The organism is Paraglaciecola sp. (assembly GCF_039964565.1).
Classification (GTDB): Bacteria; Pseudomonadota; Gammaproteobacteria; order Enterobacterales; family Alteromonadaceae; genus Paraglaciecola.
In genome coordinates, this window is the sequence record NZ_JBDVXF010000021.1 from 57,672 (window position 1) to 173,014 (window position 115,343).

The window sequence follows — 115,343 nt, forward strand, 5'->3', positions numbered from 1 at the left end:
TTGCAGAGGCTTTTTTCATTATTGGCTCCCAATCAGGATCGGTCATGTCAGTGACTAATACATCTCCTGGCTGGATCTTATCCATTTCTTCCACGCCTTTGAGCACTTTTGCTACGCCAGCACCAATTTTGTGACCAATGGCTCGCCCTTCACACACGGTTTTCGCTTTGCCTTTAAGCATAAAACGTTCAATGACTTGGATATCTTCACGGCTGCGTACCGTCTCTGGACGAGCTTGTACGATATACAGTTTGCCATCTATACCATCTTTAGCCCATTCAATGTCCATTGGCCGTTGGTAATGCTTTTCGATAATGACCGCCTGTTTGGCCAATTCCATTATCTCTTCATCGCTTAGGGAATATTGACGACTGTCAGCGGCATCGATATCCACAATTTCGACCTGTTTGCCGTGTTCCAAGTCTTCTGAATAAATCATTTTGGTGAGTTTGCTGCCAAGATTTCTACGTACAACAGCAGGCACACCTTTTTGTAAAGTGGGTTTGTGTACATAAAACTCATCTGGGTTGACCGCACCTTGCACTACCATTTCACCTAGGCCATAAGATGATGTGATAAAAACAACATCTTCAAAACCTGACTCTGTATCGATTGAAAACATTACACCAGAAGACGCACAATCACTGCGGACCATTCTCTGAATACCAGCCGACAATGCCACACCTTTATGGTCGTAACCTTGGTGTACGCGATAAGAAATTGCTCTATCGTTGAATAAAGATGCAAATACATGTTTGATTGCGACCATAACTGAGTCGTAACCTTTTACGTTTAGAAATGTCTCTTGTTGTCCAGCAAAAGACGCATCTGGCATATCTTCCGCCGTTGCCGACGAACGCACCGCAAACGAGGCTTCTTCACCGGCTTCGCCTTGTAACGTAACAAACGCAGTACGTATGGCATTTTCCATATCAGGTAAAAATGGTGTCTCAATAATCCAGTTGCGAATAGTTTCACCTGCCACACCTAAAGCGGCAATGTCGTCAACATCAAGGTTATCTAACAATTCATGAATTCGCGCTTCTAAACCACTTTGTTCGAGAAATAAATTAAATGCATGAGAAGTAGTCGCAAAACCTCCTGGAACTTGCACTCCTGCATTCGCCAAATTTGAAATCATCTCACCCAACGACGCGTTTTTGCCTCCAACGACCCCGACATCACCCATACCCAGTTGCTGGTACCACAAAACGTGTTCTTGCATTCTCACTTTCTCCAAATGATTGTTTGGTAATTTAATAATCGTGTTAGGTTAGGCAAACGTCTTAGATTAAACTGTTAAAAACAGTATAAAAAACGACATCCTTATAACGCCTTTACATTTGATAGGGGGATTTTAGAATGTTGTTGTTATAAAAGTAAAATTTTATTATTTTTCGTAATTAAATTACAACAATGTTAAGGAAATGTTTTGAGAACTGCCTATTATATTTCGGATGGAACAGCCATTACTGCGGAGGTTTTTGGCCACGCATTGCTTTCCCTGTTTACGATTGAGTTTAAACACATCACAATTCCATTCGTTGAAACTCCTGAAGAAGCCAATGAGGTAGTTCGAAAAATATCTGAAAGTTTTCAAGATGATGATCAACGACCTTTAGTGTTTTACACAATAGTTAATACTGAAGTGCGCAAGATTGTGTCTAAATCGGTGGGCATAAATTACAACTTTCTGGACCAGTTTGTGGCCCCGTTGGAAAAAGTACTAGGGGTGCCTTCTAAACCAGAAAAACACCGTACTCATAGTATTCATGAAAAGACTTATGACATTCGTATTGAAGCGGTCAACTATGCGTTAGCGAATGATGATGGCTCTAACCTTAAAGATTATCACGAAGCAGATATCATTTTAGTCGGGGTATCGCGCTCAGGTAAAACCCCAACCAGTCTTTATTTAGCGTTACAATACGGTATAAAAGCCGCTAATTACCCTTTTACTGAAGACGACATGGGCGACATCTTACGTTTACCAGCATCGTTGCGACGCTTTAAAGACAAACTTTTTGGACTGACTATTCAAGCAGACAGACTACACCAAATTCGTTCAGAAAGACGTGCCCACAGTAAATATGCATCATTGCAACAATGTCGCATGGAATTACGAGAAGTTGAGAACTTATACCGTAAAGAAAAAATTCCCTTTTTGAATAGTACACGCTACTCAATAGAAGAAATTTCAGCCAAGATTTTGGCCACTACCGGTTTACAACGTAAAAAATACTAAGCTTAGCTATTAAGGAAGAATGACCGTGTTTACACACTTCGAACCAGCATTAATGAAGTTCTTACGAGACTTACAAAACAATAATAATCGCGACTGGTTTAACGATCATAAACAACAATATGAAGATAATGTGCGCACCCCTGCCCTTGCATTTATTGAACAAATGGATCAATGGATCCGTCTTATCTCACCCCATTACGAGGCCAGCCCCAAAAAAGTAGGGGGCTCCCTCATGCGAGTCTATCGTGATGTAAGATTTTCTAAAGATAAATCGCCTTATAAAACCAATGTGGGTATTCAGTTTCGTCATGAGGTGGGCAAGGATGTGCATGCTCCTGGATTTTATGTACATATAGCGCCTGATGAGATTTTTTTAGCCGTTGGTACTTGGCATCCTGACAGAGATTCGTTAGCAGCGATACGAGATCACATTGTGATTAAACCTGGTCCCTACTTAGATGCAGTTGAACATCAACCTTTTACTGAATTTTATGAAATGGCTGGTAACAAGCTCACTCGTCCACCTAAAGGTTATGATAAAGAGCATCAATTAATTGAAGAGATAAAGCGCAAAGACTTTATTGCTATTTGCCCACTTAATGAGAATGACTTATATCAGCCTGATTTTTGCAAAATGGTGGCCAGCCGTTTTGGACGTGCGCAACCATTGCAAAAGTTTATATGTGAAGCCTTAGGATTGAGATTTTAATAGGTGTTACTCAAGCTCTACCACCAGTGACTTTATTAGCTCGGCCTTCGTCTTTGGCTTTTTCTGCTCTGCGGCGTCTCGCTTCTTTGGGATCAGCAATAAGAGGACGATAGATTTCGATTCTGTCACCTTTTTTAGGTAAGTCACTCAGTTTACAAGTGCGATTCCAAATTCCAACCTTTAACACCTCAAGATCTATTTCGGGGAAACGTTTTACGATACCTGATGCCGCAATAGCTTCCTCAACACTCGTGCCTTGCTCGATGACCACTTCAAGCAACGCTTGTTTTTCAGGTGTAGCATATGCAACTTCAATAGATATTTGTTGATCAGTCATATCTTTACCCATATACCTGTTTGGCGCGATCAGTAAAAGCAACCACCATGTTGGCAGCAATTGAATTAAACACTCGCCCAAAAGCCATTTCAATCAAACTACTTGAAAAAGCGAAATCTAAATTTAGCTCGATCTTACACCCCGACTCGCTCAAAGGTAAAATTGTCCAACCGCCTGATAGACGAGAAAACGGACCATCGACTAGATTCATTTGAATAAATTCACCACGCTTTAAGGTGTTATGAGTGGTAAACCACTGTTTAACCCCAGCCTTAGAAATTAATATTGAAGCCCGCATATTGTTGTTGTCTTGTTGTAAAACCTTTGTTTCAGCACACCCAGGGATGAACTCTGGGTACAACTGTACGTCATTAATCAAATCAAACATTGATTCAGCATTGTAAGCAACTAACGCGCTGCGAGATACAATGGCCATTCGCACTCCCTAATTGGTCAAGATTCAGAAACCTAGTAGATTAACATAAGTCGTTTAAATCCATTACTTTTTCAATAACATAGAATTTATGTTGTACCACTTCATACAATCTCTATAATACCGCCCTATGAAGAAAAAGAACTCCAAATCCACAAATAACACCATTGCGCTGAATAAAAAAGCCCGCCACCAATACAACCTTGAAGATAAATTCGAATGCGGTATGGCATTGCAAGGCTGGGAAGTAAAAAGCATTCGCTCTGGTAAAGTTAATATTTCAGAAAGTTACGTCACTATTGAAAAAGGTGAAGCATTTCTGATTGGTTCAACTATACAAGCCCTTAATCAAGCTTCGAGTCATGTGGTCTGTGACGCCACTCGCAAACGTAAATTGTTACTTAAAAAACGCGAGTTAGACAAGTTAATTGGTTCAGTAGAACGCCAAGGATACTCTATCGTTACAACCGCCATGTATTGGAAGAAAAACTGGGTAAAAGTCGAAGTTTGCTTGGGTAAAGGTAAACATGAGCACGATAAACGCGACGCAGTCAAAGACCGTGATTGGGCCCGGGACAAAGAACGTATGATGAAACATTCTGCATAAAAAAATACTTGCTATTGCTAATTGCCGAGTATTAATAATGGCAAATATAACCCGAGGATAAGCGGCATGTTTGTGCTCGGTTCGTTGCTTATTTGGCCTTTAATGTGTAAAGCATTAGGTGAAAATGAAAAAACGAATTGAAAATAACAAAAGCGCCAACACACTACGTTGGCGCTACATTTATTAGATGACCTTAAATCTAAAAATTTAGCTCATGTACACAACACTAGTTGCTAAAATTGGTCTCGTAAAAACGTCACAGAGAATATGCTCGCTGTACCGGTATCTTGTTTTGCATCTGGCAAAGTAACGGTCAAGAACAATGGCGTTGTTTCTGAGATAGGCGCAAACATCATCTCCATAGTGACCAAGCTAAACAATTCAACATCAGTATAGTTGAAGGTGTTTTTAGCAATAACTTTACCTTTAGCACTGCCCACTCTTAGCTCAAATAGCGCGTCTTCAGACAAACCTTCTATATATTTTTGGGTTACTTTAAGCCCTTTAACTTGGGTCAAGTCAAATTCACCTAAAGGCAACACCGCTTTCGCTCCTGACATAATAACTGAAGGCCCGCCACCATCGAAGGTCAGGCCTTTTTTGTTACTAATCGAGGCAAAGATGTCCTTAGCTTGACGAGTAGCCGAATAAAACTGATGAGCGCTTTTGGTGGTAATAGCAGACAACCCTAAGGCTCCATTGTCTGTATACTCAGCTTGTAACTCGTAATCTCCGTCGGCCGTGACTTTTGGCAACTCGCCAGACAAGGGTAAACTCGGTGCTTTAGATTTATTTAACAAAATATATTGGGTTAAGGTGCTCAATACTTCGTCAGATAAGAAGTCATGAGCCGGCATTTGATGCTCTCCCCACTTACCCGAACTACCAGCAGTGATAGTGCCTTTTAAGTACTGAATGGGATCATCTAAACTAGAATATTTATCGGCAATCGCCTGAAAAGACGGCCCGATTGACGCGGCTTGCTCTTGGTGACAACCAATACACACATGCTTTTTAGTGGCGGCACGACCGGGGCCAAAGGGGTCATTCGCCAAATGGCCTACTGCCTTTACCGGATTATCTTGGGCCTTAACCAAGGCAATATTTACCCGTTCAAGCTCAGTCGAATTTTGCTTGATCTGACCATCTTCATGATCGGAAACAGTCACCTCATATTGCTGCGACACCACATTCGGCCAAATAAAATCCTGATTACCTTGCACACTGATACTAACCTTTGGCGGTGTATTACCCACCTCGATAATTTGCTGCACAGTGTGGCTAGCATTCTCAATGTCGGTAACGGTTAGGGTCAATAGGTATTTGCCGTTTTCACTAATTGCGTAACTTGTTTCTAGCCCTTCATTATGTTGACCTGCGCTAGCGCCAGCTTGCTCGGGATCTTGCTCTGGGGCGAGCAATAATAGTGACCAGTTATAGGTTAAAGGATCGTTGTCTGGATCCTCTGAATTTTTAGCTGAAACGGCAATAGTGATAGGTGCAGTTTGTTGTATTTCAGCCACTGAAATTTTAGCCACTGGGTTTCTGTTGCCGTCACCGGTATACACAATACGCGATAATTCAGAGTCAGGATTAGCGGCAAACCATTTCGACCCGTACTCCAAAGCGTAAAGATGTCCTTGTCGACTAAATTTCACGTCTAAAGGTGCATGAAACTCTGCATCTGGCGCAAACTCTTCGATCTTGTATATGTCGCCATTTTTGTCGGTAAACACCACTTTGATCCAGCGGCGCATAAAATCAGAAATAAACAACCCACCATCATAATAACTAGGCAATGCGCCCTCACCTTCGTGGCTGCGATACACTCCAGCCACTAATGCATTACGCGAGCCTGTGCCTAATTCTAAAAACTCCTCTGATTGACCGTAAGGGTACCAAATGAAGGCTGATTGAGCCGGCGGCAACCATTCGGCACCAGTGTTGTTAGGTGAGGTATTTTTAGGTTTGAGCGGATTATTCCATTTGCCCGCTACGTTTGTTTGGTAATTAAACTGACGATAAGCTTTGTTATTGCCAATAAATAGTGGCCAGCCAAAGTTACCCGCTTGCCTAACACGGTTTACTTCGTCATAACCTTTAGGACCATGTTGCTCGTCATACGCTTTGCTATCTGGGCCTACGTCGCCAAAATATAAGGTGCTTTCTACTTCATCATAAGCCAAGGTGTAAGGGTTGCGAGCTCCCATTACATATATTTCTGGTCGACCTATAGCGGAATCCTTGAACAAGTTACCTTCGGGGATTTGATAACTACCGTCAGGTTGCGGGGTAATACGTAGCACCTTTCCACGAAAATCTTGAGTGTTCGCTGAAGAACGATACGCATCGTGGGCTTGACGGCCTTCTCTAAAATCAGCCGGCCCCACACCAAAAGCTTCAAAAGGATTAGAATTATCACCAAAAGCAATAAATAAGTTACCTTTGTCATCAAACTCCATATTACCGCCAGTATGGCAGCAGCTATCTTCATTAATGCTCTCAAGCATTTTCACTTCAGATCCCAGCGACAATTTGCCGTCCACCAATGTAAATCTCGACACCCGCTGCATTGGCCCAAGACCTGCGCCTTCAGGCACTACGTTATACATAAAATACACATGTTGATTACTGGCAAAACTAGGATCCAGAGCCACAGTCAATAGACCAAATTCTTTTTCTGAAAACACCTCGATTTTACCGATTTCTTGCGCATCGCCAGATTCAGTATCTACCCAATTAACCTGCCCTCGTCGCTCCACAAAGATCACATGTTTACCATCTGAGGTAATATCTAGACTTACTGGCTCATTGAGGCCAGAGACTAATGTTTCCTTTACAAAACGGTTTGGTTCAGGCCTAGAGTGAGCATAATCTCGTTGGTTGTCACCAATAGCATATTCAATACCGCCCAACAGATGCTGAATATACTGCGCATCTTTAAAGTTATCGGCGTTATGCCCTATACCGGTATAAAACGAACGGCCACCATCAAAGTCGTGATACCAAGCAATTGGGTGATAACCATTGTGGCCACCTCCGTTGTAGGAGCCTTCATCTACTTTCATTAAATCAACACGGCGATCAGACAAACTCTTAAAGTCATACCATTCATCTACAATCAAAAAGTTATCTGGCAAATGTTGAGTCGCAGGATGATTTTTATTAATGACTTGAATGCGCGCTGTTTGTACATTAGACGGCACATTGGGATGTCCAGCGAACACCCCACCCACTAAACGCCGGTACCAAATCCAATCTCCGCCCCACTCGGTGTCGGTAGCAGCGTGGATACCTACAAAGCCGCCACCGGCTTGAATATAACGCTCCATCGCTATCTGTTGTGGCTCATTTAGAATATCGCCAGTAGTATTTAAAAACACTAATGCTGAAAATTCTGCAAGATTAGTGTCATTAAAAATAGCCGCATCTTCGGATGCCACCACCTCTATACCTTGTTCTGTTAGTGCCTTTGACAGTAGCTCTGTCCCAGGTTCAATAGACTTATGCCGCCAACCAGCGGTTTTACTAAAAATAAGTACTTTTTTATTAGACTCTTGACTAATGGTTTGTGTTTGCTTGGTTTCAGCACCGCAACCAAGTAAGATCAAACCGACAATAGACACACACAGCACAACAATAAAGCGTGACAAACTTTTCATATCTTCACTACCTAAGATAACGTTTTCATAAAACTCAAAGCCGAACATATTACTTTTGCTTTGCACCTAGTCAATAGTCAATCAATCTCTTATTCCTCCTCCGAAACCAGCTCCCCCTTTAAACTAGGGAGTTAGATGACAATTTACGAAATTATGCTTTTTAGTTAACATATTTCACATAAATCTATACTCGTGTGAATTGCATATAATTTAAACAATATTCAATCAGCTCAATTTTGACTACTCAGCTGGAAAGCGAACAGCCACCGAGAACGTCGAATCGGTTAATTTACAAACAAAGACTCAGTTATAATCATAAAAAGCACATAAATGTTTAAATATTTGCGCTTATTGATTGTTCTTCGATGGTTAGCCTGTGATAGAATCACGGTGTTGGTGGTTTGCAACCAACGCCACTTTGGGGCTGATTTTGGATTCGACAGGATTCTAGACGCTTTAGGTGCATGTCGAGGAGCGGTTTGCCTCGTAAAAAGCCGCATTTAAATAGTCGCAAACGACGAAAACTACGCTCTAGCCGCTTAATAACCGGCTAAGCCCTTCCACTCATACTCTTTCTGCTAGTAGAGGTTCGGAAGGTCATCCCAGCAGAATAGCGAGGGAACCTTGTCTAAGGGTGAACCGCGAAACAGTATTAGGCCAGCTGCAACGAAATCCTGTTTGTCGGAGTTCCACGTAGTTAAATAAAAGACAAAATAAGCATGTAGTACCGACGGTTGACGTCTTCTGGACGCGGGTTCAACTCCCGCCAGCTCCACCAACCATAAGCTCTAAAAGAGACGAAAACAACCCGCAAAGCCAATAAAAACGGCTTTAGCGGGTTTTTTTATGCATTTTACATTCGATAACGTTCGTTGACAGTCAGGTTTTTAGTGGTACATTCGGGGGTACAAAGTCATCGGCGACTGCGTGCTTTAGGATCACGGTAATCACAGAAACGAATCGATTGACTGGTTGCTTCGTAAGTAAAAGGTAAAGGGTCTAACCAGCGCTGAGTAAAAGCTGATTGGGATAAGCTATAACGACCACTCTGTTCAGCCACGCCACCTAAAGAAACACCATCTTTTTTCGCTTCCAATACACCACAAGCTTTACCATCAATAAACAACATATAATCAACTGGACCTGTTGAGGTATCCATTTCACGCACGGCAACACCATGAATGCCTTCTTTACCATCATAAAGATTCATGCGCTTTTTATCTTGGATAATCCAACCAGCTTCAACTAGTTTGGCATCTATAACTATTCTGGCTTGCGCTTCAGGTGTTGTATGTTGATCCATGTTTACATCCGTTTAAGTCATATTTTCAGATATTTATCTGAAATAACTAGCATGAAATTACCACAATTTTTCGTAGGCTTCTCACTTCTCTATTGGTCTTCATTAAAATAATCAGTATCGATTGTTTTGATTTGGTAGGTGTCTTTAACCGATACGCCTAAATTGTATTTGATCATCATCTCGGCTAACTGTTGACCGTCTATCAATACAATTTTTTTCTCTATGAGTTGCACATATTCCAATGCGTCTCTGCTAAATTTTGAGGTGGTAATAAACACTCCTTTGCGTGAGCGTTGCATATCGAGGGCACCAGAGAATGCTTGAATATCTGGGCGGCCTACCGTGTTATTTTCGCTATAGCGCTTAGCTTGCAGGTAAATAGTATCTAGGCCTAGCGGATCTTCATTAATAATTCCATCGATGCCCCCATCAGATGAAAACTGTGTTGCTTTACCCGACTCTTTACTCCAACCGCCATATCCCATGGCTAACATTAAATCGACAACTAAGGTTTCAAAAAATTGTGGAGAGCTTACTCGAATTACATCTAATAACTCGTCTACTAGTTCGCTTTGAATGGTTTTAAATGAAACCGATATCTGTTCGGTGGGCGTTAATTCGTTTTTATCATCAATAATTAGATTCTGACTTTGTGTTACCTGGCTTTCTTTTTGACTGGATTTACTTAACTGCAGAAACTCCATATAAGATGGATATTGTTCAAGCATTTTTTTATTGATGGATTGAGGGTTTGTATTCAGTAACGCTTTACCCGCAGTTGTAATAACAAAGCGCCCTCGCTTTACGGTATGAAGTAGCTCTGCTTTTTTAAGGTAAGTACGCGCCCAGCCAATGCGGGAATGATAAACTCGCTGCTTTCCACTAGGAAGCAATTCATCTTTATCTTGCTCCGTAAGGTTTAACTTTTGCGCTAAGGTCACATATAAATCTTTTAATTCGTGTTCTTTTCCATCTGCTAACTCAGTTAACAACGGCAACATAAAAGTCTGAAAATCTGGAACTGCCATGTAGATCATCCAATTCAAAATACATTTACATCGGCCCAATACTTAAGCTATTGATGTAACGTAATAATTTTGATCCAGCATAACGATTTGTTGATTTAATGTGAACTAAAAATTTACCCCTAAAGGATAAACCGTATGCTTTCAGTTTTGTGAATCAAATGATGATTAGGGCAATGAAAAATTTTGTAATTTGTGAGACTTGTACCCGTATCTTTAGGATTGAGTAATTCAGTTGCAGAATAGCTAGTTGAACACTCAGGGCAATAACATTCACCCACACCTTGATCAATCGCTTTAATGATTATATACGGCATTCTTTGCCATACTTTCAGGGCCAGAGTGTAATAATGTAATTGTTCGTCTCTGTGCCTCAACCAATTTGTAATTTTTGCTTCTTCGCTGTCTCGCCTATTTAGACTCAATGGATCATTGCCCAACAGCTCAACTAACTCACTAGATTTAAATATAAAGGTTGCTGCAGTATATTGATAATTTGCCTCGTCTAAACCACGAGCACATACGTATTGCCCACACAGAGGAAGTTTTTCCCATGAGTCCTTCATTTCTTTTTGATTACGGTCCATTGCTTCCTGTCGGCTTTTGTCTGAAAACGGAAACGGAACCTCTGTTACTAAATGCTCAATAAAACCTCTATTGAGCACCATACTTACAAAACTTAAAGGCCAGAATAAAACGGTTAAACCAGCGAGCGTGATACTTTCATCAAATGAGATAGGGTTTTCAATTCGATGGCGAACCAAAAGAAACCCTATAAAAATGTAAATTGAACAACAAAGGCCAATAATAAAATACCATTTTGCCACCTCTAACATCCCTGCCCCTTAGTTATACAAACGAGATTAAAACCTTCTTCCCTACCTAAACAAATCATGCAAAAAACCGCCAGAAATGACGTTTTTAACATGACATTTAATAATCAAAGTTTCCAAGTAAACGTTATTAAAATATAACATGTAACGCATGCGCAATAACTATATGCAATTGCGCGCAATAAACACATGTAACTACTTGATTTAATTAGCCGGAACGATTGCGAAAACCCGCGAAGCAACGTAAAAAAGGCCCCATTTTCAGCACGAAACCGACTAACCTAAAATGCTAAAAATGATGAATATTCGCCCGTTTTGACAATCTCTTTAATGTAGATTTCCTCAAAATCCGACTGAGACCTTAAACCACAAGCGATTGAGGTGACATGAAATTTTGGGAATTACTGAATTTGTCCTGAAATTTTTTGTAAATAGAAATTTAGCAATTGGCGTAGAAAATAAAACGATACAATACCTAACCTTCTCAAAATATCGTCGAATGTTAAGCTGGTTGATTTAAGTGTAAATTAATGATCTAACAAAATTAGTTAGGCATAAAAACAGGAAGTATTGCCATGGATATTTTACAAAAAGAACTAACGCTATTTAATGATTGGAAAGGAAGTCGCGAAGGTTTTGTATTTGATGGTGTTATATCTGAAGTTGATTACAACGTCTCAAAAATGAAACTCTGCTTTGTGATGAAGGAAGTAAATGATGAACATGGCGGAGGCTGGGACCTACGAGAATTTATACGTGATGGCGCTCGCCCACAATCATGGAACAACATTACTCGTTGGGTTAAATGTATTCAAAATGCCGATAAAGATATCAATTGGTCGATGTTAGAAAATATAACCAAGGAAGACAGAATAAAACACTTGAGGTCGATTTGCGCGATGAACTTAAAAAAGTCACCAGGAACTCATACATCTGTCCGAGCTAATTTTGAAACTGTCGTTTCTGAAGATAAGTCATTTATCAAAAAGCAATACTCGATATATGAGCCAGACATAACTGTTTGTTGTGGAACAGGATGGGATTTACGTTACGCATTAGATCTAAATGAAGGTGAAGTTTTTGAAACAACAAGAGGTATCAAATGGTTTTTAAATGCTAAGCAAAAGCCAGTAATTATATATGCTCATCCAGCTGCACGCGTACAATACTCATTGCTAGTCTATGGTTTAATTGACGCTGTTCGTGAAATTGCAATTGCAGTAAAAGATTTAGAAGTCTAAGCGGAACAGTGAGTTACCTAAATTGATGTGCAAAACAATTAGCTTTTTAGCTACTCAACGAGGATTAGAACATTTCAATAATTATTAGTGATCAAACGACATGGCCTTCTGCGGTAAAAGCATTTTTAGATTCAAATTATGAGATTTTTTTAGGCTGGGAATGCAATTGTCAAAGAACGTCTTCAGCAACTCTGTATGATCCAGCAATCTGCAGGATGCGAGAGATATTAAGAGAACACTCTTTAATCGGATATCATTGTACGAAGCTAACAGAAGATGAAATTGAAGTTATCCATTTGAACGGAATGCTTCTACAAAATTCAGAATCTCTTAACAATCGAATTGCTTGTTTGGTAAAACAAGGAGCTTTACGTGAGGAGGTCGCACAAATGCTTGTAAGTAAAAATCAAGCAGATGATAGAAATAGAGCGAATATGTTATGGTTTTGTTTTTATAGCCCACACTTAGCCGGCCGTTATGGTATTGAACGTTTTTTTCGATCTTGGGGTGGTGAAGCATTGTTTAATTCACACGAAGATAACCCTATTACTGGTGAAGCTCTTTTAGCTATTGGAAATCCTTGCCTTATTAAAGCAAATGTACCAATAGCATCACTAAAAGATAGTTACTATCCGGAGTCTTCAATGATCAGAGTGTTTTTATCACAACGTGGTCACCGACTAGATAATGGCATTGAACATGAGGGCTTTAGTCTTCACGATATTAAACCTGAAAATATTGTAGAGATCGTTGAATATCCCAGTAATAGATTCATAGAGCTGACTAAATGCGACACATGGGAACAAGCCCTTTAAGTCGTTTAAAAGGACAAAAATCGGTTGGCTTTTGCTTCTTCGTCGCTAATTTTGGCCAACAAATTAGCATCTTAACGATACGTTTTATGCTTTTGATAGATAATATTAATCGAGAGAATTTATGGAATTAACAAGTTTGAAAGAATATGTTCCTTTACTAGCAGTACTATCACCCATAGTAGCTGTATTTGTGTCAGGTTTTTGGTCCAATAGATCGTTAGAGAAACTGAAAAGTAGATTACAAGCAAGTCAGGCGATAGTTCAAAAGCGCGTTGAAATTTATTCTGAAATACAAGAGTCTCTCAACGACATTTATTGTTACATAAAACGTGTAGGAAAATGGAAAACTCTTACCCCAATAGAGTTAATAAATAGGAAAAGACTTGTAGACGAAAAGATGCACGCTACGAGACCTTTTTGGTCAAAGGGAATGCGAGATGCCTATAAAGAGTTTATGGACGTATGTTTCGTGACAAATCGTGGTCACAAAGTAAACGCAGGTATTGTTGCTGAAGTAGTTAAATATCAAAAGTTGGATACGTGGCAAAACGGATTCAAAGAGTATTATGATGGTAGTTTCGATGAATCGAAACTTGATAATGTAAATGATAAGCTAATGGCGGCCTTGTCAAAGGATTTCGGTGTCGAGTAGCAGTAACGTTGTGACTGAATTTAAGGTAATACTGGGTGATATAACGGGCGCTAATGTTGATGCAATAGTGAACGCTGCGAAGCCTTCCTTAACAGGAGGGAGTGGTGTTGATGGCGCTATTAACAAAGCTGCCGGACCTGCTGTATTTCAAGAGTGTATATCGTTAAAATCACATGATGGTATTCGCTGTCCTGTTGGAGAGGCCAGAATCACTGGTTCTGGTCAGTTACAATGCAAGTTTATAATTCATACTGTTGGTCCTATTTACAAAGATTGCGGAGAACCAGAAGAACTTCTCAAACAATCGTATATAAACAGCATTGAGTTGGCTTTAAAACACAAGTGTAAATCTATCGCGTTTCCAGCTATTTCATGTGGGAAGTATGGCTATCCGTATGAGGAAGCAATAGATATTGCTTTTTCTACCTTAAATCCATATTTAAGTCGTGATATTCAAATTTACTTTTATGTATTTGAAAGAGACTTATACCTAAAATATTTAAACAAATTGAGCTTAATCGAAAAGATCATATAACAAGTGCAGTCAGTGCGAAAAATTTTCCTCTACGCTCCAAAATCACCCGGTTTTTGGGCGTTAATGTCCGCTTTAGCGGGTGAGTCCAATTAAAATCCGAATATCTCAAATGACGGTTTTGTCAGTTCTACTGTCTTAAGCATTGCGTAAGAAAAGGCCCGCGATTCGCCCAAAGCGGCTTTTCATAAACAGTTCGAAATTTACCATCTCAAAATGGTAGACCGAATGAAAGCGACTACAGATAAGAATACAAAGTTTGCCTACTGATACCAAACTCTTTGGCAATCATACTTTTATTCCCCCCAGAATTTACACGCTCATTTAATGCAGCTATTTCGACAGAAGACAGTGCTTTTTTTCTACCTTTGTAAATGCCTTTTTTCTTGGCTAACTCAATTCCTTCCCTCTGGCGTTCTTTAATCAGTGAGCGTTCAAACTCAGCAAAAGCGCCCATCATGGACAGCAGCAAGTTGGACATTGGCGAATCAGCCTCGTTAGTAAAAGTTAGGCCTTCTTTAACAAAACGAATACCAATGCCTCTGTTTGTTAAACCTTTTACAATTTGGCGTAAATCATCCAAATTACGAGCAAGCCTATCCATACTATGTACAACAACTTCATCCCCTTCCCTGGCAAACAATAATAATTCTTTGAGTTGTGGCCGATTGGTATCTTTACCAGAAGCTTTATCAACAAAAACACGATCCAAAACTTCTTGGTCTAATTGCCTTTCTTCATTTTGCTCAAATGAACTGACTCGCTTATACCCAATTTTTTGACCTTTCATAACTATTCTCGCCAAACTGTAAATTTAGAGTCTAGACTTTACCTTACACATGTAAATAAATCAATAAATAGACTCTATATTGACACTTTTAGTTAAAATTAAAACTGTAAGGTTAAGGTATAGTCATAATTAACATCACCACTATGCGACAATAAAATTTGAGCTATTCTTATCCTTCCCGTTCGATTGTTATGGGTGTTGTTTTAAAATGATGACCGCCATAAACAGCGCAACACACAATGATAAAAATAATGGGAAACTGTCTGATAAATCAAACTGACTCGTTTCTGAGTCATAAAAAAATAAATAAAAGGTTTAACTTTATCTTACTTAAGGCCTTGACCAGTTCAAAAACAGTCGAATTATCGTGAGTGTCTATGTAAATAACTATCTCCATAAGTGACCACGTAAGTAATTAAATTTCTTAAGTCTTTTTTGCATCAGATTCTCTTCGTTCGTCTGCTTCTCTTAGAACCTTTGACACCATTAACGATAAAACATCGAGACTTGGAACCCCCGGTATTGGACTCTGAACCTTATTTTTACTTTGGATTTCACTTTCATTGAAAATATTGCTTAGGAGAGCTGACTGTATAATCTCGTTATTATTACTCAAAAAATCTTCGTGTAGAGAAATTTGAAAGCGTCTAAAATCTAGCTTTGTTCTATTTAATTTAGATATTTCATTTAGATGCATTCTGTAGAGAGCTAAGAAGGTTCCAAATCCTACAATTAGTAAGGAGGCGCTAGTCAAAACCATCGGGCTTACACCTCTATTTTTACTTTCGTCCATTTTCGCATAGGGTGTTAAAAGTGTTGTAATGTCAGAATTAAGATTGGCCTTTGTTAATCTTGATTTTGAAAGAAATTCCAATTTAGATTCCGCTAACAAATTTATGTTATCTTCCGTCAATCGAAACTGAAGCGTTTTAAGTTCATTGATGTCAAAATCCTTAACAAATCTAGACAAATTAATTTTAGATGATGCACCTAATTCACTATCATAAGCCTCAACCGTTTGGTGAACTGATTTTTTAAAATCACTTACTACGTCTCGCAATTTTTCTAGCTGTAACTTAAGATTATCGAAGGTTACAAGTCTTTCAGTTGAACCTGATTCGACAGTAATAAAACCATTCGGCAATAAAAAATAATTAATAGCAAAATTAGTAGGAACACCGACAAGCTTATCCAGAACTCGTTGTTCAACAATATTTCTTGCTAGATTTTGTTTAGTCGAAGCTTCAAGCACACTTCCGTATTTTGATGTTATAAAATCTACCCCTTCACTTCTTGATAAAACGATAGAAGTTGACTCAATTTCTTTGGAAATTAGTACGATTGCGAGAAAGCAAATAATAACGGCCAAGAATAGCACGATCCTAGATTGAAGATTTCTAGATTCTATTTGCTCTTCTATTTCTTTTATACTTTGGTCTAAAATATCCATAATTTAAACACCGATTAGAGGTTAAAGGAAAAGATAAGCCCATAAGTGAACTCTGTGAAGAAAACAATACAAAAAATTACAAATGAACTCTGACTTTCTTAGTAACTTATTAACGACTAAAGTTTTTTCGACATTTAAAATTTTAATTTTATCCGCATAGAAAACGAAAATCCAAGCACTCAAGCAAAAAATTAAATCAACACTAAAATTAGTGAATTATAATTACCCACTTAAAATTGACATTAAATTCATATTTTCACTATACTTTTTTTGGCCATAGTGATTTTTGTCTCTCAAAATAAGGAGAGTTGTCGAATGTTGTGCACTTAGTCACTACATTCATCCGTCTTACAAACGGTAATTAGACTAGTTAAACAAGGAACGATTACTATGGATAAACCCATTGTATTACTCATACATGGTATGGGTACACACGAAGCAACCTCAACGACAAAGAAATTTAATGAAGGCCTTAAAGAAGGTTGTGACTTTCTTGGTCAAACAGGTTTTGACTTAGATTCAATTGAACTCATTGAATTTAATTACTCAGATATTCTAGATAAAATACGAAAAGATATTGCAGAACATGCAGCCGAGACAGCAGAGTTATTGCCGCTTCTTACTCCTACAGTTACAGACTCGAACCTCATCGCCAAAATCCCAGAAATGGTAGGTAAGATATCAAGTATGCAAACCAAGTTTGGTGATGATGAGTTTATCTATACTCACCTTCTGGATGTTATTTTATATGCTATGACAATGTACGGCTCTGACATTCGAACACGATGCGCGGAAGCTATATCAAGTAATATGTTCAGAGCATATGCACAAAATCGTGGATTTCATATCGTTGCACATAGTTTAGGTACAAAAGTTGTTACTGATACGATGCGAGACTTATTTGATAACACTGCCACCATTGATAATAAGGATAAAATTAACCCTAATGCATTTAGGCCCAAATCATTATGGATGGTCTCAAACGTTAGCCGGTTGGTTGGCATATTAGACCCCTATGGTGATCCACAAGATTTCTCAAACTGTATCGTTCACGATCATTTTGACAAAGATACCGGAAACAAAGGTGCAGCCGGTTCGATGTATAACCTTCGCAATAAACTAGATCCATTTACGTGGTTTAAAACTTACAAAGGCGAGCCAGAATTGGGCAGTAACATTACATTTAGTGATGTTAGAAAAATTGAAAAAGAAAGTACCTTTATCAACCCTCATGATTTAGCAGAGTACATCGCCAATCCAGATGTCACCTACCGTTTTTTGGCCACATTATTTGATTTTTCAGTGACACCAAAGCAATACTTCGATGGCATGTCAGCGTACACGGCTACAACTGTAGAAGGCACACTCAAAGGCAAACTAGAAAACATAAAAGACACATTTTCTGATACAGCCGATGGAGTAGCTGAAGCCTCTAGCCTAAGTGATAAAATTGACATTTTACAAAGCGCTTATGAAGCACTACAAAAAATCAATGAAGAAACCAAAGTATATTTAAGCATCGAGGAGAATAACCAGTGAAACATTATATGACTTTAGCTTTGCTCTTGCTAACAATGCTGGTTTCTCATGCATCTAATAGTACTACTGTTAATGAATACTGTGAGAACATACTTCAAAAGGACCCACCCGATAAACACAAGGAACTGTTTCAACTAGCCGTTAATTACGCATCAACAACATGTGTAAACATCATGTCTGGGTTTGAAAATGCAAATTATTCATCTAAATACGTATTGGAAAATACTGACCATTTAGGATTAATGGAACAGCTATCAAGTACCTTATTGGTTGCCTTTCCTCAAAGTGTATTTCCTAATTCAACAGCATTTGCCAATGCTTGGCTAACTACCCCCACCAGCGTGCCTATAAATGCAAGTGAGTTTGCAGACATAGAAATTATTAGAGGTAATATAAATATTGATTCTACTACCGGGGTTTCTTCTCAAAAAATAACTGTCAATGGTCTTCTGGCAACCTCTTTCTTTTTTAATACAGCAGATGCATCACAGCAAAATTATTGTATTTCACTTGGAGCCAAAAACTGTACTGAAGCAATAGAAAACATTGCAACGGCATTTAACATATACAGACATTACATAGTTGAATACAAGAGTAACTTGATCGCCAAAACGCTAAGGGAGTCTATCGTCAATTGGGATATCTATAAAAAAGAAGCCCCAGCTCTTGGTCTAGTCTCATTGCTAGCTACTTCACGTGTTCATAAGTCTCTTTTCTATAACCCAAATGATCCTTGGCCGGGCCCTCCCCCTTACCAGGTTAGAGCTCTTGAATTTTCACTAGTGCTAGAACATTTGCCTGATGCTGAAAATGGCAATAGAACAGAGCCGGGACTAGCTCTTGAATGGATTGGCTTCAATGATTGGGACAATGATGTCATCCCTTGGGGATTAGGGGTGACATCGGTCTATGCAGATAGGGAAGACGCGAAATCTATTGGGCATGGTATCACCTTACACCTTGATAATAAGTATTCTTTAGGTGTGATTAGAAGAGGTGATGACAATGCCATTTTCTTCAACATTTCGCTATCTGAATATTTTATTGGCAAAAAACACAAACTTAGTGACTACAAATCCGACTTAAAAAAGTTAGCGAATAAACTGTAGGTTCTAAAAGTATAAGTCCAAACACCACCACCTTGATTTTGAGAACATCTATTGTCAAGGTGGTTTTACTTCAGCTTATTTATTAAAAACGATGTCACGTCGTTGACAGCTGAATTGGTAGCCCTTCGAACAATTTACTACGGTTTATCTAAGCACTTCCTGATGCCACTTTTCTAAACTCTCTGCAATAATCTTTCTGCTACTAGTTTGAATATAAGTCTGGTCAAGCTGAGTCATTTTATGGTTCAAAATTCGTTCAACAATATAATAATCCGTGCCCATATCCCTCAATGAGGTTGAGCCAAATTTTCTTAAATCATGAAGCCTAAATTTGCCACTTGTATGTAGCGCTATTTTTCTAGCTGCTTGGGACGCGGATAATGCTCTGTATCCTCTTTTTTGTGGAAATAGAAACTTTGATCGCGTTTTATGCAGTTGCCATTTTTTGTATTGCTTAAGCAATGTCAAAATTTGCGGTGTGATTGGGTGTGAAATTCCCTGCCCCGTTTTCGTATTTTTGGCAGGTATATGCCAAAGCATATTTTTAAAATCAAAATGCTCCCACTTTGCATCAACTGTTTCTTGATTTCTAGTGAGGTAGCCTAAACAAAGAAAACTTAATACTCGAAGCTCAGTAGGCATACCATTAATCAAATTTACCAGCTTGGGAACGCTCCAAAATTGTATTTTGTTTTCTCTTGGCTTTATCGTACAAGCTGATATGTCACCAAAGCTAATTTTATCTAAAGGGTTAGGTTGGATGTATCCTAATTTGTGGGCTCTATTAAATGCAGCTTTTAGACATTGAAAGCTGCTTTTCAATGTTGAGACCTGGTAGTTTACTAGCTCTGACTTAAGCCAAACTTCTGACATAAAGCTAGCATTAAGATCTTCAAATCTCTGCCTACTAAGAATAGGTTTTAATACTTTTTGAATATGATGTTCAACATTCCTTTTGGTATTAAATGAAATATTGGTGTCAGAACATCGAAAGCTTTTGTACCAATCGAGTAACTCACCACAGTTGTCAAAGCACTTCTCTTTTGTAGCGTTATTCTTTTTCGCTTCAATAAACTGTAGCTTTGCTGTTGCAGCAACCCGCGCATCCTTTATTGTAAGTAACGGATATTGACCTAATAAGCAACTGGTCGACTTACCCGAACAGGTAAAGGTAATTTGAAAGCTACCAACATGCTTAGAGGATTTTAAATAACGAAATGAGAGAAATGGCACTTTTGTGTCGCGTAAAATTACATCTTGTTTGCAGTGCTTTTGAATTACCCCATCGCTAAGGTTCAGGCTAATTGTTTTCATATATTAGATTTAGGCTTTTCCAGTATTTTGAAGACGGAAAAACTACTGACTCAACCTAAAAGTAATTTAGTTATTTTAAGCTGAGGATAATAGTTATCATGCGGTTGGAATTGCCCAATGAAAGTGTAGTCATTTTTTACTTTAGTGGTACAAGTGGTGGTACAAATTATTTTTTAAACCAGTATAAACATTAAATATCAAATAGTTACAAATAAGGTTCAACTCCCGCCAGCCCACCAAATAGAAAAAGGCTTATCGAAAGATAAGCCTTTTTTGTATGTGCTGTTCCAAGCTGAAATCACCTATCAATGTAACAGTGTATTTAATTTGACTACGACCCCTTTTATTTTTCGACCCCTTTAATTTTTTAATATCCGTCAAGCCAAACCCTTTATAATGGCCATAAAACCACCCGATTTAGACGTTCATTGATGTCTTCAGCGAAATAGCAAGACGATATTCCTAATACACCATTTTTGATTCGACCTACGACAAAAACATCACCTTGATATCCACCGTTATCACGCCCACTGATTGAAATTTTCTGGTGGGCAGCATCGCTGCAAACAGCTGGATTAATCAAGTTTAAACCGATGTTGAGAGCTATTTGCTCATACGCCGCACCATAAGTAGTATACATATGATCTTTGAACGCATCGCTCATTTGACCATGTAAAGCATTCATCAATGGGACAACTTCATTCATTGCTAGCGGTGTGTTGTTGTCTACGAACCTGCCTGCATTGGCTAAAACAAGAGCGTTGCCAGGCATGTGTTGATTTAACGTTGCGAGCGTAACTTGGATATTAAGTTGTGCCCACCAGCGGCGCATTTCATCGTTCCAGTTTAAGTTTTTTCCTTGCGGGTCAGCATTTAGAACGTGTTTTAGAAAGTGACCTTTTTTGTTTTCATTCACTGTATGATAATTACCTGGCCCCCAAGCTACTAAGCCACCGAACCCACCTGCAGGAGGCGCCTTAGCCATCATTTTGTGAACTTCAATAACGTTTGTCTCACACAAGTCGCCGTACCCAAGGTTGTTTTGATGGAACGTATGGATGATTTGATAAATTGAGGTGGCTGGGATCCCATTCAATGCGAGAACTTCTCGCATATTAAAAACGGTTTCGTGGGCGTTAACGACTTGCTGGCAATAGTGGATAAAATTAGGAGCAGCATTATGTCCTAAGTTGTGTATCTCCGATACAACGTCCCATAACATTTTTTTGGTGAAGTTGATCACATTGGCAAACGGTTCGCCGTAGTCTTCGTTGACAATTTTCTTGCTGAAAAGCGTATTGAAGCGCGCGATAAGCCGAGCACGGTCTGCGATCGTTTCTCCTTGATTCCAAGATGTGTTCACAAAAGGAATCAATCTTCTTAGCCAACCTGTTTTTTGTCCTTCATTTAACGGGGTAAATGCTAGCTTAATGCCCACGATGTTTGCAATGATTTCATTTCCAACAGCGTCGGGGTATTCCGGATGCGCTACACCGTAGGAGCCCCTAATGCCATTGCGCATGCCGTTTTGATTGATCTCGATGTGGTCTAATATAGTGTCAATTATCGCGTCTAGCATTCAATTTTCCGTAATTGTGTCCCCGAGTACAATCAATATAGTCACTCAATTCGATATACTCAATATCCTGAGTGCATCTCAAAGAAAAGCCTGAACGTCGGCTATCTTAGTAAACGGATCGTCAAAATCACTTCGTCGATGATCTGTTATTCGCTCATGGTTATCACTAATGTCTGGAGTGTTTAGGATCTCCTTCCCACCCTGAGCAGAACGCCATATTTAATAAACTAGAATACGCTTCACGCCCTTTTGAGACCATCGCCTTCGCGGTGGTGACGAGTAAAAATCGCTTATTGAGCTAGTTCAGCGTCGTTATGTATCGCAGTTGGCGTAAAATCAAGAGTCCAAAGTCTGATAATCGGCTCTTCTGCAGAATAACGTTAAACGACTGTTCACTTCTGTCATGTCGACTTCTTTTAGTTACCCAAGTATTACTAATACCATTCCCACTTAGATTGAACACTAACTCGCAAAAACGTTTCTAATTCTTATCAGTAAACAACTGGCCATCATTTCTCGCCCGAGAATGAGCATACTCAAATGACAGTCTCCTAAATTTTTTGCTCCCCCCTACTTAAGGGCTTTTGTTTATGGTGAAAATTTTAAAATATACTAAATTGATAGAAGGAAATTAAATAAAGGGAATTAATCATGCAACCAAATCCGATTCAAGACCAACCTAACCCACCAATCATTCTTGTTAAAACATGGTGACAGTTACTTAGATGTGACGCTCCAGAACCAGCCGAACATGCAAAAGAAATGCTCTTAAATAACTTTGGGAATATGCAAGGAGTTGTTGAGTTTGTGAAGAAACATAAAATTAAAGTTTAAATTTAATAATATGAATAGGAATAATCATGTACCAGACCATAAAACTCTGTTTAGAGGATTTGATTTCAACAATAAACAGCCTTCCTTACGAAGAAGAAATTTCTCTTTTCATTGAAGAGAACACCTTAATTAATGAGTATAAAAATAAATTGGTAGCAACATTCCAGAGCATATCTGATGGGTTCAATAAAGATGAAACATTAAGTAGTGAAGAATTAAACAGCCTGTACTCTAACATTGCAGAAGTTGATCTTTTAGCCACTTTATTTGGACACGAAATAGTACTAAAGGAAAATCTTACTTCCCATTTAATTGGATTTAACAAAGTTAAAAAATGGTTTGAAAATAAAGTAGTTCCTAAAGTTAAAAGTGTGCTTTCAACGCTTTGGAAATACTTATGCACAATGTTAACGCCTAGTAAATGGAAAATTAACGGAAAAATAAAAACACCACTAATTGGTTTTACTGAAACTGGTATTGAGATTGAGTTTGGTTAATTAATCATATAGTTAGACGACTTTCAAAAGATGAAGAAAGAAAGTAAATATAAATAAGCAGTAATATTGGCTTTTAGTGGTACAGGTAGTGGGACAACATAGATAACAAAAAACATAAAACGAGCCTGTAACAGATTCTGTGTAACTGCCATTATTTAATATGCTTTTCGAGGCGTTCCCCGAACTCGATAATAAAACGAACCATCGCCTGTCGCCAGTTATGAATTGGCATAGTCCATTTTTTCGATGCTTCGGTGATGTCTAAGTAAACCATTTTCTTAGCTGAATCGTCGCTTGGAAATATCTTTCGTTTTTTAAGCGCCTTTCGAATAACGCTGTTGAGAGACTCAATGGCGTTGGTCGTATAAATCGCTTTGCGTATGTCTGTGGGGTAATTAAATATGGTATTTAAGTTCTGCCAGTGTGCACGCCATGACTTACTGATTTGAGGATTTTGCTCGTCCCAGGTTTCACTGAAACGCTCTAATTCAAGCAAGGCTTCTTCTTCTGTATTTGAACGATATACCGTCTTTAAATCAGTCGTTACCGCCTTGTAGTCTTTTCAAGATACATATTTCAGCGAGTTATTTGGTGGTACAAAGTCACCAATCAAAATTCTTGTACCACCAAAATGCCAAAAATAGACAAAAATAGCCAAACCTAGCCAAACCTAGCCAAACCTAGAGATAAGAATTATACGCTTAACGATGGCAAGGCCTTATCCTTGTGTGTTAGGTGTGGTGGTACAAAAGATTGGATATTTAGGTACATCACCATTTAGGCTCTCCACTCTCTAGCTTAAAAACAATGTCGACTGCGACTCGACTCTTAGAGAAGCAATAGATAACTTAAACCTATCAGCTAAACTGAACTAGCGAAGCTTACTAGATAATAAAATTATGCTAGGCTTGCCGGCTAAACAGATTTTGTAGTTTGCGCTGTAAACATTGGCGCTATTAAAAAGGTAAGTACATGAAAGTTATCGTCGCTCTCGTTGTTGTAATAGCTATTGGCGCTGCTCTGTGGTTTTCGAATTCAGATCCACAGCGGCCTAAAATCAGCGATGAGCCAGTGTCAGTTTTACCGGTTATTACCCGAGAACAGCTCCTTTCAGCTTCAGATTTGGTGGAAGGTGTTAAACAGGCAATGTCGCAAAGTGATGAAGACGCAATGGAAGAGTGGCTAGACAAGGCGCTAGCGGTCGCAAAAGAGGCCGACATGTCGAATGAAGACATCGATTATATTAATTCAGACGCGGCAAAAGACTATGTGATTTTTCAGGCTAAGCGCAGCCAATTTAACGACGCCATCGAGCAAGCTTATTATAAATTATTGGATATCAAAACAATCAAAGAAGACTTCCCCCAAGCCAAGGATTTATTTGCAAACGCCGATAAATTAATGGCTGATCGAGACAAACTGATTGAACAAATTGCCGCTGAAATGGCTAGTGGCTCGACACCAACAGATACAGATCGTCAAGCCGCACGTCAACAATGGTTAACCAGGCATGCTAACCAGTCTTCCAAGTAAAATGTAATGAAAGTTCACTCAAAATAGCCGCCTTTTGACGGCTATTTTGTTATACAAAGCCATTGCTGTGAAGATATGTATTCAACCCTAGTTATAAATGCTATGAAATTTGCTGCCGCATAATTACAACAATTGAATTTAAGCAACCTATCTATAGAAAACATTAACACTACAATTTTATCTATCGAAACGATTGATTCTTTCAATTATCTCACAGCCATGACCTTATTTAAAATAGCGTTATTAAAATTACCAATAACACTACAATAAGAAGGTCATTATGAAATCCCTAGCTTCAAGCAACGCCACCATTTCTACCCAAACTGCAAAGCCTAAGCTTGCTTTGATAGCAGAAGGTGGCGGGCAGCGAGGGATATTTACAGCTGGAGTATTAGACGCTTGGTTACAAGAAAGCTACGACCCCTTTGACATGTTTTTCGGCACGTCAGCTGGCTCACAAAATTTGACCAGCTTTTTAGCTAAGCAAAAAGGCTACGCCAAACGGCTAATCCGCGGTTTATCAAGGCATAAACGCTTCTTTCATTTAGGTAGAGGGTTAGTAGGCAAACATATAGTGGATTTAGATTGGTACTTCGATAAAACCACCGAAGCGAATCGTACTATCGATTTTCAAACAGCTAAGCGCACTTTAGGTCAGCGTGAACTATACATTACTGCGACTAACGCCCGAGATAGACGCCCTTACTTTTTAAGTCCAACAGGTGAAAGTCAGCAGTGGCGTGAATTACTGAAAGCCTCTAGCGCTTTACCTTTTTTATATAAACAAGGGGTAAAGCTTACGCCGTGGTTAGGTACCACTGCTGCCAATGAATCTGGAGTAACAACAGAGCGAAATATGGCATCACCAAAAACAGACTATTACCTTGACGGTGGTTTAGCGGCGCCACTTCCAGTAATCGAAGCCTACAAGCGCGGTGCTCGCAAAATTGTAGTGATCCGCACCGCCGATGCGCATTTTCAGGCACAATCAGCTTGGGTACATAAACTTAGATCTTTAGTGTGTACCTCAGGTTTTTGCCCTAAAACCCTTGATTATTTAGTCCAGCACGAAAAAGCCTATCAACGGGAGTTAGCATTTATTGCCAACCCACCGGCCGATGTTGAAATCCTGCAAATTTTTGCAGCTGAGAAACTTCAGAGCAAATTATTAGGTAGTACAGATAACGATCTTAAACACGATCACAAGTTGGGGATCGCCGCAGGTCATGCATTTTTGCAGCAACATCTCGCTGTTACAATCCTAAAACTAGAAGGGCTTCAACATGCTGACAATAGTTTTGACGTAGGCGAATATGCTGCGCCTAAAAACAGTGAAATGAAAACTTATCACGCATCAAGTGAATTGGTTGTCGAAAATCTAATAAGTCAGCTAGCAACACAACAATCCACTACTCCCCAACGTTTATCGGCCTAGTTTGAGGAGTAATATTGCAGCGGATCTGTGAGCATAAAATTGGAAAAGTGAGGAAATAGTGACTAATGGGCTCAAGTAATCACGCCCATTTTAAATTGATACCTCATCTATGTTTGTAAGTGTTCAGTGATGGACGCGGCAACGCTATTTGCATCAAAGATCTCAATCCAGTAACCGTCGGGATCTTTTATAAACGCTATACCTTGCATTGCTCCATCATTGGGGCGTTTTTGAAAAGGCACATCTAGTGATTCAAAACGTTGGCACGCTGCTTCAAGGTTTGGCACATGAAAGCCTATATGACCAAAACCTTTTGGTTCACTATTGCCGTTGTGATATTGCACGTGTTCAGCCGAGTCAGCCCAGTTATGGGTCAATTCTAACATGGCTGGTCTTCCAAACGTTTGTGCGGTACGAGAGTGTGTATCATCACTAATATCTGAAAAATCTTCTCCGGCACTCAAGAAATACAAACTAAACTTCATGTCGGCGAAATCGAGACGCTTAAGTAAGGTCATTCCCATTACACGGGTATAAAAGTCTAACGAACGCTTTGGGTCAGCAATACGCAACATTGTTTGGTTAAAAACAAAGCCATCTGTGGCTGCATCTTTTTCTTCGAATAAACCATCGGCCTTATCAAAATGGCGACTCATAAACTCAGCTCCTTAACGTTTAATTTTTGGGTTTTAATTCTTTGATATCAATACTGTTGTATTCACAATGGGGGTCCTAAACGCTATTCACAACCGCGAGTAACAAAATGATGACAGCAGTTGTTAGATCGGCTTATCTTAACTACATTAATTCCTGAGCAATTTAAATTTCCTCTGATAGAATGCGGCACTTTAACCGTTTAATTTATTGGGCCCCTACTCGATGCAAATCAATCGTATACTTGTGACTGCAGTAGTCTGCGTTTTGTTGGCAATGGTGACTATTCAGTCTGGTGCATCAATTGCAAAACAACTTTTTCCTTTAGTTGGTCCTGAAGGCACAACAGCGCTGCGTTTAGGTTTTGCGGCTGCATTACTTTGGATAATTTTTAGACCATGGAGAAAACTGCCACAGGGCCGAGATTGGCGCAGTATTGTTATTTACGGTTTGTGTTTGGGCGGCATGAATATTCTGTTTTATTTATCTATTGAACGCATTCCTTTGGGCATCGCGGTGGCACTTGAGTTTACTGGTCCTTTAGCCGTGGCTTTGTTTTCATCTAAGCGCAAAAGTGACTTATTTTGGGTTACTTGCGCCACAGTAGGCATTTTTCTATTGATGCCTAATTTGTTTAAGGCGCACGGTTTAGATGTTGGCGGGGTATTGATGGCCTTAGGAGCCGGAGCTTGTTGGGCGGGATATATTTTGTTTGGTACGCGAACCGATAAACAAGCGTCTGGCGGCATTACAGTAGCACTAGGCATGACAGTTGCTGCTATTGTGATTGTGCCGATTGGCGCGGTGAGTCAAGGTTTAGCGTTATTTAGTTGGGAAGTGTTGCCCCTAGGTCTATTGGTGGCAGTATTATCGAGTGCCGTGCCTTATTCATTGGAAATGGTTGCTCTTAGGAATATGCCGACTCAAACTTTCAGCATTTTTATGAGCCTAGAGCCAGCGATTGCGGCATTGGCTGGTCTTGCAATATTAAGCGAGCATTTGACCTTGTTACAATGGGCTGCCATTGTGTTGATCATTATCGCTTCAATTGGGAGCAGCTTTACACCTAAAAAGGCCATCGATATGGGAGTGTAGTCCTAGCTACCCCATTAAATTTCACCAATTCAATTAGCGACATTTCATGAGAGATGCCACGAGGCACCTTACCCTAACTGGTAGGCAACTGCCCTAAATGTTCATTGGCAATAGGAGAGCATGTTAAATCAACCTATTGCATTCTTTATTAGTTTTAACTACAGCACATTGCGATATTAAGTACAAACCTAAGGTTTAACTGCTTACTCTTCTCATAGTCTAATATCACTGGTTTTTTCAGCCATTAGTGAGGCCCTATCCAAAGGCAAACTTCTCTCGCTTTCAGAGGAAAAGATCGGAGCCTGATCGTTATAATGTATTGAAGTTGCATCTAAAGTCGCACTGCCAAAATTATGTATAGTGCGCGAGGAAACGTTGCCATTACTGTCCCATTCAACAAACATAATGTAGCTATCTCCTGCTGTTGCCTTTTGAAAACCTGCTTCTACATCAAATACACCATATACTGCACGCAATACGTCGGGCGCTCCTGAAAGTGGCCAGCTATTGTCACCCCGCGCTAACCGGTTAACCTCGCCCCATTTTGGATCGATACGTCCGAAGTGGGTGTGCAGTAACTGTAAGGCATTCTGAAACGTTTCGACTAGTTCTGGCTCTGGCTCGTTTCGCATTTGAGCCATAACAAATGGGGTTGCGGTTAGTACGCCTAATGCCGCCGACCTGCTTTCAGCATCTGTTGTTAAATTCCAACTTTGCAATAACTGTTGTCCAGATTGCATCTGGCTATTTGACGTAAACGACATGGCCAATAAACGTTTGATCACTTGGTCAACTACCGAGCCTTGAGCATATCGATTATCGTATTTATAGCTGCGCATTTCTTCTCGGCTAATCGATTCATCTCCACCAAATAACGCTTCGATTCGCAGCGCTCGGTTAGTCATGTTGGTTTGAATACCCATTGATGCATCAAATTCACTGGCCTTTGGTTGGCCGACTCCTACTGAAGAACGATAAGGGGTGTTATTGGCATTGTAGACAAAGCCAGAAGCAGGATTGACGGTTCGCGGCATGCGTTCAAACGGGTAATAATCTTTCCAAATAAGATCTGATCGGTCTCCTGCTATTAGTCCCTGCCAGTTAATATTCGAGAATTTTTCGCCTACGGGTCGCTTAGGCATCATCGCATTGTAGTAGTGAGCAATGTTGCCATCCTTATCTGCATATACCTGATTGATGCTAGGTGATGCAGTCATTCCAAGGGCGGCTTCAAAATCAACTTGAGTGCGAGCCTTATTCATGGCGATCATTTGTTCTAGTGTGCGCATTTCATCCATACCGGCCCAACGAAGCGCAAAAGCGCCCTGCTCTGTTTTAAACACTGGACCGTGCACCGAATGATAAATAGCTTCGTGAAAGGTCCAACGAATCGGCCCCCAAAAGGTTACCTCGATAGCGGCTTGAGATACTTTAAAATCGTGCCATTCGCCATCAAGTAGGTATTGGTTTTCGTTGTTAGGGTTAATCGTTAATTCGTACACATCCACTAAGTCAGGCTTGTTTACTGTGCTAGCCCAACCAAGAGTGGGCCCGTGACCATGTAAAATAACTGGTGCCCCCGGAAACGTGCTGCCCGCCATATCCCAGCCCTGTTGTGTCTTTATCCGTGCTTCATACCAAGCGACAGGCCCAGTAAGTGGTTGATGAGAATTAACCAATAAACGGGTATAACCATCATCTGTTCTTGAGGGGGCAATGGCTATCCCTTGACTACCGAGATCCGGTTGTGGTGAATTTGTTACCTGCAACCGTGCCACTTTGTCTAATCCTGTTCCGTAACGCCCTTCAACAACTGACGCAACCACCTGATCAAAGCCATAAAATAATGGTGTTTTAAACGTAAACCCTGCAACAATATCCTTACCTGTAACCGGTAGCAGTTCTGTGGCTATTTTCCCCGGATTTTTAGAAGCGTAATAGTTAACCCCATCGGCATAAGCTTGAGCATGATCTCGGGTTTGCTGTGAAATACGCGTATCGTAGCCCGAATTGACTACGTCCCACACTCCCATAAATTGCACTAAATAATCAGTTTTTGCTGCATCGACACCATGCAGAGTTGCAAGCTTTCCTCGGGTGACTAGCAAAATATCCTGCATAGTTTCAAAATCATCTTCAGCATGGGCAAAAGCCAGTCCAAACGCAGCATCAACATCTCTGTCCCCAAAAATATGCGGTACCCCATATTTATCGCGAACGATTTGTACGTCGTACTGGTCGACTAAATCATGATATTGGGCAGAATCAGCTTTACCGGGGGCTGTAATCCAAAAAACTAGGTAAATTAATACGGGTATTGTTGCAATTGAGAGCAGTATTCTTTTAATCATAAATTCTCTAAAGTGATTCTTTTGTTAAAATATCATTGAAGTAAATGGCAGCTAAGCAACGATTTAAATAGGTATAATCGAATATTGATTTATATCACAATACTTTAACATTAATTTAAATTAATATTATCATATCAATCACTTATGGTTTTATTTATCGCTAAACGGGCAACAAGTTAGGTTGAATAGCAAACTCTCTAAGCACAGCTCAAAAGGAAAATAAGTTGATATCAAAAAAAGTCCGAGAATTATTTGTCTCTTTAATGGAGGCCACCAGTAATAATAATACTTCGATGGTCAGATATGATCCTCAGACTGATAATTATAGCGGGTTGTTTAACCTGACTGTACTGAATAAGTTCATTGATGAAGGTGTCTTTGAAGTGGTGTCAAATGACGCAGACGGCATCGAAATATTGATGAATAATCGAGATGATTTCCTTAGCAGTTTCGCATCGGGTGTCAAAGAAGCAAGATTAGGTAGGGATCAATATTACGCTGATTATAACGCTAACCCTTTTGCTTTTTCAGTGGGCTATGAGCATTTTATGTATATGAATAAAAAACCCAAAAACCTTGAAGGTTATGCTTGTTATGGTTTTGACTAAAACCTCGTTGCAGTAAAGGGATTTGCATCGTTATTTTGCATTACTGAGCATTGTGAAAACAACACGGTAGAGGTAAAATGCAATACTGAAAATCATAGGCATTTTTAATTCAATCAAATGCACAAAAATTACGATATATTTTATGGATCATTTTGAACTATTAGGGGTAACCAGAACCTCGTCAACAGCCGAAATTAAAAAAGCTTATCGAAAACTCGCCAATCAATTCCATCCAGATAGAAATGATGCGGAGCAAGCAAAAGAAAAGTTTCAATTAATTCAAAAAGCTTACGAAGTTATTGCCGATCCTCAAAAACGCTCTTTATATATTAAGAGTCATTACACTATTACCACAGACCCAAGAGAAATTGCCGATTCCTTTTGGCACAATGCCTTGTTGTAGGAATTTAATTAATGAATATTGAGACATCTATCCCTGCTTATATAGCGGATGATTTTTCTATGTACCTAGAAAATATGGAATCCTTAAGCGATCCAGAAAACCCTGATTTTTTAGCTAATTACCTGAAGGTTTTATCAGCTCAATTAGCGTCAAGCAGTAAAGTGTTTGATGGCATGGTCGACCAATTGGCAATGGCTATCACTCGTAGTGTAAGAATTGATTCAAAAAATCTAGCTAAGATAGACTTAGCACAGCCACCTTTGTGGGAAAATATTAAACCATATGTTGCTGTTCATGCAGATGCAAGAGCCACTGTAACCGAGTTGATGAATCATTCAGAACATGAACTAAAAACAGCGGTGTTGCTGATCCATTTTTATAATACTTATGATGCTACACCGTTACCTCCCGAGGATGAAGTTGACACTAACGACGATGCGACAGACTCTTACGCGACCTATGGTTATGATGAATAATACAAAACTTTTATTGAGGAATACCAATTGACTAGTAACGCACTGATTCTTGCCACAGATATTACCGAACAAGCTCAAAACAGCGGCAGAGAAGCCGGCACCTCATTAGAAAGAATCGCTTCAGAACAAGGTGATACGGCTATGTTAGCGGTATTTTCTGAAATGGATATTTTGACCGTGGCGAAAATTGTACGAGAACATGACGCGACTATCCCTTCTATTGCGACTTGGTTAATGGACGCCGAGTCCATTAAAAAATTGCTAAATGTTGAACCTTCTTATTGGCAAAATCTGGATGAAGATTCGCTATTTAGCGCACAAAACGAAGCTCACAGTTTACTGGCTCAGATATTTCTTTCTCATGATGACGATGAGAAACAAAAAGAGATACTTAAGGCAATTATTCAAGATGATTTTGGTTTGTTATATTTATCTTTGCCATTTATAGGCCATGATTTCTCGGAACTTGAATATGATGAAGAACAAATATCGGGCAGCATAGAAGAATTACTTCTTAAGATTAAAAACCTTGATGAAGAAGCCTATAACGAAGTGCTAGCAGTTAGCACAAACGGTAGTTTGGACAACATAGAAGCGGCCTTAAAAAACAATGCGAATAAACAAAGAGTGACTGCTGTGGAAATGGACACCGACGATATGTTTGCCCCTCTATAGGATTACGTTATGAAAATAGCAGAGTTAAGGAATAAACCCTTTATTCTTTTGGTATTAAAAGACGGACTAGCACAGGGATATTTTACTGAGGAGTTTGTGCATAAGACCAAACAACAATTATCAGATATGTCTTTAAGAATAGCGTCTGACAATTTATCTATTATCTATGCAGATCATATTAAAAAAGCTTGTGAAATTGTGCTTGGGATCATCAATCTCGGGCTATTAAGTCATTGTGACAATAGTACTGAGAAAGCCAAAGAAATAATTAAAACCCAAGGAATTGTGTATTGCTTCAGAGCCGGCTGGGCTAAATATGCTGAACTAAAGCAGATTTCTGCTGAATATTTTAAACAAGTCAAACTCAGCAGCTACGCGCTGGGCGCCAACGACACTACTGATATAACACAAATTCATGCGGATTTTGTCGAAAAAGGACAAAACAGCCTAAGGCTTTTTAATTTACATAGAATTATGTCTTCACAATATGCAGCCAATGTAGTGTTACCTGAAACAGATGAAGACTACCTAAGGTTCGAACTGCAGAAACTACTCAATTCGGCGATTGCTCTTAAGTTAATAGACTCACAAGAAAAAGTTTTTAACAATGAGCGCTACGAGCAACTTATTACTTATTTGAGCCACACCGATGTCAATCTAATCCTCGAAAAGTTTGCGCTGTGTGTAGAAAATTTTGCAGGATCCCAACCAGCAGCCACCAAAGCCTATCTTGAAGAGACATCTCTGCTGGACTTTAATGAGTTTAAATCAATCATAACCTCACAAAAAAAATTAACTGTTTATATCCCTGAAATTTTAGAGCTATCTGTCAATCTCACTAATGAATTAAACGATGATTTTGAAGGCGGTTATGATTTTGGGGGTGATGATCTAGAAGATATCGCTTATTTAAAACCTGAATAATTCGACTCCACTAGGCAATTGACTGAAGATAGCTCAGTAGCGATTAAAGGTCTGCAAATACCATAAATTCGGCAAAAGGTTAACGCTACCTATTACACTTTAGGTTGAATAAATGGTCCGAAAATGAAGGGTTTAATGAGTAGCGAACTAAACACATACAAGGGCAAACTAAGGTTTTTCCCTTGTATGTGATTTTTTAATCATGAAAAGAAATATACATTTATTCTAAGAGATAAAAGCAACCTAATAACTTGTTTTACTTATCTAACCTGCATTTGCCACTTGTCCGCCATCTAATACAACAGTGTGACCACATACGTAATTACTCGCACGGGAACAAAGATAAATAGCCGTGCCAGCAATATCAGCCAGTTCACCGGTTTTACGCGCAGGCAAACCATTTGCAATCTCTTGCTCATGATCCATGATATGTTTTGTCATTTTACTGGGGAAAAATCCGGGCGCGATACCATTGATATTGACATGACTAGGACGAAGGTCTGCCGCCATGTGACGGGTCATTTGAATCACTGCTGCTTTACTAGCCGAATAAGAATAATTGTTCATGCGGGGATGGGTGATCCCATTAACCGAGGCAATATTCACTACTCGTGATGGCTCATCAGCGTTTCCAGCTAAGCGTAATGCCGGTAATAAACGTTTGCTTAAAAAGAAAATAGACTTCACGTTTAAATCCATAACCTTATCCCAACCTGCTTCTGGAAATTCCTCAACGGGCGCTCCCCAGGTTGCACCTGCATTATTAATGAGTATGTCTATTTTTGGCTCTCGTTTAAGCATCTCATCTGCAAAAGCATCCACACCCGCCATAGTTGATAGATCGGATTGAATGGCGATACACTCACCCAAAACCGATAGTTCAGCGGCACATTGTTGTAATTGCTCAGGTTTACGTGCGGTAATATAGGTCTTGACTCCATTCTCAACAAAACCACGGGCGATCATTGCACCTATTCCGCTTGACCCACCTGTAACCACAGCCACTTTACCCGCTACAGAAAAAAAATTATTCATTTACGATCCCTATTGTTCAAAAATGCGTTTTTAAAGCATCTGATATTAATAACTTGCCCGATTACGTTAAATATTATTGATACGTATTAACGCTCGCACATGTTGATATTTTTGGCATTAGCCTATTGTTATCAAGCAATTGCACCCCGTTATTTGGCGCTTAAATCAACACCTAATGAAGCAGCCGCTTTAGTCACATATTTATTGGTTTGCATCCAGCCTGCTTTAAGTTCTTCGGCGTTACTTTGGTCATCAAGTGCTGCCCATTTTGCTAATAAATTTTCTGGTGTTTGTTGTTCAGGGGATAAATAAATACCATCGGTTTCTGTGATTACAGCTCTGGCATAGCCCCCTGCCCCGCAACCTAGAATAGTGCGATTCGGCGCATTTTCTGACACTAAAACTAATAAGCCAGTGGTAACCGATTCCACTGTCATAAGTTCCAAAACACGTTTATCTTCAATGAGTTCTTCGGTCATTGCTGTACGCGCTGTAGGAGACAGGCAATTAACCTGAATATTATTTTTTTGCCCTTCGATGCATAAAGTGTTCATTAGGCCCACGACTGCCATTTTGGCGGCACCGTAATTTGCCTGACCGAAGTTACCGTATAATCCCGAAGATGAGGTAGTCATGACGATACGACCATAGTTTTGTTGTTTCATGATGCCCCATACTGCTTTAGTGCAGTTAACCGAGCCCATAAGATGCACATCAACAACCAGTTTAAAATCTTCGATTGGCATATTAGAAAAAGACTTATCTCTTAATATTCCGGCGTTATTGACTAAAATATCAATGCGGCCCCATTTTTCCATGGCCTGAGCGACCATGCTTTGCACTTGTTGCATATCAGCCACGTTGGCACCATTTGCTATCGCTTCTCCACCAGCCTTCTCGATTTCGGCCACTACAGCTAACGAACCTTCAGATATTTCACCCTCTGCTGAAGCCAAGTCATTGACAACCACTTTTGCTCCTCGTGCCGCTAACGCTAATGCATGAGAGCGCCCTAAACCTGCGCCTGCGCCCGTCACTATTGCTACCTGATTGTCGAATCTAATTGTCATAACGTCCTCAAATTATAAATTGTGAAAATAATCGAATTTCTCTAAGTTTATGGGGTAACGATTGTCATTGTTAACCACTGTGCGGTTAATGCGGGTTTGTCTTCAGAATCAATTTCGACTGTGATATCCCATGTTAGAAGGAATTGCCCAGGTCTTTTTTCAAGCACATTGGCCAACACCATATGCCCGCGAATTTTACTGTTCACTTTTACTGGCTGTAAGAATCTGATTTTATCAAAGCCATAATTCAGTCCCATCACGGCATTTTCTAAATGGATCCCTGCGTCATAGGCAATGGCCGACAACATTGAAAGAGATAAAAAACCATGGGCAATAGTACTGCCAAAAGGCGTTTCTTTAGCTTTAATTGGATCTATATGAATAAACTGATGATCGTGGGTAGCATCGGCAAAGCTATCAATTTGATCTTGAGTAATGGTAAACCATTGTGACACTCCCGTTGATTTTCCAACATAATCAGTTAAGTTCTGTGCTTGCGTTGTAACAGCCATGAAAGGGTTCCTTTGTAATCGCTATAAAAAGAATAATACGCTCGAATGGAAATTGATTAAAATCATCCTCTGATATGGTCGGCTATAAACCAGAAAAAGGATTGGATATTTTATGCACTGTTTACAGAGCTTCAGCCTTTGTCACAAACAACGGGATCTTCTTTGCAATTATCAACACCGTACCCCCCCTCCTAAAGTGAAATCAACAACGACGTATTTCCAGCTTCATACAATACCTATCCGTAAACACTTATTTTCTTCTTATTTTTGATGAGTGAGCGCGACAATATCAATGCTCTCGTTGTGTTAATTGGTTTAACTCGTTATTCTCATTCGATAAAATTATCCAGAGAGCTAACAATGAAACCATTGATTACTATCCTTTTCGCTTTTGTTCTTATGTTTAACCATGCTTTTGTAAGTGCTGCAACCAGCGTGTTATTTATAGGCAATAGTTTTACTTTCGGCTATGGCTCTGCAACTAAACATTACCGAGCGGACTCGGTCACAGATTTAAACAATGAATCAATTGGCGGAGTGCCCGCACTGTTTAAATCTTTCACCAAACAAGCAGGGCTAAATTACGACGTATACTTAGAAACTCGTGGGGGCAGTGATTTTAATTATCACTTAGAGAACAAGTTAAAGGTAATAGGCAAAAAACCTTGGGATCAGGTTGTCATGCATAGCTACAGTACTATGGATAGTGAAAATCCCGGTGTATCCACTGCGCTGGTGCAATCGACCGCTAAATTGGCAGAATTTTTACACAGTCTCAATCCAAAGGTAGAAGTGTATATAACCGCCACCTGGTCACGACCTGACTTAATTTACAAGGCAGACCGCCATTGGTCTGGCACCCCTATCGAAAAAATGGCTTTAGATGTTCGCGCTGGTTACGACCAAGCGGCACAAACACCTTTTGTTAAAGGGGTTAACGCTGTTGGTCAAGCCTGGAATCAAGCGATGAAAATTGGTATTGCTGATCCTAATCCTTATGATGGCATTGAGTTTGGAAAAGTGAGTTTGTGGACTTGGGATCATTACCATGGCAGCAATTATGGCTATTATTTACATGCTTTGATGGCGTTCGGAAATTTGACTGGGTTAGACCCACGCTCGTTAGGCGAAAACGAATGCTCAGGTTTCGAGCTTGGCATGGCTCAACATCAAATAAAAATGCTTCAACAAGCCGCTTTCGAACAGCTCATCAGTGAAAACAGAGTCACACCGGCGCCACCGAAAAAATCGACCGAATCCTCCTACCCTCAAGGTTGCACTGCGATTTAACCAGAATAACCTTTCTTACAGTAGCCTAGAGCCTAGTACGCTTTTTAAACAAGCTAAAGGAAGTGGTTGAGCGCTATCTATGGTTTTTCAACCACACCACAAACCCAGCAATAACCAATAAAAAAGGTAATAAAAACAATACCACTATCACCTGACGTTTTTGTTTGCTGGTTAAATCTAGGCGTTCAACTTTTATTTCTTTAGCGCTAACAAAGGTTTTATAATCTAATTCTGCTAACCAGTTAACTAAATTAAGCGCTAATTGCCCGTTGCTGTATTGATTAATATAAACGTTAGTTAAGAAATCTGCGTCGGTGAATACAATTAACCGCGTATCAGAAGGTTTTGGAATTTGTTGATCTTCCGCGTTTTTTTCGTCAATGACGACATACGAGAAAGGTACTGGGCCAAGTGTATCGGTATGCGGATCATATTGAATATCTAACATTCGATTGGTTTCGGCCCAACTATTTTCAGTCGATGCAGTGGAGGCGATGATTGCGTGTTTTATGCTGGAGCGACGCTGATGCAATAAACGAATAGATCTAGGGCGCACAAAAAAGGTGTAATCTAAACCTTCGGTTATCGCTTTATGCTTTTGGTAATTTTTAGTTGCAGGGGTTCCTACATCTCCGCCTACGTGATTGGTAAAGTCCACCACAATATCAGATTGAATATCCAGTCCCCATTGATTGAGAATGCCGTTTAAACTAGGATTTTTTTGTAATTGTTCTGCACTTAACGGATTATCTGGCGAAGAAATTAACGTGTGCTCAATAAGAAACAACGCATCACCACCTTTGGTTAGGTAATCAGCTATTAATGTTTCTTCTTGTTGACTTAGTTGGCTTCTAGGGCCAGCAATAATCAACACATCACAATCTTCGGGGATAGATTGAGTGATACCCAACATCAAAGTATTACTGTGGATATTATTATCTGACAACAACTGTTTAAACTTAGATAAACCAGTGTTTTCGTCATTTGAAGTCAAATACTCGCCGTGCCCAGCTAAAAAGTAAACGGTTCTGGGCGCTCTGCTAACACCCGCAATCGCATTCGTTAATTGATCTTCAGACAAGGCTTTTAAACTAAAATCAACCTCTTTACGGTTACCTAAAGATTGCACTATCACTTTGCGTTCATCTGCGTTAATGGCGTTACCAAAGGTTGCCGCGTAAGCAATTTGTTCAACAGGGTCGACAATTTCTGTTTTAATCATTCCGCCCGACACTCTTTCATATTCAGCCAATATATCTTGAAGATATTTCGGTGGCATACCAACGTAAAACGCAGTTAATTTCACCTCTGTAGTTAACGCACCAATATACTCCATGGTGTTATTAGATAAAGTGTGTTGTTTGTATTCTGTAACGTCCCATCTAACGTTCGATAGATTAGCCAAGTAATGACTCAAACTAATAAAAGCGGTGCTAACAATCACGGCACTAATTATGAAAAATAGTTTTCTCCCGCGCTCTACAATCAAGACACGCTTTAAGCCTGGAGACGCGCCTACTTTAAGGTTACGTTTTGTAATCAATCGAAGCTGTACACTAAAAGCGATAGCGCCTAACAATGTGAGCAAGCAAGCCAAATAACTAAATTGTTGTTCGACAAAAAAAATGCCTAAGCCAAGGGAGAGGACAAAAAGCGCTACGCCGCAGCTTAAAGATAAAAGGTAAGGTTTCATTAATGCCACAACCTGCTGTCTATGCTCAATCTAGTCATCGCCAAACAACACACAATGCCAGACAAATAATAAACCACATCACTTGGTGTAATGATGCCTATTGCGAAATTTTCTAAGTGTGTGTGGGTACTCATTTGCAAAAGAAATTGCTCGGCAGAACCATTTAAATATTGAGCAAAACTTGTAGAGAAATACAATGAAAATAGAATCAAATAAGACACCATTGCCGCAATGATTTGATTGGACGTCCAAGACGACGCCAGCAAACCTACGGCAATAAAAAAAGCGCCTTCTAGCCAAATCCCTAAATAACCAGATAACATCCCAAGTGGATCTGGATCACCAAAATATTCAACGATGAAGTAATAACTAAGAGTCAATGCAATCAGCAACGAATAAAATATAAGCATACTGAAATACTTACCCAACACTATCATGCTCTGTGTTAAAGGCGCGGTTTGCAAAAACTCCATGGTGCCATTGGCTTTTTCTTCTGAAAATAGTCGCATTGTTAGAAGTGGGATAAAAAACACCAACATAAATTCCATCAATTGGAATACATCTCTAAGGGACACTTCTCGGTTTTGATCTATGACTAAAAAGAAGAACACATTAAATAAAGACAACATCAAAATTAAAATAATGTAAGCAATAGGTGAGCTAAAATAGCCGTGCAATTCCTTTTTAATTAAAGCAACAATTTTACTCATCGGCTTTCCAAAGCTTGCGACTCGCGAGGTGGCTGTTGGTGATGGTTTATGAAAACCTGTTCTAAAGTCAAAGGTTGTACTTGATTGGAGTTTGAAACATTTAGTAGTTCATCAAGTGGCTTATCAAACACTATCTGTCCTGCTTTGAGCAGTATCACTCGTTTTGCTACTTGCTCAATTTCAGTCAACGTGTGGGTGCTCAATAATACGGTTCTCTGGTCTTGCTGATTTTTAATCAACGCTAATACCTGTTGAATTTGCATTGGGTCGAGGCCACTTGTAGGTTCATCTAAAATGAGTAACTTAGGCTCGTGAATAATTGCCTGAGCAATACCAACGCGTTGTTTGAATCCTTTAGACAAAGTACCAATGGTTTTATGTTTAACCTGCTCTAAGTCACACTCTTGAATCACTTTAGCGAGTTGCGAGCGGCGTTTCTGTTTTGGCACATCTTTAATTTCAGCAGCAAATTTTAGGTAATATTGCACCGTCATATCGGCATAAAGAGGTGGTTTTTCAGGTAGATAACCAATTTTCCTTCGAATATTCACGGAATGTTTGGTCATGTCATCACCATCAATAATGACTTTGCCAGAGGAGGCACTGATATAAGAGGTTAGAATTCGCATTAAGGTGGTTTTCCCTGCACCATTTTTACCTAGAAGCCCGATAATATCGCCGCTATGCATTTCAAAAGAAACCTGATCTAACGCTTGAAATGCCGCAAAGTTTTTACTGACCTGATCAACAATCAACACTTAAGACCTTCCTCCTGAAAATGATATCAATATCAGTAATTTTATTATAAAAGTTTTGAAACCGAGGCGCGTGGCCAATGAAGACTGCGTTGTTGAAGTACTTTATTGTGAATTTTATCTGCTCTGGCTCTGCTCGACAGCACGTTTAACAACAACTCAATCACTTGGTCAAAACTTAAGTCGTTAGCAATCGCACATGCTCTCAAAAAATAACTGGTTTCAATTGCCATATTTGGAACGAGTTTAGCGTCCATAAAAAAGCATTCGCCATAGTTATTCATTCTTACATCAATCAAACCAAAGTCTCGAATTCCAAGTCCTAAAAATGCAGACTTTGCTAATTCATTTACTCTATAACGCACGTCCGGATCTTCTATTTTTATACAACGACTAACGCTTGAATATTGGTTGGCTTGTCTCAACACCTCCATGGGCGACACTGTCATTTCCGCGGTGCTATTACAAATAATGGCCACCGTAAAATCACGCCCTGGCAAATACTCCTCTACCAGAGCAACTTGGTCACTTTGGGAGCATATAGAATTGACCTTAGTTTCAAATGCTGCAAAATTTTTTACGTAAGACATTTCATCGATACCGTTGTTCTTAAAGGCATCAACCGATTTGATAAATAGAGGAAAGTCTAAAGGCAGTGAGCTTGGTGACAAAAACTGCTTAGAGACAGCAGTAAAATGTCGAGCCGTTTTAATTCGCATATTGGCTAAATGAATTTTTGCAGAGGCTTTATTGGTATCGAACCGTAATATTTCACGGTCAGAGCCTGAGAACGTAATTTTATGTTTCGAAAAATACTCAGAAAACCAAATATCTTCTGCGTGATCGATTGCCATAAATTTTTGGGCTAAAACAACTAAATCTGGATCCCTAGCCACCACAGCACGTAAATCTTCTTCGGACTCACATACAGTTAACTTCACCGAGTGTCCGGTGCGTTGTATAGACGCCACAATGTCATTACAGGATGAATGACCGCCAAACCCAGTTGCTTTTTGGGAACTATCTAACGTTGTTATTACTTCAATATTCAATTTTTATAACCGTTTGATGAAAAGCCGTATAAGATGACCATACGAAATTAACACAACACAATAGATTTTAACCGCAAAATTGATAGGTGACGAACAAAAAAGTGAATTATTGAATTTTTGAAGGTTCATTAACAATGCACAATACCACTTACAAAGCATGCATAGAAATAGAGTTATTACTTCTCTAAAGACTGCTTACAATTATTTAGATTTAACATAGCGAAATTATACTTTATTGCCATGGTTTTGATTAGACACCATTCAAAAGCATATTCCATTTGTCTGCAGGAAGAACCGTCACTCCGCAGTTTTTTATTGCGCCATAGTTGCTGCACAAATAATATTTTGAATTTGCCAATCTAAACTGAAAAAATAATGAAATGTTTTATCAGATAAAAAATCCAATCGTAAGTTTCTCTCTCAATAAAGTTAATTGCATGTTTCAATGATCAATGAGTTGAAATAGTTGATCCATGACATGCCACTTTCCAGCAGAGTTTTGATCTGGGCTCACTCTTTGAAAACGCTCCATCAGCGTCTCCCACTCCTGCACTTTTGGATTATTCTTATCAGCTTCACTTTTGGCTTCAAAACTGAAAGCCGCATTAACTTGCAAAACCATCACCAACAAACTACCAAGGCGATAGATTTGCATATTTTCGATCCCAGACGCTCTAATGCTTTCAAGCACCTCAGGCCAAACAGCGCCCGGTTGGTGGTATTGCTCATACAAGCGGATCAGTTCCGGATCATCGTTTAATTCAAGGGTTAAAACATGCTGTTGTTTAGGCATAGTCGTCAATTCCAATTTATCAGCTACTAAGCCTGATAGGTGTTGTGCGCACGATAGCCATAAAGACTAATCACAACAAAACAAATTAGAGGAAGAAAGAATGATGTTTGCACCGAAGGGATCTCTCCAATAAACGAAGTGTTGTCAATCATGGTTGCTTGTAATGGAGGCATCAGCGCTCCACCTACAATAGCCATAACGAGTCCCGCAGAACCTAAACTGGCATCGTCCCCAAGATCTTTTAAAGCTATTCCATAAATAGTCGGGAACATCATAGACATACAAGCCGAAATACCGATCAGGCAGTACAGTCCTAACATTCCGCCGATAAAAATAGTGCCGAGAGATAATATAATGCCGCCCAATGCTAATAACATTAGCAGTTGCCCTGGGCGAAAAAAGCCCAATAAAAAAGTACAGATAAAACGACTCCCTAAGAAAATCGACATAGCTACCATATTATAAGACTGTGCCTGCGATGCAGTTAGACCAACTGAAGTCATGCCATAATGAATAACAAAGGTCCAACACATGATTTGCGCACCAACGTAAAATGCTTGGGCGACTACACCTTCGATATAACGGCCATTCTTAAACAACCGTTTAAAGGTAGCGACTAATTCATTCAATGTCAGTGGATTATCATGAGAGATAGTGCGCGGTAATTTAACGAACAAAAATAAGCAAAAAAGAATAGCCACCACAACAGCAATGGCAATATAAGGACCGCGAACAGTGATTAAGTCGGCAGCTTGCATGGCTTGATGTGCAACTGGATCGCTAATGGAATACTCTCTTAGTGCTGAAGTTAATTTAGCATCGACTACGCTGGGCAGCATTTCAGCATACTCCAAATGGGCTGCGCGCTCGGATGCGCGAAACTCTTCAACTTGCAGTTTATTCAAAATGACAGTTGACGCGACAAACATACCGGTTAGGGAACCAATAGGATTAAAGGCTTGGGCCAAATTGAGCCTTTTAGTGGCGGTAGCCGGATCGCCCATCGACAAAACATAGGGGTTAGCCGTGGTTTCCAGCAGTGCCAAACCACAAGTCAAAATACACAATGCCGCCAAAAAATAGTTAAACTCTTGCTGCACACTGGCGGGAATAAACAACAAAGCCCCTACTGCATAAAGTGCCAACCCCAGCAAGATCCCAGATTTGTAAGAATATTTACGAATAAAGATTGCTGCAGGCAACGCCATAATTCCGTAACCCAAATAGAATGCAAACTGCACTAAACTACTTTGGGCGTTAGTGATTAGGAAAATATCTTTAAAAGCTTTCACTAAGGGATTGGTAACGTCATTAGCAAATCCCCAGAGTGGGAAAAGCATAGCGACCAAAATAAAAGGAACAATCATTTCTTTTGCAACAACTGGGGTTTTGGACATCACACTTTCCTGTCGATTATTATTTGTCATTAAATTCTTCGTTTTTATTTTTAATTGTTATTGGGGTTAATTGAGATATTCAACGTATGCATAAAAAGCTGGTAAAGTATCGGTTTTTAACTTTAAGTTAGGATTATTAACAAACCAGCCTAGTATTTTTAGTGGTCTTTTCTGCAGCTTCACAGTGAAAGTAGAGACTGAAGCTTCAGTGCCCATGTCAGAACGATAGTCTTTACCATTGATATTTAGAAAAGCAAATTGCTTACCGGTGCAACTGTGGGCAGACCTATCATACATAAATAGGCGAATACCATATTCGCCAGAATTTACAAATCACAACCAACGTTCTCACATTTATTTTACAAATACAAACAATTTCATATATGGAATAAAATTTTATATAATCCAAAGCAAATAGAAAGAAGTAGGCCTTCGAATGGGTTTCCGCTCATTTTTTTGAAATATATAGTTAACAAATAAAACTAAAAGTAGGGCTGAGTAGGCTTGGCGAAAAAAGTAAACTTTAATAAATAAACATATTGATAGAAAGTATAGAGACTGAATTAACCTGGGTCATATCCTAAAGCGACAGAAATATCTCTAGCAGCTTGTTTGATAATACTATGAGCTTCTTCTGCCACTGTTTGGTGAGAGCCATCTAAATACTCAAAAAATGGTACAATCAACGCCGCGACCGCTTGGTCTTGATAATCAAAAACAGGATAACCGATATCTTGCACCCCCTGAGCCTGTGCGCTATGAATACTCTCATACCCTTGACTCAATACCTTTCTTACCATTTTATCGACATCAAATTTTTCTTTGTTTGCGTGATGAGCAGGAATGCGACTTAACATTTGTTTACGTGTATATTCATCGGCAAATGCTAGCAACAAATGTCCTGAACATGTATTCACCAAGGGAGCCTCCGCCCCTAGTCGCACGCTAAAAACGCGCGCTGACGGTGAATCTTGCTGCACCACTACATGCCCTTTCCCCTCATAATAAATAACCAGATGACAGGATTGCTCAATGTCATAAGACAATCTTCGAAGCACTGGAGCAGACACACTAGTCAACCTCTTAACGGGTGGAAAACGATGCGCCAAACCAAACATTTTTAGTGTGAGCGTATACCTGTCAGTTCCTTGCTCCAAAGAAACATATCCACGTTGCTGCAGAACCACCAACATTCGAAACAACTCCCCGACCGAGCGATTAAGCTTTGTGGTTATCTCTCCAATGTTTAAACCTTCTGCTTCTGAAGCCAATAACTCTATGATATCCAAACCTTTTTCCAATGCTGGTGCACTGTATGTTTTACGTTTTCCTGACTCTTCTTTGTCTACCTTTTTTGTCATTAATAACTCCTTTTATGCTAAGCATGTATTTGAGGCGCAACTGTAAAACCATAATAGTGCGTTACATTCTTAAAGAGAACAAGTGGCTACTACAAGATAAAAGTATCGAGAATGCTCCCTCACTAAAACGTTGACATTATGATAACAAACGGCTAATTTTATATACGAGTTTAATTTTTACATATGAATACAAACCATTATGAGTCAAACAAAAAAAATCATTTCATTGGAAACCCACGACATTCGTTTTCCAACTTCAGAATCATTGGATGGGTCAGATGCAATCAATAAAGATCCCGATTATTCAGCTGCTTATTTATGTTTAGAAACTGAACAAGGTAATAAAGGTTACGGTTTAGTCTTTACTATAGGTAGAGGCAACGATATTTGTTGTGTGGCTATTGAAGCCCTTAAACATATGGTAATAGGTAAAGACTTAAACGATATCACCAAAGATATAAATCATTTTTACGATTGCCTGCGTTCAGACAGTCAACTTCGCTGGCTTGGCCCTGAAAAAGGGGTGATTCATATGGCGATTGGCGCAGTGGTTAACGCAGTTTGGGATATGTGGGCTCGTGTAGAGAGTAAACCCTTATGGCGCTTATTAGCTGATATGAGCCCAGAACAATTTGTTAACTGCATCGACTTTAGATATCTGAGCGACGCAATAACTAAACAAGAAGCCTTGGAAATGGTCACCAAAAATCATGCTACCAAGCAGCAACGCATTCAATATTTAGAACAACATGGCTACCCTTCTTATACCACTTCCGCCGGTTGGTTAGGCTACAGCGACGAAAAATTGGCTAGGCTTTGCGAGGAAGCAATTGAGCAAGGCTTCAAACATGTGAAACTAAAAGTAGGCCAAGATCTAAGAAGTGACATAAGACGTTGTGAAATTGCCCGACAAGTCATTGGCGACGAGACAAAATTAATGATTGATGCCAATCAGATTTGGGAAGTGGATGAAGCCATTGAGTGGACCAACCAACTTGCCCATGTCAAACCTTGGTTTATTGAAGAGCCTACTAGTCCTGACGATATTTACGGACATAAAAAAATTAAAATGAATATTGGCGATATCAAAGTGGCAACGGGTGAACATTGCCATAATAGGATCATGTTTAAACAATTTATTGCCAATGATGCAATCGATATTGTACAGATTGATTCTTGTAGACTTGCAAGTGTTAATGAAATATTGGCCGTTTATATGATGGCGGCTAAATATAAAAAACCAGTTTGCCCTCATGCTGGTGGTGTAGGTTTGTGTGAATATGTACAACACCTTTCGATGATTGACTATGTGCATATTTCGGGCGATTTAACCGATCGCGTAGTGGAATTTGTTGATCACTTACACGAACATTTTACTGACCCATGTGCAATTAAAGATGGTGCCTATGTTGCTCCCAGCAAACCTGGTTACAGCATTGAAATGTTCGAAGAAAGTGTCGCTGCCTTTACCTACCCTACGGGAAGTGAATGGCAAAAGCGTCTTAACAAAGTAGATAAGTTAGCTTCCTAATGAAAGATTTTTTTGACCCTCGTTTGCCTGATGTAAAGTCGTTAAAACAAAGAGCGCGTCGGCGTATACCAAACTTTGCCTTTGATTACCTTGAGGGAGGCTGCCATGACGAAATTGGACTGTTGCGAAATCGTGAAGATATTCAAGCAGTACAGTTACGAAGTCAGCTACTCAAACCCTTTGAAAAATCGGATATGTCAGTTGAGTTATTTGGTCACAAATATGACGCCCCTTTTGGCATCGCGCCTATTGGTTTACAAGGGTTAATGTGGCCTAAAGCGCCAGAAATTTTAGCTAAAGCGGCAGCAGAGTTAAACGTTCCTTATGTACTCAGTACTGTGTCTTCTGCCAAGTTAGAAACCATTGCAGAAATATCTGAAGGCAAAGCTTGGTATCAACTGTATAACCCAACCGACAAGGTTATTCGAGAAGATTTACTCAATCGTATTAAGGCAGCCGGATATAAAGTCTTAGTAGTGACCGTTGATGTACCGACTTTTGGTTATCGCCCACGGGATATGAAGAACGGTTTGGCGATGCCGCCTAAAATGACCCTAAGCAATATATTGCAAATGTTAAGTTGTCCCCGTTGGTTCTACAAAACCGCCCTTGCAGGCAAACCAGAAATGCAAACGCTCAAGCCTTATATGCCAAAAGGCATGCCCACAGACCAACTTGCCGCTTTTATGAATAAAACGGTAATGGGCAGAGTCGATATTGACGGACTCAAACCTATTCGCGACTTTTGGCAAGGGCCTTTGGTTATTAAGGGCCTAATTAACCAAGAAGATGTTGCTGCGGCTATATCCTTAGGAGCCGATGCCGTAGTCATGTCGAACCACGGTGCCCGCCAGTTGGATGTAGGTGAATCACCGGTTGCACCTTTACAACAAGCAGCGGCGAAATACGCCAAAGATATCAAAATATTTATGGACAGCGGATTACGCTCTGGGACTAACATTGCTTCTGCTTTGGCCTGCGGTGCGGATTTTACCTTTCTAGGTCGTCCTTTTGTATATGGTGTGGGAGCGCTTGGCGAAAAAGGCGGCGTTCATACTATAAACTGCTTAAAAATCCAACTCGAACAAGTTATGAATCAATTAGGTTGTTCTTCGGTCGCAGACTTACCGCAATTTTTGGTCAAGCATGAATAGAGTGAATACGATGCAAAATTCCCCACTAATAAACAAGCAGATACCCAAAAAACAAATAGGAAATACTGAACTAGAAGTGGATACCTTAGGTTTTGGCTGTGCCCCTCTTGGCAACCTATACCACAGTATCAGTGACGATGAATCTAAAGCAGTATTAAACGCTGCTTGGCAAGCAGGTTTTCGTCACTATGATACCGCACCTCATTATGGCCAAGGTTTAAGTGAAAGACGCACTGGAGATATGCTACGCCCTTTACAAGGCAAGGAATACATACTTTCAACTAAGGCTGGTCGCCTACTCAAACCCGCAGGTTATGCCAAAGAGCGTCATGGTTTTGTCTCACCTATGCCTTTTGATATTCATTATGACTACAGTTATGACGGCATAATGCGCTCTTTCGAAGACAGTCTACAACGTTTAGGTTTAGATAGAATTGATATCCTTTATATGCATGACATTGGTGTTGATACTCATGGCGCAGAGAACGATAAACATTTTCCTATCGCCATGCAGGGTGGCTATAAGGCAATGGATGAACTTCGCAGCCAAGGTCTGGTAAAAGCCATAGGATTAGGCGTTAACGAATATGAAGTTTGTGAACAAGCCATGGATCACGGTGACTGGGATTGTTTTTTATTAGCCGGACGCTACAGCTTGTTAGAGCAAGAGTCTTTAGAAACCTTTTTACCTAAATGCCAAGCCCGTAATTGTTCAGTCATTGTGGGTGGTCCATACAACTCTGGTATTCTAGCCACAGGCGTCAGAGGTAAAGGCATAGCCAATTATAACTATGCCCCAGCTTGCGCTGAAATCATTGAACGAGTCTCTAAAATTGAAACTATCTGCGATGAATATAATGTCACATTAGCCGCCGCTGCTTTACAGTTTCCGCTGGCCCATCCGAGCGTAGCATCAGTAATTCCTGGCCTAGGTAATATATCCAGAATACAAAAAACCATCGTTCTGTTTAATCAATCAATACCTAACGAATTTTGGCAAAGTTTAAAAGCGGCTAATTTATTGAATAAAGACGCCCCTGTTCCCGCTCAATCAAAAACAACCGGTCTCGAACATGCGAGTTGATAGTCATCAGCATTTTTGGAAACGTGAACTGGGTTATTACAACTGGTTAACTGAAGATATGGGCGTCATATACCAAGATTTTTCACCAGAAGATTTACGTCCTCATCTGAAAAAGTCAGGCATTGATAAAACGGTGTTAATACAAGCAGCGCCCGACATTGCAGAAACCGAGTATATGTTGTCTCTGGCTAACAATACTGACTTTATTGCCGGCGTAGTGGGTTGGGTAAATATGCAAGAAGCAGATGCACCCTATCAACTTGCACGGTTTTCGAAAAATCCTTATTTCAAGGGTATTAGACCAATGATCCAAGATATTGTGGATGATAACTGGATGCTGAATCCTGCTCTTGAACCTGCATTTGTTACCTTGATAGAACTTGGATTGTGCTTTGATGCATTAGTTAAACCCAGGCATCTAAAACAATTGTTAACACTGGTTAAGCGTTATCCCTTACTTAAAATTGTTATCGACCATGCCGCTAAGCCTAATATCGAAGATGCTGAATTTGAACAATGGGCGCTAGACATCCAAGCACTCGCTGAGAAGCCTAATGTGTACTGCAAATTGTCAGGTTTAGTGACCGAAGCAGGATATAACCCTAATTTAGATATTTTAGTACCCTACATGCGTCATTTATTAAATTCATTTGGTGCTACGAGGCTGATGTGGGGTAGCGACTGGCCGGTATTAAATTTAGCCACAGATTACACAGAATGGGTCAGTTTAACTGACGCATTCTTAGCCCATTCCAGTGAATTGGAACAGCAACAGATTTGGTCAAAAACGGCCACTAAATTTTATCAATTACAGTAGTTAGATGAGATATCCAACCCCTCATCTATGAAATAAAAGGTCAACTATGAACCAGAATTTAAGCAATAAAACAGCATTAGTAACAGGTGGTGGCAGCGGAATTGGCAGAGGCGTCTGTCTGCGATTAGCCGCCGCCGGTGCCCATGTGTTGGTATTGGATTTAGATAAAAAGGCAGCAGACGAAACTATCGCCTTGATCCAAACGGAAAATGGTTCGGCCAGTGCGCACTCATGCAACATTGCTGACCACGACAATGTGCACCAAGTCATTAACGACATTTTGCACAACAGACAGATTGATATTCTCATCAATAATGCTGGCATCGCCCATGTAGGTAATCTTGAAAATACTAGCGAAGCTGATTTAGACCGCCTCTATCAAGTTAATGTAAAAGGTGTGTATAACGCTATGGCAGCAACCTTACCCGCCATGAAAGCTCGCAAATCTGGGGTCATCATCAACATGGCATCGGTGGCATCTTCGGTAGGTATCGCCGATCGTTTTGCGTACTCAATGACCAAAGGAGCAGTTTTGACCATGACTTATTCTGTGGCTAAAGATTATATCAACCATGGTATTCGTTGCAATTGTATTGCCCCGGGCCGGGTTCACACTCCCTTCGTAGATAATTTCTTAGACAAAAACTATCCCGATAACCGTGATGAAATGTTTGACAAATTATCCAAAAGCCAGCCGATTGGTCGAATGGGCCAAGCCGATGAAATTGCGGGGTTAGTAGCCTATTTGTGTTCTGATGAAGCCTCTTTTATCACAGGCTCAAATTTCCCCATTGATGGTGGCTTTGTCACTTTAAACAACTAAGAGCTAAGAAGCTGCGAGTTACGAGCTTCGAGTGACGAGCTTAAAGATCTAGAAATTAAAAGATGAATAACACTTGTATCGCGCGGCTCGTAGCTCGTAGCTCGTAGCTCGTAGCTAAAGAAAAATTAAAAGTTTATCACCACAGTGGAAAAGGAGAGCACAGGAAAAAGACTTAATTCTTGACAACTATTCCTCTGTGCAGCGAAGCGCTCCTTTTCCTTTGTGGTGAATAGCGTTATTTTTTAACGCGTATCGCGGGTTTTATCCGTTTGCTTGTCTAAATTTACTGATTAGCTGATTAGTCGAGGCATCAAAACTTAACTCCGCATCACTGTGTACCAATTTATCAAGTACTTGATTTCCCAGCTCTTTACCTAGTTCTACACCCCATTGGTCAAATGAATTCACTCCCCAAATCGCACCTTGTACAAAAACTTTATGTTCATACATGGCAACGAGTGAGCCTAAGGTTTTAGGATCAACTTGATTGAAGAGCAGGGTGTTACTGGGTTTGTTGCCAGGCATAGTTTTGTGGGTGGCAAGTGATTCAAGCGACTCTTCATCTAAACCTTTTGATGCCAAATCGGCCTTACACTCAGCAAATGTTTTGCCTTGCATTAACGCTTGTGTTTGTCCAAAACAGTTAGACGCTAACATGGCGTGATGGGTGTCGTCTTGATTAGGTACCTTTAAAGGGAACATAAAATCAGCGGGTACTAATACTGTGCCTTGATGAATTAGCTGGTGGAATGAATGTTGTCCGTTGGTACCTTCACTACCCCAAATAATTGGCCCAGTGGCGTAATCTGCGATGCTATCAGTGCCAGCAATACGCTTACCGTTGCTTTCCATATCCAGCTGTTGCACGTAAGCTGGAAAACCGCGTAAATAGTGGTAATAGGGTAACAACACATGGCTTTGCGCGCCAAAGAAGTTCACATACCAAACACCTAGCAAGGCTAATATCATCGGCAAGTTTTGTTCAATGGGCGCCGTTTGGAAATGTTCATCCATTTCAAATGCCCCTTGCAATAACTCGCGATAGTTGTCGTAGCCTATGGTCAGTGCGATCGGCAAACCGATTGCTGACCAAAGTGAATAACGTCCCCCGACCCAGTCCCACATCGGGAAAATATTGTCTTCTGCCATACCAAATTCGGTGGCGGCTTTAATATTCGACGATACCGCTATAAAGTGTTTTGCGATATCTTGCTGAGATCCGCCGGCGCCTAAAAACCATGCCTTAGCAGTAAGTGTATTTTGTAAGGTTTCTTGAGTCGTAAAAGATTTAGATGACATCACCACTAAGGTTTCTTCGTGATCTACAGTGGCCAATACGTCTTGAATATGACAGCCATCAACATTGGCCACATAATGCACTTTAACCCCTTTGAACCAATAAGGTTTGAGGGCTTCTGACATGATTTTTGGACCAAGAAAAGAACCGCCAATACCAATGGCAACAATTTGTTTTAAAGGTTTTCCGGTATAACCTTTACGTTCTCCGCTATGTATACTGGCCACAAAGTCTTGGATTTTTTTCTGGCAAGCTAAGACTTCTGGCATCACGTCTTCACCATCTACCAAAACGGGGTTGCCTGAGAAATTACGCAATGCGGTATGTAAAACAGCGCGTTTTTCAGTGTGGTTAATGATGTCACCTGCAAACATGGCCTGACTTTTTTCAGTTACTTGAGCGTCTCTTGCCAATGCATGTAATGCTTGCATGACTTCGTCAGTGATGAGGTTTTTCGAAAAATCCAACTCAATTCCACAGGCTGCTTGAGTAAAGGTTTCAGCACGATTTGGGTCTGCAGCAAACCAGTCACGCATGTGCTGAGTTTTTATGTGTGTCGCTAAGTTTTCAAGGTTTTTCCAAGCGGGGGATGCCGTTAGTGCAGTCATAATATATTCTCGATTTTGGGTAAAGATTAAGTCTGGCCCTTAAGGTTGACTAAAAAACAAAAAAGCGCCGATTTTCGACGCTTTTAATCTCAATGAGTAAGTTTATAGGTAGCTTCTTAACATGGCTTCCAATTTAACTTGATCGGCGGCAAAGTTACGAATACCTTCAGATAACTTTTCAGTTGCCATCGCATCTTGGTTCATTTCCCAGCGGAATTGAGTTTCGGTTAATGGTGCCCCAGGAGTTTTGGTGGCGCCTTTATCTTGCAACTTAATTGGCAAAGGGGCATCAGTTTGCGACAACTCTTCCAACAAGCCTGGTCCAATGGTCAATCGGTCACAACCTGCTAATTCGGTTATTTCACCTGTATTGCGGAAACTAGCGCCCATCACAACCGTCTTGTAGCCATGCTCTTTGTAATAATTATAGATCTTAGTAACTGAAATTACGCCCGGATCTTCGGCAGAACTGTAGTCGGTTTTGCCAGTGCTTTTTTTGTACCAATCCAATATGCGGCCAACAAACGGTGAAATTAAGAAAGCGCCGGCTTCTGCACATGCTTGTGCCTGTGCAAAACCAAACAACAAAGTAAGATTACAGTTAATGCCTTCTTTTTCTAAAACTTCTGCTGCTCGAATGCCTTCCCAAGTAGAGGCCAACTTAATTAAGATACGACTTTTGTCGATACCGGCTTCTTTGTATAGCGCAACTAACTTATGGGCTTTTTCAATGCTTGCTGCAGTATCAAAGGATAAGCGAGCATCAACCTCTGTTGATATGCGGCCCGGTACGATATTTACAATATCAGTACCAATAGTGACCGATAGTTTGTCACCCGCATCAATAATTTGTTGTTCGGTATCAGAAGATTGTTCTTTAGCCCATGCAACAGCAGCTTCAAGATGAGACTTATACTGAGGCATTTCCGCCGCTTTAAGTAACAATGAGGGATTTGTGGTCGCATCTACCGGTTGGTACTTTTTGATGGCTTCAATATCGCCGGTATCGGCAACAACTGTGGTAATTTCTCTTAATGCTTGTAATTGATCTGACATATTATCCTCTAATAAGTAGTGACGCTTTGTGGGCTATCACATGGTAATGTGTATAGCTTGGCAAATTTGTTTAGGAATTCAAAGAAGTAAGCTGACTATCATATGTCTTATTGCTTACTGTATCGCGCTAAATAACAATAGCTACAGGGTATAACCGTTGCCGTATAGACGCCAGTAAAACGCTATATTTGCTAACAAAAATAAAGACTTTGTGAAATCACATAAGCATTTTACTGAGACTGAATCCCAGTATCTAAGCTTTAATCAATGTTAGTTGTTTGTTAAGTTAATAATGAGAAAACTCAAGCTCGGCTTGTTCATAGGTCAACGATGCGTTTTCAAATTCCTGTTTTAGTTCGTGAAGCGTAGAATATAGAAAACGTTGTTGTTCTTGATGCTGAGAAATTTCATCTCTAATGACTATTCGTTGGTTTCGATTTAAGCCATCTGCAATCATAGTTTCACTTTTTTCGGCAATAGTGTGTTCAAGCCAATCTAATTCTTTATAGGCGTCTTCAAGCTCGTCTGCTCGTTGATTGAGAAGCTTCTTTAACCCATACAGGTTTTGACCATCGGTGAATCCAGTTAAAAATGCCTCTTCAAATTGTTGGGGGCAATTACGGTTATACTCTTGGCCTTTTAGGCCCCGATTGAAGCCATTACGTGTTGTGCAAAATTGTTTGGAGCCCTCGAAGTGACCTTGACGATACATCCCTAAGTCTGGTGTCACACCATGTTCAGAGCAGTCTTTGCGATGTTGAGAAACATGACTTTCATTTTTACCCAAGCTGCCGTCTTCAAAACCTATCAATTGCCAATCAGCGGTTAAACAATCCGATTCATTCATATTGGCGCAGTTTGATAACAAAACAGTGACGCTAGCAAGTGCCAAAAACCTTAGGTACATGTTTATCCTCAATTTCATCTGAATTTCTCTATATCTGAGCTCAATTCTGTCTGAAGCTTATTTGAAATACAAAGAAATTTGAAATCCAACTTGTATTTGGCAACGTATCCCACATATTACTGCTGTAGTTTTGCCAATTTTAATCATTAAAGGACCTTGTTGAATGTTAGTTGTTATCTCACCCGCCAAAAATCTCGATTACGACACCCCATCAATAACAAACACATTCACCCAACCAGAAATGCTAGATGATTCTCATCGACTAATTAAACACTGTCGTAAGTTGAGTCCCGCAAAAATTAGTTCTTTAATGAAAATTAGCGATAAATTAGCGGGCTTAAACGCAGATCGCTATGCAGGATGGCATACTCCTTTTGACAACAGCAATGCAAAACAAGCATTGCTGGCGTTTAACGGCGATGTCTATTCGGGACTAGATGCCAGTACTTTTAGCCAAGATGACTTCGATTATGCGCAACAGCACCTTCGAATTTTGTCAGGTTTATATGGTGTGTTACGCCCCTTAGATTTAATGCAAGCCTACCGTTTAGAAATGGGCACCAAATTAGACACAGGTAAAAACAAAAACCTTTATCAGTTTTGGGATGATCGCATCAGTAAAAAATTAAACGAGGCTATTGATACCCAAGGCGACAATGTGTTGATTAACCTTGCTTCAAATGAATACTTTAAAGCGGTTAAGCCTAAGGTGCTTAATGCGGAAATTTTTACTCCTGTTTTTCAAGATTGCAAAAACGGGCAATACAAAGTAATTAGTTTCTTCGCTAAAAAAGCCAGAGGTATGATGGCAAGGTATATTATCCAGAATCGTCTAACTGATGTGAGTGACCTTAAAAAGTTTGATTCTGCCGGATATCAGTTTTCAAAAGAGAAGAGCAAGGGCAATGAATTAGTATTCACACGCCAAGAACAGTAAATTGCTAGAAAACATCGGCTAGTTCCCTATAAATCTCTGAATTCAAAAATTTACAGGGTCGAACTAGCAGATACAGCGTTTATTTCTAGTTATCCCGAGTTCAGGTTACTTATGAAAAAGCATCATATATTAGCACTGCCGCAATGCTATCTACACTGTAGCAACTTCCTCTTTTAACGACAAAACAACCAAGTAAACTAGGGCAATCGGTGGAACAAAAGAGACTAAAAACCCAACCACTCCTGCGGCTATTGGGTTTTCAGTTTTGGTGCGCCCCAGATAATAGCTTAACCAAGTAACCGTCAAGACAAATAATAAACTTGTTAATGCAATAATGATTGTCCACATATTCTTCTCCTTAAATTGAAGTCAATTTAATATACCTATTGAAATATCGAATAGCAACAATCTTTTATCGTTAATCGATGTGTGTTAATGTGGGTTTATACAATCAAAACTACTAAGACAATGGCATTAAGGAGTAAAGGAATTAAATGAAACTTAAAATCAACCTTGATTTGTTGCTTGTGCAGCGAAAGATGACGTTAACCGAACTATCTAATCAAGTAGATGTAACTATTGCGAATCTATCTAAACTTAAGTGCGGAAGAGCTAAGGCTATTAGATTTTCAACGTTATTAAAAATTTGTGAAGCCCTTAACTGCACACCAGGAGAAATATTCGAGTTAGACGAGAAGGCGTGAGGTTCGGTGCGTCAATGATATTGTTGTAAAAAACCAAATCAACGCCTAGTTAAACTAATTTTGTCTTAGTTGACAAAACCCTATCAAATTGGCGTTGTAGATCTATAGCAATGACTCAAAACAATGCTGTTTTCTGTAGATTGTCAGTAGGAATGCGAACAATAGCATCATTAAACTTGCAGGAGCGTTAACTTGGGTCGTCTTGGACTAATTCGTTGCACATAGGCTAGGTCATCGAGGGATTTTTTGACTCCGTCAATCCACCCCCAGCATAACGACTCGGTCACAACTTCCTCCCAAGTTACGCTAGGGAATCCGGAGTTTTTTTATTAATTTTTACCCAGAGCTCGGTTTGGTGGGCATGGTTTGTTTGCAACCAGTTGCGCAAGTCTATTGGTGACTTAAAAGCCAAAGTGTTTGGTGGCTGTGTGTTAGACATTAAGTTGTATTCCTTAGGTAAACCATTTCGTCTCTAAAAGTGTGGTTTAAACAACATTAAGGGAAAATAATGCCGATGATTGCATAAGTCGATTACAGAGACTTTTACTAAAAAATCGCTAAAGGTTTTTATCAGCCAATAACCGGCACAACTGCACGCAAAGTCTGTGCGCTTGTGAGGTCAGTAATTACTACTGAGTGATTCTTTGGCTACAGACAATACTATTTTTCCGGTATGTGATTTTTGTAAGAACAACTCCTGGGCTTCTGCGATTTGATCTAGCTGAAAGCTTCGAGCAACAACTGGCTTAATGGCCCCACTTTCGATATGACGAATCAGGTTACCAAATACTTCGGATTCAAGTACTGTACAACCAAAAAAGCTAAGATCCTTGAGGTACAACGTTCTGATATCTAACTCAACTATAGGTCCGGCAATTGCTCCTGCTACCGCATAACGACCGCCAGGTTTAAGGGCATCAAGTAGCTCTCCCCATTGTTTACCCGCAACCAAATCTATCACTACATCAACAGAGTTTTTACCTAAAGTCTCAACAATACTTTGGGTGCGTGATAGGGTTGTTGCGGCGCCAAGTTTTAAAACATCTTTTGATTTTTCGTTGCTGGTCACTGCAATTACTTTAGCGTCTCTGGCTTTAGCTAATTGCACCGCTGCAGAACCCACACCACCTGAAGCCCCTGTGACTAAAACAGTCTCTCCAGATTTGACGTTTGCCTTTGTTAGTAGGTTTTCGGCTGTTGAATATGAACATGGAAAAGAGGCAAGCTCAACATCAGTAAGTGTACTGGTTATTTTATAGGCGTGACTTGAGGAAACAGTAGTGTATTCCGCAAATCCGCCATCGCACTCAGAGCCAAAATACCAAGGTTGCCTAAGGATTTCGCCATTGTATTCGCGAATGCACGGCTCAATTAACACTCGTTCACCGATTCGAGAACTGTTCACTCCTTGGCCCACAGCAACAATCACACCACACACATCGGCCCCTTGAATTCGAGGAAAACTAAGGGATTGACCACTCCAACTTGCGTCTTCACTGGCTGAGTCTGACTTGGAGTACCATGCAATTCGGGTATTGATATCTGTGTTATTAACTGCCGCAGCTCCTACTTTAATTAGAACTTCATTACTAGCAGGGGAAGGTAGTGAAATATCAGTTTTAAATTGCAGCATTTCGGGGCCGCCATGACCGGTGAGTACAACAGCGCTCATATCTTTTGGTAAATGGTACATTTAGCTCCTTAAATAAAGTTAGGTCGTGCAAGGTTAATGGGCGTAAGAATCTTTCTTCAAACTACTTTGGATATTTTAGGGTAACGTGACCATTTATAGACATCCAGACAAAACACTGTTCGATTATTTGCAATTTAGCAGAGACAGCAAGTTAGTTTTTTAACAACGCCTTACATATCATTGTATATCACCGGCATGTTTCCTTTCCAGGTTGCCCATAGTTGAGGATTTGTAATCAATTCCGCCATAAAATTCGCAACGTTTTCCCGACTGGTAGGTGCAGAATCAAAAATGGCATTTCTGGTTGGAGAAGCATGGACTGTATAGGCCGAAACCTTGGATTCATTTGTAAGGCTATCTGGCCTTACCGCGGTCCATTCAATTAACGGGTGTTGTTGCCCAATAGTTGTCCGTAGAAAGTCAGCTGCTTGCTCGTTATCTAGATGTGGTGGAATTAAATAACGCAATATAGATATAACCATTCGCTGTGAAACTGGGGGCTTCTCAGGAATATCTCTATTACTGTTTCCTGTGGTATTCATCAAGATAATCTTTATTTTTTGCGGTGGAGCCAGTAACTGTATAGCTTCGGTCACAGTTTTGATGGTATCGGTTACCAGACGTCTAGGTTTTCCGTACATTCCTTTGAACGTCAGGTTATGCCCTAAACAAGATACAACCGCGCTACAGTCAATTAGATGGGAGGTAAGTTCTTGAGCGTTAAGACTGGCAACATCAGCAAGGATTTCACTATAGTTGGGGTGATTAGCAACTGTATCTAACAAAGAACTAGAAGCGCGCACGATAGACACAACCTCAACATTTCTTTGCAATAACTCTGACACAACCAGCTTCCCAGTCGCACCACTTGCCCCCAAAACCAACACTTTGTTCATCTTATTTGTATCCTTGATACCTAATACGTTATTGAAATCAAAAATCACTTATCAGGTATTGGCTTTTTTAAAGCTAAGAAGATCATTATGAATCTTCCAAGTTATTGCCTTGCCAACACTGTTGCTTATACTGCCCTGAACAACGATTTAGGAGTACTCTAACCTCAACTAGATGGGAATCAAATGTGGAATTGTTACAAAATACGAGGGTTGAAACGTTTACGAAATGACAAGCCGAGTTAGCATTGCGGTCAAAAGTTTTTACTTTGTATCCCTTATCTCTCCTTTAACTGTGCATAGTCTCTAGAGCTTTTACGGCAACGACTAACAGCGTCTATTTATAGCAATAAAAAATTACATTTGGCCGCAGTGCTAAAAATCGCTACAGTTGTTTTCTGAATTAGTTTTTGTAGATATTTCCGAGATGCCAGATGGCTCAAACCGCACAGCTATAGCTCAGTCTCCCTTTGCTGTGTACCAATCACAATTAGGGAGCAAGCTTGTTGAAGATCCTTATCAACTAGAGGCGATCAATGCCTTAGACCGGCTATTTTTTCAACTAACTTCACAAAAACCACCTTCACCTGAGGTCATTCAGGGTCTTTACATGTGGGGTGACGTTGGCCGAGGCAAAACGTTTTTAATGGATTTGTTTTACGACTGTTTGCCTCATAAAGGTAAAATGAGATTACATTTTCATCGTTTTATGGCGCGTATTCATCAAGCTCTGATGGAACAGGCAGGGCAAGAAGACCCTTTGATACTTGTTGCCAACGAGCTAGCTAAAGAATGTCGCATCTTGTGTTTTGATGAATTTTTTGTGTCTGACATTGGCGATGCCATGATTTTGGCAGGCTTGTTTGAACGTTTATTTAAGCAAGGTGTAGTCTTAGTCGCTACTTCAAATACTCCCATCGAACGTTTATATGAAAACGGCTTAGCCAGACACAAGTTTTTGCCCTGCATCACGCTTTTGCAGCATCACACACAGAGCGTGAATCTAGTTGGGGCACATGACCATCGTATAGAAAACTTGTCGATGAAACAAAATGAAGTAGAAGGTTTTGAAGACTCTAAATATATTGGTTACACCAATAAAATCGACTTTTTGGGAATTTTTACTGATCTCACCCAAGCAATAGACCCAGCAGAAATCCGAGATAAGCCTATAAAAATATGTCACCGAAATATCAGAGTGATTAAGGCCACAGAGGTAACAGTTTCAAACTCAGTCGTTTGGTTCGATTTTTTCGATTTGTGTGAAGGGCCACGCTCGCAGTTAGATTACATGGAAATTGCTACGCAATTTAAAACAGTGTTGTTAAGTGGCGTGCCTAAATTAGGCGGCCAGATACGCAGTTGGATAAAGGCCCGAGGTACCGAAGATGGTATAGGTGACAATCAAGCGGCGGTCACTGGTGAGCGCATAGTGTCCTATTCCGAAAGTGATGATATGGCTCGTCGATTTATTAGCCTGATAGATGAGTTGTATGATCAAAAAGTGCGGCTTTATCTTGGCACTGACGTGCCGTTGGTAGAATTGTACCAAGAAGGTGCCTTGTTATTTGAGTTCCGTCGTACCTATAGTCGTTTAATCGAAATGAGTCGAAATTGAGTAGGTTTCACTAAAAAAATCAACGCCTAACGGAGAGTAGATTGACTATCGAAGGTCAGTGAGAGAGCACTATAATTATGAGCTTCTGCAACCCAATTCAATCGCTCTAAACACTAGAGGTTAATGTATAGCGGGGTTTCTTGACTCGAAATAGCGGCTGAGAAAGGGTTAGGTATTTCAATGAGTGTGCGCTTATCGAGTTTTGCTCGTTTAATTAGGTCTGTATGGTGTTTTTCAAATAATGCATCAAAACTTCCATTGTCTACCGCTACTTTAAAACCGTTTTCAAGAAGTTGGATCAACTGGTCGTGGTCCTTTCTGACAAAGTAGAATATAGACATTGGGTAATGTAATGCCACGTGAGGTTCGATAACAATATTTCGGTTTGAAAATGTTTTGGCTTCATTCCAAACTTCTAATACTGATCTTGGGAAAAGATCAAAACGCTGTTTGCTTAGCATTTCAAACAAGTGATTGTAATGCCTGCTAGTATTGACTACGAAGCCACTCTCAGAATAAATTTTCGTTTCTTGCCACTGGCTACCTTGGCCAACGGTAAATTTTTTTAAATCATTGATATCCTTAACATTAGCTAATATATCGCGGTCATTTTTTCTCACTAATATTAGCCGATACCCCATTAATCCTTTGAAAATTGGATAACGAATAGCGTGGTATCTTTTTTCGAGTTTTTTATCAGTCGCACTAGCAAATATATCGACAGCATGATTATCTAATAGGCTAAGGTGTTGTTGTTCGTTTGGAAAGGTAACCCATTCAATCTTAACGTCTGAACCAGAGGACGACAGAATAAGCTTTTGTAGCTGTTGAGAGTATTGATGACGAAAATCGTCTTTTGAATTGATAGACGGCAGTTTAACAGTGACGGATGTTGCAGCGGCAACCGACAAGGTAAATAAACTATAAATAATTAAAATCACTAACTTCATTGGTACTCTCAAGTGTCTTAACAAACAAGTTCTCATAACGGGTTACCTGCGAGCTCAATGATAGCCGATGTTGCTTTCAATTTTAACTAACGATCTACCCCAGTTTTGTAGACACCCAGCTTTTAGTGAATAAAGGTGGGAATACAAGGTTAATTAATCATGGGGACCACATGTAGTTGCCTTCTCAAAATTAAATAGTAATAAACCTTATACCTAAGGGATGGGTGGAGAAACTCCAGTCCAGTCCAGTCCAGTCCAGTCCAGCCCAATCCATTCCAGAATCACAGAAGGGTTCACTATTCATTTATCTATATTTTTTGAGGATTCACCGTGTTGAGATTGACCAAAACTACTCTTGTTATCGCTACTATTGCTTTTTCAGTGTGAGCAGTGCGCAAGCTAATGTAAGCGAAGCGCTACAAAATATTTGTACTATCGTTAAAGCCGACGACAAAGGCGAACTACGTAAAAAAATGAAACGAGTTGAATCTGATTTTAAACTTAAATTAAAAGATTACTACACGGGTATCTCTTGCAGTGGTAACAGTCTTATTCGCACAGCTATGCTTAGCAACGCTGTTGAAACCGGTACATTAATGGTAAAGAAAATGCCTAAAGGTGATTTAAGCACCCCAGAGCAAGACGGCAAAACGGTTATTGCTTGGGCTTCAGAAAATGGTTTAGAAGCTTCACCATAGTGACAGCCCTTAAGGATAGAATTTAACTTCACGTTAGTTAACTTGACAATAACTAAGCCTAAGCAAAGTTAGATTGAACATATTGCTCATGAGCTATTACTAGTAAAAATTAGTCATGTCAAAAATGGTCTCAGCAGAGGCCATTTTTTATGGGTGAAAACAAAGTATGTCGTTTAGATTGTGGGTTTTTATTGCTTATTTGTTGTCAGTTGTTTACTTTTGTGAAAACGTTTGCATTAAGATAAAAATAAGGGCCATATTCGTGCCGATGACCAATCATAAATTTAAGCAAAAGCTCTGTTCGTTAGTGTTATTTTTTACGCTGCTGTCCACGTTAGCAGCATGTTCTAATGGCAATTCTGAACCTATAACTGAAAAGCCTCAACCATTATTAGCTGAAAAAATTACTGCTATTACGGTTACGCCTGAAAATTGGCCGAAACAGCAGTCTCCTATCAAACGCTCCCCAGAACAAGAAACTAAAATCGCGGCGCTTCTAGCGAAAATGACTCTTGAAGAAAAGGTCGGGCAAGTCATTCAAGCCGACATTGCTTCGATCACACCCCAAGAGGCGGGGGAATACAACTTAGGCTCAGTATTAAACGGTGGTAGTAGTGCTCCGAATGGCGATATTCATGCGCCACCATCGGAATGGTTAAAGTTGGCAGACGAATTCTATCAAGCGTCGACCGACACCAGTGATGGTGGAGTCGGTATACCTTTGCTGTGGGGCATAGATGCCGTGCATGGCAATAACAATGTAGTAGGTGCCACACTTTTCCCCCATAACATTGGTTTGGGGGCAGCGAACGATCCAGGTTTAATGCGAAAAATTGGTGAAATTACCGCTAAGGAAATTTTGGTGGTGGGCATAGATTGGACTTTCGCCCCTACGTTAGCCGTAGTCCAAAATGACAAATGGGGGCGCACCTATGAAAGTTACTCTGAAAACCCCGCAATAGTAGCCAGTTTCGCTGGACCACTAGTTGAGGGGATCCAAGGTAAAGTCAACACCGATAGTTTTCTCAGCCAAGATCATCTTTTAGCTAACGTTAAGCACTTTTTGGGAGATGGTGGCACCCAAGATGGCAAAGACCAAGGCGACTCAACTGTGAGTGAAGCCGCTATGCGGGATATACATGGTGCTGGATATCCGCCAGCCATTCAACATGGCGCTCAGGTAGTTATGGCTTCGTTTAATAGTTGGCACGGCAGGAAAATGCACGGTAGCCGGGAAATGTTAAACGACATATTGGTCGAGCGATTAGGTTTCGACGGTTTAGTGGTAGGAGATTGGAATGGCCATGGTCAAGTGGCCGGTTGCAGTAACGTGTCGTGTCCTCAGGCCTTTAATGCGGGTTTAGACATGTTTATGGCACCCGATAGTTGGAAAGGTTTGTACAACAACACTTTGAAACAAGTGAAGTCGGGTGAAATCAGTATGGCGCGATTAGATGAAGCCGTATCACGTGTTTTACGCGTTAAACTACGTGCTGGTTTATTTGATGCTAAGTTGCCATCTAAACGTCCATACGCCGGTAAGTTCGAATTATTGGGTTCAAAACAACATAAAGCTGTTGCCAGAGAAGCAGTTAGAAAGTCACTGGTATTACTCAAAAACGACAATCAATTATTGCCACTTTCAGCCAATTCTAAAGTGTTGGTGGCGGGTGAAGGCGCACATAATATTGGGCAACAATCGGGTGGGTGGACCTTAAGTTGGCAAGGTACAGGCAACAATAATTCGCATTTTCCTAACGGCGAATCGATTTATCAAGGCATACAAAAAGCGGTTCAAGCCGCGGGTGGACAAGTTGAGTTAAGTGAAAGTGGAAAATTCGAGACGCAACCCGATGTAGCTATAGTGGTTTTTGGTGAGCAGCCTTATGCAGAATTTCAAGGTGACGTAACGGATCTTGACTATAAGCCAACAGCAGATTTAGCACTTTTAACTTCTCTTAAACAACAAGGTATTCCAACTGTATCGTTATTTTTGTCGGGCCGCGGTATGTGGGTCAATCCAGAAATCAATGCTTCAGATGCCTTTGTAGCGGCTTGGCTGCCCGGTTCTGAAGGAGGCGGTGTGGCAGATTTATTGTTCAAAGATGCAAAAGGTAAAGTGCAATTCGATTTTACCGGTCGCTTATCGTTTTCTTGGCCTGCTAACCCTTTGGACGTCGAGCTCAATGTTGGTGACGAAAACTATCAACCCTTGTTTGCTTACGGTTATGGACTGTCAATAAAAGATAAGCAAAACCTAGAGTTATTAAGTGAAGCGGTTGACCCTGCTGTTAGCCAAATTAATGACGAGCGATTTTTATTTGCAGGTGACCCAGTACAACCTTGGCGTGTAGTGCTCAACGATGCCGGTGGCAACACCCAAGTCAGTGCTAGCTCACAAGCGAGTTCATTGTCAAAGTTGTTTGTGCAAGCTACCGACCACCAAGCCCAAGAAGATGTTATTCAGGCCACTTGGCAGGGCGCCGCCAATTTGTCAATACAAGGTAATCCTATCGATTTGACCTTGAAAACCCAGTCTGGCATGGCGCTGGCGTTTAATTATAAAGTACTGTCTCAGAAAGCGAATAAGGTGACTTTGAGCATGAGTTGTGGTGCAGATTGTATAGGTGAATTAGACGTAACAAGTGCACTGAAGTCAAAAGTAGACCAAGATTGGCAACAGGCTAACCTTGCTTTGAATTGTTTTGCCAAGGCCGGAAGTAACATGGAAAAGGTAGATATTCCGTTTATGCTAGCCGCAGATTCGGGGTTAACCATTCAGTTAAGCGAAGTAAAAATCGTCGAGCCTGAAAACACTGTGAGCTGCGAACTCTAACTCAGTTCTTTTATTGATAATCGCGCATAGACTTTCGATATCACTGCGAGTCTATGTGCCTGTTTACAGTAGAGTCGCCTCTTCTGTTCCAATTAAATAAAACTAGCGGGTCCCACTTTATTTTCCCTAAAACCGCCAAGTTATTAGTTTAGCTATGGAAAATTTTTTATACATGGCTTTTAATAGGAAACAGAAAAGTCGCGTTAAAGCCTAGTCTTCTTTTGCTTTTGGGAATTGTGTTACTCAACCCCAAAATAAGACTATAAATAGTTAATAAAATCAAAAGGTAATAGTTAAAAGTGGCTGAAGTTTATATCAATCCGAGAAGTTACATATACGATGTGCTTAGCAATAAGCGTTAGTTCCCATTAACCTCAAGGCTTTTTTGTGAAATCTAAACTGATTAATATCGTTAAAGGAAGTGGCTTCAAACAAGCCAGTAGCGAGGGAGCCATGTCTCGCTTTCTTAAACCTTCTACCAACGATTTTTCCTTAGGTTTTCTTATTGGTAAGGCTGGACGGGAAAACATTATTTGTGTTCAATGGGGACTTATTCATCATCCTATGTGGGAATTACAACAGGATGTTGAGGGCACAAGAGATATAAACATTCAATTCTTACTCTTTAGTGAAACTATTAATCCTATCGTTGAAAAAAATGGCAACGAAACAAGTTTAGATTTTGAAGCAGTTTCAACCCTAATAGAGCATAAGATAAATTTTATGGAAGAAAATAAAGATAAGATAGTTGAAGATGTTGTAGGCTCTTTAAAATCCTTTACTTTCCCAATATCATTTTCTTCTGAGAAGCACTTGTCACTTGATGGTATGGCTCACTATTACGGTCTTTTATATAAACACTTGCGAGAAAGGGTTTCTGTCGATGAAATTGATTCCCATGTGGACAAGCTAGTTGGGCTTGGACTAAGTAAGCAGTCTATTCCAATTTTTAGAATGGGCTTATTGAGGTCATATATTGGGAACTAACAAACGCATTAAACCTGACTCCGCAAGCAGGCCGGTTTTTTGCAAAACAAACGGCGCAAAAAAGCGTCCAACTTACTCCGCTGTTTATGCGAAGCGTTATGCATCCAACTGAGTTTCTAGTGTGAAATACGTACTTTCATTGTGGCTTTTTTTGCTATCTTTCTCGTGTGCACATAGCGATGAACTAGGGTATGACGGCTATAACTCGGATGGTAAGACTGTCGAGGAAAAGTTAAACGAATTAAAGAATGACAAATCTTTTAATGTATATGAACAAGGCAGCTGGATTATCGCTAGCTCTCAAGAAGGGGTAATGTTTAGCTTTACTCCTTCAAACCATCCGGCTCACCCAGCCTATGTGGAGCGGCATGTAATTGAGCGTGATGGAGCTATCTACATTGATATGTCCGCTCGTTGCGGAGCATCAAAGGAAAATTGTGATGAACTGGTTCGTTCATTCCAAGAGTTAAACAAAAAGATAATGCAGAATATGGGTGACTAAATGCATAACAAAGTAATCAGGTCGCCCGAAAAATACGCTGGCTGGGGCAGCCTATTCGCCGCCTCGCTATGCGCCGGCTGCCCCATATTACGCAGTTATGAGTCTATAGGAGTAAGTCGCCTTCTTTGAAATAATAATTGAGGTAATCATGGCTTTAGTGATGATTGTCGTCGAGATTATATCAGCACTATTAGCGCCAGCTGCGGAAATAGTGGCACCAGTATTCGTGCTCTTTGGTGAAGTTCTTTTTTGGGTGGTGCTGTTGGTTGTTGAGTTGTTTATTGCCTTAATTCGCTGGCGTAAGCCTAAAATACCAAGCAAGCCACGTTTTAGTGGCGTTCGGGGTAAACTAAGAAGTTTTTCAGATGGATGGCGTAATAAACGTGAAAACAGGAAGCCGCGCAACAAAAACTCATAACAAGTTTGTTAATGGTGCCTTCGACTGGACCGCTAAAAGCGTGGCTCTGCCTCTACGCGGTTCATTACAAAGGCATTAGGCGCTTAAACATTTGATGAGCTTTAATAGTTTCATTAGAAACAATTTATGCCTACAGTTTCAGAAATTGGTCCCATTCGTTTTTTCTTTTATAGCAAAAAAAAATTGTGAACCTGCACATCTCCATACTCAGCGAGAAAATATGCTCACCAAATTTTGGGTAAAGCCCTCAACTTTAGCTAGTTCAACACGGTTTTCTCGAATAGAATTGCGTAAACTTCAGCAATTAGTCGATGAAAATAAAGAAGCATTTTGGGAGGTTTGGAATGAACACTTTAGCGGTTAAGCTGCACCCACAAGCTTAAATTATCAAATACACTATTTTGACTTAATTGTTGAATTAACCGATGGTCGTACAATTTCAGCGCCATTAGTATGGTTTCCTCTCTTATCGCAAGCAACTCCCGAGTAACTTGCTAACTGGGAATTACTCGGAGATGGTGGCGGTATTCACTGGCCAGAAATCGATGTGGATCTTAGTGTCGCTGGTTTATTGTTAGGCATTCATTAAATCAGCAGCAAACGAAACAATAAACAGAATTCGCTTCGATTATTGGCAAAAGCTACGCTGCCGCTCTGCTTTTCCCGTTATTGTATGTGTTATCAATTAACAAAGTCTAAGGAGATAAAATGTCTAAATGTGAAGCAACTGGAACATGGTTAATGTTAGTTATTGCTGTGGTAGTTTTTTTTGCTGCTTTATTTGTTCTCGGTTCAACAATTGGCAGAATGTTCGTAAAGGACTCAGTTGAGCTTTCTATCCCTCAAGTCGGAATTATTTGTGGTGGAATCACATCGATTTCTGTTTTTGTACGCTGCGTTAAACAATTAAAACAATAAATAACATTCTCTTCGCTCTCTCGCGCAACTAATATAGGAACAGCGGTATAATGCGTCGTTTCCGTTTTTTTGTACTTTTACTGTATTGTGAATAGTGAAACTTAACAAACATATCAATAAGGAGCAAAAAGGTTTAGCTCGCTATCCTTTGTTCACAGTTATAACTAAATACTTTTAGCACGCTGTTTGATGCATTATATGGCAATGTCGTGGTGCTGTCGGGGTGAAGTCGTTGCCGACAGGGCGCTGTTTAATTGAGTATGGCCTCACAGAGTGATGAGGAATTATTATGATTATAAAAAAGCTTAGAGTTAAAAACGATTGGTCTCAAGAACAACTTGCTGAATATTCGGGTTTAAATGTTCGCACAATCCAGCGAGTTGAGAGTGGTCAAAAAGCGAGTATTGAAACATTAAAATGCCTTGCCTCTGTATTTGAAGTCAATATTTCTAAATTAACAGAGGAGATTACCGTGATAGATAAAGAAGCTGAGAAGTGGAAAAATTTACCTTGGTGGTTCAAAGCAAATATGTTTGGGGTTAATTCAAGGCGTCATGTGCAAATTATTGAATTTGTATTGTTAACGCTTGCATTTGGTTCATGGTTTTTAAAACCTGACATAATGTCGACCCCACTTTGCTTTTTATCCGCTTACCTAACAGGTTGGATTATTAGGTTTGGTGACAAAAACGATGTTTGGTAAAGCAAAATAATGAAGGACTATGGCGTCAAAAGTGAGTTTATAGCTTTTGGCGCTTCTCAGATTACAGCGAATCCTTGGGGCAAGTTAAGTTTTTTAAAAGCACACAACCTACCTATTCAACAGTAACAACATGACTAGCCATTTATTCCAAATTCAATTTGCACCTGTTTTTTTCTGGGCATATTGTGGTATTACACCTCATCGATAGAATGGAGCATAAATGAAGTTAATCATATGGATCATTTCAGTTGTTATTAGTTTTATTGTGCTGGGTCCAGAGCAAGCGTTACCACTCACAAAGTCAGGGGTATTTGATAGGTTTAAGTTATATCTAGTGTGTTATGAAAATGACAAACCACAACTAACACTAGAGCAAGGTTTCTGTGGTTCGGGTTCAGACGTAGTATGCATAGAAAACATAAAACGTTTGAAAAGCGAATTCAGTATTTGTTTGTACAACCGAGCAGGTTTTGGTAAAAGTGAACAAGGAGCAGTGTCATTTACCATGAATGATATGGCGAGCTGGCTCAGAAACTTATTTCAAAATGCTGATCTTAAACCACCGTACTATTTTAAATTATGAAATTTTATTGTTTAGTTGTTGGTATTTTCTTTCTAATCGGCTCGCTCTCGCTATTGGTTTCTAGAGTGAGATTTATTAGGGCCTCAAAAACTGTCAAAGCCGTTGTTTTTGCAAAAGTGTACCGCAATAAAAGCACCGAAACTCGCTCTAGTAGAACAAAAGTACTGAAGTTGCGTTTTCAGAATCCATATTCTGGCTCAAATGAATACGTCTGTGATATTAATATCCTTACGCCTTTTTATAAGGTAAATGACAACATCGATTTAGCCGTTTCAGAAAATAAAATCCTAATAAAAAGCGGGTTTTATGTCATGCTGGCTCCAGTATCACTAGCATTGATGGGAGGCATCTGCGTTTACGTATTTTATCAACTGTAGCTGAGCAGATATCCATCCGCTTGCGGTGGAGTTTTGAATTTTACAAACAAGAACACAACGCCTCAAGTTAGCTCAATGAATCTATCCAGGCTAGTTAGAACAATTAACAACTCAATTAAATCTTCAAGGGTTGGCACTGAACTAAATCAATAGGGTTGATATGTTTTGGATCACAATCTTATTGTTGACCAATACTATGCCTTAGCTTGATTTCTTGTGGCATTACCCTTACCTTGCGGTCAATTGAATTTTTAGAACCTCGATTTATGAACGTCTCCATAGAGGGATTTATTCTTACTGCTCGCACTATAGAGCGTCATGGCAAGAGCTTTATTGAATTTTGGTTTATTACTGAAAATGGAGCAATGCAGGGCATATCCACTGCGCAACAAGCGTTGTTTTTTATTGAACAGAAAGACCAAGCGCAAATATCTAATCTTCTGAAGAAAAGTGGTATTGAACATAGCTACAAACCTTTACAGCTAAAAACCTTCGCTCATCAAGCTGTGGGAGCCCTGTACTTTGATAAGAACAGTTTATTGTTTAAAGCTAGGGCGTTACTGCAACAACATCAGATTAGTTGTTTTGAGGATGACATACGATTAACAGAGCGTTATTTAATGGAACGTTTTGTATATGGGAGTGCGTTTTTTACTGGCAAACAAGACGCTGCTCAAGTAACCCGCCTTGCAGATATTCAATGTAAACCCAGTCAATATGTTCCTCAATTTAAGTTGTTATCCATAGATCTCGAATGCAGTGCAAAGGGTGAGTTGTTTTCTGTTGGTTTAGCCAATGACAACTTCAAGTGTGTGCTAATGATTGGCGAATCACAGCAGGCACCAGAATGGATCCACTGGGTAGAGGATGAAAGGGCGTTGTTGCAGCAATTTGTGTTACTGGTTTCACAAATCGATCCGGATGTCATTATTGGCTGGAATGTGGTGAATTTTGATTTTCGGCTGTTAATTAAACGCGCGGCTTTGCACCGAGTAAAACTATTATTGGGACGCAATAGTCAGCCGCTGTTATGGAGAGATGCTAGAAATGAGGTGAATCAAGGTTTTGCTTCTATGCCCGGCAGGATCATTGTAGATGGCATTGATGCATTAAAAACCGCCACTTACCAGTTTGATAGTTTTAGTCTCGAAAATGTTGCGCAAACACTACTCAAAAAAGGAAAAAAGACCGAAGACGTTGATGACAGGCTTGCTGAGATTGAGCAAAATTTTAAGCACAATAAAGTTAAGTTAGCTGAATATAATCTGCAAGATTGCCAATTAGTGCTAGATATATTTGAACACACTAAGGTCTTAGATTTTCTAACCCTACGTAGCCAACTTACCGGTCTTGAATTAGATCGAATGGGTGGTTCGGTGGCAGCGTTTGTCAACTTGTACTTACCCAAATTACATCGTGCAGGCTACATTGCACCTAATCGCCCCAAAGATGGTGGTTTGGCTAGCCCTGGTGGTTATGTGATGAGTTCTAAGCCTGGATTATATAAAAACGTTTTAGTGTTAGATTTTAAAAGTTTGTATCCGTCTATAATGCGCACTTTTAAAATTGACCCTTTGGGATTAATTGAAGGCTTAGTTGATCCTGAAGACGCAATTGAGGGCTATCGCGGCGCTAAATTTAGCCGAGACAAACACTTTTTGCCAGACATTATCACGTCGTTGTGGAAACAGCGTGATGAAGCCAAAAGAAACCAAGATGCGGCGCGCAGTCAGGCCATAAAAATTTTAATGAATTCGTTCTACGGTGTCTTAGGCTCAGGTGGTTGCCCATTTTACGATACACGATTAGCCAGCTCTATTACTATGCGCGGCCACGATATAATGCAAACTACCGCGACCTGGATTGAAGCGGCAGGTTATCAAGTGATTTATGGCGATACCGACTCAACTTTTGTGTGGCTGCAAGGTGAATATTCGACTGAACAAGCCAACCAAGTGGGGCAATCCTTGGCGGCAGATATTAACCATAAATGGCAAGACTACATTCAAGAAAACCATCAACTTGAATGCGAACTCGAAATAGAATTCGAAACCCATTTTAGCCAATTTTTAATGCCCACTATTAGAGGTTCTGAACTCGGTAGTAAAAAACGATACGCAGGACTAAAAACAACTAATGATGGCGATGAATTGGTATTTAAGGGATTAGAGACAGTTCGCTCAGATTGGACCGCCCTAGCAAAGGGCTTTCAACTCAAGTTATATCAAATGGTATTTGCGGGCAAAAATGTGCATGAATATTTGCTGCAAATCATCGAAGATACTCGCGCGGGGCTGCTAGATGAACAACTGGTTTATCGCAAACGCATTCGTCGTCGGTTAGATCAGTACGTTAAAAATGTGCCGCCTCATGTGAAAGCGGCGCGATTGGCTGATCAACAAAATATGGCCCTAGGCAAACCCCTTAAGTACCAGCATAAGGGCTGGATCTCCTATGTGCTTACCGTTAACGGACCAGAGCCCGTCGAATACTTAAACAGTCAAATAGATTATGAGCAGTATGTAGAAAAACAGATTAAACCTATAGCTGAAGGGATATTGCCCTTTATAGGTTTGTCGTTTGAAGATATGACTAGCCAACAAATGGGACTTTTTTGAGCCTTAAAAACGAAAAAGCCAGTTGTGACACAACTGGCTTATAAATTTATTATTTCTTCGAATCTCGGCTTATTTTTTATTTGATAAATATACGATTAACTCGATCATCTCTTCTTGATTCATATCACGGGTGAAAGTGGCTTGATATTTACCGTTAACAATAAAGGTTGGTACACTTCTGACGTGTTTGCGGTATTCTTGAATAGCCTTATTGTTCATTTTTAAACGACTATTTACCCCAAAACTAGACATCATTTTGTCAAAGTCTTTTGGTTCCACACCATTCACTATAAATATGTTCTTTAAGTCATTTATACCTGAAACTGGCGAACGTGATACATGAATATACTTAAAAATTGCCGCGTTAAGCTCATCACTTCTTTTTAACTCTCTAGCGACCATCATTGCCTTTGTTGCATCGTCTTGTATAGCGGCGCTGGTAAAGCCCATAAAATTAACGTGCACTTTTTTGAATTTAACGTCGTCGGCCAATTTGGTTTTAATGGTTTTGACTAAAGGTTCAAAGTTAAAGCAGTGGGGACACCAAAACGAAAAGAACTCTAATACTTCTTTCTTTTCAGTGGCTTGGTCAGCTATTACTTTGAAGTGGGTACCTTCGCGCCATTTTTCTTGTGCGCAGGCTTGAAGAGGCAGTAATAACATCACACTAAGTAACAACAATATCTTTTTCATAAACATCCGTAACCGTTTTTTAAGCTAGAAGGAGATTAGCATAGCTATAAGCAAAATCCGATAGAACTTTGTAAGGGAGGACTAAAAAAATAGTTAGCTATATGGAAAAACCGCTCCATATAAGAAGCGGTTCGTTCATTCACTATTCTTAGAAAACGTAGTTAACAGCGAAGCGCAATAATGTTGCGTCGAAAATGGAATCCACATCGTCACTTCGTTTACTGATATCTGCTTTTAGCGCAATGTTTGTATCTAAGTCATAACGAATAGCTGCAGTTATGGTACTAAAGTCCTCTTCTTGCGCTAATTGAGAACCGATAGCAAGGCCAGTAAAAGTCTCCTTAAGCGAGTCAGGTAGTTGAGATGTAGCAATTTGATCAATTTGATCTTGAAATTTAACTTTTGCTTCAGACTCAAATTTTTCATATGTGATAGATGGTGTCCATTTTCCTGTACGAACGCCAGCGGTCAGATAGTAAGCTACGTCGTCTGCTGCAAAAGAATCTTTAACTGAAATTTCAGTGATTTCTCCACCGATAAACCAATCAAAGTTGTCATATTGAATGCTCAAGCCTTTAAAAGTCCCATTGTCGTCTTCAATGTCTAGTGAGTCGGCAAGTGAGTTTAAACCTGCAGCGCGCATAGGATCCAAAAAAGCGTCAACGCTGGGGCTATCTACGTTAAGATTAGTTCGCCCAATAACGGCACGAATTTTAAGCGCATCGTATACTGCTTCTGCTGACACCAATACTGTGTCATCCCCAGAAGTAATAGTCTCGTCGGTATCATCAGAAAAAGAGCCAAAAGATGAACTTAGTACATACTCCCAATCACCGAAGTAGTTAGAGTAATCAAGTTTTAAACCATCGATATTATTAAAGGACACATCATATACAGTTTGAGGAGTAGTAACCCAATGGTAGGAGTAACCCACTTCACTTGATGCAGAGTAACTAAACAAAGGCAATCTAAAGCGACCCGCAGACACATTTAAGTTACTCGTTGCTTGGTAGGTTAAATAAGCCCATTCAAATTTTGCTTTGTAGTCGTCTTCGCCACGGGCAACTAGTTGGCCTGTTGCCGTCATTTTATCATTGATGTCACCACTGATTTGAATGGCAAATAGGCTTTCTTCAGAGAAACTAATTTTGTCGTCATATCCATAAAGAGACTCGTCTGAACTGGTGATTCCACCTAAAAAATTGGTAAACCCGTTAATGCGAACTTCCGCTTGCACTGCATATGTACTGGCGGTCAAAACCGCTAAAGTGAGTAATTTTTTCATAATATGGCTCCTAATTAGTTCAACGAAATGACTTTAACTGCATCAGAGACGGATGCGTTGTCTACATAACCAATCGCATTTTGATTGTCTGCAACAAACGCCAATACTGCTGCATCGTTGTCCAATTCTTTTGGTGGTATACCTTTGCCGGTAAAAACTAGTTTCGACCAGTATGCCGCAATTTGAGTTGAACTACGGCCTAGGGTGTCAGTATCAAATGAGCCGCGGGCGCTTGACGAAGGTTGTTGGTTTATTGGTAATATTGAATTGCCATTAGAGAACTTTTTCTCTTTACCGAGAAATATTCTTTGAACGTCCTTTTGGGTCAGCGCTGAGTCGTTACTGGGATGAACGATCACCACTACTTCAGCTAAAGTGCAAAGTGAAATAGAACAGCTAAGTGCGATGCCTATTAGTGTTTTTAAAGGAGACTTTATGTGCATATCATTTACCTATGTTAAGGTTAGTTAAGTATCAATATTTATAGCCTTTTAATGCTAATAACCAAATCTTACCTATTACGATTTTTTAATAAAATCTTATGAAATTCCTATAAAAACAAGAGCTTATGCAAATTGTGTTGTAGTGCCGCTGATTTGGTGGCGCGTATTATGAGCTAATAAATGTTAGAATACAGCGTTTTTTGGTATGTTAAATCATACATACATATGTAAAATGTATACTTTCATCATCAACCACTATCTTTAAAATACCCCTGAATTACCCAAAAAAGTGAGTGATATTGTGGCCAAAACTAACTCGATATAATTGCTAACTCGTTGAGGTACCTTGTAAAAATAGTAGATAAATAGCTACAAAACAATGTGGCTTTTAAAGTTCACGTGATCAACGAATTAAATGTGGAATAGAGGAACAAAGGAATTTTTATAGTAGATAGTAGTTAGGAAATAGAAACTATAGCGTTAGCGGGGGTTCTTGTAATGCAGAGAGCTGTTCTTTTAGTCCTAATATTTGTTGTTCCCAATATTTTCCATCAGCAAACCAAGGAAAAGCTTGAGGAAACGCTGGATCTTGCCATCGCTTTGCTAGCCAAGCCATGTAGTGGACCAATCGCATGGCGCGTAATGGTTCGATTAATGCTAATTGTGAAGCATCAAAGTCACAAAACTCTTGATAGGCTTCTATTAAGGTATCCATTTGAATAAATTGCTGGTGTCTATCCCCTGATAACATCATCCACAAGTCTTGGATCGCTGGTCCGCTTCTACAATCATCTAGATCTACAAAGGTAGGACCATCTCGCCACAATATATTCCCTGGGTGACAATCGCCATGTAGCCGAATATTACTTTTATTTTTGTAAAGTGGCTGCGCTAAATCAACAACTTGCTGCAAGATCGTGAAAAATGCTTGATGTAAACCAGAGGGAATTAATGGACTATCTTGCAGTTCTTGTAGAGGGGTTGTTAAGTACTCTTCGGTATTTATACTAGGGCGATGTACAAAATTTGCACTTTTGGCTACCGTATGAATGCGCCCTATAAAACGCCCCATCCACTCTAGTTGATCTAAATTGTCCACTTCAAACTGTCTGCCACCTACAGAGGGAAATAATGCAAAGTAGTAGTCGTTATAACGCTGTAGGCTGCGATTTTTGATAACCATCGGTGCAACAACAGGAATTTCATGGGACGCTAGCTCAATCGAAAAATCATGCTCCTCCTGAATCTGCGCTTCGCTCCAGCGTTGCGGACGATAAAACTTGGCGACATATCGTTCGTTGTCTTGTGCAACAAACTGATAAACGCGATTTTCATAACTGTTGAGCGCTAGTAGTCCCGACTCAACAAGAATGCCTTGTGATTCGATAGCGTCTAATATCAGGTCTGGCGTGAGCCCTGAAAAATCAAAAGTACTCACAAATCAGGATACAAAAATTTGCTGATTTCTTGCACCTTAACTGGGTTGTTTTCATCGTCCACCGATTCAACTCTAAAGTTAAACTCGGTAGACTCTTGGGTTAATTTATTTGGATTGATAGCAATACTGAAAGGTAAATTAAACACCTCGCCTCCAGAAACCGTTGCTTCGTTTTCACCAATAAATGTATGACCCTCAAGATTATCAACGTAGACGCGGTAACGTTGAGTGAGTTGTGATTTATTGAGAATTTTTATAGTAAACACATTCTCAATTAGTCCGTTTCCTGTCTCTCGGTACATAGGAACTCTGTCTTTTATAATGTCGATTTCTAATGGTTTTCTAGAGGCTATTTCGAAAATCAATAACCCTGACATTAATATCAATACTATGGCGTAACCGATGAGTTTGGGTCTGAATATTTTTGTGCTACCGCCTGCTAGTTCGGTTTCTGAGGTAAAGCTAATCAGTCCCTTAGGGTAATTCATCTTTTCCATCACGCCATTACATGCATCAACGCAGGCTCCGCAATTTATGCATTCGTATTGTAAACCGTTCCGTATATCGATACCTGTTGGACAAACCTGTACACATAAATGACAGTCGATACAGTCACCTAAACCCTTTTGTTGATTTCCTTCACGGCTCACTTTTCTGGCCCTTGGACCTCTTTTTTCTCCGCGGGTTGCGTTATAAGCAACAGTGTAGGTGTCTTTATCAAACATGGCGGATTGAAACCGGGCATAAGGGCAAATGTGGGTGCACATGATTTCTCGCATCCAACCAGCATTGCCATAAGTGCAAAACGTAAAAAATAACACCCAAAATACTATCCAAAAACTGCTGGAGAAAGTGAAAAACTCTACAAACAAATGATCAATGGGAGTGAAATAACCCACAAAAGTTAATGAGGTTAGTAAAGCGATGGTGACCCAAGCAAAGTGTTTAAGTGACTTTCGCCAAAACTTATCAAAATCCATTTTCCTTTGATCTAGTTTCATGCGTTTATTGCGACTGCCTTCAATGGCTTCTTCAAACCATATAAAAATGAAGGTCCAAGTTGTTTGCGGGCACATAAATCCGCACCAAACACGACCCGCAAAGGTGGTCACAAAAAACAGTGCGAATGCTGCGACTATCAAAATCCATGCGAGTAAGGTCAAATCTTGTGGCCAAAGTGTTAAACCAAATATATTAAAACGCTGCGCGCCAATATCAAACAATACAGCTTGTGAACCATTAAACTGAATCCAAGGTAATACGGCAAAACTTCCCAAAAAAAACAGCCCGAAAAATCGACGAATATTTTCCAACATTCCAGTTACCGCTCGAACATATATTCTGCTTCGAGGCGTATAGTCATTGTCATGTTTAGATTTATCGGGGCGGTGTACTTTCACTGGTGAGATGTTTTTTACAGGAATGCGCTCACTCATTGGGGGTCCTTGGTATATCAAAAAGGCAAATACAACAAAAATACAAAGAGTCCTATAGACTCCTATAACTTTACAAGTATACCAGTTTGTTAATCGCCTTGCTTGATCTCGGTCAGGCTTTTTATTGATTCATTAGCCGTTATTCGTAGTTATAAAAATTCATAACTAACGAGTGTATTTTAATGCCGCGTTCTCGGGTAGCATGACCAGTCTTCTAACAGTTGTATATATTTTGAGTGACAAGCTATGTTGCGTTTTGTCGTAGTGACGTTTGAAATTTTGGCTTTGATAATGATTTTGCGCAGTGCATTTGTGCAATTTTGGCTGTCTGATGTGCAATCAACGACCTCTGAATGGATGCACGGCATATCTATGACTATTGATAACCAACAGTTGGCCAAGTTTAGAAACGAAATTTCTGAAAACGTGGACAACTTAAGTGAACCTCAAGAAAAATATTTACAAAGAATCACCAGCACCAAAACTGAATTGAATAACTTCAATATACATTATTGCCAAGCTCGCGATAAAAACCCTTTCATTTACGGTTCAAATTTACAGTATGTCTGCGGCGAAATTAGTCGCAAAGGGATCCTCGAAGTTTAATCAATACGGTTTGGTATAAAAAGGGTTGGGTAAGCTGACGATAAATTTCGCTCCACCTAAATCGCCATCCGTTACGTAGCAATCGCCTTGATGCCAATCTACAATTCTTTTAACAATGGCTAAACCTAGACCAGCGCCACCTTGCTGCCTATCTCGGCTTTCATCAGGTCGAAAAAAGGGGGAAAAAATCTTTTTACGCATGTTTTGAGAAACACCTATGCCGTCATCTTCGACGCATATCTGAATCCGATCTTTATGTTTGATGACATGGATCTCGAGGTTTTTTGTGGCATAACGAGAGCCATTTAAGACTAAATTTTCAATGGCTCTTTCAATAAAGTGTTCATCGGCCAATACATGAGGGTCATCACCATATACCCGAGTGTTTAATTTAGATAGGTGGCTTTCTTTGAGTCGATGCATCAATTGTTGACACAGTTGCTTGATTGGAATTTCAGCCAGATTCATTTCGGGAATGCGAGCGTCTGTGCTTGCGTAGTCCAACATTTCTTGTACAAGGTTTTCTAATTCAATTACATCTTCTTGCATATCCCGCCAAGGGTCGCTTTGGGCCGAAGGTTTCATTGCAAGGGCAAACTTTAATCGCGCCAGAGGCGTTCGGAATTCATGGGTAACAGCGCCACTAAGTTCTCGTTGCGCTTGCATTAATTGAGTAATTTGATGTCCCATGTTGTTGAGAGATTTTGCAATAGGATAAATCAGAGATGACTTATTAATATGGTTTTGCTCAATGCTGCCGTCGGGCTTAACGTTTGAAACCGTTTTTTCTAGACTTGACAAGTCTCGCCATAATGGCCAAATCCAAAAAGCAATGACACCACCTAATAATAAAAAGAACAAAACACTGTATAGCAAAAACTGACCGGAGTTGGCGGTGCTAATAGGTAAGGTTATTTCTAACAGCTGAGATTGATTGTCGAGAATGTATATCTGCTCGGTAACGTTTGTGTCGCTTAGCGCGATGACTTGACCGTTACGTAATTTTTCTAAATTATTGTCTGACCAAGCAATATCGCCTAGTTCACGTATTTCGAGGTGGCCACCTAAACTCTGAACGAAGGCCGGCATATCGATATTTTGTTGTTTAGCCGCTGCAAAAACAGGCCCTAGTAGTTGCGCGTTGGATGTTTCCGCTTGAGTGAAGAATATACGCTCCAGCCCAGCGCTAAGACCTATTAACGATATTGCTATAAAAAAATACAAACTAATAAAAAGGCGCGCCATAAAGGGTTAATCGTCCCAGGCATCTGCAACAAAAAAGAATCCCTTGCCCCAGATAGTTTTTATCTTATATGGGTGCTGAGTGTTGTCTTGTAACTTTTTTCGAAGTCGCGAAATTCGCACGTCAGCACTACGATCTAGACCGTCATATTCACGACCAATGACGTCTCTATACAAAGTGGTTCTATCAACCAAGGTTGATGGGCTTTCTGCCAATTTCCATAACATATCAAATTCGTGACTAGTGAGTTGCACATCTACACCTTTTAGACATGCAGAGCGCGTCGAGCGGTCAATCGTTAGCTGTCCGTATTGTAGTTTTTGATGTGAGTTTACGGGTAAACTTGGCTCTTTATTGCGCCGCAACAATGCATTGATCCGAGCCAACAACACCCTTGGCTCGACTGGTTTTATAATGTAGTCGTCAGCTCCAATTTCCAATCCAAAGACTTGATCAAAGTCATCGTTTTTTGCGGTCATAAACAACAAAGGACCTGAGTAATAAGGCCTAACTTTGTTACATAAAGCAAATCCATTCTCACCCGGTAACATCACGTCTAATACTAAAATGTCTGGTGGAGAGGTTTGCACCAGCTGCAATAAATTCTCGCCACTGGCTAAACGCCTTACTTCAAAGTTGTGTTCCGTTAGATATTGGCTAATAAGGCTACTAAGCCTGTCGTCATCTTCGACTAATATAACCTGTTTCATCAGAAAAGACTCCATGGTGGGCGGACTCGCCTGCGTTTTTGGGGTTCAAGGTATTTAATCAATAACTTCTTAGAAAGAATCGTTTCTTGGGCCTTGTTTTTCAATTCAATTAAGGCATTTTTCTTAATCAAAACTGACGTTGAATTATAGAAATATGCCCGTTGAGAACAGTTTAATAACTTTCCATCAAGGTAAAGGCAAAGTTTTTCGGAAGGCATGTTTTGAGTTTCAATACTAATTGTTAACTGGCACTCGTCACCCACTCTCTGAGCAACGCATATGTTGGGTTGAATAGTCCATGCAGGCGTTTGAGCAGAGAGATTTCTGCATAAAATAATACCCGCAATTATTACGATTGTTCTCAATTCCATTGCTTACTTAAATCGATACGCTACACCTAGAAATATGTTGCGAATATTATCCTGTTCTATAAGAGGACTATTTGTTAAGGATTCGGGTAACTTCCGATAACCAATGTTTGCCAACCATAACCAATTTTCGTCAATAGGTTTCTGAGCATTGAAAGACAAGTACGATTGCCATCCAGATTTCCCATCAAAATAAAATTCGCTGAGTTTAGTGTCTTTCTCTGAAACACCATAATAATAATCAAGCAAATCGGTGCTTTTCCAGTCGGTACCTAAGCGCAAACCTAATTTAAAATCATGCCATAGCCACTTGCGGCTATATTCTAACCCCAATTGTTGGCCTTGATGCACATTGCTAACGTCCTGTTGAAAAGTGAGTTGCCATTCGCTATTAGACGAAAAGTAGTGACCTCGAATGCCTGCATTGAGGGCCCAACTTCGATTTCCTATGTCGTCTATAGACAAACTGCGTTGATTATTTTGGATTTCCCCCTCTTCGGGCCCTGGAATACCCGGTGATACCGAGGCGTCAGACGAATCCATATCTATTGAGTCAGGTGAGCTAGGAGAAAAACCTTCTGTAGGTGTTAGTAGAATATTTGCTGGGTGTAAGAAACTAAAAAAAGCTCTTTCTCTGTCAACTTGCAGAAAGGTTTCAAACGCGAATTGAGGTTGGTTTAGCCATTGATATCCCAGCTCGCCGTTATCAAAATAGGCATTTTCGCCGTACCAAGCGATGTCAGGTAATATAACTAAAGGAATATCGTCACCGTCCACTAACGGATTGGTTTTAATTCCAATGCCGACGGCTATACCAAGGTGCCAGTTGCTTTCTTCGATGCAGGTTTCATTTTCTGAGCACGCTAATATTGTGCCAGAGACCAGCATAGATAACAGAATTAGCAAACGAAAAAACGACAACAGGGTGTACAAAAACGGAATCCTCACATCAATAATATGCGTAGCCTAGCAGAGTTTTCATGCCGCTTGGTTGGCGGATTACAATTATTCACAAATAGATCCAATTTAACCCATATATAGTTTGTTAGATTCACTACACTAGCTTACATCATTTAGACAAAAAGGTATTTGACTATGTTTGTATCCAAAAAGAGTAGCTTAGGTGATTTGCTGAACTTGGCAATCATTGTAATGGGGGTATTTGTTTTAGCGGGTTGTTCAGACGACAACACAATTGACGAAACGGTAATCGAACGACCCACAGAGGCACCGAAACTTAATACCGCAACTAGTTTTGATGGTCCTTTGGTAAAGGCAGGTCAAGTACCTGTGAGTCGTTTTATTAAAAATGGTATTTACTCTGCTGCGTTTGACTACGCCAACGGTAATAGAGTGAATGCTCCGGAATATTCTGTGACGCAAGATAGTGCCAGCGCTGCCAATGGCGATTTCTCTACTACTAATACCCAAGAATCTGGAGTCGATGAAGCCGACCGAATTGAATACGATGGCAATATGCTCTACTTAGCTGCTTACCCACAATGGTACGATGAAGAAATATACCAATCAAAGGTAAGAGTATTAGAAAGGCAGAGTGATTTTTCATTAAATTCAGTCGCAGAATTACCCCTAGTAGATGAAGGTGCAAATATAGAGGGTATGTATCAACATAGCGAACGATTGGCCGTGTTGAGTACCAACTTCAGATTTTACGCTATGGATACTATCACTTTCGCTCCAGAACCCTGGTTGCCAAGTGAGCAAAAATTAACGCTCGATATTTATGACACCTCTGTACCAAGTAGCCCAAGTACAATAAGCAATATCAAGATTGATGGCACTATGTTGTCAAGTCGCCGTATTGATGATGAATTGTACATAGTTACCAGTTATACCGCTTACGTTGAAGGGCTCGATGCAAATGCTACTACTGAAGAAGAGCTATTAGAAAACTACTTAACGATTTTAGATACGCCAGACGCTGAATTGATGCCTAAAATCTATGTAAATGATGATGAAGGTACGCCACTTAATTTACCAGAAGATTGTGTTATCCCCTCTCAAGCGACTGACAAAGACGGCTATGCAAAACTATTAACTATTAGCAGAATTAATTTAAGTGATCCTAATGACATCCAGTCGAGTTGTATTAGCTCGGTAGCCAACATGTTGTATATGTCTGAAGCAAATTTGTATCTAGGTTCAACTGTGGATAATCAAACTGTATTGCATAAAGTGTCGTTAGACACTAATTTGACCTATCAAGCGACGGGCAAAATTGAAGGTATTATCGGTTGGAATGGCGCACCTAACTTACGTTTAAGTGAGCAAAATGAATTTCTACGTATTGTGACTACGGATTACTCTAAAGAGGAGCCGGAGCATAAATTATCAGTCCTAAATCAGCAAGGCAATGAGTTGTCTGTAGTAGCGACTCTTCCTAACGATGCCTCTCCCGAACCGATTGGTAAACCCGGCGAAGATATATTTGCGGTACGATTTTTGGGGGACCGGGGTTACATAGTGACGTTCGAAAGAATAGATCCGCTCTACGTTATTGATTTGGCGAACCCAAACAATCCGCAGGTATTAGGTGCATTGGAAATACCCGGGTTTTCCAGTTATTTACATCCACTAGATAATGGTTATCTACTAGGAGTAGGCCAGCAGGTTAATGTTACTGATATCCCAGAAAATGGTGAAGTGACTATACAGCCGGTATCTGAAGAAGGAATGAAGATCAGTTTATTTGATGTAACAGACCCTAGTAATCCTCGCGAAGTAAACAGTATCGTTAAGGCCAGTGCTTATACGCCTGTTGAATATGACTATCGCGCCTTGTCTGTGTTAAATACTGGGGGGAGCTACCAATTTGCTTTACCTGTAGAAAGCTGGAATCAAGGTCGCGATGAATTAACGCGTATTTGGGCACCCACTAATAGCCTGTTGTTGCTTGAAGTGGATACAACCGCAACTACGCCAGAGCTAATTCAGAGGAGTGTAGTAAGCCCTAAAATGAGCGACTCCTATTCTAGCGGGTGGGATGACAGAAGCGTTATCCATGGTGACAACGTTTATTACATCCACGGAAATCAAGTTTGGCAGACAACTTGGGCTGAGGACGCTGCTATTTTTGGACCCTACTAAATTAGTTTAACGGGTGTTGTTTTGGTGTTTGCTGACGACTTGACCCAAGTCGTCAAGGCCGGTGTAAGCCGGCCTTTTTTATTGTTTATTCAAGGTGAAACTGATTACCCATTTAGGGAACTTTTTGGCGTTTTATTCAGACTATATTCATGTGTTATGGTGATACTCACAAGTACCTAAACTTAGGGGAGTTATTATGAAAACTTTAAACAGATTGATTGTTTGTGGTTTGGCAATTGGGTTGTCGAGTCACGTTATGGCCCAAGGGAAAGTTGAAATTGAATGGGAGAAACCAGAAAAGTACCGAGACGTCAGACCCAGTAATGAGTCCCGCAAAAGATTTAGGGAAGCGACGTTTAAACGCATCGATGAATATATGAATAAGTTAGCTTCTGAATTGCCAGATAACAGTAAATTGCTAATGACAGTGAATGATCTTGATCTTGCCGGTGAGGTTTTTCCGGCGTCATTTGTAGGTCTAGGGCATAGTACTTCTGACGTTCGTGTCATTAAGAATATTGATATTCCAAGAATGAAGTTCAGTTATCAGTTATTAGATGAATCAGGGCAAGTTATACAACAGTCTGAAGTCAACCTTAAGGACATGTCGTTTCTCGATCGCAGCAACAGTTCATTTCGAAATGAGCCTTTGCGATATGAGAAAAATATGTTGAAACGTTGGTTTGAAGAAGAATTTGAGTCTCAATTAGCTCAAAAAGACGCTAACGAAGACCCTGTTATTTCAAAGCTATAGCGGTGAGTTGCAAAGGATATCTCTTCAATAGTGATATCCTTTGCAGTAGTCTTATTACAAGGATTCAATGCTGCTGCGCTGTTCACGCAACTTACCCATTTGCATAGTAAAGTCAGCCAATTTAGCTTTTTCTTTCTCAATAACCGCATCCGGGGCATTACTCACGAACTTTTCGTTAGAAAGTTTTCCTTGAGTACGAGCAAAGTCTTTTTCTAATTTATCTAAGGCTTTCGAAATCCTCGCTAATTCAGCATCTTTATCAATCAAACCTGCCATAGGGATCATGATTTCCAGTGAGCCTAACAAAGACGTGGCGCAAACTGGTGCTTGTTCGTCTGGGCTAAGTACTGTCACAGATTCTAGTTTAGCGATGGCGTTTAGGAACATGGTATTTTCTTCAAGCCTTCTAATATCTTGAGACGACGCATTGCGCAACAACACTTGTAAAGGTTTACTTGGAGCGATATCCATTTCACCGCGTATGGTACGTACGCTTAACACAAACCCTTTTACCCATTCCAGATCTTCCATGGCTGTAGCATCAACTTTAGATGCATCGTATTCAGGGTAAGCCTGATTCATTATAGTGGCAGAATGACAGTGAGCTAATGGCGATACGTCTTGCCAAATGGTCTCTGTAATAAAGGGCATAATTGGATGCATTAATCTCAGCAAAGACTCTAATACTGTCACTAGTGTGTGTCTTGTGGCTCTTTGCTGGGTTTCACTGCCTTGTGTCATTACGGGTTTAGTTAGCTCTATATACCAACCACAAAATTGGTCCCAAGTGAATTCGTATAAAGTGTGAGCGGCAATATCAAAGCGATAGGTATCCATAGCACTGCGGTAGGCTTTGATAGTGTTTTGGTACTGACCCATTATCCACTTGTCGGCAAGTGAAAAAGTCATATTTGTATCTGCATCAAATCCACAGTCAAAGTCTTGGGTGTTCATTAGTACAAAGTTGCTGGCATTCCATAACTTGTTGCAGAAATTTCGGTAGCCTTCGAGGCGTTTCATATCCCAATTGATATCTCTACCAGTAGACGCCAGTGCCGCTAGGGTAAAACGCAGTGCATCAGTACCATGAGGCTCTATGCCATTTGGAAATTGTTTCGCAGTTTGTTTTTTGATTTTTTCAGCCATTTTGGGCTGCATCATATTTCCAGTGCGTTTTTCAAGTAAATCTTCCAGAGATATACCATCAATCATATCCAAAGGATCGATTACGTTACCTTTAGATTTTGACATTTTATTGCCATCGTCATCACGAATAAGGCCAGTTACATACACTGTTTTGAATGGCACTTGTGGTTTGTTGTTTTCATCTTTAAGAAAGTGCATAGTCATCATTATCATTCTGGCTACCCAGAAGAAAATGATGTCAAAACCCGTCACCAATACATTACTTGGATGGAAGGTTTTTAAGTCTTCAGTATTTTCAGGCCAGCCTAAAGTAGAAAACGTCCAAAGAGCAGACGAGAACCAAGTGTCTAACACATCGTCATCTTGCCTTAGCTTGACATCAGCAGCCAAACCATTTTGGGCGCGAACTTCGGCTTCGTCACGACCTACATATACCTTACCTTGTTCGTCGTACCAAGCTGGTATTCTATGCCCCCACCACAATTGTCTTGAAATACACCAGTCTTGAATGTCGTTCATCCAAGAAAAGTACATGTTTTCATATTGTTTAGGTACAAATTCAATTTCACCGTTAGTCACAGCATCAGCAGCAACTTTGGCCAAAGGTGCTGCTCGCACGTACCATTGGTCAGTTAGCATTGGCTCAATGACCACTCCGCCTCTGTCACCATATGGTACGGTGAGGTCGTGATCTTTAATTTCAGCTAATAACCCTAATTCATCAAGTTTATTGACCACAGCTTTTCGGGCGGCAAAACGCTCTAAATCTTGAAACTCTTTAGGAATGGTTGAATCGAGGAGATCACTGGCTTCACCGTTAGTATCAAATACTTCAGCTTGTTGGCGAATGTTTCCAGAAAAAGTCAAAATATTGATCATCGGTAGTTTGTGACGTTTACCCACTTCATAATCGTTAAAATCATGGGCAGGTGTAATTTTTACGCAACCCGTGCCTTTTTCCATATCTGCATGTTCATCGCCCACAATAGGAATACGTCGATTGACCAGAGGCAATTCCACAAACTTTCCAATCAAGTCTTTGTATCTTGGATCTTCTGGATTAACGGCTACACCTGTATCACCTAATACGGTTTCTGGTCTAGTTGTGGCTACCTCGAGATAATCTTTACCTTCAGAAGTTGTAACGCCGTCAGCCAAGGGGTAACGGAAGTGCCACATATGGCCTTTTTTATCTTTATTTTCTACTTCTAGATCAGATATGGCTGTCAGTAACTTGGGATCCCAGTTTACTAGTCGTTTGCCGCGATAGATTAAATCTTCAGAATGTAGGCGCACAAATACTTCGTTCACTGCATTTGAAAGCCCTTCGTCCATAGTAAAACGTTCACGATCCCAATCAACCGAGGTGCCTAGTCGGCGCATTTGGTTGGTAATAGTGTTACCTGACTCGGCCTTCCATTCCCATATTTTATCGATAAACGCTTCTCGACCTAATTCTTTGCGAGTGGGACCATTTTCGGAAGCTAACTTACGCTCAACCACCATTTGTGTCGCGATTCCGGCATGATCGGTACCTACCTGCCACAAAGTGTTGTTGCCCGACATTCGTTTGTAACGAGTCAAGGTATCCATTATGGTTTGTTGAAACGCATGGCCCATGTGTAAGCTGCCGGTTACATTGGGTGGAGGGATCATTATGCTATAGGGTTCACCTTCTCCAGAGGGTTTAAACTGCCCGCTTTCTTCCCATTTTTGATAAATATCGCGTTCTATATTTTGTGGATTAAATGTCTTATCCATTGTTTTGTATCTCGTTAATGCTTGAGGCGGGTAGGGTATCTAATTGATTTCCTGCCGCTCTATATTGTTTATATCGTTCTCTGGCCTGGGGTTTGAGTTGCTCTTTCGCAGGCACAAAATCAATGATTTGCCTAAATCGTTGATGAAAATCGGGGATGGTATCGGCCAGATTTATGAGTATGGGGCGGTTAAATTGTTTAGGGGATTGCCAACTTATTTCTACAGGAGCACCACCCATTGGACCTTCTCCGGCCAAGTTGTGTGGAACAAATGCGTCATTTGGCAATTGCCATAATAATTCATCAAACTGCTCTGCCTGTTTCTGGTCTTGGCAAAACACCAAACATTTTTGTTTTTGGCGATAACTGCGTGTCGCCAACAAACAAGCCAGCGCAAAGTGCGCTGGCTGTTGGTGTGCGTCGTTTGTTTCATCAAGTAGATAAAACGTTACATTAGACATAGTCGAAGAGGTTCCTAAAGGCGTAATTAATCTTCTGTTTCAATACCAGCTCGATTCATTAAGAACTGAGATAACATAGGCACAGGACGACCAGTCGAACCTTTATCTTTACCGCCAACCCATGCAGTACCGGCAATATCCATATGGGCCCAATTATACTTACGTGTATAACGCGATAGGAAACAGGCTGCGGTGATTGCGCCAGCAGGACGTCCGCCAAGGTTAGTCATGTCTGCAAACGGACTCTCAATTTGATCTTGGTATTCGTCCCAAAGAGGTAAACGCCAAGCCTTGTCACCACTTTGTTCAGATGCGTTAATCAATTCGTGGGCCAGCGGGTTATGGTTACTAAATACGGCACTGGCATGTTTGCCTAAGGCCACCACACAAGCGCCTGTTAAAGTAGCGAGATCCACCACTAATTCTGGATCAAAACGTTCTACATAAGTCAGAGCATCACATAATACTAAACGCCCTTCGGCGTCGGTATTGAGCACTTCAACAGTTTGCCCTGACATGGTAGTTAAAATATCACCTGGGCGGTATGCATTTGCATCTGGCATATTTTCACAACCGGCAAGCACACCTACTATATTGATGGGAAGATTAAGCGCACAGATCGTATGCATAGCACCTAACACGCCTGCTGCACCACCCATGTCATATTTCATTTCATCCATGGCTTCACCAGGTTTGATGGAAATACCACCTGAGTCAAAAGTGAGCCCTTTACCTACTAGCACTATTGGAGCTTGTCCAGACGGTCCACCCTTATGCTCCATGATTGTCATGATGGATTCATTGACTGAGCCCCTGCCTACAGCTAAGTAACAATGCATACCCAATTCTGACATTTGTTGCTCATTGACTGAGCTCACATGTAAATTGTCATAAGTGTCACCCAACTCCTGCGCTTGTTCGAGAAGGTATTTAGGGTTACAAATGTTAGGTGGCATGTTGGCTACATCTTTAGCGGTTTTCACACCTTGCGCAACGGCTAATCCATGCTCAAGTGCGCGTTCGCCAATTGATAGCTCACGACGCGTGGGAACATTAAAAACAATTTTACGTAGTGGGCGGCGTAATTCGCCTTTTTTCGTTTTTAATTGTAAAAAGGTATACAGAGAATCCTGTGTCGCTTCAACGGCTTGGCGCACTTTCCAATAGGTGTCGCGACCTTTAACATGTAATTCTGTTAAGAAACTGACCGCTTCCATAGAACCCGTCTCATTCAGGGTCTTAATGGTTTTAGAAATAATTTGTTTGTATTGACGTTCGTCTAGCTCTCGCTCTTTACCACATCCAACCAGCAATACTCGTTCACTTAAAACGTTAGGAACGTGGTGTAGCAGCAACATTTGGCCTGCTTGGCCCTCTAAATCGCCTCTTCTGAGCAAATTGCTGATGTAGCCGTCACTAATAATGTCGAGCTGTTCGGCAACAGATGTTAGACGTCTAGGTTCAAATACACCAACCACAATACAAGCACTACGCTGTTTTTCTGGACTGCCACTTTTTACGCTAAATTCCACTTTGACCCCTCGTCATTATGATGAGTATTACTACAACCCGCCGCCCTTTTAATGAATAATCGCAAGGTGTTATTGGGTAATACCGCTATATTATTGTAAGATTAACTTCAGCCGGACATAATCTGTAAATAAGATAGAGGCTGAGTGCTTTAAATTCGCACACTTTATAAATTAAACTTGTGAAAACGTTAAGTTTACTTAAAATTTCCCATAGTGCCACTAAAATACTACTTTTTCCCTTGGATGTGTTGTGCTGATTTTTCGCTATTTAATGAAAGAAACTTTGAAGTCTCAAGTCGCGATATTTTTGCTGTTGATGGCTATTTTTGTCACACAAAAATTTGTTAGGGTTTTGGCCGAAGCTTCAGAGGGCGAAATCCCTGCTGGATTAGTATTGGGATTTTTAGCTTTGCACATGCCGGTTTTGGCGTCATTGGTGTTACCGCTAAGTTTATTTTTGGGGATCATGTTGGCTCATGGTCGTTTGTACGTTGATAGTGAAATGAGTGTGATGCGTGCCTGTGGTGTGAGCGAATGGTACGTCACTCGCGTTATGTTAATTTTGGCTTTGATCATGTCGCTATTAACAGCGTGCCTCACTATGTGGCTAACGCCTTTGTCGGTGGAAAGCACTTATCAGCTAGAAGAAAAGGTTGGGGCGCAAAGTGGTTTGGCGAGCCTTATTCCTGGGCGTTTTCAGCAAACTGTTAATCAGCAAGCAGTTATCTTTGTACATGATATCGATAACGGTCCTAACCCCTTGAGAAAAGTATTCTTAGCGCAAAGAGACACGGACTCGGATTCTGAAAATGTGCGCATTGTGTATGCAACCAGTGGGGGCATTCAAGAACAATCAAATGGCGCACAAAAGCTGATACTGAATCAAGGTAAACAATATGAAGGTGAGGTAGGTCGGCAAGATTATAGTGTGGTTGAATTCGAAGAATATCAAATTCAAATTGCCGAACAACAAGCTGAAAAAAAACGCAGAAAATTAAGCGCCTATTCTACTAAGGTTTTAATGGAAGACTCATCTATCTATGCGTTAGCAGAGCTACATTGGCGTATTGCAATTCCACTGTCTCTACCGTTTTTGGTCCTGATTGCAGTGCCCCTTAGTGCTGCTGACCCAAGGCAAGGGCGCTTTGGAAAAATGTTCCCAGCTTTGATGCTATATCTTGGCTACTTTATGTTACTGATGGCTGGACGCAAGGCTCTGGAAGACGGCAATATTCCTCAGCAATTTGGTCTATGGTGGGTCCATGGTGTGTTATTTTCAATTGGTATTGCACTATTACTCAAAGGTAGGCCCATAGGTGTGAAAATGCGGGCTCGATTTAAAGGGGATGCTCGTGCTTAAAATACTAGATGTCTATATCGCTAAAACACTACTAGCGACAACAGCAATGAGTTTGAGTGTTTTGGTTGGTTTGAGTGCCTTAATTAAATTTATTGAGCAGATGAAACAAGTCGGTCGTGGCAGTTACGACATGACCGTTGCAGCAGTGTATGTTGTGCTGAGTTTACCTAGAGAATTGGAGCAGTTTTTCCCTATGGCTACGTTGATAGGTGGCTTGATAGGTATGGGAGTTTTGGCAAGTAACAGCGAATTGGTAGTCATGCAGGCCGCTGGGCAAAGTCGCTGGAATATCATTATTTCGGCAATGAAGTCTGCGTTGCTAATGGTGTTATTTGTTATGTTTATTGGTGAGTGGGTTGCTCCAGTCACTGAAACTAAGGCGAAAGAAATTCGTACGCAGGCTATTTCAGGGGGCAGTTTATTTGCTTCTGACAGAATAACCTGGGCAAAGGACGGTGATAACTTCGTGAGTATTGGAGAGGTGGTCGATACCAACACTTTACGTAGAGTAAATGTGTATGAATTTGACGAAAGTTTAGTGTTAAGGCAAATCACTTCTGCTCTAGAGGCGAATTATAGTGAGGACGGCTGGCAGTTAAAGCAAGTTAAATATACCTTTATAGGTGATCAGCGGATCCGTTACCAGCAACTTGAGAAAGGCGTGTGGTTGTCAACACTCACACCTGACAAGTTAGGAGTAGTGACGGTTAAGCCTGAAGCGCTATCAATCCGTGGTTTAGCTGAATACGTGAATTATCGTAACAATAACAGCTTAGATCCAAGCCGATATGAATTAGCTCTGTGGCGCAAAGTACTGCAACCTTTGTCTGTTGGTGTGATGTTGTTGATGGCATTATCTTTTATTTTTGGCCCTTTGCGCAGTGTCACTATGGGAGCTAGGGTCATTTTAGGGGTGTTAACTGGATTCGGCTTTTTTGTCAGTAATGAGGTGTTTGGGGCGTTAAGTTTGGTTTATCAATTTCCACCATTTTTAGGGGCTGCCTTACCGAGTTGCGTGTTTGCGGCTTTTTCAATATTTCTGTTAAAAAGGCAAGTTTGAACGGTAATCCAAAAGCAATGACTCAAAATTAACTCCACGTATATACCAAGCGGTTTGCAACCGCCGCGCTTGGTCAAGTGTCTGAGTTCTGCTATTTACCGCGAAATAAACATTGCCTTATACCAATCCATCCTAACAATTGTTCTCTGAGTGACTAATTGATAGGATGAATTGGTTTTAGATGAAAGTAAACAAAATGCATGAGGATTATTCCTGTATTTTTTTCCATGCTTGGTGGTGGTTGTCTTCTTTACTCAGAACCAATATTTCAGTCGCCGCTATCCTATCTTGCAACGACAGTTTTGATTTAAAATCGAACAGCACTAGCAAGGTACCTAAACCACCTAAGGAACATAACAAACGCAACAACGCGCGGCCATATCCAAAGGGCTTGTCGTTTGTGCTAAACAATCGTAGCCGCCACGCCCGCATGCCTATGGTTTGACCGCCATTACGCCAAAACCACAGAAAAAATCCCACTACCCATAACATGACCCAAATTTGAATCGTCAGTTGGTAGCCAAATGAATGTTGAATCAGATCACTAAAATGCGCATAACCTTGGTTATCCAAAATATTATTTTCTACTAATAGCATCATTGATACCAAGATAATCATTGCCGCGCACATACCTACAGCGACTGCGACCAATAGGTCATAAACCATTGCAGCGAGTCTGCGAAAGAAACTTGCTCGAGTGTGTTTAGGGGTTGTAGAAGTCACAAATAAGCCTTGAAAAATAAACCAGATGGTATCAGTAAACTAGCGCCAATATAAACTTTGAGATAAATAATATTGGTAATAAAAAGAGGTTCAATCGGTTCTAACTAAAATGTTAACAAAAGCAGTCTTCAAATTTGGCGAAGACACGTTAGGATAGTTTTTAACGCATATAAAGCAAAAAATGCAATGCACGGAAAAATGGTATGGTTTAGCTTATTGGTATTACCAAAATATATTAATTGGTTGACAATGATGTCTTGATTGGTTATTTTTGTTACATATACCTGATACTCGGCCATCCCAATAAGGTAGGGTTCCTTTTTAGTCGGCTGCCAGTGCTAGGTTAAATAATAATTATCTAAGTGGATCTAGTGGAGTGCTTTATGACAATGAAAGGCAAAGTAGCAATAGTAGCTGGTGGCGGTAGAGATATCGGCCGAGCTTGTGCAATCGAATTAGCGCAACGTGGTGCCAAGGTAGTGATTACCTACCATTCAAGTGAAATAACCGCGCAAAGTGCTGTTGCCGACATTGAAGCCTCTGGCGGCAGTGCCATAGCGCTGCAAGCCGATCTGACGGACCAGTCGAGTGTTAACGCTGTGGTTAAGACAACGCTCGATAGCTTTGGAAAAATTGACTGCCTAGTTCATGTATCTGGTGGTTTGCTGGCGCGAGTCAAAATTGCAGATATGAGTATTGAACATTGGAACAATGTTATGAACTTGAACATGACATCTTTGTTTATGATGTGTAAAGCCTGTATTCCTCATTTAGCTCCTGGTAGTTCAATCGTTACACTTGCCTCTCAGGCCGGACGAGATGGCGGCGGCGGAGGCGCTGTTGCTTACGCCACTTCTAAAGGCGCTGTGATGACCTATACTCGTGGTTTGGCCAAAGAACTCGGCCCAGACATTCGAGTCAATGGTGTGTGTCCAGGTATGATCAACACCGGATTTCACGATATATTTACGCCTGGTGATGTGCGTGAAAAAGTGGCAGGTATGACTTGTGCAAAACGGGAAGGAACGTCAGAAGAAGTAGCGAAGCTTGTAGGGTTTTTAGCTTCAGATGAGTCTTCATATATGACAGGAAACAATATTGATATAAATGGTGGAATGCTTTTCTCTTAGGCTACCTCCAAAAGAAACGATTAATAATAAAAGTAGAATATAAGCTACTGTACCCTGCAAGGCCATGTTGATACATGGCCTTTTTTATTTCCTAAGGAAAGCGTGAAGTGCGTTAACGAGTGATGGCGAGTCTAACGATACCCCAATAGCGAAATCAAGGTTTCTCTATTGGGGGGTAAAGATGATGTTTATTGAGCCTAAAAAACCCTGGGTTTAAGAAACTAAATGACTAAGGGAATATAAATCACGAGTTTGACTCGTTTGCCTTCTCACTTCTTCTAATGCCCTGGCTTCACTTGCTTCAAACAAAGCATTGATAAGTCGATTAAAATGAAGATGCATGGCGGCTCTTGCAGCTTGCGAGTCACGATTGACCAAAGCATTATAAATGGCTTTGTGTTCGTCTAACCTTTTAGAGTCACTTTGACTACACACGCCTTTATAAGCCATTTTAACAGTAGGACTCGTTTCACGCATTGCCCACAAGCTGCTTACTGCCATTAAAACTGCACTGTTGCGGGTGGCGGTTGATATAATTAAATGAAATTCTTTGTCGGCAGTTTCGGGGTGGTCGCCTTTTTCCATTTCGACTAAAGTTTGATTTAAGCGCTCAAGTTCTTCTTCTGAAATGGTAGTGGCAGCAAGGGCTGCAGCCTCACCTTCAATTAACGCTCTAGCCTGAGTCAATTCGAAGGCACTTATATTGTGCTGTACGTTTTGTTTTTTAGTATTTTCTAATACATAAACACCAGAGCCAGTTTTTACTTCTACTTTTTCAAGTACTTCAAGTGCGATGATAGCTTCACGAATGGTCGGGCGACTCACTTCAAAATTCTCAGCAAGCTCTCTTTCTGGTGGAAGTCTGCTGCCGGCAGGGAATTGTCCAGAATCAATAAGTGATTCTATCTTTTCGACAATAGTCCAAAACAGTCGCCTATTTTTCATCCTCTATACCTCTGGTTATTTATACATACGCTTATAAGCGTATGATATATCGAACTGATACATCACTGCAGCTTTTTTCACGTTATACCACAATGTTAACAAAAAACCAAATTGGTAACATTAAATAAACTATAAAAGTTATTACCAATAAAATCTATATTGGTAATAAGTGTAATGTAAAATTGGTTAATATTTGTTTGACATTGTATTTAACTATTGGTTACATTGTGCTGTCTGTACACAAAAAAGTATAATGCGAGAGCACACATGATGAAATTAAATAAAATCAGTTGCGCAATAAAAGAAGGGATGCCTAGTCGCCTTCTTTGCAAATCAGTCTATGCGTCAACGTTAGTTTGTTTGTTGGGCATGCCTGCAATGGCACAGCAAAATGACGACGCTGCAGTTGATGATACAACCGAAGTCATAGCCGTCACTGGTGTACGCAAAACCATCCAAGACTCTATCAGTATTAAAAAATTATCCACAAGTATTGTTGACGGTTTGTCTGCTGAAGATATCGGAGACCTTCCGGCTCTTTCAATTGGTGAGGCGTTAGAAACACTAACAGGAGCCTCGTCTCATAGAGAGCAAGGTGGTGCAACCGAAATTTCAATTCGTGGCTTAGGACCATTTTTAGGTAGTACTGTATTCAATGGCCGCGAAGCAGCCAACGGTAGTGGTGACCGTTCGGTTAATTTCTCGCAGTTTCCATCAGAACTTTTTAATAAGATAGCAATATACAAAACGCAAGAAGCCAGTTTAATTGAAGGTGGTGTTTCAGGTCAGATTTCGTTGGAAACCATGAAGCCTCTAGATTACGGTAAACGTCGCTTCCAAGCAGAAGTTAAAGGTAACTGGAATCCCGCAGAGAGCGACATTGATAACAGTGCTCGAGACTTTGGCTCACGTATTACCTTAAGTTTTGTGGATCAAATTGAGACAGACAAATTAGGTGACATTGGTTTTTCAATTGGTGCACAAAAGAATTTAGCCACTAACCCAGAACAAGAAGCCCGAACTACCAGTGGTTGGAGAGATTGTCGAGTAGATCCTACCACTTCAAACGGGGTGTATGACGATGGCGGTGACTGTGACAATGGCGGTATAAACAACCAAGTCGATCCCGCTACAGGTGTTTCACCTGACGCTGGCGTTCCTTATGTGTTTGTTCCTAGTTCTTATTCGTATCGCCAAAATACTACCGATGACGATAGACAGTCAATTTTTGGTGCAATTCAGTGGCGACCAAATGAGCAATTTGAAGTAAACGTTGATGCTGAATATTCTAACCGAGACTTCACCGAAATTAGAAATGATTTAGTTTTTGCAAGTAGTAGAAGGTTAGACGATCCAACGGTATCACGTGAAGGACAGTTACCGGTAGATCTGGTGATTACAGATGATGGTTCGTTAGTTTCAGGGACCTACAGACAAAGAATTGAAACCCTAAGTACTTATATTGAACGTTTAGAAGAGTACAAAGGTGGCGGTATTTCATTTATTTATGATGCCAGCGACGTATTGTCGATTAGCGCTGATTTATCTATTTCAGAAACACAACGTGAAGAAAATCTTTATCACACACGTTTGCAGTCAGAACCTAATGACATTTTAGGTAATCCTGTAGCTGGTGCAGCAGATGAAGGTTATATTAATACTGCAATTGAAATTGGCCAAAACGGTTCATTAATACCCATTATGACTGTCAGAGATTTTGATGTTACTAATCCTAATAATTTTGCGGACTCAGCGCGTACTCGTGTTGATTTAAATCAATTCCGTAATAACAAAATCACAGCTCTTAGAACGGATTTCGAATATTTGACTGATAACGAAATTATTAGTCAGCTCAAGGGTGGTTTGCGGTTTTCTAAATTGGAATTTGACAGTGCGCCTAGAGCACGGGACGAATTTACCAACAATGATGATAGTGTGATGTATGACGCTATCGCTAATTGTCAAAATAGTAGTTTTCCAGAAAGTGGATTTTTATCGGCAGTTACTGGCGGTCAACCTTTGATCACTAATCTAGATGCGGATGGTAATGTTATTGCTCAAGGTACAGGCAATGCTTTTGCCTCATTTGATCCACTGTGTCTTGCTACTGCGGTAATTGGCGGTACACCAGTTTTTCCGGAGCCTGAAGAAACCGTTGCCAATGTCGATGTAGAAGAAGAAACATTTGCAGCCTACATACAGGCCGACTACGACACTTTAATTGGTGATTATCCCGTTCGAGGTAACTTTGGCATCCGTTACGTTAAAACAGACGTTACCTCTATTGGTTTACGAGGGCCGTTAGAAACAACCATTACTGAAATCGATGGTATTCCAAGTATCACCAGCATCGACCTAGTGAGCGGCGCCGACTTAATTGCAGTAAAAGGTGGTAGTAGTTATTCAGAATTGTTACCTAGCTTTAATATGGTAATGGAGTTGAATGATGAAATCTTATTAAGAGGTGCGCTATTTAGAGCGTTATCACGACCTTCTCCTTCAGACATGGGCTTTGGCCGAGTATTCACTGGTCTAACCGACGAAAGTGAAGGGGTTGAATCCATTGACGTGGCTATAGGTACTGCCATTGCAAATGGTAATCCAAACATTAAACCATTTACTTCATGGAACGCTGATTTAGCGATCGAATGGTACCCCAACGACGATACTATCTTAGCCTTTGGTGGATATTACAAGACCTTTGAAGGTGGTTTTGAGAACGTATCAACTAATGAAACCTTTACAGTCGATGGCCAAGCGTTAGATACCTTAGTAACGGTTCAACAAACGACTGACGATACAAGCACCATATACGGTGTCGAAATGACAGCGACACATGCCTTCAGTTACCTACCTAACTTCTTGAGTAACTTTGGGGTTAAATTGAGCTACAACTGGGCTGATTCTGATTTCGAGGTAGAAGACGCTAACTTTGGTGCATCTAATATTGTTGCTGCTGACGGAACTGTCACCGAACGTATTGGACTGGTGGACTCTGCTGAGATTTTTGGCTTCTCTGAAAACGTCATGTCTGGCCAGCTTTACTATCAAGATGGTGGATTTAATGTACAGTTAATATATAAATATCGAAGCGAATATTTCCAACAATATGTCTCAACGCCAGGTAATTTAAGATACGTTGGTGACACGGGGGTTTATGAAGCGCGAGCGAGTTATAAGTTGAATAAAAACATCAAATTATCTCTAGCTGCTATTAACTTGTTTGATGAGCCTAAAAGACAATTTATCCCATCTCGTGAAAACTTTGGTGAGATTAACGTATACGGACCTCGCATTTTTGCAGGGATCCAATACAAACTATAACCAACTGGCTAGTCACTTTCGTCTAGTTAGAAAGTGGTTAGCCTAGTTATGTAACAAAATGAGCTAGCTGTAGTTTACGTACTGAGAGCTCTTTTCTATTTTTTACACTATCTAATTTCAACTAATTAGTAACAAGAGCCAATATTATGTCGCGCAGTTTTTCCTATATCGTTTTTACCTATGTAGCAATTGTGTTATTTAGCCAAAACACAATTGCTAAAGAATACTTAGTCAAAACGCCTGATGAATATAACAAAGCATCATCAGACTTACGCGCCGGTGATGAAGTTGTGCTCGCCAATGGTGTCTGGACAGATTTCGAAATTTTGTTCAAAGCAAAAGGCACTGAACAAGCCCCTATCACTTTACGGGCAGAAACCGCCGGTAAAGTTTTTTTAACTGGTTTGTCAAATTTGCGTTTAGCAGGTGAGTATCTTGTGGTGTCGGGTCTAGTCTTTAAAGATGGCTACACACCAACTGGTGAAGTGATTTCTTTCAAACAAAATGATGACAACTTGGCTAACCATAGCCGGGTCACCCAAGTGGTAATAGACAACTTTAGTAACCCAGAAAAATTTGAACAAGACAAGTGGGTGGTCATGTATGGTAAACATAACCGATTTGACCACAGTAACTTAGTAGGAAAACGTAATGCTGGCGTCACCATGGCGGTACGCTTACAAAATGAAAACAGTCAGCAGAATTATCATCGAATAGATCACAATTACTTTGGACCACGACCCATATTAGGCTCGAATGGTGGCGAAACCTTGCGAATTGGTACCAGTCATTACTCGTTAACTGACTCTTTCACTACCATTGAAAACAACTACTTTGACCGCTGTAATGGTGAAGTAGAAATTATTTCTAATAAGTCCGGTAAAAACCGTATATTGAATAATGTGTTCTTTGAGTCTCGCGGCACTCTGACACTGCGTCACGGCAATGGTAATCTAGTTGAAGGCAATGTGTTTTTTGGTAACGGAGTGGATCATACGGGCGGTATTCGAGTCATTAACCGTGATCAAATCATCCGCAATAATTATATGGAAGGCTTAACTGGATACAGATTTGGTAGTGGTTTCACGATCATGAATGGTGTCCCGAATTCAAAAATTAATCGCTATCATCAAGTTGATAATGCGCTGATTGAAAACAACACTTTAGTTAATGTTGAGCATGTTCATTTTGCAGCAGGTAGCGACGCAGAGAGAACTGCTGCTCCTATCAACAGTCAATTTCAAAATAACTTGATTTTTAACAACAACAACACCGATGGGATCAGCATTTTTGATGATATTAGTGGAGTGAAATTTACTAACAATTTAGTATCTGAAGGCATTGAACCGACCATTAAAGAAGGTTTTGAAGTCGATACAGTGACAATGCAAAGAGCAGAAAACGGTTTGTTGTATCCGCTAGGCAAAAACCAAACTGTAGGCACCGCAAAGTCTCTACAACCGATACAAAAACAACAGGTGGGTGCGAGTTATTACCCTAAGTCAGAACCTGATGTCGCCTTTGATTCTGGAAAAGTTATTCAAGTTAAACCCGCTGAAAATGCAATATTTAATGCCATTAAAAATGCCAGTTCTGGTGACGTACTGATGTTAGAAAATGGAGATTACAATATTGGTAAAGTGATTAAACTAACTAAAACTATCACGATAAAAGCCAAAAATAGAAAACACGTTACTCTCCATCCTGAGCGCTCTACTTTTGTTGATATAAATAATTCAGGTAGTTTGAAGCTAGTGAATTTAATTATCATCGGAGACCGCGCGCCCGATTCAGCTGGCAATACGCTAATACGCACGTCGCGAATTCCTATGCAACGTAACTATCGTTTAGAAATTATAGGAAGCATTATAAAAGATTTGAATGTTAATCATTCATATCACCTTTTTGATGCGGGTAACAGAAGCTTCGCTGACCACATTAAAATCGCCAATACCACCATAAGCGATATCACAGGTGATATTTTTCGACTTAATAAAGAAACGGATGATTTAGGGATTTACAACGCTGAGTACATTTATTTCAACAACAATTTAGTTGAAAATGTTGAAGGAGCGGTGGCCAAAGTATATCGAGGGGGAACTGACGAAAGTACCTTCGGACCGCACTTTATTATGCAAGGTAACGTGCTTAAAAATGTAGGTAAAGGAAAGCGCAATAAACATGCTGCGTCGGTATATCTGCATGGTGTGCAAGTAGCGCAAATCAGTGACAATAAGTGGAATGATTCAGCACTATTAGACATAGAACATACAGTAGGCGAACCAACAACGGCAGTGACCAATAATGAGTTTACCAATACTGCGGCGCCAAAAGTCGTGGAGCTTAGAGCGAAAGGGCCACACACCGCCACGCTAACCAACAATAAAATTAATATGCAAAAGTAAACATAGTTGCTAAATAACAAGACACGAGTAGTGTGGTGTAAGCCGTTTATTTAGCCAGTATTAGTGACTGATTTTGTCAAGAACCACTCAGGTTTGATTGATTCTGGATTGATAAAATTTTGCGAAATACGATGAGATGTTGAGTATTAGTTTATAAAAGCAGAAGTTTTTCTACTTGTGTAATTCTCAACGATAAGAATTTTTAGCCGAGTAAAACGAGAAAATGTATATGAAAATGAAAAATTTACGCTGGTGGGTGATCGCGTTAATCGCTCTGGCTACCGTTATAAACTATATAGACAGGCAAGCGCTGAGTGTTTTATGGCCTTATATGGGAAGTGAAATTTATCCTGAGAAAAATGCTGACGAACTCAAACAAGTTTTGGGAACGGTAAGCGTTGTATTTTTATTCTCTTATGCGATTGGTCAGGCAGTATTTGGCAAAATTTTTGATTGGATTGGCACTCGTTTAGGTTTCGTTTTATCCATTGGTGTCTGGTCTTTAGCAACAGCTTTACATGCATTTGCTCAAGGCATTTTAACTTTTAGTCTTTTCCGTGCCATTCTGGGTATGTCAGAAGCAGGTAACTGGCCGGGTGCAGCAAAAGCTAACGCCGAATGGTTTCCGAGTAAAGAGCGTGCTTTAGCCCAGGGTATTTTTAATTCGGGCGCAGCAATCGGCGGTATTATTTCGGTTCCACTTATTGCCTATTTAGCATTATTTTTTAGCTGGAAAGTTATTTTTGTTTTAATAGGCCTAGTGGGACTTTTATGGTTAATTCCATGGTTGATTTTAGTTAAAGCTCCGCCCATTAAACACCCCTGGATAACTGACGAAGAACGCGAATACATTTTAACAGGCCAGAAGACTGTTTCTACTGATGGAAACGAAGAAAAAATAAATGAATATGTCCCTAGCTATGGTGAGATGTTACGCCGTAAAGAAAGTTGGGGCGTCATAATCGCGACTGCTGCTATAGATCCCATTTGGTGGCTATTTATTGTTTGGATACCCACCTACCTTGTAGAAGTTTACAATATGGACGTTAAAGGCTTAGCCATTATTGGTTGGGTTCCGTATGTAGGTGCAATGTTTGGTGCTTGGTTTGGTGGTCTACTCTCTCAAAACCGAATTAAAGCGGGGTGGAGCGTCAACAAAACCCGTAAAGCTGTTATTGTGTTGGGTTGTTTAATCATGCTGCCTTCGTTGTTAATGTTGTCTAATCCAGGAAGTGCTAACGCTGCTGTGCTTATTATGGCTGCGATATTATTTGGTTTTCAAACATCTATTGGTAGTATTCAAACCTTACCAAGTGATATGTTAGGTAAAGACAGTGTTGGTTCGTTAGCTGGCTTCGCCGGTATGGCGGCAAAATTCTCAGCCGCAGGTTTAACTGCAATGGTGCCCATTTTGACTGCTGGCGCAAACTACCACAATGTATTCATTCTTGGTGCGGCGTTGGCTTCTATCGTGATGGTAAGTATTTTATTCCTTTGCCCTAAGATAGAGCCTTTAAAAAGTAAAGAGTAAGGGCTAATTTTAATTAAGGTTCGCAAGTTTTGGTTTGCGAACAATATCCAAGGTGTAATATGCAAAAAGTAGTGTTGTTTGGCGAATGTATGCTTGAACTTCGTCAAGCAAAAGATGGTGTAATGAAGCAGTCTTTTGCGGGTGATACCTTTAATTCGGCAGTTTATATGAAACGTATTTTTGCGCAGCAAGATATTGCTTTTATGACTGCCGTAGGGCAAGACACCATTAGCCAACAAATGGTGGAAGCATGTAGTGCAGAGGCACTAAACAACCAGCATATATTTGCTAAAAGCGAGCGCAACCCCGGAATTTATTTGGTACAAACAGATGATGAAGGCGAACGCTCGTTTTTGTATTGGCGTGATAGTTCTGCAGCTAAACAAGTTATGCAATATGTCGATCAGAAGGCTATAGACGCGCTTTGCAACGCTGACCTGTTTTTCTTTTCAGGTATTTCCTTAGCAGTACTAGAGTCTCAAGACAGAGAAGCGTTTTGGGCGATGTTGTCGCAGCTAAAAGAAGCGGGTGTAAAAATCGGTTTTGATCCAAATTATCGCCCTCGCTTATGGAATGGCCCCGATGAAGCAAAAGCAGAGTTCGCTAAAGCGTATGCTGCAAGCGACATTATGTTGCCTGGGGTTGACGATTTTAAACAGCTTTATAACATTGAAACCTTAGAAGATATTTTAGCGTTTTGTAAGCCGTATGCTATTAACGAACTGGTGCTTAAAAATGGCCCAGAGAGCGTTTATTGTCAGTTAGATGGTCAGCTCACCCATGTTGCCATTACACCCGTATCGAATGTTGTGGATACTACCTCTGCAGGCGATTCCTTTAATGGGGTTTATTTAGGCTCCAGATTAGCTGGCGGTGATGTTACCTCATCTGTTGAACTAGCAGCCGCTTCGGCGGCTATCGTTATCCAGCATCCTGGTGCCATTGCGCCAAGTAATGCATTCGATAAAATTCATTCAGCTGTAAAGTAGCTGTAGCAACTTTCTACAAGCCACCACACTTTCAATGTAGCTGGTGGCTTTTTTATGCCCTGTCAAAAGACTCCAATATCATATTGAACATAAACACTGTGAATTTACATTCCATTATTAAATAAGACATATTTATTACATGGCATTAAATTTTGAGGTGTTTATGACGATTCTGGTGTTCCCTGCTGAGCTAAAATCACAGGAAAAGCGTTGCGCTGTGTTACCTGTTAACGTTAAAGCGTACAAATTATTAGGGGCCACCGTGCAGGTGCAAGCGGGTATTGGTGCAGCTATTCATGTAACTGATGAAGAATACGCTGAAGCTGGCGCTGACATTGTAACAAGTCGCAGTGAACTACTAAGCAATGCTGATATTGTATTGAGTTTGCACAAGTTAAGTGTCGATGAATTAGCGCATTTAAAACCTAGCACAATGATAGTGAGCTACCTCGACCCCTTCAATGAAAGGGACTTTGTGACTCGCTTATGTGATAAACACATCACTAGTATCAGCATGGAAATGATCCCGCGTATTAGCCGTTGTCAGAAAATGGACGCGCTAAGTTCTCAAGCCAGTTTGGCAGGTTACGTAATGGTCATGCAAGCAGCCAATCAACTGAACAATGTTTTACCAATGATGATGACTCCTGCAGGTACCCTTAAGCCTGCTAAAGTTTTTGTAATTGGAGCGGGTGTCGCAGGTTTACAGGCTATAGCGACAGCAAAAAGGCTAGGTGCAAGTGTTACTGCTTTCGATACGCGCACTGTAGTAGCTGAACAAGTTCATTCATTAGGCGCTAAGTTTTTAGATATCGATTTAGGCGAAACCGGCGAAACCGGGCAGGGCTATGCTCAGGCTTTAACGCCCGAGCAAATGCAAATACAGCAGCGTGAACAAGCTAAATGTATCGCCGATTCAGACATAGTCATCACCACAGCGCAATTATTTGGGCGCAAACCACCGCAACTTATTAATCTGCCAACAGTAGAGTCTATGCAAGCCGGAAGTGTGATAGTGGACATGGCCGCTGAAAATGGTGGCAACGTAGAAGGCTCCATTGCAGGTGAGGTCATTACGCACAATGGTGTGACCATTATTGGCACTGGCAGTTGGGCCAACGGAGTCGCAAAACACGCGACGCAAATGTATGCCAACAATTTATTCAATCTAGTCAGTGAGTTTTGGCACAAAGAAGACAACACTTTTAGTTTAGATCTCGAAGACGAAGTGCAATCTGGCTGTATCGTTACCTATCAAGGGCAAGTTGTTAACGCCATGCTGCAGTCTATCTATGCTGAAAATCATTCATCAACAGACCAAAAAGAGGAAGCCTAATGGACGCCGTATATTTACTGTTTATTTTACTACTGTCGATTTTTGTTGGTTTTGAACTGATCCAAAAGGTACCCGCGACCTTGCATACTCCGTTAATGTCTGGTGCCAATGCGATATCTGGTATCACAGTTGTCGGGGCGCTAGCCTTAGCGGGAAGCGAAACTATGGGTGAATATGCTGCTTATCTTGGTGCATTCGCGGTTTTTTTGGCAACTATAAATGTTGTGGGTGGGTATTTGGTGACCGACCGCATGCTCGCAATGTTTAAGAAAAAGCAGTAGAGAATTATGATGATAGAAGCAACCACAACCGACTTGTTGATCAACTTCAGTTATGTGCTAGCTGCGGCACTATTTATTTTTGGACTCAAGTTGTTAGGGCATCCTTCTTCTGCTCGCAAAGGCAACTTGCTGTCTGCAATTGCGATGCTGATCGCCATAGTTGTAACTATGTTCGACAATAATATTGTTAGTTTTCAAATGATAGCTATAGCGATGTTAGCGGGCAGCATTCTCGGTGTATTTGCCGCTAGAATGGTCGCCATGACAGCCATGCCCGAAATGGTATCTTTACTAAATGGCATAGGTGGGCTTGCCAGTCTATTTGTTGCTTGGGCAACGGTTGCGGGTAGCAGTGAATACAGCGTTTTCACTATGATAGTCACTTTTTTAGCCTTATTAATAGGTGGCGTAACCTTTTCTGGCAGCCTGATCGCATGGGCAAAACTTAGCGAGCGCATTACCGGGCGCTCGGTCACCTTTTCTGGGCAAGTGGTGTTTAATAGCTTGTTGGTATTAGTCATTATTTTCGTTGCTTATTTGTTTGTGGCACAACCTACAATGCTAGCTGGTGTGAACATTGATTTTAATGTGGTGTTATATGCGGCTATGGCTTTGGCGCTTTTGTTTGGCATCATGCTGGTATTACCCATTGGCGGGGCCGATATGCCAGTGGTTATTTCATTGCTTAATTCCTATTCTGGACTCGCCGCCTGTGCTGCCGGATTTGCGTTGCACAACAACATCTTGATCGTCGCCGGTTCGCTGGTAGGCGCGAGTGGTATTATTTTGACCAACATTATGTGTAAAGCAATGAACCGTTCTTTAAGCAACGTGTTATTCAGTGGTTTTATGCCCGCAACTAAAACCAATATGGTGATAGAAGGAGAAGTCAAACCGCTATCGGCCGATGATGCCTATTACGTGCTCGAAGCCGCACAATCTGTTGTGGTTATTCCAGGTTACGGAATGGCGGTTGCCCAAGCGCAGCACGCTATGAAAGAACTACAACAATTATTAGAAGAAAACGGCGCTGAAGTGGCCTACGCAATTCATCCAGTCGCAGGCAGAATGCCAGGGCACATGAATGTATTGCTAGCGGAAGCCGATGTTTCATATGAGCAACTGTTTGAAATGGACGAAATCAATAAACGTATCCAAAATTTCGATGTGGCTATGGTCATTGGCGCCAACGACGTAGTGAACCCTGCGGCGAGAGAAATGAAAGGCAGCCCGATTTACGGTATGCCGGTCATTAATGCTGACCTTGCGAAAAATGTCTTTGTGCTAAAACGCGGTATGGCCTCGGGATTTGCCGGCATCGACAACCCACTGTTTTTTAAACCTAACTGTCGCATGATTTTTGGTGACGCGAAAGAAACCTTAGGCTCGATGATCAGACAATTTTCTGATTAACGACGCAGTAAATGCTTGCTGACAACAAGGCTGATTAAAAACTCAGCAATGAGTCATGATAATGTCACAAAAAACTTGCAAGCAAGGCGTTGCTCGCTATAATGCTCGCCTCTTGAAGATTGCGTGATGTAACCTTTAAGTTTATACGAAGCCAGTGTGATGGAATTGGTAGACATGACGGATTCAAAATCCGTTGCAGCAATGCGTGGCGGTTCGAGTCCGCCCACTGGTACCACTTTGCAAATACTAAGACGTCCTAATACGTCCAAAAACGCTAAAAAGTTAAGATTAATCAAGTGTTACAGGCGGTTTTGATGTCCTGCAATGTTCTAAGACGGACTGTAATTTCCTAGATTTTTAGTAACGCATTTGGTAACGTGATTTAAATATTCATAATTCACGTTACTAAAATGGCCAAAAAAGTAATACCTCTTAACTTTAATCAGATAGATAAAGCCAAGCCCAAAGAAAAGGAATATAACCTTTCAGACGGTGACGGTTTGATGCTTAGAGTGCTGCCCAGTGGCTCTAAGAAGTGGTACTTTAATTACACCCAACCTCATACTAAAAAGCGCAAAGCCCTTACTTTTGGGGCGTTCCCGAAGATAACTCTAGCTGATGCAAGAAATCAAAGAGCTAAATATCATGCGTTACTTGCTTCTGAAATCGACATAATTGTACACAGAGCCAAACAAGCTAAACAGGCCAAAGCTGAAAAACTAGATACTTTTCGTTTAGTCGCGGCGCAATGGTTCGCACTAAAAAAAGATGACTTAGCTATTAGTTCCTTCAACAAACTCGTACGTTACTTTGAAAAAGACGTTTACCCCGTTATTGGTGATCACTCAATCAAAGAAATTACAGCGCCCGATGGTATTGAAGTGCTTAACGCTATCATTGAGCGTGGTAGTTATGAAATCACCCGTAAAGTGGGCAGAGCCTTAAACAGCGTTATGACCTTTGCGGTAAATACAGGCTTAGCACCTCATAACCCATTGGCTGGTATAAAAGCAGTGATACCCAAAACCCAAGAAGTGAATAGACCCAGCCTAGAGCCTCACGAATTACCAGAGCTTATGAAGGCCGTCCAGTACTCCAATGCTAGAGTAACCACTCGATGTTTAATTGAGTTTCAGTTGCATACCATGGTTAGACCCAGAGAGGCAGCAGAGGCCGAATGGTCAGAGCTCGATTGTATCAATCAAGTTTGGGTGATACCTGCCCAGCGCATGAAAATGAAAAAAGAACATAAAATCCCGTTAACTGAACAGGTACTTGAATTACTAAGCCTAATGAAACCAATTAACGGGCATAGAAAACATATATTTGCATCACACATTACCCCTACAAAACCAGTTAATGCTGAGACAGCAAACAAAGCATTACGTGATATGGGCTTTGCTGGGCGATTAGTAGCTCACGGAATGAGAGCATTAGCATCAACCATATTAAACGAACAGGGTTTTGACTCCGATATTGTTGAGACAGCCTTAGCCCATAAAGACAGTGATAAAATAAGAGCCGCTTATAATCGCTCGAAGTATATGGAACGCAGAAAGATAATGATGTGCTGGTGGTCTGAACATATAGAGCAAGCTGCTACAGGTAATATGAGCCTTGCCAATGCAAGACAGGCTTTAAGAATTGTTAACCAGTAACCAACCTTTAGCAAAGAGATGGATAACGTGAGGCAATAATGGACTACCAAAAAAGCAGCGAAGAAGGAAAGCGAGTAACTATAGAAACGGTACACGGAGGCGATAGAATAGCTGCGCATTTATTCGTTATTCCTGGCGGTTTTGTTTTTGCAGATATTGGATGGAACGAACCATTAGGATCCGGTCATCCATTCCACATAGTCGAATGCGAACTAACAAACTTTGGTTACATCGACAAAGAGAATAGGCGGCTAGATATTTATGTGGAAGAAATAGAAATACCAGGCAGAGGCGATCGTGAAAAATGTTGGGGCCGGATCCAAGAGTTCATGAAATCAATGAATAATTAACTCAAGCCTATATTAAAATAATGCGTACACCGAACAACTCTGAAAAAATATTAATGTAGAAATGCTGACCGAAGACAATACCGAGCGAACTGATCAATAACTAAAAGAGTTGGCTCCAGTTGGGGATATTGATGTGCTAAAAAACGGTAAAAAAACGTAAAGCAATATAGTAAAAAACGAAGTTGCTATGTGAAAGTACAGCACGAACAGCAACCAGCAAAGCAACCAAGTTAAGCCCGTATAAAACAAGCGGTAGAGGCGAAACAGCAACCAGCACATCAACCAATGCCTAGACCTTCTCTTCCAAAATGTTAAGTGTATGCGCTGGTAATGTTCACTCGCCACTTTTATAACCTCAGAAGTATTAGAAAACATAGGTGATGTTAATTTAGTGATACATTTTGTAAAAGCAGCCGCAACAAACGTATAACTGGAGTTCAGCGAATAACAATAACAAATGTATTTGATGAGTCCCGCCATTTATAAAAAGCGTAAGGAGAACTGTATGATAAATAAAATGGATATTTGTAATAAAACCAACGTCTATTCTTGGGGAGTCAAAATTGATTTCATAATTAATAGTCGAGGTGGTTTTTTGGATGTAGATGAATCCAGCTTTTCACTACTCTGGCATCATGACTTAATATTGACTGTGGAGCCTAGAAAAATTCACCCTCAACTCGCCGATGCGGGTTCCAAAGGCTTTAGGTTGGTTATAAATGCAACTGACACTGCTAGCGAAGCTGAAAATGTAGGGGCAAAAGTAGCATATTCATTGTTAGATTTCTGTATTCAAAGGCGGTGGGGAGTAGAACTTTCTTGGCCTGACTCCTCCCTTCCTTGCCGAGTTATTGACCGAACAACAGGTCCAGGGATGACATGTCAGGCTTTTGGTTCCACGACTATTCAAGTAAAAGTTGCAGAGTTTGCAAATGCTTTAGAGAGTTCATTTTCACACCATGACAAAATTCCTTATTCGTTGTTATTGTCTATGGAGTTGTACGCATCTTCTCATTTTGAAAATAATCACCGTTCCAAGTTAATAATGATAATGAGCTCACTAGAAGCTTTAGCAAGTCAAAAGGATTTTGCAGACAAACTTGGTTCAACTATAAAAAATTTAAAAGAAGTAATTAAAAAATCTGCAATTCAAGATGAACGTTTAAAGAACTCTTTAATGGGACAAATAGATAACCTTAAAAGAGAATCTGTTCGCAGTGCTATTCAACGATTGCTTAAAGACAATCAAATTGGTGAAGAAGATATAAAGTTTGTAGATCAAGCATATTCTGCAAGAAGTAAAATAGTACATGAAGGACAAAGAGTTCCTGAACTAAGTATATTAAACAGTAAACTAGAAAACGTACTCATATCAGTTTATAAATACATATCTGGCTAGAGTACTTGTTCGCCTAACAAGCTGTTAAACAAGGATAAAAATATTTGGCTTTTTCTTCTTTTAAACGACTTGTTACAAGTTTACTTGATATCCTGTTGGCTAAGTTTAGGTACCAAGGATTCAAACAATGCGTTATCTAAATAAGGAATGTATTCCGTGTGGCGTGAGTAGCTAAAACCTGGAATATTGGATTCTTTAGAAAAATAATGCATCGTTGCGCTTTCGCATAGAACACCTAGGCATTTATTAGTCATTCCAGCTTTCAGCTTTTCAAGTTTCTGTCTTACGAAATTGTTTGAAACCCCTCTATGAATTGCTGTTGTCGCCGACATGGAGTCAGGATGAAACATATTTGTTTTTGGTAATAGATCTGTCACATTGATTGCTACCAAGCCTTTTACTTTACTTGATTTGTGTAATCGAACCCTTTGAACAATTTGTTTATTTGCTTTTTTAACATTTTTATCTATTTTGTTTTCAGATTTGATACGCTTACACTCTACAAACAATGTTCCATCAACTCCTAGGTCAACGACTACATCACAAATCCCTGTCAATGAAACAGGAAAACCTGCATTAATAAAGCGACATGCCACTGACAATTCAAATAAAAAGTCCCTAGCTTGATCATTATCAGTATTCGCCCGAAATTCGTGCCCGGAAATAACTTTTTTTATTTGTTCCAAAAATTCAGAGGATTTGATTAACTTTAAGTTATTGTAAACTCTGATTATCTCATTGACTTCTATATAAGCATTATCGAATGCTCTTTTAAATGTTAATAGCTCATCATTATCATTTTGAAGTGATGAACTTTTTGTCATATCAATAAAATTATCAATGTGTTTTTTATACAATCCATATCTCTTTTTTGAATAAGAAAAACCCAATTCATTAAACCAGTCACATACCTCATCGTACATATTAATTACATCTTCAAATTGATGTACAAAATACTCAGGGCGATTATCCATGAAACTATCCTAACCTTATAACGCTGCGCTTTGCGGAAAACGAGCATAGTGGGAGATTCCAACAATAGCGATTTGTTAGGCCCGTAAACACTGTAATTTATGCCATTCATAATACGAGCTGCTGCCATTCCAGTTCCTCACGTCATGATCTTCCAACGATCTTACTGCCGCTTCAAGATGCGCGTGTCCTTTCCTTATTTTCTTAGGGTTACAGACTACTCTCCCATCTTCGACGTAAATATAGTGGCCTTCATAGAGTGCGTCGCATCCAAGAGTACACATCAATGTTGCTATATTATCGAAGTCTAGTTTTTCGTTGTTGGAGCATTTTGAACGAACTTTGATGTGAGCCGCTATGAGCAAATCATGTGGTAATGAGCGACTACAAATTGTACAAGAGCCTGTTAATTTCCCTTTTAGTAAGTATGCTCGCAGGAAAGCCTGCTCTCTTCTTCTTGTTGAGGTCGATTCAGGATCCAAATCAGTCGCGCGTATAATAGCTGGAAGCAGAGTTTTCGGAGTTGGAGGGGTAGTATTTTCCTCTTCAAATTTAATACTCGCTGGCGTAATTATAGAAGGTGCATTATTGCTGTCCTCTGCTTTTAGTCTTGCACCATATCCAGACCGAACGAGTGCTTCAAGCTCATTAAGAGTTTCGACCTTAATGTAATCCTTTTCAAACCTTGATGTACTTGCTACATAATATTTGCCTTCGTGAAGATGGGGGATGAGTAGTTTTCCCATATCGGGTCCTCTGGAAATTTTTGAATACATAATGCTCCTTATTTACGTTTTAAATGTTTTTGACCTCACGTTGATACCCTTCCAACGTACCGATATTTTTCGCAAGCCAAGATGGAATTTCAGTATTTGATTTGTCATAAACAAGGCGAAAAACACTTATTATATTTTTAGGGACTTGAAGAGAATTCCTACGTAGTAACATTAAAGCAAGACTATTTCTGGGGGTTTTCTCACCAGATACCTTCGGTGCATTCTTTAAGTGAATGATTGTATTTCTCTCAGAAATAAGTTCTACAAAACGCTTTCTGACCGTAACATGCTTTTTGACAACTTCGACACCAAACAACTTGGGAATAATAGTGAATACTTTTTCTGTTAATGTCGTATCTTTCTCTATTCTATTGCCACCCCAACATACAATAGAGCCATCCAAACGTTCAAATTCAATTTGAGACTTAACTTTTTCATGTATGGTTTTATTAGCCCATGCCTCGACGCTGCTAATTGATAACGCTACAGATGAGATCGCATTCTGCATTACCATAAATGAGTTAGCCATATTATCTCTTGTATCTTTTAATTCCTGTAATTTATATATGCTATCGTACTCATATTCCAAGCCTTTCCTAAGTATCTCAGCCTCTCTACTATGCTTGATAGCGGAATCGAGCATAATTCCGTGAAATTCTGGAGCCCATAACCTACACTTGAAACCCTCAAAGTTAGCTATAGCTTTGATATGTATTTCGCTACCATCAGGAACATGAAAGTCGAAGACTTCTTGATCCCCTTTCGTTTTAACCCCGCTATACTCTTTTAACTTGTCCATAGGCTGTACATTTTAGCGCTTTTTATAAACGGCGCGCGTTTTCTGCGCGTCCAGTGAAGGCCGTTTTTTGGCCGGAACAATGTTTGATAAACTTGTATAATTTAAAATTTAAAATAACGGACTAAATTTGATGCTGTATAAGCAAAATACCCTAGAGCAAGTATGAAAACCACACCATTTGCGTAAGCTACATATGGACGATTTGCCGTAACCATACGAGAGTGGAAAGAACCATATAATCCTATGGCGACCCAAACCATATTAATGATTGTAAAATTAACAATATCAGAGAATAAAGGCCAATAAGGAATAAAATGTTCGGGTTTCCCATCAGAAGCTAGCTTAAATAATAAATTATTTTGTCCTGTAATAGCCGTAACTGAAAAACCAAGAACAACATATAGAAATGAAATAATAGATGTTTCTAATTTTAGTAATTCAGGGAAGTCATCTGATAATTTTTTAGGCTGACTCAATTCATACTCCTTTAAACCTAACGTCCGCTTAAGTTGACTAAAAAAGTGGGTTGTAATGTGTAGCGAAGCGAAAGCTAACCCACTGTTTTAGTTCCGTTTAAAGCTATTGTTAGGTGATTTTTCCGGCTACTACTGACTACACGCCAATTACAAGACGATTTTCAGCACTAAGTAACTTGATCTCATTACATGCAAACCCTTTTTTCAGGATTAACTCGCTTTCCTGAGCTTTACCTTCACATAATACTTCTGACTCATTCACTTCGATTGAAAATACTGGTCGATTTTCAAGTTTTGATACAAATTGAGCGTAAGTTTTTAACCCTGTGAAATCTTTAGACCATGAGTTACCAAGACTTTCCTTAGACTCGTTAACTCGACCAATTCGATAAAGCGTTAACTGTTTACCATCTGATTTAAATGTTTGTTCAAATTTAGACAAATCAAAACGAAAACAGTCATATTCGCCGGAAATTGTGTCAGAAGTATACAGCTTCACTAAGACTTCTTTTTTACTACTATCTTCCCAAATTTTTTCAAGATCCTTTGCATGCTTGATTAGAAAATTAAGCAATACCTCTAGATTGTCTCCATTTACATTAGAATACAAATCGCTATTTAAGACTTCCATAGACACTAGATTTGTATTGAGGTAATTCTTCTCATCTGGCGTTAAATACTGGTTTAGATGCTCAATATCAATAGCCATGATACCGAACAGTTTTATCAAAAATGGAGTCATATCTTTTATAGTTTCAATTTCGACCTTTCACCTAACGCTTATTATCGAGCATGTCGTACATGTAATTGCTCGTTTTGTTTTTAATTGTTGTCAATTACAGTTCTTACTTTCATTCCCTCACAAAAATAAGATATGTAAAACGCACAAGAGTGCTTTACTTTAACTCGACTTTTAGACTTCCCATTAAAAACTATGTGAAAAATATTTTCCATAGTTTAATTAATAACTTAGATATTTTCTGAAAAACAAAGTGAGACCTGAAGAATTTACAATAGTAGGGAGCAATGAGGACAATATTTTACTATTTCCATCATACCTGTGTTTATTAACAGTGCCTTAAATTATCTAAGATACGTCGATATGAAAAAGATTTAATACACTGTTGCATGTCTGTTTCCTTAGCATCGTCGCACTTAGGTACAGTTTTGCTATTAATCTGCCTTTCGCTCATTGCCATCTTTCAGAATTAATGAAGTTCTACTCATTTCAATTGTAAGTTCGAGTGAGGACTAATCCCACTAGGTATTATTTACTAGCCAACTCGACCAGGTCGCCACAATTGATTTTTTTTGCAGCCTTTTTAATAGCTACAATATGAGCATCACTAACCTCGGCGTCTTTTTCAAGATCCGCTAGTTTCGCTTTTGAATTTCCGTAACCAGGCCCATCAAGCAAATCAATACTCATACGAATAGCTTTCATTGATTTATCGTGGGCATTATCTCGATGACCTTTGAATTCTTCAATTAAATCTGAACATTCAAGATCCTTATACAGCAACGGTGATACATACTCAGCAGATGCTAAAGGCGGAAGCAACAAGGCAAGAAGTAATGATTTTTTCATGTGAAATCCTTTTTATTGGTTTTTTAACTGTTTGGTGCTCGGTCTTTCAGGATAAACAAAAATGGTTAGTAATCGGTAGTCTTTTTTTGTTTAGCAAAATACGATTTCGCGAACTATTTTGGTTTAAAGTTTGAGTTAGTGAATTTTGGCTTAAAAAATAATAATGGGCTAAAAGCGCATCAACAACCAGGACAGCAACCAGCAAAGCAACCTGGCCAAACCAATACATAACAAGAGTTTTAAGGGTAACAGCAACCCATACAGTAACCAGTGAGGGGACGCTTACGGTGTCATCAAGAAAACCACCAGCCCTTCGTTGATTGTTTTGTTGCATCCTAAATTGAGTGACTTGTAGCAGTAAAACTAATTTTAATTTCTGGGAAACTAAAATTTACAAATGGAATAATTATATAGCTAAAAAATCTTTAACGAAAACCAAAGAAAACCAAAGAAAACTAACGAAATAACAAGAAAGGTGAGTCATATCAGTAATTTACGCCTATTTTATTTGGCTGGAATCTTGGCATAATCAGTCCAACAAAAACCAAAGCGAGACTGATATGAACATTACCGACAAACTAATAGTTAACCGGAAGCCTGAAGTTTTAAAACGTCTAGGTATTTCTAAAACAACTTTTCATAACCGTATAAATCAAAACCTATTGCCGCCGCCAATTAGCTTGGGCGATCGTGCTGTAGGGTATTTACAACATGAGATAGATACCGTTTTGGCAGCAATGGTGGCTGGGAAAAGTGATAGCGACCTAAAGATGCTGGTGGCTGAATTAGTAACCCAACGACAACATGTTGCTTAAACGGAGGTTATGAGATGAAAAATGTCACTTCAGAGCCCCGAGTAAACGCCATTTATACTAATAGTAAATCTACGCCTAGACAGTTAACAAAACTCGATTCAATGCTCTTGAGGTTTGCTAATGGGCAGAAACTAAACCGATTTGACGCCGAACGAATTGGGGATCACTGCTTACCTTCTACCGTAAGTGATTTACAAAAGCGCAATGCTCTTACATTTTGTCGAAAGTTAGTGAAAGTGCCAAACCGTTTTGGCTCTAGAACCTCAGTGATGATGTATTGGCTCGAAGGGGAGTCGTTATTAATCGCTAGAAAGATAATTAAGTTAAATAGCTCGATATCTACTACCTAATAAAAGTGAGGTAGATTTAATGCGAAAACCGAACTCGCAGGGGATGTTAGCCAATGGGCGCCTTGCGTATAAGAATGAACGCTACGTAAAAGCATTGCACGCTATATTCAACCACCCTGATTATATTGCCCTCTCACCCACAGCTAAAGCTTTATTATGGGACTTGAGCTCACAGTATAATGGTCGTAACAATGGAGATCTCACTCTGGCTCCAAAAGTAATGGGTAAATTGGGTTGGACGAAGCCAACAATTCTACGACACAGGCAAACGCTAATCGATAAAAATTGGATTTTTATAGCGGGAAGTAAGCCTGTAAGAAACGGACATTTATATTTATACGCTTTGACCTGGCTAGAGGTAAACGATTGCAACGGAAAGTTGTTCGAGGATTCTGTAAATCGTAAACCTAGAAGTTTAAAAGTTTAGGGGGATCGATTCGTACCTTTAAAATAGTCCAAAAGTAACGATTCGTACCTTTTAATTATGTGGAGGTAAATATATTTTTCGTATAAGTAACGTATCGTACCTTTTCAGAGAGAGATTCAAGTTTTAAAAGTATCAACCTGATACCCCTTTATATATTTACCATATAACTGTCTAGCTAAGAATCTGTCAAAAGGGTGTATGAAAGGTGATTGA

106 protein-coding genes, 1 tRNA gene, 1 other RNA gene and 3 pseudogenes (1 of these 111 only partly in view) are annotated in these 115,343 nt (G+C 40.2%); 60 read left to right on the forward strand and 51 right to left on the reverse strand.

Annotation, left to right across the window (positions count from 1 at the left end; genetic code table 11):
- Positions 1-1,225 carry the 5' portion of a phosphoenolpyruvate synthase gene (ppsA, locus tag ABJK37_RS08640; RefSeq protein WP_348352109.1) on the reverse strand. It extends 1,148 nt beyond the left edge of the window, so 1,225 of the gene's 2,373 nt are visible here — the first part of the coding sequence; the start codon lies at positions 1,223-1,225; its stop codon lies beyond the left edge, outside the window.
- A 207-nt stretch (positions 1,226-1,432) separates the two neighbouring features.
- Between ppsA and ABJK37_RS08645 the strand changes: the two genes are divergently transcribed.
- Together ABJK37_RS08645 and ABJK37_RS08650 are read left to right on the forward strand one after the other, a co-directional pair.
- A complete protein-coding gene (locus ABJK37_RS08645; RefSeq protein WP_348352111.1) occupies positions 1,433-2,245 on the forward strand; it encodes a pyruvate, water dikinase regulatory protein in 813 nt (270 codons plus the stop codon).
- Positions 2,246-2,270: 25 nt separating this feature from the next.
- The gene (locus ABJK37_RS08650; RefSeq protein ID WP_348352112.1) at positions 2,271-2,954 is read left to right on the forward strand and encodes a DUF2461 domain-containing protein; all 684 of its coding nucleotides are present in this window, start codon (positions 2,271-2,273) and stop codon (positions 2,952-2,954) included.
- 10 nt (positions 2,955-2,964) lie between these two features.
- Here the strand turns inward: ABJK37_RS08650 and ABJK37_RS08655 are convergent, their stop codons facing one another.
- Together ABJK37_RS08655 and ABJK37_RS08660 are read right to left on the reverse strand one after the other, a co-directional pair.
- On the reverse strand, positions 2,965-3,291 hold the full coding sequence (locus ABJK37_RS08655; protein ID WP_348352114.1) for an RnfH family protein: 327 nt from the start codon (positions 3,289-3,291) through the stop codon (positions 2,965-2,967).
- Between the two features lie 4 nt (positions 3,292-3,295).
- Positions 3,296-3,727 (reverse strand): type II toxin-antitoxin system RatA family toxin, encoded by a 432-nt coding sequence (locus ABJK37_RS08660; RefSeq protein ID WP_348352116.1) that lies wholly within the window; start codon positions 3,725-3,727, stop codon positions 3,296-3,298.
- A gap of 127 nt (positions 3,728-3,854) precedes the next feature.
- Between ABJK37_RS08660 and smpB the strand changes: the two genes are divergently transcribed.
- Entirely contained in the window at positions 3,855-4,331 is a 477-nt protein-coding gene (gene smpB / locus ABJK37_RS08665; protein ID WP_348352118.1) for an SsrA-binding protein SmpB, read from the forward strand.
- 233 nt (positions 4,332-4,564) lie between these two features.
- Here smpB and ABJK37_RS08670 read toward each other — a convergent pair whose 3' ends face one another.
- Positions 4,565-7,993, reverse strand: a complete 3,429-nt coding sequence (locus ABJK37_RS08670) for a ThuA domain-containing protein (RefSeq protein WP_348352119.1) — start codon at positions 7,991-7,993, stop codon at positions 4,565-4,567.
- Positions 7,994-8,413: 420 nt separating this feature from the next.
- Here ABJK37_RS08670 and ssrA point away from each other — a divergent pair.
- Positions 8,414-8,771: a transfer-messenger RNA gene (gene ssrA, locus ABJK37_RS08675) on the forward strand.
- Positions 8,772-8,906: 135 nt separating this feature from the next.
- Here the strand turns inward: ssrA and ABJK37_RS08680 are convergent.
- From ABJK37_RS08680 to ABJK37_RS08690, 3 genes are all read right to left on the reverse strand, one after another.
- Positions 8,907-9,296 (reverse strand): hypothetical protein, encoded by a 390-nt coding sequence (locus ABJK37_RS08680; protein WP_348352121.1) that lies wholly within the window; start codon positions 9,294-9,296, stop codon positions 8,907-8,909.
- Positions 9,297-9,385: 89 nt separating this feature from the next.
- Positions 9,386-10,324, reverse strand: a complete 939-nt coding sequence (locus ABJK37_RS08685; protein ID WP_348352123.1) for a restriction endonuclease — start codon at positions 10,322-10,324, stop codon at positions 9,386-9,388.
- 119 nt (positions 10,325-10,443) lie between these two features.
- Entirely contained in the window at positions 10,444-11,157 is a 714-nt protein-coding gene (locus ABJK37_RS08690) for a hypothetical protein (RefSeq protein ID WP_348352125.1), read from the reverse strand.
- A 572-nt stretch (positions 11,158-11,729) separates the two neighbouring features.
- Between ABJK37_RS08690 and ABJK37_RS08695 the strand changes: the two genes are divergently transcribed.
- From ABJK37_RS08695 to ABJK37_RS08710, 4 genes are all read left to right on the forward strand, one after another.
- Positions 11,730-12,395, forward strand: a complete 666-nt coding sequence (locus ABJK37_RS08695; RefSeq protein WP_348352127.1) for a hypothetical protein — start codon at positions 11,730-11,732, stop codon at positions 12,393-12,395.
- A 389-nt stretch (positions 12,396-12,784) separates the two neighbouring features.
- Entirely contained in the window at positions 12,785-13,210 is a 426-nt protein-coding gene (locus tag ABJK37_RS08700; RefSeq protein WP_348352129.1) for a hypothetical protein, read from the forward strand.
- 121 nt (positions 13,211-13,331) lie between these two features.
- Entirely contained in the window at positions 13,332-13,862 is a 531-nt protein-coding gene (locus ABJK37_RS08705; protein ID WP_348352131.1) for a hypothetical protein, read from the forward strand.
- Between the two features lie 10 nt (positions 13,863-13,872).
- The gene (locus tag ABJK37_RS08710; protein ID WP_348352133.1) at positions 13,873-14,397 is read left to right on the forward strand and encodes a macro domain-containing protein; all 525 of its coding nucleotides are present in this window, start codon (positions 13,873-13,875) and stop codon (positions 14,395-14,397) included.
- 235 nt (positions 14,398-14,632) lie between these two features.
- Here the strand turns inward: ABJK37_RS08710 and ABJK37_RS08715 are convergent, their stop codons facing one another.
- Positions 14,633-15,184: a recombinase family protein gene (locus ABJK37_RS08715; protein ID WP_348352135.1), complete on the reverse strand. Its 552-nt coding sequence runs from the start codon at positions 15,182-15,184 to the stop codon at positions 14,633-14,635.
- 424 nt (positions 15,185-15,608) lie between these two features.
- A complete protein-coding gene (locus ABJK37_RS08720) occupies positions 15,609-16,634 on the reverse strand; it encodes a hypothetical protein (protein WP_348352137.1) in 1,026 nt (341 codons plus the stop codon).
- 390 nt (positions 16,635-17,024) lie between these two features.
- On the opposite strand from ABJK37_RS08720, the gene ABJK37_RS08725 reads away from it, so the two are divergent.
- Positions 17,025-18,173 (forward strand): hypothetical protein, encoded by a 1,149-nt coding sequence (locus ABJK37_RS08725; RefSeq protein WP_348352139.1) that lies wholly within the window; start codon positions 17,025-17,027, stop codon positions 18,171-18,173.
- A complete protein-coding gene (locus tag ABJK37_RS08730; RefSeq protein ID WP_348352141.1) occupies positions 18,170-19,282 on the forward strand; it encodes a hypothetical protein in 1,113 nt (370 codons plus the stop codon). The genes ABJK37_RS08725 and ABJK37_RS08730 overlap by 4 nt, the downstream gene beginning before the upstream one ends.
- 144 nt (positions 19,283-19,426) lie before the next feature.
- Here ABJK37_RS08730 and ABJK37_RS08735 read toward each other — a convergent pair whose 3' ends face one another.
- Both ABJK37_RS08735 and ABJK37_RS08740 read right to left on the reverse strand, forming a co-directional pair.
- Positions 19,427-20,596: a tyrosine-type recombinase/integrase gene (locus tag ABJK37_RS08735; protein ID WP_348352143.1), complete on the reverse strand. Its 1,170-nt coding sequence runs from the start codon at positions 20,594-20,596 to the stop codon at positions 19,427-19,429.
- A gap of 391 nt (positions 20,597-20,987) precedes the next feature.
- A complete protein-coding gene (locus ABJK37_RS08740; protein WP_348352145.1) occupies positions 20,988-22,175 on the reverse strand; it encodes a hypothetical protein in 1,188 nt (395 codons plus the stop codon).
- A gap of 860 nt (positions 22,176-23,035) precedes the next feature.
- Between ABJK37_RS08740 and ABJK37_RS08745 the strand changes: the two genes are divergently transcribed.
- Positions 23,036-23,506: a hypothetical protein gene (locus tag ABJK37_RS08745; protein WP_348352147.1), complete on the forward strand. Its 471-nt coding sequence runs from the start codon at positions 23,036-23,038 to the stop codon at positions 23,504-23,506.
- A gap of 151 nt (positions 23,507-23,657) precedes the next feature.
- On the opposite strand, the pseudogene ABJK37_RS08750 reads toward ABJK37_RS08745, so the two are convergent.
- Positions 23,658-24,092: pseudogene (locus tag ABJK37_RS08750) on the reverse strand (transposase); the annotation flags it as partial.
- A gap of 386 nt (positions 24,093-24,478) precedes the next feature.
- On the opposite strand from ABJK37_RS08750, the gene ABJK37_RS08755 reads away from it, so the two are divergent.
- On the forward strand, positions 24,479-25,039 hold the full coding sequence (locus ABJK37_RS08755; RefSeq protein WP_348352149.1) for a hypothetical protein: 561 nt from the start codon (positions 24,479-24,481) through the stop codon (positions 25,037-25,039).
- A gap of 280 nt (positions 25,040-25,319) precedes the next feature.
- Positions 25,320-26,474: a patatin family protein gene (locus ABJK37_RS08760; protein ID WP_348352151.1), complete on the forward strand. Its 1,155-nt coding sequence runs from the start codon at positions 25,320-25,322 to the stop codon at positions 26,472-26,474.
- 107 nt (positions 26,475-26,581) lie between these two features.
- On the opposite strand, the gene gloA is transcribed toward ABJK37_RS08760, so the two are convergent.
- On the reverse strand, positions 26,582-27,130 hold the full coding sequence (gene gloA, locus ABJK37_RS08765; protein ID WP_348352153.1) for a lactoylglutathione lyase: 549 nt from the start codon (positions 27,128-27,130) through the stop codon (positions 26,582-26,584).
- A 223-nt stretch (positions 27,131-27,353) separates the two neighbouring features.
- Here gloA and ABJK37_RS08770 point away from each other — a divergent pair, with 223 nt between their 5' ends.
- Entirely contained in the window at positions 27,354-28,223 is an 870-nt protein-coding gene (locus ABJK37_RS08770) for a DMT family transporter (protein ID WP_348352155.1), read from the forward strand.
- 212 nt (positions 28,224-28,435) lie between these two features.
- On the opposite strand, the gene ABJK37_RS08775 is transcribed toward ABJK37_RS08770, so the two are convergent.
- Positions 28,436-30,574, reverse strand: coding sequence for a penicillin acylase family protein (locus tag ABJK37_RS08775; RefSeq protein WP_348352157.1), 2,139 nt, complete (start codon positions 30,572-30,574; stop codon positions 28,436-28,438).
- 224 nt (positions 30,575-30,798) lie between these two features.
- Between ABJK37_RS08775 and ABJK37_RS08780 the strand changes: the two genes are divergently transcribed.
- From ABJK37_RS08780 to ABJK37_RS08800, 5 genes are all read left to right on the forward strand, one after another.
- On the forward strand, positions 30,799-31,182 hold the full coding sequence (locus ABJK37_RS08780; RefSeq protein ID WP_348352159.1) for a hypothetical protein: 384 nt from the start codon (positions 30,799-30,801) through the stop codon (positions 31,180-31,182).
- Positions 31,183-31,324: 142 nt separating this feature from the next.
- Entirely contained in the window at positions 31,325-31,585 is a 261-nt protein-coding gene (locus tag ABJK37_RS08785) for a DnaJ domain-containing protein (protein ID WP_348352161.1), read from the forward strand.
- Between the two features lie 11 nt (positions 31,586-31,596).
- Entirely contained in the window at positions 31,597-32,061 is a 465-nt protein-coding gene (locus ABJK37_RS08790) for a hypothetical protein (RefSeq protein ID WP_348352163.1), read from the forward strand.
- A 27-nt stretch (positions 32,062-32,088) separates the two neighbouring features.
- Complete coding sequence (locus tag ABJK37_RS08795) at positions 32,089-32,736, forward strand: hypothetical protein (protein WP_348352165.1); 648 nt, start codon at positions 32,089-32,091, stop codon at positions 32,734-32,736.
- A 9-nt stretch (positions 32,737-32,745) separates the two neighbouring features.
- The gene (locus ABJK37_RS08800; RefSeq protein WP_348352166.1) at positions 32,746-33,660 is read left to right on the forward strand and encodes a hypothetical protein; all 915 of its coding nucleotides are present in this window, start codon (positions 32,746-32,748) and stop codon (positions 33,658-33,660) included.
- A 264-nt stretch (positions 33,661-33,924) separates the two neighbouring features.
- Here ABJK37_RS08800 and ABJK37_RS08805 read toward each other — a convergent pair whose 3' ends face one another.
- From ABJK37_RS08805 to ABJK37_RS08815, 3 genes are all read right to left on the reverse strand, one after another.
- Complete coding sequence (locus ABJK37_RS08805) at positions 33,925-34,695, reverse strand: SDR family NAD(P)-dependent oxidoreductase (RefSeq protein WP_348352168.1); 771 nt, start codon at positions 34,693-34,695, stop codon at positions 33,925-33,927.
- Between the two features lie 149 nt (positions 34,696-34,844).
- Entirely contained in the window at positions 34,845-35,765 is a 921-nt protein-coding gene (locus tag ABJK37_RS08810; protein WP_348352170.1) for an SDR family NAD(P)-dependent oxidoreductase, read from the reverse strand.
- Positions 35,766-35,812: 47 nt separating this feature from the next.
- Positions 35,813-36,277 carry a MaoC family dehydratase gene (locus ABJK37_RS08815; protein WP_348352172.1) on the reverse strand — a complete coding sequence of 155 codons (465 nt, stop codon included), beginning with the start codon at positions 36,275-36,277 and terminating at the stop codon, positions 35,813-35,815.
- Between the two features lie 360 nt (positions 36,278-36,637).
- On the opposite strand from ABJK37_RS08815, the gene ABJK37_RS08820 reads away from it, so the two are divergent.
- A complete protein-coding gene (locus tag ABJK37_RS08820) occupies positions 36,638-37,567 on the forward strand; it encodes a PEP-CTERM sorting domain-containing protein (RefSeq protein WP_348352174.1) in 930 nt (309 codons plus the stop codon).
- 73 nt (positions 37,568-37,640) lie between these two features.
- Here the strand turns inward: ABJK37_RS08820 and ABJK37_RS08825 are convergent, their stop codons facing one another.
- The 8 genes from ABJK37_RS08825 to ABJK37_RS08860 all read right to left on the reverse strand — a co-directional run bounded on the left by ABJK37_RS08825 (position 37,641) and on the right by ABJK37_RS08860 (position 45,328).
- Complete coding sequence (locus ABJK37_RS08825) at positions 37,641-39,260, reverse strand: GldG family protein (RefSeq protein ID WP_348352176.1); 1,620 nt, start codon at positions 39,258-39,260, stop codon at positions 37,641-37,643.
- Complete coding sequence (locus ABJK37_RS08830; RefSeq protein ID WP_348352178.1) at positions 39,260-39,970, reverse strand: ABC transporter permease subunit; 711 nt, start codon at positions 39,968-39,970, stop codon at positions 39,260-39,262. The genes ABJK37_RS08825 and ABJK37_RS08830 overlap by 1 nt, the downstream gene beginning before the upstream one ends.
- Positions 39,967-40,728: an ABC transporter ATP-binding protein gene (locus tag ABJK37_RS08835; protein WP_348352180.1), complete on the reverse strand. Its 762-nt coding sequence runs from the start codon at positions 40,726-40,728 to the stop codon at positions 39,967-39,969. The genes ABJK37_RS08830 and ABJK37_RS08835 overlap by 4 nt, the downstream gene beginning before the upstream one ends.
- Positions 40,729-40,772: 44 nt before the next feature.
- The gene (locus ABJK37_RS08840; protein WP_348352182.1) at positions 40,773-41,777 is read right to left on the reverse strand and encodes a D-alanine--D-alanine ligase; all 1,005 of its coding nucleotides are present in this window, start codon (positions 41,775-41,777) and stop codon (positions 40,773-40,775) included.
- Positions 41,778-42,219: 442 nt separating this feature from the next.
- A complete protein-coding gene (locus ABJK37_RS08845) occupies positions 42,220-42,570 on the reverse strand; it encodes an L-rhamnose mutarotase (protein WP_348352184.1) in 351 nt (116 codons plus the stop codon).
- A 26-nt stretch (positions 42,571-42,596) separates the two neighbouring features.
- Positions 42,597-43,967, reverse strand: coding sequence for an L-fucose:H+ symporter permease (gene fucP, locus ABJK37_RS08850; RefSeq protein ID WP_348352186.1), 1,371 nt, complete (start codon positions 43,965-43,967; stop codon positions 42,597-42,599).
- A 66-nt stretch (positions 43,968-44,033) separates the two neighbouring features.
- On the reverse strand, positions 44,034-44,264 hold the full coding sequence (locus tag ABJK37_RS08855; RefSeq protein WP_348352188.1) for a hypothetical protein: 231 nt from the start codon (positions 44,262-44,264) through the stop codon (positions 44,034-44,036).
- A 266-nt stretch (positions 44,265-44,530) separates the two neighbouring features.
- Positions 44,531-45,328 (reverse strand): IclR family transcriptional regulator, encoded by a 798-nt coding sequence (locus ABJK37_RS08860; protein ID WP_348352190.1) that lies wholly within the window; start codon positions 45,326-45,328, stop codon positions 44,531-44,533.
- A gap of 199 nt (positions 45,329-45,527) precedes the next feature.
- On the opposite strand from ABJK37_RS08860, the gene ABJK37_RS08865 reads away from it, so the two are divergent.
- The 5 genes from ABJK37_RS08865 to ABJK37_RS08885 are packed head-to-tail and all read left to right on the forward strand — an operon-like array spanning position 45,528 to position 50,737.
- The gene (locus ABJK37_RS08865; protein ID WP_348352192.1) at positions 45,528-46,859 is read left to right on the forward strand and encodes an L-fuconate dehydratase; all 1,332 of its coding nucleotides are present in this window, start codon (positions 45,528-45,530) and stop codon (positions 46,857-46,859) included.
- A complete protein-coding gene (locus ABJK37_RS08870) occupies positions 46,859-48,013 on the forward strand; it encodes an alpha-hydroxy acid oxidase (RefSeq protein ID WP_348352194.1) in 1,155 nt (384 codons plus the stop codon). Before ABJK37_RS08865 ends, ABJK37_RS08870 begins: the two co-directional genes overlap by 1 nt.
- Before the next feature lie 10 nt (positions 48,014-48,023).
- Positions 48,024-49,097, forward strand: a complete 1,074-nt coding sequence (locus tag ABJK37_RS08875; RefSeq protein ID WP_348352196.1) for an aldo/keto reductase — start codon at positions 48,024-48,026, stop codon at positions 49,095-49,097.
- Entirely contained in the window at positions 49,087-49,914 is an 828-nt protein-coding gene (locus ABJK37_RS08880) for an amidohydrolase family protein (protein WP_348352198.1), read from the forward strand. The genes ABJK37_RS08875 and ABJK37_RS08880 overlap by 11 nt, the downstream gene beginning before the upstream one ends.
- 46 nt (positions 49,915-49,960) lie before the next feature.
- Positions 49,961-50,737, forward strand: coding sequence for a glucose 1-dehydrogenase (locus ABJK37_RS08885; protein ID WP_348352199.1), 777 nt, complete (start codon positions 49,961-49,963; stop codon positions 50,735-50,737).
- A 261-nt stretch (positions 50,738-50,998) separates the two neighbouring features.
- Here ABJK37_RS08885 and pgi read toward each other — a convergent pair whose 3' ends face one another.
- From pgi to ABJK37_RS08900, 3 genes are all read right to left on the reverse strand, one after another.
- Positions 50,999-52,642 carry a glucose-6-phosphate isomerase gene (pgi, locus tag ABJK37_RS08890; protein WP_348352201.1) on the reverse strand — a complete coding sequence of 548 codons (1,644 nt, stop codon included), beginning with the start codon at positions 52,640-52,642 and terminating at the stop codon, positions 50,999-51,001.
- A 102-nt stretch (positions 52,643-52,744) separates the two neighbouring features.
- A complete protein-coding gene (tal, locus tag ABJK37_RS08895) occupies positions 52,745-53,698 on the reverse strand; it encodes a transaldolase (RefSeq protein ID WP_348352203.1) in 954 nt (317 codons plus the stop codon).
- A gap of 286 nt (positions 53,699-53,984) precedes the next feature.
- On the reverse strand, positions 53,985-54,605 hold the full coding sequence (locus ABJK37_RS08900; protein ID WP_348352205.1) for a DUF2799 domain-containing protein: 621 nt from the start codon (positions 54,603-54,605) through the stop codon (positions 53,985-53,987).
- A gap of 163 nt (positions 54,606-54,768) precedes the next feature.
- Here ABJK37_RS08900 and yaaA point away from each other — a divergent pair, with 163 nt between their 5' ends.
- Positions 54,769-55,542, forward strand: coding sequence for a peroxide stress protein YaaA (gene yaaA, locus ABJK37_RS08905; RefSeq protein WP_348352207.1), 774 nt, complete (start codon positions 54,769-54,771; stop codon positions 55,540-55,542).
- Positions 55,543-55,692: 150 nt separating this feature from the next.
- Here the strand turns inward: yaaA and ABJK37_RS08910 are convergent, their stop codons facing one another.
- Entirely contained in the window at positions 55,693-55,890 is a 198-nt protein-coding gene (locus tag ABJK37_RS08910; RefSeq protein ID WP_348352209.1) for a hypothetical protein, read from the reverse strand.
- 146 nt (positions 55,891-56,036) lie between these two features.
- Here ABJK37_RS08910 and ABJK37_RS08915 point away from each other — a divergent pair, with 146 nt between their 5' ends.
- Complete coding sequence (locus ABJK37_RS08915; RefSeq protein WP_348352211.1) at positions 56,037-56,246, forward strand: helix-turn-helix transcriptional regulator; 210 nt, start codon at positions 56,037-56,039, stop codon at positions 56,244-56,246.
- Between the two features lie 619 nt (positions 56,247-56,865).
- Here ABJK37_RS08915 and ABJK37_RS08920 read toward each other — a convergent pair.
- Both ABJK37_RS08920 and ABJK37_RS08925 read right to left on the reverse strand, forming a co-directional pair.
- Positions 56,866-57,939, reverse strand: coding sequence for an alcohol dehydrogenase family protein (locus tag ABJK37_RS08920; RefSeq protein WP_348352213.1), 1,074 nt, complete (start codon positions 57,937-57,939; stop codon positions 56,866-56,868).
- Between the two features lie 170 nt (positions 57,940-58,109).
- Positions 58,110-58,835, reverse strand: a complete 726-nt coding sequence (locus ABJK37_RS08925; RefSeq protein ID WP_348352215.1) for an NAD(P)-binding oxidoreductase — start codon at positions 58,833-58,835, stop codon at positions 58,110-58,112.
- Between the two features lie 424 nt (positions 58,836-59,259).
- Between ABJK37_RS08925 and zapE the strand changes: the two genes are divergently transcribed.
- Positions 59,260-60,450, forward strand: a complete 1,191-nt coding sequence (gene zapE / locus ABJK37_RS08930; protein ID WP_348352323.1) for a cell division protein ZapE — start codon at positions 59,260-59,262, stop codon at positions 60,448-60,450.
- A 113-nt stretch (positions 60,451-60,563) separates the two neighbouring features.
- Here the strand turns inward: zapE and ABJK37_RS08935 are convergent, their stop codons facing one another.
- Entirely contained in the window at positions 60,564-61,400 is an 837-nt protein-coding gene (locus ABJK37_RS08935; RefSeq protein ID WP_348352217.1) for a transporter substrate-binding domain-containing protein, read from the reverse strand.
- A 330-nt stretch (positions 61,401-61,730) separates the two neighbouring features.
- On the opposite strand from ABJK37_RS08935, the pseudogene ABJK37_RS08940 reads away from it, so the two are divergent.
- From ABJK37_RS08940 to ABJK37_RS08995, 12 genes and pseudogenes are all read left to right on the forward strand, one after another.
- A pseudogene (locus ABJK37_RS08940) lies at positions 61,731-62,124 on the forward strand (DUF3718 domain-containing protein).
- 242 nt (positions 62,125-62,366) lie between these two features.
- Positions 62,367-64,934: an exo 1,3/1,4-beta-D-glucan glucohydrolase gene (locus tag ABJK37_RS08945; protein ID WP_348352219.1), complete on the forward strand. Its 2,568-nt coding sequence runs from the start codon at positions 62,367-62,369 to the stop codon at positions 64,932-64,934.
- 387 nt (positions 64,935-65,321) lie between these two features.
- Positions 65,322-65,921, forward strand: coding sequence for a hypothetical protein (locus ABJK37_RS08950; RefSeq protein WP_348352221.1), 600 nt, complete (start codon positions 65,322-65,324; stop codon positions 65,919-65,921).
- A gap of 151 nt (positions 65,922-66,072) precedes the next feature.
- Positions 66,073-66,423, forward strand: a complete 351-nt coding sequence (locus ABJK37_RS08955; protein ID WP_348352223.1) for a molecular chaperone DnaJ — start codon at positions 66,073-66,075, stop codon at positions 66,421-66,423.
- 148 nt (positions 66,424-66,571) lie between these two features.
- On the forward strand, positions 66,572-66,841 hold the full coding sequence (locus ABJK37_RS08960) for a hypothetical protein (RefSeq protein WP_348352225.1): 270 nt from the start codon (positions 66,572-66,574) through the stop codon (positions 66,839-66,841).
- 94 nt (positions 66,842-66,935) lie between these two features.
- Positions 66,936-67,205, forward strand: a complete 270-nt coding sequence (locus tag ABJK37_RS08965; RefSeq protein ID WP_348352227.1) for a DUF4160 domain-containing protein — start codon at positions 66,936-66,938, stop codon at positions 67,203-67,205.
- A 72-nt stretch (positions 67,206-67,277) separates the two neighbouring features.
- Positions 67,278-67,430: pseudogene (locus ABJK37_RS08970) on the forward strand (DUF2442 domain-containing protein).
- A 119-nt stretch (positions 67,431-67,549) separates the two neighbouring features.
- Complete coding sequence (locus tag ABJK37_RS08975; RefSeq protein WP_348352229.1) at positions 67,550-67,759, forward strand: hypothetical protein; 210 nt, start codon at positions 67,550-67,552, stop codon at positions 67,757-67,759.
- 289 nt (positions 67,760-68,048) lie between these two features.
- A complete protein-coding gene (locus tag ABJK37_RS08980; protein WP_348352231.1) occupies positions 68,049-68,462 on the forward strand; it encodes a helix-turn-helix transcriptional regulator in 414 nt (137 codons plus the stop codon).
- Positions 68,463-68,682: 220 nt separating this feature from the next.
- Positions 68,683-69,045 (forward strand): hypothetical protein, encoded by a 363-nt coding sequence (locus ABJK37_RS08985; RefSeq protein ID WP_348352233.1) that lies wholly within the window; start codon positions 68,683-68,685, stop codon positions 69,043-69,045.
- Between the two features lie 65 nt (positions 69,046-69,110).
- Positions 69,111-69,422: a hypothetical protein gene (locus ABJK37_RS08990; protein ID WP_348352235.1), complete on the forward strand. Its 312-nt coding sequence runs from the start codon at positions 69,111-69,113 to the stop codon at positions 69,420-69,422.
- Between the two features lie 266 nt (positions 69,423-69,688).
- Complete coding sequence (locus tag ABJK37_RS08995; RefSeq protein ID WP_348352237.1) at positions 69,689-72,040, forward strand: DNA polymerase II; 2,352 nt, start codon at positions 69,689-69,691, stop codon at positions 72,038-72,040.
- A 69-nt stretch (positions 72,041-72,109) separates the two neighbouring features.
- Here ABJK37_RS08995 and ABJK37_RS09000 read toward each other — a convergent pair whose 3' ends face one another.
- The 5 genes from ABJK37_RS09000 to ccoG form a co-directional block, all read right to left on the reverse strand.
- Positions 72,110-72,733 (reverse strand): thiol:disulfide interchange protein DsbA/DsbL, encoded by a 624-nt coding sequence (locus ABJK37_RS09000; RefSeq protein WP_348352239.1) that lies wholly within the window; start codon positions 72,731-72,733, stop codon positions 72,110-72,112.
- Positions 72,734-72,881: 148 nt separating this feature from the next.
- Complete coding sequence (locus ABJK37_RS09005) at positions 72,882-74,018, reverse strand: porin (RefSeq protein ID WP_348352241.1); 1,137 nt, start codon at positions 74,016-74,018, stop codon at positions 72,882-72,884.
- A gap of 14 nt (positions 74,019-74,032) precedes the next feature.
- Positions 74,033-74,461, reverse strand: coding sequence for a phosphate ABC transporter substrate-binding protein (locus tag ABJK37_RS09010; protein ID WP_348352243.1), 429 nt, complete (start codon positions 74,459-74,461; stop codon positions 74,033-74,035).
- A 472-nt stretch (positions 74,462-74,933) separates the two neighbouring features.
- Positions 74,934-75,899 (reverse strand): serine/threonine protein kinase, encoded by a 966-nt coding sequence (locus ABJK37_RS09015; protein WP_348352245.1) that lies wholly within the window; start codon positions 75,897-75,899, stop codon positions 74,934-74,936.
- Positions 75,896-77,335 carry a cytochrome c oxidase accessory protein CcoG gene (gene ccoG, locus ABJK37_RS09020; RefSeq protein WP_348352247.1) on the reverse strand — a complete coding sequence of 480 codons (1,440 nt, stop codon included), beginning with the start codon at positions 77,333-77,335 and terminating at the stop codon, positions 75,896-75,898. Before ccoG ends, ABJK37_RS09015 begins: the two co-directional genes overlap by 4 nt.
- A 246-nt stretch (positions 77,336-77,581) precedes the next feature.
- Here ccoG and ABJK37_RS09025 point away from each other — a divergent pair, with 246 nt between their 5' ends.
- Entirely contained in the window at positions 77,582-77,941 is a 360-nt protein-coding gene (locus ABJK37_RS09025; protein WP_348352249.1) for a hypothetical protein, read from the forward strand.
- Here the strand turns inward: ABJK37_RS09025 and ABJK37_RS09030 are convergent, their stop codons facing one another.
- The 3 genes from ABJK37_RS09030 to ABJK37_RS09040 all read right to left on the reverse strand — a co-directional run bounded on the left by ABJK37_RS09030 (position 77,942) and on the right by ABJK37_RS09040 (position 81,195).
- Positions 77,942-79,186: an ATP-binding protein gene (locus ABJK37_RS09030; protein ID WP_348352251.1), complete on the reverse strand. Its 1,245-nt coding sequence runs from the start codon at positions 79,184-79,186 to the stop codon at positions 77,942-77,944.
- A 6-nt stretch (positions 79,187-79,192) separates the two neighbouring features.
- Positions 79,193-79,894 carry a response regulator gene (locus tag ABJK37_RS09035; RefSeq protein WP_348352253.1) on the reverse strand — a complete coding sequence of 234 codons (702 nt, stop codon included), beginning with the start codon at positions 79,892-79,894 and terminating at the stop codon, positions 79,193-79,195.
- 374 nt (positions 79,895-80,268) lie between these two features.
- The gene (locus ABJK37_RS09040) at positions 80,269-81,195 is read right to left on the reverse strand and encodes a MipA/OmpV family protein (RefSeq protein WP_348352255.1); all 927 of its coding nucleotides are present in this window, start codon (positions 81,193-81,195) and stop codon (positions 80,269-80,271) included.
- Between the two features lie 162 nt (positions 81,196-81,357).
- On the opposite strand from ABJK37_RS09040, the gene ABJK37_RS09045 reads away from it, so the two are divergent.
- Both ABJK37_RS09045 and ABJK37_RS09050 read left to right on the forward strand, forming a co-directional pair.
- Positions 81,358-83,370, forward strand: coding sequence for a beta-propeller domain-containing protein (locus tag ABJK37_RS09045; RefSeq protein ID WP_348352257.1), 2,013 nt, complete (start codon positions 81,358-81,360; stop codon positions 83,368-83,370).
- A gap of 196 nt (positions 83,371-83,566) precedes the next feature.
- Positions 83,567-84,124, forward strand: coding sequence for a DUF3016 domain-containing protein (locus tag ABJK37_RS09050; protein WP_348352259.1), 558 nt, complete (start codon positions 83,567-83,569; stop codon positions 84,122-84,124).
- 54 nt (positions 84,125-84,178) lie between these two features.
- Here the strand turns inward: ABJK37_RS09050 and ABJK37_RS09055 are convergent, their stop codons facing one another.
- Genes ABJK37_RS09055 through pepA form a run of 3 tightly spaced genes read right to left on the reverse strand, consistent with a single transcriptional unit; the run spans position 84,179 to position 89,023 of the window.
- Positions 84,179-87,031: a valine--tRNA ligase gene (locus ABJK37_RS09055; protein WP_348352261.1), complete on the reverse strand. Its 2,853-nt coding sequence runs from the start codon at positions 87,029-87,031 to the stop codon at positions 84,179-84,181.
- Positions 87,024-87,491 carry a DNA polymerase III subunit chi gene (locus tag ABJK37_RS09060; RefSeq protein ID WP_348352263.1) on the reverse strand — a complete coding sequence of 156 codons (468 nt, stop codon included), beginning with the start codon at positions 87,489-87,491 and terminating at the stop codon, positions 87,024-87,026. The genes ABJK37_RS09055 and ABJK37_RS09060 overlap by 8 nt, the downstream gene beginning before the upstream one ends.
- Positions 87,492-87,517: 26 nt before the next feature.
- The gene (pepA, locus tag ABJK37_RS09065) at positions 87,518-89,023 is read right to left on the reverse strand and encodes a leucyl aminopeptidase (protein WP_348352265.1); all 1,506 of its coding nucleotides are present in this window, start codon (positions 89,021-89,023) and stop codon (positions 87,518-87,520) included.
- Between the two features lie 250 nt (positions 89,024-89,273).
- Here pepA and lptF point away from each other — a divergent pair, with 250 nt between their 5' ends.
- On the forward strand, positions 89,274-90,383 hold the full coding sequence (gene lptF / locus ABJK37_RS09070) for an LPS export ABC transporter permease LptF (protein ID WP_348352267.1): 1,110 nt from the start codon (positions 89,274-89,276) through the stop codon (positions 90,381-90,383).
- Positions 90,376-91,443 (forward strand): LPS export ABC transporter permease LptG, encoded by a 1,068-nt coding sequence (gene lptG / locus ABJK37_RS09075; RefSeq protein ID WP_348352269.1) that lies wholly within the window; start codon positions 90,376-90,378, stop codon positions 91,441-91,443. The genes lptF and lptG overlap by 8 nt, the downstream gene beginning before the upstream one ends.
- Positions 91,444-91,650: 207 nt before the next feature.
- Here lptG and ABJK37_RS09080 read toward each other — a convergent pair whose 3' ends face one another.
- Positions 91,651-92,166: an RDD family protein gene (locus ABJK37_RS09080; protein ID WP_348352271.1), complete on the reverse strand. Its 516-nt coding sequence runs from the start codon at positions 92,164-92,166 to the stop codon at positions 91,651-91,653.
- A gap of 383 nt (positions 92,167-92,549) precedes the next feature.
- Here ABJK37_RS09080 and ABJK37_RS09085 point away from each other — a divergent pair, with 383 nt between their 5' ends.
- Complete coding sequence (locus ABJK37_RS09085; protein WP_348352273.1) at positions 92,550-93,296, forward strand: SDR family oxidoreductase; 747 nt, start codon at positions 92,550-92,552, stop codon at positions 93,294-93,296.
- A 213-nt stretch (positions 93,297-93,509) separates the two neighbouring features.
- Here the strand turns inward: ABJK37_RS09085 and ABJK37_RS09090 are convergent, their stop codons facing one another.
- Complete coding sequence (locus tag ABJK37_RS09090) at positions 93,510-94,241, reverse strand: FadR/GntR family transcriptional regulator (protein WP_348352275.1); 732 nt, start codon at positions 94,239-94,241, stop codon at positions 93,510-93,512.
- 267 nt (positions 94,242-94,508) lie between these two features.
- On the opposite strand from ABJK37_RS09090, the gene ABJK37_RS09095 reads away from it, so the two are divergent.
- From ABJK37_RS09095 to ABJK37_RS09145, 11 genes are all read left to right on the forward strand, one after another.
- Positions 94,509-97,565, forward strand: coding sequence for a TonB-dependent receptor (locus tag ABJK37_RS09095; protein ID WP_348352277.1), 3,057 nt, complete (start codon positions 94,509-94,511; stop codon positions 97,563-97,565).
- A gap of 146 nt (positions 97,566-97,711) precedes the next feature.
- Positions 97,712-99,970 carry a polysaccharide lyase 6 family protein gene (locus ABJK37_RS09100; protein ID WP_348352279.1) on the forward strand — a complete coding sequence of 753 codons (2,259 nt, stop codon included), beginning with the start codon at positions 97,712-97,714 and terminating at the stop codon, positions 99,968-99,970.
- A gap of 229 nt (positions 99,971-100,199) precedes the next feature.
- Positions 100,200-101,501 (forward strand): MFS transporter, encoded by a 1,302-nt coding sequence (locus ABJK37_RS09105; RefSeq protein WP_348352281.1) that lies wholly within the window; start codon positions 100,200-100,202, stop codon positions 101,499-101,501.
- Positions 101,502-101,560: 59 nt separating this feature from the next.
- On the forward strand, positions 101,561-102,490 hold the full coding sequence (locus tag ABJK37_RS09110) for a sugar kinase (protein ID WP_348352283.1): 930 nt from the start codon (positions 101,561-101,563) through the stop codon (positions 102,488-102,490).
- Positions 102,491-102,653: 163 nt separating this feature from the next.
- On the forward strand, positions 102,654-103,826 hold the full coding sequence (locus ABJK37_RS09115) for an NAD(P) transhydrogenase subunit alpha (protein ID WP_348352325.1): 1,173 nt from the start codon (positions 102,654-102,656) through the stop codon (positions 103,824-103,826).
- Positions 103,826-104,107 carry an NAD(P) transhydrogenase subunit alpha gene (locus ABJK37_RS09120; protein ID WP_348352285.1) on the forward strand — a complete coding sequence of 94 codons (282 nt, stop codon included), beginning with the start codon at positions 103,826-103,828 and terminating at the stop codon, positions 104,105-104,107. The genes ABJK37_RS09115 and ABJK37_RS09120 overlap by 1 nt, the downstream gene beginning before the upstream one ends.
- A 9-nt stretch (positions 104,108-104,116) precedes the next feature.
- Positions 104,117-105,520, forward strand: a complete 1,404-nt coding sequence (locus tag ABJK37_RS09125) for an NAD(P)(+) transhydrogenase (Re/Si-specific) subunit beta (RefSeq protein WP_348352327.1) — start codon at positions 104,117-104,119, stop codon at positions 105,518-105,520.
- 150 nt (positions 105,521-105,670) lie between these two features.
- Positions 105,671-105,755, forward strand: a tRNA-Leu gene (locus ABJK37_RS09130).
- A gap of 175 nt (positions 105,756-105,930) precedes the next feature.
- A complete protein-coding gene (locus ABJK37_RS09135) occupies positions 105,931-107,178 on the forward strand; it encodes a tyrosine-type recombinase/integrase (protein WP_348352287.1) in 1,248 nt (415 codons plus the stop codon).
- A gap of 38 nt (positions 107,179-107,216) precedes the next feature.
- A complete protein-coding gene (locus ABJK37_RS09140) occupies positions 107,217-107,528 on the forward strand; it encodes a hypothetical protein (RefSeq protein ID WP_348352289.1) in 312 nt (103 codons plus the stop codon).
- Positions 107,529-108,033: 505 nt separating this feature from the next.
- Positions 108,034-108,927, forward strand: coding sequence for a hypothetical protein (locus ABJK37_RS09145; RefSeq protein WP_348352291.1), 894 nt, complete (start codon positions 108,034-108,036; stop codon positions 108,925-108,927).
- An 80-nt stretch (positions 108,928-109,007) separates the two neighbouring features.
- Here the strand turns inward: ABJK37_RS09145 and ABJK37_RS09150 are convergent, their stop codons facing one another.
- From ABJK37_RS09150 to ABJK37_RS09175, 6 genes are all read right to left on the reverse strand, one after another.
- Positions 109,008-109,901 carry a hypothetical protein gene (locus ABJK37_RS09150; protein ID WP_348352293.1) on the reverse strand — a complete coding sequence of 298 codons (894 nt, stop codon included), beginning with the start codon at positions 109,899-109,901 and terminating at the stop codon, positions 109,008-109,010.
- Between the two features lie 75 nt (positions 109,902-109,976).
- On the reverse strand, positions 109,977-110,645 hold the full coding sequence (locus ABJK37_RS09155; RefSeq protein ID WP_348352295.1) for a hypothetical protein: 669 nt from the start codon (positions 110,643-110,645) through the stop codon (positions 109,977-109,979).
- 49 nt (positions 110,646-110,694) lie between these two features.
- A complete protein-coding gene (locus tag ABJK37_RS09160) occupies positions 110,695-111,474 on the reverse strand; it encodes a hypothetical protein (protein ID WP_348352297.1) in 780 nt (259 codons plus the stop codon).
- A gap of 101 nt (positions 111,475-111,575) precedes the next feature.
- Positions 111,576-111,950, reverse strand: a complete 375-nt coding sequence (locus ABJK37_RS09165) for a hypothetical protein (RefSeq protein WP_348352299.1) — start codon at positions 111,948-111,950, stop codon at positions 111,576-111,578.
- Between the two features lie 136 nt (positions 111,951-112,086).
- Positions 112,087-112,680, reverse strand: a complete 594-nt coding sequence (locus ABJK37_RS09170) for a hypothetical protein (RefSeq protein WP_348352301.1) — start codon at positions 112,678-112,680, stop codon at positions 112,087-112,089.
- Between the two features lie 537 nt (positions 112,681-113,217).
- The gene (locus ABJK37_RS09175; RefSeq protein WP_348352303.1) at positions 113,218-113,538 is read right to left on the reverse strand and encodes a hypothetical protein; all 321 of its coding nucleotides are present in this window, start codon (positions 113,536-113,538) and stop codon (positions 113,218-113,220) included.
- A gap of 560 nt (positions 113,539-114,098) precedes the next feature.
- Here ABJK37_RS09175 and ABJK37_RS09180 point away from each other — a divergent pair.
- The 3 genes from ABJK37_RS09180 to ABJK37_RS09190 are packed head-to-tail and all read left to right on the forward strand — an operon-like array spanning position 114,099 to position 115,130.
- On the forward strand, positions 114,099-114,353 hold the full coding sequence (locus ABJK37_RS09180) for an AlpA family phage regulatory protein (RefSeq protein WP_348352305.1): 255 nt from the start codon (positions 114,099-114,101) through the stop codon (positions 114,351-114,353).
- Between the two features lie 14 nt (positions 114,354-114,367).
- The gene (locus ABJK37_RS09185) at positions 114,368-114,703 is read left to right on the forward strand and encodes a hypothetical protein (RefSeq protein WP_348352307.1); all 336 of its coding nucleotides are present in this window, start codon (positions 114,368-114,370) and stop codon (positions 114,701-114,703) included.
- Between the two features lie 19 nt (positions 114,704-114,722).
- Positions 114,723-115,130 (forward strand): hypothetical protein, encoded by a 408-nt coding sequence (locus ABJK37_RS09190; protein ID WP_348352309.1) that lies wholly within the window; start codon positions 114,723-114,725, stop codon positions 115,128-115,130.
- The last annotated feature ends 213 nt before the right edge of the window (positions 115,131-115,343 follow it).

What these genes read in the sequence shown, in the direction of transcription:
- ABJK37_RS09050 (WP_348352259.1), top strand. Translation starts at nt 83,567, where the DNA reads ATGAAAACTTTAAACAGATTGATTGTTTGTGGTTTGGCAATTGGGTTG.
- ABJK37_RS09085 (WP_348352273.1), top strand. Translation starts at nt 92,550, where the DNA reads ATGACAATGAAAGGCAAAGTAGCAATAGTAGCTGGTGGCGGTAGAGAT.
- ABJK37_RS08980 (WP_348352231.1), top strand. Translation starts at nt 68,049, where the DNA reads ATGATTATAAAAAAGCTTAGAGTTAAAAACGATTGGTCTCAAGAACAA.
- ABJK37_RS08865 (WP_348352192.1), top strand. Translation starts at nt 45,528, where the DNA reads ATGAGTCAAACAAAAAAAATCATTTCATTGGAAACCCACGACATTCGT.
- ABJK37_RS08810 (WP_348352170.1), bottom strand. Translation starts at nt 35,765, where the DNA reads ATGACAATTAGATTCGACAATCAGGTAGCAATAGTGACGGGCGCAGGC.
- ABJK37_RS08755 (WP_348352149.1), top strand. Translation starts at nt 24,479, where the DNA reads ATGAAAGTTATCGTCGCTCTCGTTGTTGTAATAGCTATTGGCGCTGCT.
- ABJK37_RS08660 (WP_348352116.1), bottom strand. Translation starts at nt 3,727, where the DNA reads ATGGCCATTGTATCTCGCAGCGCGTTAGTTGCTTACAATGCTGAATCA.
- ABJK37_RS09125 (WP_348352327.1), top strand. Translation starts at nt 104,117, where the DNA reads ATGATAGAAGCAACCACAACCGACTTGTTGATCAACTTCAGTTATGTG.
- ABJK37_RS08785 (WP_348352161.1), top strand. Translation starts at nt 31,325, where the DNA reads ATGGATCATTTTGAACTATTAGGGGTAACCAGAACCTCGTCAACAGCC.
- ABJK37_RS09150 (WP_348352293.1), bottom strand. Translation starts at nt 109,901, where the DNA reads ATGGATAATCGCCCTGAGTATTTTGTACATCAATTTGAAGATGTAATT.
- ABJK37_RS08845 (WP_348352184.1), bottom strand. Translation starts at nt 42,570, where the DNA reads ATGCCTAAACAACAGCATGTTTTAACCCTTGAATTAAACGATGATCCG.
- ABJK37_RS08695 (WP_348352127.1), top strand. Translation starts at nt 11,730, where the DNA reads ATGGATATTTTACAAAAAGAACTAACGCTATTTAATGATTGGAAAGGA.
- smpB (WP_348352118.1), top strand. Translation starts at nt 3,855, where the DNA reads ATGAAGAAAAAGAACTCCAAATCCACAAATAACACCATTGCGCTGAAT.
- ABJK37_RS09180 (WP_348352305.1), top strand. Translation starts at nt 114,099, where the DNA reads ATGAACATTACCGACAAACTAATAGTTAACCGGAAGCCTGAAGTTTTA.
- zapE (WP_348352323.1), top strand. Translation starts at nt 59,260, where the DNA reads ATGCCAGATGGCTCAAACCGCACAGCTATAGCTCAGTCTCCCTTTGCT.
- ABJK37_RS09035 (WP_348352253.1), bottom strand. Translation starts at nt 79,894, where the DNA reads ATGAAACAGGTTATATTAGTCGAAGATGACGACAGGCTTAGTAGCCTT.
- ABJK37_RS09095 (WP_348352277.1), top strand. Translation starts at nt 94,509, where the DNA reads ATGATGAAATTAAATAAAATCAGTTGCGCAATAAAAGAAGGGATGCCT.
- ABJK37_RS09010 (WP_348352243.1), bottom strand. Translation starts at nt 74,461, where the DNA reads ATGCACATAAAGTCTCCTTTAAAAACACTAATAGGCATCGCACTTAGC.
- ABJK37_RS09045 (WP_348352257.1), top strand. Translation starts at nt 81,358, where the DNA reads ATGTTTGTATCCAAAAAGAGTAGCTTAGGTGATTTGCTGAACTTGGCA.
- ABJK37_RS08680 (WP_348352121.1), bottom strand. Translation starts at nt 9,296, where the DNA reads ATGGATCAACATACAACACCTGAAGCGCAAGCCAGAATAGTTATAGAT.
- yaaA (WP_348352207.1), top strand. Translation starts at nt 54,769, where the DNA reads ATGTTAGTTGTTATCTCACCCGCCAAAAATCTCGATTACGACACCCCA.
- ABJK37_RS09105 (WP_348352281.1), top strand. Translation starts at nt 100,200, where the DNA reads ATGAAAATGAAAAATTTACGCTGGTGGGTGATCGCGTTAATCGCTCTG.
- ABJK37_RS09185 (WP_348352307.1), top strand. Translation starts at nt 114,368, where the DNA reads ATGAAAAATGTCACTTCAGAGCCCCGAGTAAACGCCATTTATACTAAT.
- ABJK37_RS08995 (WP_348352237.1), top strand. Translation starts at nt 69,689, where the DNA reads ATGAACGTCTCCATAGAGGGATTTATTCTTACTGCTCGCACTATAGAG.
- ABJK37_RS09100 (WP_348352279.1), top strand. Translation starts at nt 97,712, where the DNA reads ATGTCGCGCAGTTTTTCCTATATCGTTTTTACCTATGTAGCAATTGTG.
- ABJK37_RS08830 (WP_348352178.1), bottom strand. Translation starts at nt 39,970, where the DNA reads ATGAGTAAAATTGTTGCTTTAATTAAAAAGGAATTGCACGGCTATTTT.
- ABJK37_RS09060 (WP_348352263.1), bottom strand. Translation starts at nt 87,491, where the DNA reads ATGTCTAATGTAACGTTTTATCTACTTGATGAAACAAACGACGCACAC.
- ABJK37_RS08900 (WP_348352205.1), bottom strand. Translation starts at nt 54,605, where the DNA reads ATGTACCTAAGGTTTTTGGCACTTGCTAGCGTCACTGTTTTGTTATCA.
- ABJK37_RS08985 (WP_348352233.1), top strand. Translation starts at nt 68,683, where the DNA reads ATGAAGTTAATCATATGGATCATTTCAGTTGTTATTAGTTTTATTGTG.
- ABJK37_RS08690 (WP_348352125.1), bottom strand. Translation starts at nt 11,157, where the DNA reads ATGTTAGAGGTGGCAAAATGGTATTTTATTATTGGCCTTTGTTGTTCA.
- ABJK37_RS09155 (WP_348352295.1), bottom strand. Translation starts at nt 110,645, where the DNA reads ATGGGAAAACTACTCATCCCCCATCTTCACGAAGGCAAATATTATGTA.
- ABJK37_RS08725 (WP_348352139.1), top strand. Translation starts at nt 17,025, where the DNA reads ATGGATAAACCCATTGTATTACTCATACATGGTATGGGTACACACGAA.
- ABJK37_RS09005 (WP_348352241.1), bottom strand. Translation starts at nt 74,018, where the DNA reads ATGAAAAAATTACTCACTTTAGCGGTTTTGACCGCCAGTACATATGCA.
- ABJK37_RS09000 (WP_348352239.1), bottom strand. Translation starts at nt 72,733, where the DNA reads ATGAAAAAGATATTGTTGTTACTTAGTGTGATGTTATTACTGCCTCTT.
- ABJK37_RS08870 (WP_348352194.1), top strand. Translation starts at nt 46,859, where the DNA reads ATGAAAGATTTTTTTGACCCTCGTTTGCCTGATGTAAAGTCGTTAAAA.
- ABJK37_RS08885 (WP_348352199.1), top strand. Translation starts at nt 49,961, where the DNA reads ATGAACCAGAATTTAAGCAATAAAACAGCATTAGTAACAGGTGGTGGC.
- ABJK37_RS08875 (WP_348352196.1), top strand. Translation starts at nt 48,024, where the DNA reads ATGCAAAATTCCCCACTAATAAACAAGCAGATACCCAAAAAACAAATA.
- fucP (WP_348352186.1), bottom strand. Translation starts at nt 43,967, where the DNA reads ATGTCCAAAACCCCAGTTGTTGCAAAAGAAATGATTGTTCCTTTTATT.
- ABJK37_RS09145 (WP_348352291.1), top strand. Translation starts at nt 108,034, where the DNA reads ATGATAAATAAAATGGATATTTGTAATAAAACCAACGTCTATTCTTGG.
- ABJK37_RS08915 (WP_348352211.1), top strand. Translation starts at nt 56,037, where the DNA reads ATGAAACTTAAAATCAACCTTGATTTGTTGCTTGTGCAGCGAAAGATG.
- ABJK37_RS08975 (WP_348352229.1), top strand. Translation starts at nt 67,550, where the DNA reads ATGTCTAAATGTGAAGCAACTGGAACATGGTTAATGTTAGTTATTGCT.
- ABJK37_RS08960 (WP_348352225.1), top strand. Translation starts at nt 66,572, where the DNA reads ATGGCTTTAGTGATGATTGTCGTCGAGATTATATCAGCACTATTAGCG.
- ABJK37_RS08800 (WP_348352166.1), top strand. Translation starts at nt 32,746, where the DNA reads ATGAAAATAGCAGAGTTAAGGAATAAACCCTTTATTCTTTTGGTATTA.
- ABJK37_RS08855 (WP_348352188.1), bottom strand. Translation starts at nt 44,264, where the DNA reads ATGTATGATAGGTCTGCCCACAGTTGCACCGGTAAGCAATTTGCTTTT.
- ABJK37_RS08740 (WP_348352145.1), bottom strand. Translation starts at nt 22,175, where the DNA reads ATGCTAGACGCGATAATTGACACTATATTAGACCACATCGAGATCAAT.
- ABJK37_RS08860 (WP_348352190.1), bottom strand. Translation starts at nt 45,328, where the DNA reads ATGACAAAAAAGGTAGACAAAGAAGAGTCAGGAAAACGTAAAACATAC.
- tal (WP_348352203.1), bottom strand. Translation starts at nt 53,698, where the DNA reads ATGTCAGATCAATTACAAGCATTAAGAGAAATTACCACAGTTGTTGCC.
- ABJK37_RS08685 (WP_348352123.1), bottom strand. Translation starts at nt 10,324, where the DNA reads ATGGCAGTTCCAGATTTTCAGACTTTTATGTTGCCGTTGTTAACTGAG.
- ABJK37_RS08910 (WP_348352209.1), bottom strand. Translation starts at nt 55,890, where the DNA reads ATGTGGACAATCATTATTGCATTAACAAGTTTATTATTTGTCTTGACG.
- ABJK37_RS08880 (WP_348352198.1), top strand. Translation starts at nt 49,087, where the DNA reads ATGCGAGTTGATAGTCATCAGCATTTTTGGAAACGTGAACTGGGTTAT.
- ABJK37_RS09115 (WP_348352325.1), top strand. Translation starts at nt 102,654, where the DNA reads ATGACGATTCTGGTGTTCCCTGCTGAGCTAAAATCACAGGAAAAGCGT.
- ABJK37_RS08720 (WP_348352137.1), bottom strand. Translation starts at nt 16,634, where the DNA reads ATGGATATTTTAGACCAAAGTATAAAAGAAATAGAAGAGCAAATAGAA.
- ABJK37_RS09110 (WP_348352283.1), top strand. Translation starts at nt 101,561, where the DNA reads ATGCAAAAAGTAGTGTTGTTTGGCGAATGTATGCTTGAACTTCGTCAA.
- ABJK37_RS09160 (WP_348352297.1), bottom strand. Translation starts at nt 111,474, where the DNA reads ATGGACAAGTTAAAAGAGTATAGCGGGGTTAAAACGAAAGGGGATCAA.
- ABJK37_RS08825 (WP_348352176.1), bottom strand. Translation starts at nt 39,260, where the DNA reads ATGAAACCTTACCTTTTATCTTTAAGCTGCGGCGTAGCGCTTTTTGTC.
- ABJK37_RS08715 (WP_348352135.1), bottom strand. Translation starts at nt 15,184, where the DNA reads ATGAAAGGTCAAAAAATTGGGTATAAGCGAGTCAGTTCATTTGAGCAA.
- ABJK37_RS09140 (WP_348352289.1), top strand. Translation starts at nt 107,217, where the DNA reads ATGGACTACCAAAAAAGCAGCGAAGAAGGAAAGCGAGTAACTATAGAA.
- ABJK37_RS08770 (WP_348352155.1), top strand. Translation starts at nt 27,354, where the DNA reads ATGCAAATCAATCGTATACTTGTGACTGCAGTAGTCTGCGTTTTGTTG.
- ccoG (WP_348352247.1), bottom strand. Translation starts at nt 77,335, where the DNA reads ATGAGTGAGCGCATTCCTGTAAAAAACATCTCACCAGTGAAAGTACAC.
- ABJK37_RS09025 (WP_348352249.1), top strand. Translation starts at nt 77,582, where the DNA reads ATGTTGCGTTTTGTCGTAGTGACGTTTGAAATTTTGGCTTTGATAATG.
- ABJK37_RS08920 (WP_348352213.1), bottom strand. Translation starts at nt 57,939, where the DNA reads ATGTACCATTTACCAAAAGATATGAGCGCTGTTGTACTCACCGGTCAT.
- ABJK37_RS08700 (WP_348352129.1), top strand. Translation starts at nt 12,785, where the DNA reads ATGCTTGTAAGTAAAAATCAAGCAGATGATAGAAATAGAGCGAATATG.
- ABJK37_RS09055 (WP_348352261.1), bottom strand. Translation starts at nt 87,031, where the DNA reads ATGGATAAGACATTTAATCCACAAAATATAGAACGCGATATTTATCAA.
- ABJK37_RS08815 (WP_348352172.1), bottom strand. Translation starts at nt 36,277, where the DNA reads ATGGCTGTTACAACGCAAGCACAGAACTTAACTGATTATGTTGGAAAA.
- ABJK37_RS09030 (WP_348352251.1), bottom strand. Translation starts at nt 79,186, where the DNA reads ATGGCGCGCCTTTTTATTAGTTTGTATTTTTTTATAGCAATATCGTTA.
- ABJK37_RS08745 (WP_348352147.1), top strand. Translation starts at nt 23,036, where the DNA reads ATGTACCAGACCATAAAACTCTGTTTAGAGGATTTGATTTCAACAATA.
- pgi (WP_348352201.1), bottom strand. Translation starts at nt 52,642, where the DNA reads ATGACTGCACTAACGGCATCCCCCGCTTGGAAAAACCTTGAAAACTTA.
- ABJK37_RS08965 (WP_348352227.1), top strand. Translation starts at nt 66,936, where the DNA reads ATGAGCTTTAATAGTTTCATTAGAAACAATTTATGCCTACAGTTTCAG.
- ABJK37_RS08655 (WP_348352114.1), bottom strand. Translation starts at nt 3,291, where the DNA reads ATGACTGATCAACAAATATCTATTGAAGTTGCATATGCTACACCTGAA.
- ABJK37_RS08735 (WP_348352143.1), bottom strand. Translation starts at nt 20,596, where the DNA reads ATGAAAACAATTAGCCTGAACCTTAGCGATGGGGTAATTCAAAAGCAC.
- ABJK37_RS09135 (WP_348352287.1), top strand. Translation starts at nt 105,931, where the DNA reads ATGGCCAAAAAAGTAATACCTCTTAACTTTAATCAGATAGATAAAGCC.
- gloA (WP_348352153.1), bottom strand. Translation starts at nt 27,130, where the DNA reads ATGAGTCGCCATTTTGATAAGGCCGATGGTTTATTCGAAGAAAAAGAT.
- ABJK37_RS08775 (WP_348352157.1), bottom strand. Translation starts at nt 30,574, where the DNA reads ATGATTAAAAGAATACTGCTCTCAATTGCAACAATACCCGTATTAATT.
- ABJK37_RS09120 (WP_348352285.1), top strand. Translation starts at nt 103,826, where the DNA reads ATGGACGCCGTATATTTACTGTTTATTTTACTACTGTCGATTTTTGTT.
- ABJK37_RS08760 (WP_348352151.1), top strand. Translation starts at nt 25,320, where the DNA reads ATGAAATCCCTAGCTTCAAGCAACGCCACCATTTCTACCCAAACTGCA.
- ABJK37_RS08670 (WP_348352119.1), bottom strand. Translation starts at nt 7,993, where the DNA reads ATGAAAAGTTTGTCACGCTTTATTGTTGTGCTGTGTGTGTCTATTGTC.
- ABJK37_RS08925 (WP_348352215.1), bottom strand. Translation starts at nt 58,835, where the DNA reads ATGAACAAAGTGTTGGTTTTGGGGGCAAGTGGTGCGACTGGGAAGCTG.
- ABJK37_RS08805 (WP_348352168.1), bottom strand. Translation starts at nt 34,695, where the DNA reads ATGAATAATTTTTTTTCTGTAGCGGGTAAAGTGGCTGTGGTTACAGGT.
- ABJK37_RS08935 (WP_348352217.1), bottom strand. Translation starts at nt 61,400, where the DNA reads ATGAAGTTAGTGATTTTAATTATTTATAGTTTATTTACCTTGTCGGTT.
- ABJK37_RS09190 (WP_348352309.1), top strand. Translation starts at nt 114,723, where the DNA reads ATGCGAAAACCGAACTCGCAGGGGATGTTAGCCAATGGGCGCCTTGCG.
- ABJK37_RS08945 (WP_348352219.1), top strand. Translation starts at nt 62,367, where the DNA reads ATGACCAATCATAAATTTAAGCAAAAGCTCTGTTCGTTAGTGTTATTT.
- ABJK37_RS08820 (WP_348352174.1), top strand. Translation starts at nt 36,638, where the DNA reads ATGAAACCATTGATTACTATCCTTTTCGCTTTTGTTCTTATGTTTAAC.
- ABJK37_RS09175 (WP_348352303.1), bottom strand. Translation starts at nt 113,538, where the DNA reads ATGAAAAAATCATTACTTCTTGCCTTGTTGCTTCCGCCTTTAGCATCT.
- ABJK37_RS08790 (WP_348352163.1), top strand. Translation starts at nt 31,597, where the DNA reads ATGAATATTGAGACATCTATCCCTGCTTATATAGCGGATGATTTTTCT.
- ABJK37_RS08705 (WP_348352131.1), top strand. Translation starts at nt 13,332, where the DNA reads ATGGAATTAACAAGTTTGAAAGAATATGTTCCTTTACTAGCAGTACTA.
- ABJK37_RS09090 (WP_348352275.1), bottom strand. Translation starts at nt 94,241, where the DNA reads ATGAAAAATAGGCGACTGTTTTGGACTATTGTCGAAAAGATAGAATCA.